This is a genomic window from Stieleria maiorica, from assembly GCF_008035925.1.
Taxonomy (GTDB): Bacteria; Planctomycetota; Planctomycetia; order Pirellulales; family Pirellulaceae; genus Stieleria; species Stieleria maiorica.
The window spans coordinates 3,293,911-3,409,253 of the sequence record NZ_CP036264.1 but is presented as its reverse complement, the minus strand read 5'-3'; the positions used below and the strand labels follow the sequence as shown (position 1 = coordinate 3,409,253).

Genomic DNA, 115,343 nt, shown 5'->3' with positions numbered 1-115,343 from the left:
AATTTCTGTCTTACCAGAAAACGCGATGCTGTCGCCGGGTGATACCTCCCAGGTCTTGGTCAGCGCCCATTACGACGACGGACGTGTCGTCGACGTCACCCACTGGGCCAAGTTCACCGCGACCGACGAAGCCGTCGCCGGGGTGGATGAAGACGGGTTGGCCGTCGTGCGGGGAAGCGGTGAAGCCGCCGTGCTGGTTTGGTTCGGCAGCAAAGTCGTGCTGGCGAGGATGACGGTCCCCTTTCAGCACGAGGCGCCGACGGAGCGTTACGAAAACGCACCTCGACGAAACTTCATCGACCAAGAAAACCTGGCTCAACTGAAAACCCTGCGGTTGCTACCGTCGCCACGCTCGAGCGATGAAGCCTTCTTACGACGTTCGACACTGGACACGATCGGGCGATTGCCGACGCCGGAGGAACGGCGGTTGTACCTGGATTCCGACGCACGCGACCGCCGCGACGCCTGGATCGAACGCCTGCTTTCCAGTGACGACTTCGTGTCTTACTGGGCGTACAAGTGGTCCGACATGTTGCTGATCAACGGAACACGCTTGCGTCCGATCGCGGTAAAAACCTATTACGCGTGGGTCCGAGACCGCGTGCAAGCGAACCAGCCCTGGGACGAATTCGTCCGCGAGATTTTAACCGCGACCGGACGCAGTGACGAAAACGGCGCGACCAATTTTTACGCGCTGCATCAATCACCCGAGGACATGACCGAAAACGCGTGCCAAGCGTTCCTGGGGCTTTCGATCGGTTGCGCCAAATGCCACAACCATCCGCTGGAAAAATGGACCAACGACCAGTATTACGCGATGGCCAATCTGTTCGCCCGCGTCCGCGCCAAAGGCTGGGGTGGTGACGGCCGCAACGGTGACGGATTGCGAACGCTGTACGTTTCGACGCGCGGCGAATTGATCCAGCCCAATCGCGGCAAACCCCAACCGCCGGCCCCGCTGGACGCCGATCCGATCGCTTTCGATGACCCCGCCGATCGACGCCAGGTGCTGGCCCGGTGGATGACCGATCCAGACAATCCGTACTTTGCCCGTTCGATCAGCAACCGGATCTGGGCCAACTTCTTCGGCCGCGGGTTGGTCGAACAAGTCGATGATCTGCGGCTGAGTAATCCCGCGTCCAACGAATCCCTGCTGACCGCACTCAGCGACCACTTGATCGACGTCGACTTTGATTTGAAACAACTGATGCGGACGATCTTGCAGAGCGAAACGTACCAACGCAGCAGCGTCCCGTTGGCCCAAAACCAAAGCGAATCGAAATACCACAGCCGGTACTATCCGCGACGATTGATGGCCGAGGTCCTGTTGGATTCGATCGACCAAGTGCTCGGCACATCAACGACGTTCAACGAATTGGCGTTTCCAGGCGCAGACCGCCAAAAGACAGACTTCTACGAAACCGGAACCCGCGCGATCGAGCTGTTTGACGCTTCGGTGAACTCGTACTTTTTGAAGACGTTCGGCCGCAACCCGCGTGAAATCACCTGCGAATGTGAACGCAGTGACCAACCCAGCATGGTTCAGGTGCTGCACCTGTCAAACGGCGACACACTGAATCCCAAGTTGGCCGCAAAGCGAAATGTGTTGACCGAAGCGGTCGCCGAAGGGCTGGATGACGAAGCGATCATCCGGCAGTTGTTCCTGCGCGGGTTGGCCCGCGAGCCCCAGGCCGATGAAATGAAGACGCTTTTGGGAGTGCTGGGCGAGTACGGTGATGCCGATCGGATCACGGGGCTGCAAGATGTCGCCTGGAGCGTGCTGACCAGCACCGAATTTACGTTCAATCACTGAAACGCAAATCGCCACCGACGACCGTGTGCTTGACCCGACCGATCAGTTCCATGCCGGCAAACGGCGTGCTGATACAGGTCGAACGAAATTGGCTGGGGTCGACCTTCCATCCGGCGTTGGGATTGATGACGGTGACGTCGGCCGGACGCCCGATTCCCAGCGTCCCCGCATCCAGGCCGGCGATCTGGGCCGGACGCGTGGACATGCGGTCGATCAATTCGATCCAGTCCAACGTTCCGGTCCGCACCAGAGCCGTTGCCGCGGTGGCCAACGCCGTTTCCAGCGACGAGATCCCGAAGGGCGATTGATCCAAATCGTTCATCATCTTTTCGCGACTGCGCGGCATGTGCCCGGACTGGATCGCATCGATCGTCTTGTCCTTGACCGCTTGGCAAAGCGTTGCGACATGGCTGGGGCTGCGGAGCGGCGGATGGACTTTGAAACGCGATTCGTAAGACCGCATGGTCGCGTCGCTGAGCATCAAATTGTGGGGACAGGCCGACGCCGTCACCACGACGCCGCGTGATTTCACACGGCGGAGCATGTCGACCGCGCCCATCGTGCTGACCGGTCCGACATGCAATCGCCCGTCGGTCGCTTCGGCCAGTCGCACATCGCGGGCAACGGCCAAGTCCTCCGCTTCGGTCGGCAGCCCCTTCAAACCCAGCACCAGTGAAACCTGGCCGTCGTGCATCACCCCACCCAGAGCCATCTCGGGAACCTCGGGTGAATCGATCACCGGGCGGTCGAGCATGCGACAGTACTCTAGCGCCCGCTTCAACAGTGCATCGCTGGGCGCGGCGCGGGGGGCATCGCTGAATGCGACCGCGCCGGCTTCGGCCAACAGCCCCAATTCGGCCATTTGTTTTCCGGAACGTCCTTTGCTGAGACAGCCGACGACGTAAACGCGGGCGCCATTGGCTTGGGTCGCTTTCTGGCGGACGAATTCGACCGCGCCGTGCGAATCGATCACCGGGTCGGTGCTCGATGCCGCCAAGATCGACGTGTAGCCGCCGGCCAGCGCCGCGTGCGATCCGCTGTGCACCGTTTCGTCTTCCTCGTATCCCGGCTCCCGCAATTCGACACCCAGGTCGACCAGCCCCGGCGCGACCAGACAACCGCCGGCATCGATGACGTCATGGTCTTGGGGCAGGTCGCCGTCACTGGGATCGATCGCCGCGATCACGCCGCCGGCCAGCAGGATCCGACCAACGCGGTTCAAGTTCTGACTGGGGTCGATCAACGTCCCGTTTTCGATCAGCAATGGCTTGTTCATCAGTCGCTTTCGTCTTGTTAGGGCGTCAAAAAAAATAAATTCCGCGTTTGGCATATTTGCTTGAAGGAATCCGTTTCTGAAAACTCGGTTCTTGCAGTGATGTTTGCGTCTGATGAAAACGAGGAATTCGCGGAAACGGATTCCTTCTAGCAACGTCCACTTGGCTTCTGGTCGATCGTGTTGGATTTTTTACCATTCTTCTTCGTTTCCGCTCACGTGAGGTGAGTGTGCGAATACCGCAATTCACGATGCCGAAAGAGGTTCAAACACGCATCGTCGAGTGATTGACAGGTTAGATTTCGCTGAGCTCTTAACTCGGTTTCACTGACCGGAACTTATAAGAGCAAGGGAGTTTGACTGCTTCGATCGACATCAACCGTCACTGGAGCATCGTTCCCTGCGGATATGCTCCACTCCCTTGCTCTTATAAGTTTGCCAAACGCGGAATTTATTTTTTTTGCCGCCCTTAGTTCGCTTGCGTTTCGATCGCTGCGCCGTTCCGATTGGCATGTCGGTCGTCCGCGACCGACAGCAAGTACAGGGCGGACATGCGAACGGCGATTCCGTTGGTGACTTGTTCCAGGATCACCGAATGCGGACCATCGGCGACTTCCGGGGTGATTTCGACGCCACGGTTGATCGGCCCGGGAGCCATGATCAGGATGTTGTCCTTGGCGTGACGCATTCGGGTGGCGTTCATCGCGTACAGCGCCGCGTACTCGCGGACACTGGGGAATGGCCGTGCATCTTGCCGTTCAAACTGAATCCGCAACAAGTTCAACACATCGCAGCGGGGCAGGATTTCGTCCAAGTGGTGGGCCACTTCAAAACCCAGTTCCTGCCATCGCGGGCTGACCAGGGTCGGCGGTCCGCAGATGATCACGTGGGCGCCTAACTTTTTCAGCCCCCAAATGTTGCTCCGTGCGGTGCGGCTGTGGGCGATGTCTCCGACCAAGGCAACCGTCAATCCGTCCAGGTTGCCGCGGTGTTGGCGGATCGTCAGCAGATCCAGCAAGCCTTGCGTGGGATGTTCGTGCGGGCCGTCGCCGGCATTCAAAACACAGCACCCGAGCTCGCGGGCCAACAGGTTGGGTGTTCCGGGGGTGCTGTGGCGGGTGACCACCCAGTCCACGCCCATCGCTTCGATCGTCTTGGCCGTGTCGGCAAACGTTTCGCCCTTGGCCGTGCTGGAACCGGTCGACCCGAATTCGACCGTGTCGGCGCCCAGGCGTTTGGCCGCCAAAGAAAAACTGTTGCGGGTCCGCGTGCTGTTCTCGAAAAACAGATTCGCGCACGTCTTGCCGCTCAGCAGCGACAATTTGCGGCGACATCCCTCGGTCGCCTCCTTCAGCCGTTGGGCGACGTCCAGCAACAGCGTGATTTCTTCGGCAGACAGGGACTCCAAATCCAACAAGTGCCGGCGATCCCAACGCTCCGTATACGATGTCAAATCAGGCACGCTCATCAACCACCTCGCTCCGTGATCAGCCGTTTCAACAATCCCAAGGCCATACGGACTGTTAGATTAATGAATTGATGGCAAATCCGCGAGCGGGCGGAAAGACAAGCCGCTGGCGGCCGGTTGATTCATCTGACGCGACGCTTCCTATGCTAGCCCGACTTCCATGCTAGCCCGACGCGTAAGCGAGGGGCCACCGCGTAAGCGAGGGGCCACGTTACCGTTAGCTGATACATGCGGACTTTAATCACCAAGCCATCAAGCGTTACGAGCCACCCGCCCCGTCTGGAAAGCCTTGGCGGCTTCCAAGTTAAACCGCTTGCCGACGGGGCGCCCAAAACCCCAACAACACCCAAGCGATAATCCAGGCGACGCCACCGAGCGGTGTGATCGCGCCCAGCCATGGGGTTCCGGTCAACACCAGCACGTACAAACTGCCGCTAAAGAGAACGATTCCAGCCAGGAACAGTGCGCCGACGCGACGAATCATCGAACCGCCGTGGCCAGCCAATCCGCTCAGGGCCAGCAAGACGACCGCGTGGACAAGGTGGTACCGCGATCCGGTTTCGAATTGCCCGACGCGTTTGGCGACCATTTCGGGTTCCAGCCCTTGTGATTGCAGGAAGCCTTCCAAGCCGTGCGCGGCAAACGCGCCGAGTGCGACGCCCGTGGCGCCGGCAATCGCAGCGGCAACGAGCAGGAATCGGTCGGGCGAGTTCATGCCGATGCCAGCTGAGTCCCAACGGCGCGGAGCAGTTTGTCCATTTGAAATGGTTTGCGGATGTATTCGCTGACGCCCAGCAGTTCCGCATACGCTTTGTGGCGACTGCCTTCGTTGCCGGTGATCATGATCACCGGGACCATTTCTTCGGACATCCGTCGCAGTTTTTCCAGGACCAGGAACCCGCTGCGTTTGGGCATCATCATGTCCAGGATGATCAGGTTGGGCGACTCGCGTTCGGCCAGCGCCAGACCTTGATTGCCATCGCGTGCGATCACCACTTCGTATCCGGCGTCTTCGAGCGCGTAACGCACCGACTCGATGATTTCCGCGTCATCGTCAACGATCAGAATCTTCGCGCCGCGATCGCTTTGAGCCACTTCGGGGAGATCGTCAGAGTCTTCGTCGGCCATACGGTGGAACCTGGAGGGTGAAACGGGTGGGCTAATTATCCGAGAACGAGGTCGGGCTCGTATCCCAGGGGCTTAGTTTAGCAACTGGAGCACCGTTCACCACATGGTTCATGATCCATCGGTCCAGATCCGACAAAACGGCCGTGTTCATTTCGTCGTCGTTGCGGTATTGCCGGATCTCCACTTGCGCCCCGATCGAGCTGGCGGCTTGGATTTCCGAAACCAAGCGTGTTTGGTCGTAGAACTCGCTTTCGATCGACCGTTGCCACAACATCGGCAGCCGTCGCTCTTTGAGTCGCTGGCGGTCCAGGTCAGAGCATTTCGGCAGCTGGAAGGATCCGCCCAGTGAAATCGCCGCGGCGAACCGTTCCGGATGACGCATCGCGATCCGCGCGGCCATCGTGCCGCCATTCTGATAACCGGCCAGGATGATCCGCTGGGCATGTACACTGTACTGAGCTGCGGTTCGGTCGATCGCTTCCAGCACACTCCGCTCGGCCCACTGCACCGCGGCCACCGAGTTGCTCCATGCGAAACGATGCCCTGATGGATCAGACGCCGCAGGTGCACGAACGCCCGTCGCGACATAGTTGCGCGAACTGACGTGCGGCATCACATGGCAGACTTGATTCTCATTGAATCCGTCGCTGTGCAGCCAAACGATCAGTGGGTATCGGTAATTCGATTCGTAATGCAGCGGCACAAAAAAGGTCTGGGCGCCGATCGCCTCTGACCAGTCAGCCGCTGCTCCACCGGATGACTCTCGTGCCGCTTCCTCCGCATCAAGAGCGTCGACAGGGTGTGGGGTGCTGTCACCTCCGTCGGGAACTTGTTCGCTAACGGATTTCCAGATCGTGGTCGCATCAAATCGGTTCATAGCAAACCGGAACTCAGCAAGTGAAAAAGCATCAACACGCTGCTGACGGCTCGCTACAAACGTACGGACATTCACGACGATGTGTCAACGCTGAAGCGAACAATGCCGGAGCCAAAACTGCAAAATAAGAAACGCTGTCAAAATACAACGAAAAACGCTATCGCTTCAAAACATCGGCCAGTTCGACCAGGTGACGCAGGCTGTCGCAATGCGCCGTGTATCGCAACCGCGGCCGCAACTGGTCGTCCAATGCACGGCCGCCCACAATCAAGCTGACGTTTTCCCCCAGTGAATCGGCAAGCTTGTTTTGCTCGCGCACAAACCGAACCGGATCGTCCACCGACGTCACGCTCAGCCACGCCAGTTTGGGCTGATAGTCCTCAGCCGCTTGGATCAACGAATCCAGCGGCAAGTCATTTCCCAGATTGATCGCATTCCACCCGCTTTCACGCAACGCAAGCTCGACCAACGCTGTGGGCAGTTGATACGGATCCGACTCCGGGGCCGCACCGATTGCGATCGGAGCATCCACAGGCAGTCCCGCAACCCCCTCGCGGAGATGGTGAATCAGCCGCGTGCAGATCGTGCAGCTGCGCCGTTCTTGGTAAACATCCAGCTCGCCGCAATCCCAGGCATCGCCCAGCCCCCGCATCGCGTCGGTGATCAGGTCCTCGGCCGTCTCGGCTCGAGTCCACCCCAGCGCGATCCGCTCCTCTAGCAGCGTCATGCAACGTTGCTCGTCGCCGGCAGCCAACGCGGCACGGAATTCCTGTTGCGCCGGCTCGGTACCCTCGCCGCGGACGGCAAGGCGGCGGGGGGGCCGCTTGGCCGGGATCTCCAATTCGCTGGCTTCGATACCCAAGGCCGTCGCATTGACGATCGTCCGCTCGGTCGAACGCAGGAACTCGCGGAGTCCTGACAGCGTGATCCGGCGATGACCGCCGACGGTCCGCACCGTGGGGATCATCCCTTGGTCACACCAACGCTTGACCGATGACTCGCTGACGTGCAGCGAGCTGGCGATCTGCTTCGGAGAAAACTGGGGCAGTGAATCAGTCACAGCAGGCAGTGAATAAGGAAGGAGTGTGATTGATGGTGAACGTTTTGGACGAAAACCGCTCGCCATGATCGGTTTCGAATCGTATCGAAAAGCTTCGCCACGCCAACCTGGAAATAAATAAACTTTTCGAAAACAGGGGCGTTTTGACGATTCCGGGGCGGACGCGACAGGTTTTTCGACATTTTTTAATTTCGGGCATTGTCGTTGCAACTTTACCTCACTATACCCTAATGACCGTTTTGAACGTTTTGATCGTTCGCGACCCCACCCCAGGAATTGACCCATGCCCGCCGACCAAGCCCTCGCCCCTGCGTCTAACACGAAAAAAACGCCGCCTCCAGCGCGGGCAGGTAAACTGCGGGCCCGCCCGCCCGCCTGGCTGGCCATGGACGAATTGAACGATGCGAATCGCGACGCCGACGCCCTGGTCGAACCTCTGGGTATGGCCAGCCACGACGAATTGAAGCGGCGGACCCGATGCCGGCTTCGAGAGGAAATCGAGTTCATCTCCAATCCCCAGTTCGGCCGCCGTGATCTGGGCAAGACGTTATTCGCAGAACCGCTGAACCTGGCTCCGCGAAAGACGGAGCTGGGCGTCGCGGCGATCCGCCGCAGTGGGATCGATATGCCGATCCACCTCGGACGACTCTGCGAGGCCCCCTTGTTGACCCCCGAACAGGAACAGATGCTGTTCCAGCGGATGAATTACTTGCTCCAGCAGGCGGCGGTTCACCGCAGCCAACTCGACCCGGCCCGCCCGTCTCGCGTGCGGCTGGAACTGATCGATCGCTTGATCGCGCTCGCTTCCTGGCACCGCGACCGAATTGTCGAAGCCAACCTGCGGCTCGTTTTCTCGATTGTCAAAAAGTTTGTAAACGCGAGCAACCGATTCGACGACCTGCTCAGCGATGGAATCGTGGCGCTGATCCGCGCGGTCGAAAAGTTTGACTTCGATCGCGGCTTCCGATTCAGCACCTACGCCACCCAGGTCATCCGCCGCAACTCATACCGCACCGTCGTGGTCAACCAACAGGAACGGCAGAAGACGGTCGGTGGGCTGCAGGACATGGACCTGGACCTGACCGATGAAGGCCGTGAGTCGGCGATCAGCGAAAAACGCTGGCATGAACTGCGCAGTCGCCTGAGCGTGATGTTGGACGAACTGGATCGTCGCGAGAAATTCATCATCCGGGCGCGTTTTTCGCTCGGAGCGCATCGCAAAGTGCATACACTGCAGTCACTCGCCAACCGCTTGGGCGTTTCAAAGGAGCGTGTCCGCCAACTCGAGCGTCGGGCGATGGACAAGCTTCGTGCAATGGCGGGTGACGTCAATCTTGAGGAACTGGAGACCCAGTGAAAAAGTATGTGGCTTCAACAACGCTTCCTGTCGGGGTAGAAGAAGCGTTCGCCTACCACGAGCGCCGCGGCGCGCTCGACCGCCTGATCCCACCCTGGAAAAACGTCACGGTGGAATCATCTGACGGAAGCCTGAAACGGGACAGCGTGGTCGTTCTGAAATTAAAATCCGGTCCGGCCGCGATCCGCTGGGTGGCCCAGCACACCGAGTACGACCCGCCGAAATGCTTCGTCGACGTCCAGCGTCGCGGCCCGTTTGCCCACTGGGAACATCGGCATCAATTCGACGCGGCGGCGTCGGCCGGCTCCGTGCTTCGCGACTCGATTTCCTACAAATTGCCGCTCGGCGGATTCTTGGGGGCATCGATCGTTCGGAAAGAACTGGAGACGATGTTTGCCTATCGTCATCGGGTCACACGCGATGATTTGGAGCTGGCGGCCAAGTACCAAGCCGCTCCGATGCAGATCGCGGTCTCGGGTGCGTCCGGTTTGGTCGGCAAAAAACTTTGTTCTCTGCTGACCCTGCTGGGACACCGTGTGATTCGGCTGGAGCGCTCCCTGGATCGAGCCGAAGAGGACCAGGACGCGCTCGCGCCTTGGGAGTCATCGTCTGAAGCGGAGAAGCTTTCCGGTATCGATGCCGTCGTTCATTTGGCGGGCAAACCGATCGCACAGGGGCGCTGGACCGATTCGATCAAGCAACAGATTCGAGACAGCCGCGTTGATTTGACCAACCGTTTGGCGGCTGCACTTGCCAAGCTACCGACTCCACCCAAGGTCATGGTCTGCGCGTCAGCGGTCGGCATCTACGGCGACCGCGGCAACGAGGTGTTGACCGAGTCGAGTGCGCCGGGCGACACCTTCCTGGCAAAGGTCGCATCCGAATGGGAACAGGCATGTCGGCCGGCCGAACAAGCGGGGATCCGCGTCGCCAACGCGCGACTGGGCATGGTGCTGGATCCGCGCGGCGGAGCCCTGGAGAAAATGTTGCTCCCGGCCAAGTTCTTTGGCGGCGCGTTGGGCGACGGAAGCCAGTGGTGGAGTTGGATCTCGGCGGACGACGTGATCGGAGCCATCTATCACGCTATTTGTGACCAGCGGGTTTCGGGTCCGTTCAACCTGACCGCGCCCGAGCCGCTAACCAATCGCGATTTTGCTCGCACACTGGGTCAAGTCATTTCCCGCCCGGCATTAATTCCGGCACCCGCCTTCGGGCTGCGACTGGCACTCGGCGAGATGGCCGATGCGCTACTACTGGCCAGCACCCGTGTGATCCCGTCGGTCCTTCAAGACACCGGGTACGAATTCCGATTCACCTGTGTCGATGAAGCGCTGCGTTATCACCTGGGGGTCAATCGGCTGGAGTCGATCGAATGAACGCGAACCTGATCTTCCTGGTCAACCTGGTGACCACGTGGTACCTGGTCGGATTGATCTGGATGGTCCAGTGCGTTCATTACAAACTGTTTGATCGAGTCGGTGCCGATGAATTCATCAAGTATGAAACGGACCATGCCAACCTGATCACCCCGATCGTCGGTCCGCCGATGTTGATCGAGATCGCGACGGCGGGATTGCTGGTCGCCTTTGCCCCGCCGCTGATCCCGCGCTGGGTTTTGGTCACTGCCTTCATCGCCGTGGTTGCCATCTGGCTGTCGACCGCAATCATCCAAGTGCCCTGCCACAGCCGATTGACGGGCAACGGATTCACCCGAGCTGATTATCAGTTGCTCGTGGGCAGCAACTGGATTCGCACGATCTTATGGACGGCTCGCGGATTAGTCCTGGCCTACTTCGCGTCGAAGCTGATGGCGTAGCAAAGTCGACGCGAGTGCCTGAACGTCGCTACGCTCGCCAGAGCGTGGTTCACCCCCGCCTTCGACGTCTCACCAATCTTCTTGGCTCGAAATTCTACCTGCCTCTCCAGCTGACTCGAGGCAGCGGGAGAGAGATGGCAGAATGATTCGGGGCAGAATGATGAAACGCCCGTGATCCGACGCTTGGTGGCGGATCCTAGGCGGGCTCAGCGGAATCGAAACCTAAACCATCCAAATGCCGAATGGCGCGGGCTTAGTGAGCCGACGGCGCTAGCCGCGGGCCTTGATACGCCTTTAACACGGCGGTAAGGCCCGAGGCTAGCGTCTACGGCTCAGCGTATTGGCTTAAGGTAAGGCCCGAGGCTAGCGCCTACGGCTCAGCGTACTGGCTTAAGCAGCCTCGGCCGATGCTGTACGACGTCCTTTCTAGGTCGTCGTGCAGAGCCCTACGGGCGACGGCGCGGAAGGGCCATCGTACCCAGAGAAAAGCATCGCCCTAAGTCGGACGATTGCTTAAAACGGCACACCAACGGCTGCCCGAAAAAGCGGCCACTTACGCGGCGACTTTGATGAACGAGGCGAGTCGGTCGGCGCGGCTGGGGCTTTGCAGCTTTGCGACCGCCTTGGCTTCGATCTGTCGAACACGTTCGCGGGTGACCTTGAAGATCCGCCCGCACTCTTCCAGCGTGTAGCTGTAGCCGTCGACCAAGCCATACCGCAAGCGGATGATCTCGCGTTCGCGGTACGTCAGCGTCTTAAGCAGTTCGTCGATCTTGCTTCGCAGGATGCCGCCCGAAGCCATGTGCACCGGGTTCAGACTGTCGTTGTCTTCGACAAACTCGCCGAAGCTGCTGTCTTCGCCTTCGCCGACGGGCCGATCCAGACTGACCGGATGCCGGCCGATGTCCATCACCCGTTGAACTTCTTCCAACGGCACTTCGGTCAACTCGGCGATCTCCTCATAAGAGGGTTCGCGTTTGAGTTGTTGCGTCAGCTTCTTTTGTGCCTGTCGCAACTTGCTCAGCACATCGATCATGTGAACCGGAATGCGGATCGTACGTGCCTGATCAGCGATCGCCCGCGTGATCGCTTGACGAATCCACCAGGTCGCATAGGTGCTGAACTTGAATCCGCGTCGGTACTCGTATTTATCGACCGCACGCATCAGCCCGGTGTTGCCTTCTTGGATCAGATCCAAGAACGACAGACCGCGGTTTCGATACTTCTTGGCGATCGAAACGACCAGTCGCAGGTTGCCGCTGCTGAGCTCTCGTTTGGTGGCTTCGAATCGCTCGAAATGCTCGCGTGCCTTGGTGACGCGTTTGTGCAGACTTTCCGGCGTCTCCTGTGTCAGGATCATCAATTCGCGAAGCTCTTGTCGCAGGTCCGCCGCTTCGTCTCGGCTGACCGCGTCGTTGCCCAGTTGCGCCAGTCGGGCGCGGATGTAATTCATGCGTTTTGAGAACTCTTCCAGACGCGCCAACATCGGGGTGACGCGTCGGCTCCGCAGACTCAGCTCCTCGACCAGTTCCAGCGCCTTGCGACGTCGTGCGATAAAACGGCGGCGGACTTCGGCCTTCAGTCGCGGCGGGGTGCTCTTGCGCGCCAATGCTTCGAAGTCCTCGCGGTTTTGCACGATCAGGCGGTCGAGCGTGCGGAGGTTGTGGGGCATCCGCGCGGAAATCTGTTCTTTTGTCAGGTGCTCGGTCAGCGAGACTTTGATGGTGCGGTCGAAGGGCAATTCGCCTTCGTGCACGCGGTGCAACACTTCGACGGTGTGACGCAAGGCGTAATCGGACTCCAGCAGACAGCGTCGGAATTGCCGCCGGGTGACTTCGATCTTTTTGGCCAGCGAGATTTCTTGGTCGCGGCTCAGCAACGGGATCTCCGCCATTTGGCTCAGGTACATTCGAATCGGATCGTCGCTCGCCCGCGGCATTTCAACGCTAGCCAGTTCTTCGGCGACGGCCGCGCCGGGCATCTGGTCGTCTGCGTCGTCGTCATCGGCCGCCGGTGCGTCGTCACCGACGTCGCGCAGGACGCGAACGTTGGGCTCGGGACGACGTTTCGAGACGGTCGCGGCACTGTGCCCGTCGACCAGCTTGATCCCGAACCGCTCGATCGCTTCGATCAGCTTGTTCAGCTTTCTCGGGCTGCCGTCTTCATCGGGAAGGTAGGCGTTGATTTCATCGTAGGTCAGGCATCCTTGCTCGTGACTACGCTCTACCAATTCGGCAAGTTCTCGATCCATCAAAAGCATTGTTCAAAACCTCATGTTTGAGTTGCCCATCATGGGCGTGCGGGTCGTTCCTTTCACCGCGTCGGCGCTTTGTTCCGAGCGCGGTGTCAAATTGTGCTTGACGTTGCGGGCGTCATTCGGTCGTGTTCGTTCAGCCCTCCCTAGCGGTCGATTTGCTGACGATGTTTTTCCGAATCGAATAGCTGCTTTAATAGATCCAGCTCTTCGGATTCGTCCAAGGCCAATGTTTCAAGTTTTGCGATTTGTCGATGCTTTTCTGCAATGTTTTCTCGTCGACGAAATTGCTCCAACAGCGACTGAAATCTCTGCTCGGGACTTTGCGAGAGTTTGCCTTCGCGTTGTGCCAAGCGAAACTGCATCGTGACGACTTCGTTTTTCAAGAAATCGTTTTCGATCAACGCCAGCAATGTTTCGGCGGTCAGGTCACGGCCCTGCAGGTCCAATTCCTGATAGGCCGCCAAGATCATTTTTGCCGACAACGTGTCCAGCCAATCGGGATCGATCATTTCGACCGCCCGGCCGGCCAGCTCGGGCGACTCGATCATCGTTTCGAACAACTCGCGGTCGAAGCTGCTCAGCGGGACCTCGCGGTCTTCAGCAGTGCTGGCCCCACGCGAAGACCTGGCCGATCCACTGGCGGCCGATCTACTGGCGGCCGATCTACTGGCGGCCGATCTACTGGCGGCCGATCCGACGTCGGGCGATGACAAATGCGATTGATCGGGGAACCACGAATCGTCGGGGTCGATGCCGGCGGCTTCGGCCAACAGCAAGTTGGGATCGATCGGACCGGTTGCCGATCCGGCCGGGGCCGGCGGCGAAGAGCGATGCGGGGGCTTGGCGGGCGCCGGTTTCGCGGACTCCGCGTTCTCAGCCGCCGCGGCTCGGAACTTGGCCGCACGGCGCTGTTTCGCTTTCTCCTCTTCGCGTTTCTTTTCCAGCCGGTCTTCCAAACGCGACTGAGAGATTTCGAACGTCCGCGACAGACGCAGGATCATCTGGTCTTGCTTTAGCGGGTCCATCCGCGGCGCCTTGGCCAGGATTCCCGTCATCGTGTCGATCGCTTGCATCACCGCGTGGGTGTCGTGCGTGACGTCGACTCCGGCCGTCAAGGAGCTCAGCTTGTGCTCGAGCGCGTCAGGGGATTGCTCGACCAGTCGCTCCAGCGATTCGCGTCCGTGCCGGTCCAAGTAGTCGGCCGGGTCCAAGGCATCGGGCAGCGTCAGGACTCGCAGGTCGGCATCGGCCTTGATGAACAACTCCAACACCTCGTCGGCGCGTCGCTGTCCGGCCGCATCGCCGTCCAGCACCAGAACGACGCGGCTGGCCAATCGCTTGAGCGTGCGGACGTGGGCTTCGCCCAGCGCGGTGCCCAGGACTGCGACGACCGGTTCGATACCCGCTTGCCGAGCTGCGATGACATCGGTGTACCCTTCCATCACCAAGGCTTGTCCGCCCTTGCGGATCGAGTCCCTGGCGAGTTGCAATCCGTAAAGCTGTTCGGATTTCCGGAACAACTTGGTCTCGGGGCCGTTGATGTACTTGCCGCCCACATTCTCGCCGTGCCGCGTGGCGATTTCCGGGATCACGCGACCGCCCATCGAGATCGGGCGGTTTTGCATGTCGTGAATCGGGAACATCAAACGACCGCGGAACAGATCGTAGCTGCCACTGCCGCCTCGACGATTCAACGCCACTCCGGCCGCGGCGGCGATTTCGGGGCGAAACTTTTCGCGTTTCAGCAACCCGGTGGCGAAATCCCAACTGTCCGGTGCGAACCCGATGCGAAACAGTTGCCGGTGCTGGTCGTCGATGCCACGACTGGCCAAGTAGTCGCGGGCGATCTTGGCATCGTCACTTTGGGGCGAGTCGAGTTGATCAAAGTAGGCATCACAGATCAGCTTGACGGCGGCAAAGAGCGTCGCCTTGTCGTTCTTGGATCCCGGTTCGACTTTGGGGCCGGCCTGGAATTCGATGCCGGCTTGCTCGGCCAGTGTCCGCAGCGCCGTAACAAAGTCGACGCCGTCGCGGTGCATGACAAAATTAAAGACGTCACCGCCGATGTCGCAGACCCAACACTTCCAGGTCTGCCGTTCCTGGTTGACCGTCAGCGAGGGCGAGCGGTCGTCGTGCCAGGGGCAATGGGCCGCCAGCGTGCGTCCTTTAGGGACCAGCGTCAATGACGCACCGACCACGTCAACAATGTCGACGGCGGCACGCACTCGCTCTTTGAGGTCCAGGTCCATCATTGCGGACAAAGCCACTCGCTGAAATTCTTCCCGCGCCGTAGTATTGAGCCGCTGTTTTTCAGCCGCTGTTGTACCTTCGCGCAGGACTCGCGAAACCATCCGGATCGGTCGACTCGTGCCTGATTCCACCTGGCGGCGGCCCGTTTCGTTCGGGCGGCCCTCAACGCGGCAAGGCAAAGGCTTTCTCCTGAAAGCCGTTCGAGCAAATTTCGATCACACGCACTCCGTTGCAGCGTAACAAATTTCGCGGCCCAAAGGACGCCGCCGACAGATGTATCCCCCCAAAGGGCGAGGCTCTGCCGGACGCGGTGGGCCACGATCGATGCTTCGCATACGAGCCGAGGGAGTTTCACGATCGGCCGATTTCACGTCAAGATCAGTTTCACGCAATTTTCACGACGCTTCGCTGGGCACGATCCAGCCGCGGCAGCGTTTGATAGACGGATCGCTCGGGGTACGATGGCCCTTCCGGGCCGTCGCTCGTGGGGCTCTGCCCAACGACCTCGAATGGACGTCGCCCCACCCTCCGCTGACCGCAGCTCACTCAAGGGGCCGGATCCGAGTGATATGGGCCAACAATTCGGCGAACTTTGCCGAGTCGCTTGACGAAGAATGAGTTTTCCATCGGTATAATAATCGGGACCTGTCCCCCCCTCCCTGCAGCGCGTGTCTCGCCAGTCCGGATCCATGCCCGCATTCGATGTCGATTCGCAGAGCCCGGGCGGCTCGTTTGAACCCCAACCGGCGGACAACTGGTCCATGCCGCTGGGGGCGATTGCCGGTATTCGACTGTACATTTCGTACTCGGTGTTCATCGCCCTGGCGGTTTTGACAGGGCTGGTCGCCATGGTCCAGGGCCGCGAAGGAAACAGCGACCTGCCGCTGGTGACCCTGACCGCGGTGACGATTTGGTTCTTCGGCTGGGGCGTCCAGCTTCTGGTGCACCTGTGCCTGCACTACTGGACCGATGCCAAAAGCGAATCGATCACCATCGGAGTGCTGGGCGTCGAAGCGGCCAATCCGCTCTACCGACGTTACCCCTGGACGGCGGTCGCCAACCTGATGGCGGCATGTTTTTCTCTGACCGCATTGGTGATTTTTGGCGCCGCGTGCCTGGCCGTCCACATGCTGACACGGACCGACGGTTATGCCGACGCGACGCTGTGGTTGCGGGAATTGGCGACGCCGGGGCTGGGCTTGGACGCGGTGGCGAATTGTTACCTGACTGCCGCGTGGCTGTTCTGGATTCAAGCGGCGTGCCAGGCCTATCCGTTGCCGAAAAATCTCGGCCGCGGGGCCCTCGCGTCGGTCGTCGTCCTGTTGGCCGCCGACGCCGACGATAGCCTGCAGTTAAGACTGCTGCGACGCTTGCTGCAATTCGTTTCTCTGATCACCGTCGTGATCGCCATGGCCACCCTGATCGCCGACGGCGATGTGAACCTGCCACGCTGGCCGATCCTGTTGCTGTTGGCGGTCGCCTTGTGGGTCTCGACGCGAAAGTCGGACCTGCACGACTGGATCACTTCGGTCCACATCGCCGGCGCCGATCCGATCTCGGCGCATTTCGACGTCACCGAGCTGCGCGAAAGCGACCTCGACGCACCGGTCACACGCCCGTCCGGCGTGAAGCCGAAACGCACGCCCTGGATCAGCGAGATGATCGACTCGGTGCGGATGCGCCAAAAACGCAAACGCGTCCGCGCGGCGATGCGACGCGAGCACGAAGAAGCCAGCGACGCCGCCCGCTTGGACCAAGTCCTACAAATCGTCAGCGAGCACGGAACGGAAGGCCTGAGCGCCGAAGACCGAGCGCTGCTGATGCGCGTCAGCAAGAACCTGCAACGCCACCGCCAATCGCACGCCGACGGCGAGACCGATTCGCGATAAGAAGGCCGGGTGTAATGCCTCAGATGCGACGCAACCGCCGGGCCAATAATTATTGGGACGGGGGCGCATCGACGCGGCTCTCCCTCCTCAAGCGATCGATGGCATCCGCGAAGTCCTTGAGCGTGCATTCACCCAGCGACGCGGTGCTCCCGTTTTCGTCCGTCAGATTCATCAGCTCGCGCGTCAGATCCACATCAAAGTGGTTGGACAAAAATGCAATGTAGGACGCGTACTCAATCGCCCCGGACTGGAAACTCGATAGCCGCGTACTCGGATGCATCTCGTCCAGATCTGACTTGCTGTATTCGGCGGTAAACTCGCACACCTCCAAACAAGTCCCAGTCTTTAGATTCGCATCGTCCCGTGCGCAAGACACGGCAAGACACAATGCCAGTGAGAGCCCTAGAACTCGGATAGCTCGCCTTGCGAATACGGAGACACGGTTTGCAGTCGTCATTGAAACAGGCAATTGCATTCGATTTCGAGTTGCGCCGCAGATCAGCTGAAAACCAACGCGAGTTCGAGCTGCGAAGATCGATCGGTCCGTGCATGCGGACCAGCGAGAATTGATCCGGCGGCAGACGTTTGCTGGCAGCAGAAGTGGACGGAAGGGGATTAGAACGGATCGTCCCGGGCCGTGCCAGAAAGTTGACACTGATTGTAGAACCATTGTCCCAATTGTTCTGTCTCAGCCGTCAGGCTGAGCGTCCGGGGGTGCCCGCGACGCGGTCACGGGGGAACAGTTGCGGACAACGGTTCGACACTTTTGTAGAACCATTGTCCCAATTGTTCTGTCTCAGCCGTCCGGCTGAGCGTCCGGACCGGGTGCCCGCGACGCGGTCACCGGGGAACAGTTGAGGACAACGGTTCGACACTTTTTGCATTCGGAGGATTTTGCCAGGATCGCAGTGACTGTCAGCGTGGACCCGATGGCGGCGGTACACTATTGCTAATCAGGTCGCGTTCACCAATATCCGGAGCGGAATCATGGCACACCCATCGATCGGTTGGCGTCTCTCGTCTCGTTGTCTCGGGGCCGTCGTTGTAATCGTTGGCTTGGGCATCTCGCCCGCGGTGGCCGAGGAATCGGCATCGACGCCGGCGATGCAGGTGTTCGAAGAACGAATCATGCCGATCTTTCGTTCGCCCAACCCATCAAGCTGTGTGCAATGTCACTTGTCGTCGGTTGATTTGAAGGATTACATCTTGCCGTCCCACGCCGACACGTTCATGGCCCTGCGTGACGGAGGCCTGGTCGACGTTGACTCGCCCGAGAAGTCGAAAATCCTGACGCTGATTCGGATGGGCGACAAGGACGCCGATCCGCTGGCCAAACGGATTCACGAAAAGACCCGTCGGGCCGAATACGAAGCGTTTTCGGCATGGATCACGGCCTGTTGCAGCGACCCAGACTTGGTCTCGCGCTCCGCCCCCGAGCAACATTCATCGATCGGTCCGGCGAAGCCGCTGGAAGTCGTTCGTCACGCCCGAAAGAGTCGCGTGCTGGAGGCGTTCACCCGCAACGTCTGGTCGCAACGCATGCGCTGCTTTCCCTGTCACACGCCCGACGAGATTGATCCCGCCAATCCCAAACACGAGAAGCCTGCCGAGCGACACCGGGAGTACGTGAAAACGTACGGGGCGCGGATGAATCTGTTCCGGGAAACGCCCGAGGCGACGCTCGCGGCCCTGGTCGCCAGCAGTCGCAAGCAAACCGGCGAGAGTTTTCCGCTGATCAATCTCAAGAACCCCGCCAAAAGCCTCCTGGTGCTCAAGCCGACGTCCAAGCTGCCGCCCAAGCAAGACGATGGAACCCTCGCCAAGCCGTCTTCCTCCGATCCGGTGTCCCACATGGGAGGGATCAAGATGCACGTCGACGACCATTCCTACAAGTTGATCGTTGCCTGGTTGGAAGATTACGCGGCGGTCGTCGGCGATCACTACGCGAACGCCGACCAGTTGCCCGCCGACAATTGGATCGCAACCCAACGGATCTTGCGCGTCAAAGGGACGCCGCCGGAATGGAAACCGGGAACGGTGGTCCAGCTGTTCGTCCACCGCCAAGACACCTCCGGCGGATGGTCGCCCGATCCGGTCGCGTTCACCCAATCGGTCGTCACCCCCAGGGGCATGGTCAACGGCGCGCTGATGTTGATCGCATCCAATCTTGATTCAGAGTACGACGGCAACGACGAATCGTTTCCGCTGGCCGCGGGGCAGTATTTGATCAAGGCCTACGTGGACACGCAGGGAAGGATCGAAAAGTCTCCCACAGCCTTGCTGGATGCGTCGGACTTCGCGGGGCAAGCGACGATCAACGCCGGATGGCGAGTCGGATTCCCCAACGCGGAAACGTTCGAGGGTGATCTCCTGGCAAAGTGACGTTCAGGTCTCGGTGATCGCGTACAGCCCTCCGCCGTCATGGCGGAGTTTGCCTTGGCGGGCGAGTTCTTGCCAAACCGCCTTGGGAAACTGATCCGGCGGCCGGATCGCGGCGATGCTGGATTTACGCCCCGACGACATCGGGCCGTGGCCGAGCGTGGACTCTTCGTCCAACTGCATCAATTTCAACCGTTTGCGAAACGCTTTCATTGCCAACCGAAGCGTTTCTTTGGATGGAGCCTCGGGCTCGGGCGTGGATTCAGGTTCGGTCATCGGGTGTTCCTTGTTGTGATCGGGCGGGCGTTTGAGGTCGGTCGCTTGGTTGTCGGGAAGAGCGAAACGCTTGTCGGCTGTGGTTTACCACACTCTGGCGAATGTAGCTACGTCATGCTAACGTCGTCCAGCTACTCGTTCGCACCCGGGTTCGGTGCCACGTTCCGATAACGCTCGTCGTACAGCTGTTGATGGGTTTTGAGTTGATCGCTGGCGATGGAGAGCGTTCCGACAGAGTAGCGCCCCGGCGCGACTTCGGCGATCGGCGTTTGCCAGTAGTAGTAGGTCGGCGTGTCGCCAGAAACCTTACGAACGGCGACCGAATACTCCGGTCCCGCGATACCCTTGAGTTCAAAGTTGCCGTCGCCGTCGAAGGTAACGGTGTCGGTCTTGAACAGTCCGAAATCGTTGGAGCGGATCATTCGCGTGGTCAGTCCGATCTGTAACCCCCGCGCCGGTTGGCCGTCGATCAGCACGCGACCGGTCACGATCCAGGGTTCACGTAGCACCAGCTTGATCGGTGCACCCGGATCGGGCGTGATTTCCTTGACGGCGCCGATGAACGCGGGGCTTGGCTCCGCGTCTTCGTCGTTGTACTCGATCACTTTGATCGATCCGTGTTGCCATTGCGTACGATTGAGCACCAGCGAACACCGACCGTCGGCATCGGTCCGCTCCGGTCGGGCCAGGCGTTGGGGCAAGTGATAGACCTTGCCATTCCGCTGGATGGTTTCGACATGTTCGCTGTGGACCCAGACCTCCGGGACCGCCGCACCGGAGCTGTCGACGACCGTCACGATCCGGGGCGGAATACGATCGACATGAAAATCGGGAACCGTCAACGCGGATCCCACCGCTCCCGAAGCAACACGTTGAGTCAACCGTTGTGTCTCGGACGTATCCTCATTGAACGCGTCGAAAGTCAACAGATCCATCCCGGCGATGCTGCCGATTACGGATAGAAATCCCCGTTCATTCGGGACGACCATTTGCCATCGCCCCTGCCCGTCGCTCTGGCAACTTAACGGAGAGGCTTCGATCCGATCGGGTTGTTGATGCCAACACACTTCCACTCCGCCGATCCCCGCGCCGCTGTCTGACACGACAACTCTGCCCGACGCTTGGCGTCCACGCTGCGCATTCCACTGCAGACCCTTCTCGGTGATGATGGTTTCTGCTGGTACCGATTGGGCGAGATGCACGAGTCCGGAATCGAACGGGAACGTCGCGATCAACCGCACGTGACCGTCTGGCCCGGCGACCGATCTTAAAAACTCAGCCGTGGTACGAAGGGTTCCGTCGGGAGTGACTTGCAATCGTTGCGTCGGCGCATTGCCTTCGGAAGGCAACGCGACCAACGTGAACTCCTTCACCGGATCGCCTTCGGGATTCCGAATCGACAGCGGAACCTCAAGCAGTCGCCGCAAGGGAATCGTTGCCGGCGACACCAATTCGATCATGCCCCCGGAAAGTCTAGAGGCCTGGGGGCTGCCGGGCGCGGACAGTCGGGCCAACCGCGGGAAAAACTCCGCGCGTTTCAGCCCCAACACCAGTGATGCGTTCTCCGGCACTCGAAAAGTGAACTGGCCGTCGCCGGCAGTGATCGCCGACAGATGAATTCGGTCCGTGGGAAAGGAAAATCGATGCGGCTGTTTTGGCAAACTGGCTCGCTCGGGATCCATAAACGGTCCGGCGTCACCGCGGACGCTTTCGGGGACGGTGATTTCTTTCACCGCAACGCGGACATCGGCCAGCGAATTCCCGTCGGACTCAATGACTCGACCGGTGACCGATTCTGGTCCGGGCAACTGAATGTCAACCGACGCGTTCCATGGTCTCGGTTGACGGAGTGTGAACGATGTCAGTGCGTAGGCGCCGAGCCCGAGACGTCCATCGCGATCGGCCACCAAAATCTCCCAACGGGCGCGGACAGGGGACTTCAGTCGCGCGATGGGGACGCCATCGACTTCATACCGGCCGGCAGAATCCGTCATCGTTCGGGCAACAATCGGCGGATCGGTGTGGTTGCCATTTGGATTCGGAGAGGGAACAAACTCGCGGATCAAAACGACGGCCCCGGCGACTGGACCAATATCGTCGACCACTTGACCTTGGAATTGGATCTCGATGCGTTTGGTCGCCTCCGTTTTCGGTTGGAATCGATTTGCCGTGCGAAACCGATCAAACAGCCCCGCTTCGTTCACTGATGCCGTTTCTTTCTCCGCCGGTTCGACGACTGTCGACGCGGCAGTCAGATTCTCAGGCGTGGACGTGTTTCCTGGCGGGGACGTTCGGTCCGTCTCTGCTGTTCGATTCGGCAGTGGCGGCTTCTGCGCCACGACGCTCTCCACACTGAAACTGATCGCGGCGATGGACACAAACCCGGCCGCAAGCAACGCCACGGCCCAGCGCGGTTGTTGATCCAATCGCAGCGTCGGCGCCACGATTCGGCGGATCCGTTGCTCCAGATTGGTTCCCGAGTGAATCGCCACGCTCGGGTTGGCCATTTTCCCGGCGATCTGCTGTGAGATTTCCAGCAAGCTGCGTGAGTACGACGCGGGCCGTTCTCCCGTTCGCATGACCGCATCATCCGCAGCGTCTTCCCGAGAACGGCGCAATTGAATTCGCGCCCAGTGGACACACGGATGAAACCAGTACACCGCCGCAGTAATTTCGGCGACCCAATTCCACCAGGCATCGCGCCGGACAACGTGTGCCATTTCATGCAACAGACAATGCCGCCGTTGGTCGGCGGTGAACGACTCGAACTGTCGCGGGACGAGGATCACGGGATGCATCATGCCGAACGTCAACGGAGACGAGATCGCCGATGAAACCCGGCAGTCAGGCATTTTTTCCAACCCGATTCGCGACATGCATGTTTGGACAAGTTCCGTATCGGCGTCGGGAAACCGGCTCGCCTCTCGTGCGATCCTTCTCAACCGCACCCAGCTCCGCAGAATCCTGGCCAGCCACAATGCAACTCCCAAGGCGTAAATCAATATGCCGGTCGAAGCCAAGCTGAATCGAGATCGTGTGGGAGGTGTTTGAATCGTGGGAGGCGACCGCAATGCTGAAGCAGGCTTTACTTCGGGAACAAAGGCCGTTGCGACCGCCTCGACACCAGATGCGTCCAACGCCGTGTCGTCAACGCCCCCGTCCATCGCCGCGGTTTCAGATTCTGACACGAGATCCATCGTTACATCCAGGCTGACCGCGCTGGGGGAGTTGACCGGATCTGTCACGCGTGACATGCGGATCGGAATCCGCAGCGGGAACGAGACCAAAGCCTGAGGAACGAGCAACACAAGGGCACAAAACGCACAGGCCCAAATGCTGTGTCGAAAACTCGACGGGCGATGCCGTGCGATTCGTTCGATCCCCCATGCCAGGAAGACGATCAGCGCGGCGTGCGTGATGCCGGCGGCGAGTTTTGACATCTCGGGATGTGCGTGTCCGAAATCGATCCATTGCCAGATCCAACCACTCATCGCGATTCCCTCCGTTCTGCTTCAGAGATCAATGCTCGCAGCCGGTCCAACTGGTCCTCATCCAGCTTGGTGGTGGGATCTGAAAAGTGAGACGCCAATGCTTCTTCGACCGACCCGCCGAAGAACACGTCCAGGACGTGCCGAAACGCCTGTTTCCCGGCTCGCCGTTTGGGCTGAACCGGACGATAGCGAAACTGCCGGCCTTTGCGACGATGTTTGACAAATCCCTTTTCGCCCAGGATCCGCAGCAACGTGCGGACCGTCGCATCGGACGGCTCCCCCGTCATCGCCAGCCGAACCTCGGCCGCGGTCGCTTCTTCCTTGGCGTATAAAATGTCGACGATTTCCCGCTCGCGACGACTGAGTTGATCCGCCCCCATCGCCTCACCTCTGCTGGCCGCTTTCGACAAGAATTTTTTAACACTTCGGTGCAGTCTGGCAGTCGGTCATACCGATGTCAAGTATTTTTCCGCTTTTGTGATGGTCAAGCCGGACCGCGTCAGTTTCCGATCATACGGGCTTTCAGTGCGAGCGGCCCGTTGACTGAATCCGATCACACGTGGGATCAGCCGTTACGCGCGAGCGTACAGGCCTGTAACGTGACGAAAAGATACCAGGGCCCGTAATACCAGGGCCCGTAGGCTTGCGCCATACGGCTGATGAAATCAACCGGCCACAATCGAGAGAGTCACTTCCATCGAGACGAACGAGCGGGCGCCGCGCGTTTGTACTCGATTCAACTCCGCATGACGTAAAGCTGACCTGCTACCTCAGTGCCATCAACAGGTCTTTGACTTGTTGATGAACGTCGCTCGTCGCTCGCACGACCAAGACGCGTCGCATGGCAAAGTACTGAATCGACCCGACGCCTCCGCGTGATTCCCAGAAGTCCGGTGCCACGATCCGTTCAATCAACTCCACGAGTTGCCATCCCGCTCCGGCGGCAGCTCCGCCGCCTGCGACCGGGTTGACGGTTCGAACTTCGTTCCTCTCCGGCGTTGCTGATTTTTGGTCCCCAGCTTCCTGATCTGTAGATTTCTGGTCCACAAGCGCCGCTCGGATCGCCGAATCCACTTGCATTGACAATGCCGCCGGACGGGCAATCCCCTTGCGACCGAGTTGAATCTCGCGGCGGCGTGCGATGGTCATCAAGCGTTTGCGCACTTTTGCCGCGTCGCCTTGGAGCATGTCGCTCGTCCCATAGCGCGGATCGCGACGCAAAACGACGTACAGGTCGCACAACGCCGCGGCCGCATCGTCTTGGGCTTGTGCCGATGCCGCGGTCGCTTCCAGTCGCAGTTGTTTCCGCGTTTGTTGACGCAGCTGGGTCGTTGAGGTCTCGGCGTATCCGGAGGTTGCGGACGTGAGCAGAGAGAGTGTGATGGCGAAGGCGACGTTCTTGATCGCTGCGTTCATTTGATCAGCTCGATTGAGTTAGACGCCATCTTCGGATGAAGGTACGACGTCCTTTCTAGGTCGTCGCGCAAAGTCTTACTGCCGACGGCCCGGAAGGGCCATCGTACATAGAAACGTGATCGCCTAAAGGCTGGACACCAACTCTTATGCCCGATGGTTACCGCTGCAGGCCCTTCAGGATTGCGTCGATGTTCTGTTTGGCGTCGCCGAACAGCATGTAGGTGTTGTCTTTAAAGAATAGCGGATTTCCCACTCCGGCGTATCCGGTCGCCATGCCGCGTTTCATGACCACACAGGTCTTCGCGGTCCAGACTTCGATGACCGGCATTCCGGCGATGGGGCTGTTCGGGTCGTCCAAGGCAGCGGGATTAACGATGTCGTTGGCCCCGATCACCAGGATCGCGTCGGTATCGGACATGTCTTCGTTGATTTCGTCCATCTCCAAGACGATGTCGTAGGGCACGTTGGCTTCGGCCAGCAACACGTTCATGTGTCCCGGCAAACGCCCGGCGACCGGATGGATGGCGAATCGAACTTCTTTGTTGCGTTTCAGCAGCGTGCGGACGACTTCGGCGAGCGAGTGTTGTGCTTGAGCGACCGCCATGCCGTATCCGGGCACGATCACGATGCTTTGCGCCTCTTCCAGCATCGCGATCGTGTCCTCGACACTGAACTCTTTGGTGGTTCCTTCCACGACCGCCGCCGCGGCACCGGAGCCGGTGCCGAACCCGCCCATGATCACGCTGATGAAGCTGCGGTTCATCGCCGCGCACATGATGTACGACAGAATCGCACCGGAGCTGCCGACCAAAGCACCGGTGACGATCAGCAGGTGGTTTTTCAGCATGAATCCGGCGGCCGCGGCGGCCCAACCAGAATAGGAGTTCAGCATCGAAACGACCACCGGCATGTCCGCACCGCCGATCGCCATCACCATATGAACGCCGATCAGCGACGAGATCGCGGTCATGATCAACAGCGGCGTGGTCGCGGCCACGGCTTCGACGCGGCAGTACCAAATCCCCAGCCCGACACAGGCCAGCAACAACAGCAAATTGATGACATGGCGGCCGGGCAGCGTCAGCGCGCGGCCTCCGATCAGCTCGGCCAGTTTCAAAAACGCGACGATCGAACCGGTGAAGGTCAGCGCGCCGATAAAGACGCCGACATAGATTTCGATCTTGTGAATCAGCAACTCTCCCTCGGGAACTTCGACGCCGGGATCGATGTGACTGGACAGTCCGACCAGCACCGCCGCCAGACCCACGAAGCTGTGCAGGATCGCGACCAGTTGCGGCAGGTGGTCCATCGACAAACGCACCGCCAATCGAGCACCGATCAACGCAGCGGGAATGATCGCAGCCGCCATCCACAGCCGCCCGCCGCTCATCACGCCCACGATGGTTGCCCCGATCGCCAACAGCATGCCGATGATGCCCAGCAGGTTTCCACGTTTGGCGCTCGTTTGGTGGGACAGCCCGGCCAACGAAAGGATGAACAGAACCGCGGCCACGATGTAGGCGACCGTGGCGAGGGACTGGTTCAGGGAAAGCGTTTCCGATGCGATCGGCAACGGGTTCAAGAGCGCCATGTGTTTCACGTTCAGGGGGGCAGCGTATCAAAGAGTCATGAAAAAGAATCGGCTGGTCCGCGAGGGCGATCCGTCACTTTCGAAACAGACCGAGCATGCGGTGCGTGATCAAAAAGCCGCCGGCGATATTCAGCGTCGCAACGAAGATTGCCAATGCGCCCAGCCAGGCCGCGATCGGGTCGGCCGCTCCGACTTGGATCATGCCGCCGACGATGATGATGCCGCTGATCGCATTGGTCACGCTCATCAGCGGGGCGTGCAGCGAAGCCGTCACGTTCCAAATGACTTGCCAGCCGATCAGGCAGGAAAGTAGAAAGACGGTGAAATCGGTGATGAAGCCTTGGTCTCGGGTCATCGCAACACCGACCAACAGCAGCGCGGCGACGACCATCAGCGAGACATCAAACAGGCCGATCTTTTTTTCCACCACGGCCGAGGGCGCCGCCGATTCGACCACCTTTTCCTTCGGCGCCGCGGACACAGAAACCGGCGGCGGGGGCCAGGTCACATGTCCGTCTTTCACGACGGTCGCACTGCGAACGACGTCGTCTTCCATATCGACGTCAAACTTTTCGGCTCCGCCCATTTCGTCCAGCAAATGATACAGGTTGGTCCCGTACAGTTGGCTGGAGGTGTGCGCCAGGCGGCTCGTCAGGTCACGGTATCCGACGACGTGCACGCCTTCGTACTGGACGACTTTGTCGGGAACCGTCGCTTCGCAGTTGCCGCCCTGCTCGGCGGCCAAATCGACGACCACACTGCCCCGCCGCATCGATCGCAACATCTCGCGGGTGATCAACTTCGGTGCCGGTTTGCCGGGGATCAGTGCGGTCGTGATGATGATGTCCACCTCTTTGGCTTGGGCCGCAAACAGAGCCATTTCGGCATCGATAAACTCCTTGCTCATCGTCTTGGCATAACCGCCCGACGTCCCGCCCTGCTCGTCGCCTTCGAATTCCAACATCAGAAACTCGGCGCCCATGCTTTTGACCTGGTCGGCGACCTCGGGGCGGACATCGAAGGCGCGGACGACGGCCCCCAGTCCCCGCGCCGTCCCGATCGCGGCCAACCCCGCGACCCCGGCGCCGATCACCAACACCTTGGCCGGCGGCACTTTGCCGGCCGCGGTGATCTGGCCGGTAAAGAACCGACCGAACAACCCGGCCGCTTCGACGACCGCTCGGTAGCCGGCGATGTTGGCCATCGAACTCAACGCGTCCAGTTTCTGCGCCCGGCTGATCCGTGGGACTGCCTCGACGGCCAACGCCGTCGCGTTGCGACCGGCAATCTTCTCGAGCAGCGTTTCGTTTTGTGCCGGAGCCAGAAAACAAATCAGCACCTGGCCTTCGCGCAAGTACTCGACCTCCTGCTCCTGTGGGCTACGGACCTTCAAGAGGATGTCCGCATCGTTCCAGACGTCTGCGGCGTCGTCCGCAATGACGCATCCCGCGTCTTGATAACTATCGTCGTGAAAGCTGGCCGCATCACCGGCACCGGTTTCAACGACGACCTCAAACCCCAGCTTGTCGATCAATCGACGCGCCGTCTCGGGGGTCGCCGCCACGCGACATTCACCGGGATAGATCTCTTTGGTCACGCCAACTTTCATCTGCCGATCGGTCCCTGCGAATACATGAGATGCGAGAATCACTGTCTGTCTGGTGCAGACAGGATACCATTTCCTGCGGTACGTCGTGGATCGTCGGTCAGGTCAGCGGGGTGACTGGGGACTTACAACATTGGCATTCGACGTGGCGTGTGCCTGATCGGGTGGGCGCAGAGAGGAGACCAATAGGACGCAGGCAACCGATGGGACAGAATGCGCGCGTGCACCTGTCACATGTGTCCCCTACGTCCCATTGGTCCTATGTCCCCTGGCGTGCGCCGGACATTACCGGTGAAACGTAGCTGCCTTCGCCAGAAGGCGGTTCCTCTGGGGGGGACCACGCTCTGGCGAGCGTAGCTATTTCGGTGAGCGGCAGTCCCGCTACGCCGGAAGGTAATGCTGTGCCGTCGCTTGAAACGCATTGACTTGTTCGTCGCACCAAGCCGAGTCGGTCCCCAATTCGCCGGCCATGACTTCGGCGACCGCGGGTGCTGCTTCCAACGCAAGCCGAGAATTAAGAAACAGCCATCGGGTTCGGCGTGCGAGCATGTCTTCGACGGTTCGGGCCATTTCATTGCGGACGGCCCAGACCACCTGGGAACGGCGCAGTGGCAGAGATGGGTGGATCGGCTGTGCCAACTCGGGATTGTCGGATTCTAGTTGATCCAGGTCTGCGCGTTCGGGACCCTCGATTTGCAGCGACTTGGTCGCACACGCCCCGGCGTCCAGTTTGCCCGTCTGAATCGCCTTGTCGATACAGTCTTCGGCCATCTTTCGCACCGTCGTCCATTTTCCTCCGGTGATGGTGATCAAGTTGGACGACGAGAGTCGGATCACATGGTCGCGCGAGAGCGACGCGGTGCGCGAGGATTTATCGCCTTTGACCAGCGGCCGGATCCCGGTGAACACGCTCAGCACATCGTCGATCGTGGGGGGCCGCGACAGATACTCTGCCGCGGTCTCCAACAGGAACTGGATTTCTTGCGGTTGCGGTGACGGTTCGGCGACGGCCTGGTCGATCGCGGTGTCGGTCGTGCCGACAATCGCGTGATCCTGCCAGGGCACAACGAAAATCACGCGTCCGTCGGACGTTTTAGGGACGATCATCGCGGTGTCGCCGGGGTAAAGCTCCTTGGGCAGAACCAAGTGTATGCCTTGGCTGGCCGCCACCATCGGCTGGCAATCCGCATCGTCCAATGTTCGCACGGCATCGCAAAACGGACCGGCGGCGTTGACGACGGTTCGGGCGGGGATCTGCAACGTTTCCCCAGACTCTTCATCGATCGCGGTGACGCCCGACACCAAGTTCCGATCATCTTTCATGATGCCGCTGCAGGGCATGTGATTGACCAGCGTCGCTCCTTGAATAGCCGCGGTCCGGGCCATGTCGATCAACAAACGTGCGTCATCGAATTGGCCGTCATGATACAGCACCGCACCGCGCAACCGTTCTCCTTGCATCGCCGGAATCAGCTCCAAAGCACGACGAGCGGTGACGCAACGCGAGCGGCCGAAGCTGTTGCGGGTGGCCAGCAAGTCATACAGTTTCAACCCCACGCCGTAAAAGAACCACTGCCAAAGGCTGCGACAGGGAATCAGGAAGGGCTGGTCGTGAACCAGATGGGGAGCGTTGTCCAACAGCAACTGCCGCTCGCGCAAGGCATCGCGGACCAGCGTCACGTTACCCTGCTTCAGGTAACGTACGCCTCCGTGGACCAATTTGGTGCTTCGGCTGGACGTCCCACTGCCGAAATCGAACCGCTCCAGCAACACGACGTCCAGACCGCGGCTGGCCGCATCGAGTGCGACCGCGACGCCCGTCGCTCCGCCGCCGATGATGGCAACGTCCCAAGGGCTGTTGCGGTCACGGATTCTGGCGAGTGATTCGCCGCGATCCAATCGCGTCATCACGTTGCTCCCTGTTCCCATGATCTCGATCGCTGCAAGGCTTCGGACCAGCGTTCTCGGCGCAGTGCCACTTCGGCGTCCGACATTTCGGGGTGGAAGACCCGCTCGGTTTTCCAGATCGACGCGATCTGATCCAGGTCTTTCCAAAAGCCGACGGCCAGACCGGCCAGATAGGCCGCCCCCATCGAAGTCGTCTCCGTCATCTCCGGACGGACCACCGGAGTTTTCATGATATCGGCCTGGAACTGCATCAACAAATCATTGGCGGACGCCCCGCCGTCGACACGCAGCTCTTTGATCGCGATGCCGGAGTCTTGTTGCATGACGTCCAGGACATCGGCGACCTGGTGGGCAATTCCTTCCAGGGTCGCCCGGGCGATGTGGCCACGATTGGAACCGCGCGTGAGTCCGACGATGGTGCCGCGCGCATAGGAATCCCAATGCGGAGCGCCCAAACCGGCCATCGCCGGAACCACGTACACGCCATCGCTGTCGGGGACGCTTTTGGCCAGCGCTTCGATTTCCGAAGACGATTCGATAATTCCCAATCCGTCACGCAGCCATTGCACCGCCGCTCCGGCGACAAACACGCTGCCTTCGAGTGCATAATTACGTTTCGGCGGTCCGTCGCCCGAAGCTGCGGTGGCGGCGATCGAGGTCAGCAGTTGATGTTTGGACATCAGAGGTTGTTCACCGATATTCATCAGCATGAAACATCCAGTGCCGTAGGTGTTCTTGGCCATGCCGTGGCGCGTGCAGTTCTGGCCGAACAGCGCGGATTGCTGGTCACCCGCGGCCCCGGCGATTTTGATCGCACCGCCGAACCACTGCGTTTCGGTCTCGCCGTAAACGTGGCTGGACGGTTGAACGTCCGGCAGGATCGATGCCGGAATCTCCAGCAGCGACAACAATTCGTCGTCCCACCTGCCGGTTCGAATATCCAGCAACATGGTGCGCGAGGCATTCGTGACATCGGTGACATGAACACGCCCGCCGGTCAGTTTCCAGATCAGCCAACTGTCCATCGTGCCAAAGGCGATCTCGCCCGCTTCGGCCCGTCGCCGCGCGTCCGGCACATGGTCCAGCAACCAACGGATCTTGGTCGCAGAAAAATACGGGTCGATCAGCAGTCCGGTTTTGGATTGAACCAGTTCACCGTGACCGTCGCTGCGGAGCGAATCACAGAACTGCGACGTCCGCCGATCCTGCCAGACGATCGCGTGGTGAATCGGCTCGCCCGTGGATCGATCCCACAACAGCGTCGTTTCGCGTTGATTGGTGATCCCGATCGCAGCGATGTCTGCCACGGACAGACCACACGATGCGATCACTTCTTGAGCGACCGCCAACTGCGACTGCCAAATCTCGTCGGCGTCGTGTTCGACCCAGCCGGGTTGGGGGTAGTGTTGCTTGAATTCACGTTGGGCGACGCCCAATACGGCACCGGATTGCTCGAACGCGATCGCGCGCGAACTGGTGGTTCCCTGATCAAAGGCGAGAACGACACTCATGATGAAAGCCCGAGGAAAGGAGGGAGGGTGGGAGCAGCATCTTAACAGGTCTTCGCCGGTCTCTGTGTCAACGGATACTTTCGAAACCTTTCCTGGCACGAACCTCTCTTTGAAGTGGTGCGTTCGGGCAGGATGTCTGGGGAAACCGAAAAAGCCCACGGATGGCAGCGCGAACCCACGGATCCCAGGCCGCTTCACATCCGTGGGTTCGCGCTGCCATCCGTGGGCAATCGATGCGCAGCTAATCGATAATGAGCCCCTCGCCCCCAGCCCTTCTCCCCAAAACAGATCGCGGTCAAGGTCACTCATTGATCACTATTGTTCGCGCGATCTGTTTTGGGGAGAGGGGGAGCCATGTGGCAGAGGGAACGCATCGTAATGAATCAGCAATACATTTCGCGTCCCCTGCCTTGGAACGCGTTTCAGATGTGGCTCCTGCCCCACAAGGCCACGCAGCCAGGGGCGGATACGGCTTCAACGCACACCTTTTTCCGGACAGCCCACTACCGCAGTGTCCCGGCGACGAGTTGCTCGCGCAGTGTTCGCAGCTGGGCAAGGCGTTCTTCCAACTGTGCGATCTGCTGGTCAATCGCCGCGACGTTTCGTGCTTCGACCGGCATTAACAAGGCGTCTCGATTGGAGTCGGTCTTGCTGATCCGATGCAGGATCGGAATCACGATCGAAACGGCGGCGACGACGATCGAGTGGGCGGCAAGGAATCGCCACAGCAAATCGGAATTGATCTCGAACACGATGATCATCGAAACCAGAATCGCCAACCCATAGATAATTTGCGTTGCGATGAACGGCACCCAGCGAAAGCGCCGCGCCAGTTTGGCGATCGACAACAGCGAGACGTGCACGGTCGCCACGCCGATCGAGATCAACACGGTGGTCGTCTTCCAATACGCTTCCGAGTCGACCTCCACCCAGATCCCCAAAAGCAACAGGGCGGTGGTGATCGCCGTCAGGGCCAATCCGGCCTTGGGAAACAGGTTCAATCCCGAGGGTGTTCGAGAAACGTCACACGCCAGACCGCATACACTGGCCACGGCAAAGATCACCGTGGTCAGAATCACGCGGATTTCCAGCCATCCCCAATTCCCCCGCAGCACCAACACGATTCCCAACAACGCGCTCAGCAAGACCGAACCGATCAGCAGGTACAGAAGCGGCTTTTTTAGACGACTGCGGTCACTCATCGAAAGATTCCTTGGCCTGGGACGCATCTTCGACGCATCAATGAATTCATGGTCCACGCAGGATCAGAGCCCGGATCTGTCAAAGAGGTGCGGCGAAAACCGCAAACGTTCAACATTCTACCGTTCATCCGACTCACATCACTGGCTGACGCCACGTGCCCGTATCCCATGCCAGCGGGACGCGTCAGCGAGCGGCCCAGGGTCACCGCACGACCAACGCCCGCCACTGGCTGACGCCACGTGCTGGCATCCCATGCCGGCGAGAAGTGTTCGTCGGATCCACGTCTCTACTGCCGTGCTTCGGATGCCAAAACCTGATCCAGAAACTCTGCAAACCGTTCCAGCGGGGGTGTCTCCAGGCCGGCGATCTTGGCTTCGTCGTCCCACTTTCTCAAGCGAACCGCGTCCTCGGCAAACGGCTGCCCGATAAAACGCTCCGCTTCCTCCGCCGTCATCGGTCCGCCCTGCAATTCCAGGCTGACGCGCGACGGCTCACTCAGGCTATCCCGGTAATCCGGATCGATGGCACACAGATAGCGTTTCGCGGCGACGTGCATCCGAACCGGTTCGGTCACCGCATCGGGAAACAGCGGCCGCAGAAAGTGGTAACCGGAGGACTCATGATGATCGTCGACACCCGAATCCGGCGCGTCGTCGGGCAAGTCATGAAGCAGGTGTCCGACATCGTGCAGCAGCGCCGCGACGATCAGCGAGGGTTTGGCATCGGCTTGCAAGGCCAGCGAGGCGGCTTGCAAGGCGTGTTCCCGCTGTGTCACTGCTTCGCCCCCATACTCGGAATCCCCCCTACGGAAGAACAGTTCGATGATTCCTGTTGTGGTTACCATGACGTGGAGACCTCCGGTCGCACCGCGACTCGGATCGGTCGATGTTGAAGGGAATGGTCGATCGCGGCGTTGATATCTGTCAGGGCATAAGTCTTGGCAACGAGTTCGGCAAACGGATACTTGTCGTGACAGCGGCTGATAAAGTCGATGGCGCTGTAAAGATCCATCGGTGCATAGTTATGGACTCCCGCGATCGTCATCCACTTGCGGACAACCGTCGTCGGATCCAATTGCACCGGTCGGGAATTCATCACCGAGCCGACCAGGATCACGCGTGAGCCGACGTCACCGATCCGACACGCCGCTTCGATTGCTTCGGGGGCGCCGGAACATTCCAAGAGGACGTCAAACGAGGATTCGATCGATGCGATCGAATCGACCGTGATCGTGTCCGTCGCGCCGAAGCGTTCGGCCAGCGTCAATCGCGCTTGATCGACATCACAGATCACCACTTGCGTTGCCCCCAGTTCCCTGCCCATCGCCACGGCGGTCAAACCCAACATGCCCGCACCAAAGACCATTACGCGCTGTCCGTCGACGTCGCCAGCGGCGCGATAGGCTGCGGCGATCGTTGATGTCGCGCAATTGATCGGGCTGGCAACTTCATCCGGGACATCAGCTGGCAACTTGGCGATCGCCGTCCCGGACCGCAGCAGAATGTACTCGGCCAATCCGCCACTGAGCGCTTCGCGGCCTTCCGCGACCGAGTGCCCGTATTTCACCAACCGGCGGCATTTTTGCGGCAACCCGGATCGGCAGCGGTCGCAGTCGGAACAGCTGACGCAGATCGACCAAGTGACGCGGTCGCCGCGGCGAAGGGGTTGCTGATCCAAGTCGCGCGGACCGGGCTGTCCGACGTCGACGATTTCGCCGACCACCTCATGGGCCAAAATCGAAGGCGTCGGCTCGATCCGCAACCCTTTCAGGGTGTGTAAATCGCTGCCGCAGATCGTGCACAGGCGAACGCGCACCAGGGCTTCGCCGGCCTGTAACATCGGACGAGGGAACGATTGCAGTTTCAACGGCCGGCCGGCCCCGTGGAAAACAGCCGCAAGGCACGTTCGGGATTGATCGGGCGAGGACTGCGAAGATTGATGTTCAGACATTGCCGACTCCCGCCTCGACAGAGTCAACCGGCTGGTCAACCGAAACTGTTTCGATGGCATCGGAGGCGATGGCCGAGTCAGATCCCATCACGGTACGGAAGTAGTGCAACGACAGGCACAGTGCCGCGACCGAAATCACGCTCACCATCAGCAACAGCATCCGAAACGACGGCAACACCGCCCCGGGAGACTCGGCGGTCATTCGGATCGACAAGACGATCGCATACCCCAGGTACCCGATGGCATCAGCAACGTACATCAAGAACACGACATTGGCAGGGTGTCGCGACGCCGCGACCAGCCGTTCAAACACGGTGGTGTGAAACGCCACGTAGGGCACGTACATGCCCACGCCGCAGGCAACCATGAACACGAACGGCGAGATCAAACCGCCGGACTGCAGGAACGCAGACGCCCCGACGACGGCAAACGCCGCGCACATCAACAGCGTCACAATACGGACCGCCGCCATGTTGTGACGGATCCAAACCGCAAACGCGTTGAACAGCGTGACCAGGACGGCGACGACCGTTTCGCTGCGGGCGAACACCGAAGGCGTTTCGTCGACGCCCAGGTCACGCCAAATCTCCACCGCAAAGTCGTCGCGCACCGTACGGATGACGGTCAATCCCACGTAAACAAAGATCAACAGCGATAGCCCCGGCCAATACTCCGACCAAAACCGACGGCGATCCTGACGGGTCATCGCGTTGCGTTCGTTACGCTGCCGCAGGTCCGTCGGGTCCGGCGGAGGCGTTGATTGCAGCAACCAAACTGACACCAAAAGCGGCACCAGGAAGATCAACCCGACCAGCATCGGCATCTGGAACTCGTCGACGCCCCAATCTTGAATCAGCCATCGTCCGACCGACTTCACCACGCCGGACGAGATAATAAAGCTCGCGCACAGTGCCGCCGACAACGCCTCGGTCTGCTTCCTGCCTTCCAAGTAGGCCAGAACCAGCCCGAACACCATCCCCAGCGGAAAGCCGTTTAAAAACAATAGCGGGGCCTTCAGAGTCAGCGGTGCGTAGGCAAATCCGACCAACGCCAACTCGGCCGTCAAAATCAATCCCAGAATGGCGATGGCCCGCCGCTCCCGTCGCATCTCCGAAACCACTTTGATGCCGACGAACTTGGAAATCATGTAGCCGGCCAATTGCGAGATGACCAACACCGATTTCAGCCCCATCCCCCAATACTGCTGGCCCTCGAACGTCCCCGCGGTGAAGGGCTTTCGAAACGCGTACATGCAAAAGTACACGCTGAATGCCGCGACAGCGGCCAGTAACAATCGCGACCGAGAATTCATACCACCAGCAGGAGTTTCGGCCGAAGAGGTGTCGGGGGTGGTGGAGGGCACGGCAATAACTCGGTGGGCCAAACTGGTCGCAACGTCGCGGTGTCAGCGAGTCGGCGACGAGAGGACTGACGACAGGCCCGAAAGATACTGAATTGACATCCGCCGTCACCAATCAAGAGTACCCGGCAAGAACTCTTTAATCAGTTCTTCATAGTAAGGGCGCAAAGCATCGACATCGGGCCGGCGATCGCTCTTGGTATACAGGTCATAGGGATTGAACGCTCGCACCCATTTGAACATCCGACGGTCGTGGTCGTTCATCAAATGATCATACGCAGACTCGCGATGCCCCGGATAAAACGAGTGGTAGCGAATGATCGCGAGCGCCTCCTCGGGCAATCGATCCTTCACCACCTGGTACAAGTACTCGTCGTGTCCCCAGGACAGATGCACGTTGTCCAGTCCGATGCCGTGTGAGTAAACACCGTACTCCGTGTTGTACCGCGGGTCGCTGGAGTCGGGGTTGTCTGCGAAAAATTGCGGAAACACGATGCGGTCGGAAAACCGACAGCCTACCGGAAAGGTGTCACCGACGACGGCCCACTGGGGTTCGCCGAACAGACACAGCACTTTACCCAGGTCGTGGATCAATCCCGTCAAGATGAACCAACGCGGATGACCGTCGGCGCGAATCGATTCAGCCGTCTGCATCAAATGCTCGATCTGCGACAGGTCCGTGTCGGGGTCGCTCTCGTCGACCAGTTGATTCAAAAACTCCATCGCTTCCCACACCGTCATCTTTCGATGTCGAAGCGGCAGGAATTGCTCGCGCTTCTTCTGTACAAACTCGAATGTCTGGTAACGATGATTCAGACGATAGAATTCCCGCACGCCCGGTTTGGTGTCCTCGCCGTAGTTGCGAAACTCCTCGGCCGGTTTGTTCGGTTCGGGATAGCGGCGCACCAAGTCGGATTCCCAATCGTCCAGATCTTCAAGCGGCTGGGCGGCATCACGTGGGCGGCTGGTGGGGTCGGTGGGTAGGGACATGTTTGATCGCGGACCGGAGAATCGAGGACGCCATACTGCCAGGCATTCATGGAATTAAAAAATATACACGATCGTGGTGTCAGCGGTGGGGGTCGACGAGCCTGGAAGCCTTCCCCGCCGCAGGCTGATAGAATCCAGAGAAACTGCGGGAGTCATTGACGATGAAACGAAACGATTACGAATCCTATCGCGGCATCCCTCCGCTGGCGGGGCTTTGCTCGATGGCACGTGCCGTCGATGCGGCCTGGGACCTGGACCAGAGTTTGCAGCGGCTGAAACGTCTGCATTACGTGCTGAAGCGATTGCACGAGACACTGACGGCCAAGATCACCGCCGAACCGATCTATGAACTCAAGACGGCGTTCAGCCATCACGCCTATTTGTGTGCCGAACAGGTCTCATTGATCCGGCGACGGGTCGCGGAAATGCGTGAGCCGCCACTGGGATTGGAGGTTGTTCCGGCTCCGGCACTCGAGCGATTGATGGACGAGGTCATCGCGGCGCCGACGACACCGGATCTGTTGGCCGGCATGTACGACGTCGTGTTGCCGGCCGTCTTGCAGGCATGCGATCGTTTGGCAACCGATGCCCATCCCCTGGCCGATGCGCCGACGGTGCGTGTTGCCAAGCTGATCGCGTTCGAATTGAAGGACGTCGTCGCGTTCGGCGTCGAAGCGCTCGCCTGCCTGGATGATGATGCGTCTCGTGACGAACGTGAGCCCTGGACTGATCACTTGAAGCTCTGCCTGCGGGCCGCCGGACAACTCGATGGGATCGAAGCCACCGACGCCCCGCTGCCAGACGCGTGGCACAGTGCCCAGCCGTATCAATACGACAAAGAACCGCGCCGTGACGAACGGTTTCGCGATCCCTACAACGCCGGCGTCAACCCCGAAGTCTTCTTGTACGACGAACAGTTCTCGGCGCAAGACAAGACGCTGATGATGTATTACAAACGTCTGCGCGAAATCGACGTGCCGGAGATGATGGCCAGCATCCTGGTGGAGTTGCGCGATGATGAACCGTGGGACTTTCACATGGAAATGTCGCGGCAACTGTGGGACGAAGCCCGTCACGCGATGATGGGCGAAGTCGGCTTTGTCGCCTTGGGAATCGACTGGCGGACCATCCCGATCAATTTCACCTGGTCGCGCAATCTGAATTTGCAGCTCGACGCCCGCCAACGCCACGGCGTTTTGTTTTTCATCGAACAGAATCTGATGCCGCGGAACGGAAAACGCTACGAATGGGAAGTCGCGCGCGAGAGTGGCGATCCGCTGTCGGCCTTGTTCCAGGATTTCGATTGGGCCGACGAAGTCCTGCACGCCCAGATCGGTCGCCGTTGGTACGTGCCGCGCTACCAGACGCTGAATGAGGCACTCGATTACGGTGATGATTGTTGGTCCAAGGTCCTCAGCCACTGGAAAACCTACCGCGACCAAGGTTTAACACAGCATCGCAACTGGTGGCCGGAAATCTATGCCCAAGCCTGTGAGATCTGGGGAAAAGATCCCGATCCACGGGCGCTGGTGTTCAACGCGACCTATGAAGACACGCGAGCCGATTTGGCGAAGTTGGAGTGAGGGGCGGTGATGCCAGCACGTGGCGTGAGCCAGTGGCAGACGCTGGAGGTGGGAGGGACACGGGCCGCTCACTGACCGGTCTGTTGATTGAATCAGCCGTTTGGCGCGAGCCTACGGGCCCGGTAGGTTCTCTCGATGGTTCATGCCCGTACGCTCGCGCGATACGGCTGATCCCGCGTGGGATCGGATGAAATCAACAGGCCGTTAGGCGTCCCGCTGCAGCTTTTCTAATCGTTTTGCCCCATCGTTTTGCCCCATCGTTTTGCCCCGGATCATTCTGCCTCGCCCCTACCGCACGCATTGCTGGAGGTGCCGCTCGCTGACGCGTCCCGCTGGTATTGCCGCTCGCTGACGCTTCCCGCTGGCATTGCCGCTGGTATTGCCGCTCGCTGACGCTTCCCGCTGGCATTGCCGCTGGTATTGCCGCTCGCTAACGTGTCCCGCCGGCGGTTTCCAACAACTTCAACCATGCCACCAGGTCGGCGAGTTCTTGTTCGCTGAGCGTCGTTTCGATCCCCTGGGGCATGATCGAAACCGTGCTCGGCGCAATCTCTTCGATGCTTTCGCGTGGGATGTCAATGGGATCGCCCGATTGCGGTTGCAGCTGAATCGACTCCGCCGTCTCCCGCGTGATCACGCCCGAATACACCTGCCCCCGCTCGGTCAGGATCGTTTGGGATTCGTACTGCCGCACGATGCTCGCCGAAGGAAACACGATCGACTCCATCAAGTCATGCACCGATCGATTGGCCCCGATGGTTGTGAGGTCGGGACCGATGTTTCCGCCGACGTCACCGACGCGATGACAGGTCGCGCATTTTGCTTTCTCCGAAGTAAACACAGCTTGCCCGCGTTCCGGATCGGCCGCTTTCACCAACGGGATCAATCGATCCAGTTTTTGAATCCGCTGTTCGTCCAGCAGCGTCAAGCGATCCAGCAACGCGTTGGCTCGCGGCAGCAGTGACGCGGGAAACCGCTTGATCACGTCACTGACCTCGGTCGTCGGCAGCCGATCGATGCTGCGTGCCGATTCCAAGGCGGTCAACAAGGCTTCGGCGACATCATCCGGCAGCGTTCTGCCGTACGGCCGGATTAAGTCTCGCAGCGCCGTCGCACCGGCGGTCGTCAGATGGGGAGCCAACGTTTGCAATTGCGGTGACGACAGCCGCGCGGTGGAGAGCATCTGGGCCGCCTGGTTGGCTTCGCTGGGCGCACCATCATCGATCAAATCCAGCAAGATGGAAAAACTGTCAGCGTCCAACGGTGCGCTGCTGTCTTCCATCGCAGCCAGCGCGGCGACGCGTTTGATCCCCGATTGAGCTTCGTCGCGACTGATCTCGCGCAACGATTCGTCAAACGCGTCGGTGGCGATCGCGTCGATGGCGGCGATCGCAAGTCGGGCGACCTCGCTTTCGTCGGACTGCAACAGTCGCGACAGCGGCATCTGCCAACTCGGATGTAGGCTCGGCTTGTCGCTGCGGCTGAGTGCCGTCAAAAGCAGGTCGCGGACTTGGGGCGAAGACGCGTCGTCAAGCGATTGGCCGATCTCCGCCGCCACGGGGTCTGCCCAGGCGAACGCAGATACAAGCTGAACGATCATCGACGAGCGCTGCGTCAGACGATCCGGTTGTGCGATCCAACGACGAAGTTGTTTTGCGACAAGGTCTGCAACCGGCCCTGTCCCTGATTCCGAGGTTCGATCGATTCCCACCGACCGGACTCTTCGCGACAGCATCTCTGTGGCAGTTCGCTGCAGATCAATGTCGTCCGAATCGATCATGTCTGCGATGAATCGAGACGTCATCACAACATCATCGGATTGATCGAACAAAACCATACAAACGCGGCGTACGCGGGGCGAAGGATGATGCAGCCCCATCTCCAACGTATCCAAATCATCGATTTCGATCAGTGCATAGGCGATCGCATGTTCCAGCGATCGATCGATCTGGCGGCCGTCAGCCAACGAATCGATCAACGCGGTAATCGCGTCGGTTTTCCCGATGCGGCCGAGCGCTTTGGCGGCCTCGCGGCGGACCGGCGCGACATCCTCGCGTAGCATTTCCATCAGCTGATCGATCGCGTCGGGGTCTGCATAGGTGGCGATCGATCGGCAGGCGGTCAATCGGATGCTCGGCTCGCGATCGGACAGCGCGGTGCGTATCGCCGCACGGGCGGCGGCGTTTGATCCATCATCGCCCACGATCCGCGTCAGCGCCCAGATCGCGTTTTGGCGAACGCGAAGGTCGCTTTTCATGGCGCGCGAGAGTGCGGGAATGATTGGATCACCGCGGCGAGCACATTCGGCGATCGCCCGCTCGCGCACTTTGTGTCGTGTGTCGTTGAGATGTTTGACCAACTCGGTGTCTGACAGGGACGCCCACCCGATTCGTTTTCCCCAGGGATCGACTTGAGTCGTCATCCCGTCGCGACGGATGCGATAGATTCCGCCCAGGACGTCCGGCTTGGACATTTGGGATGTCGGGCACCCGCGATAAAACCACCCGCCGGTGTCGACGACCAGCAAGCTGCCGTCGGCATCCTCGATCACATCGGTCGGATGGAAGTCGTCGCTGATCCCGGCCAGAAACTCTTGCTGAGTTGCATTGAATGTCGATCCGTCGCGTTCCAGCTGCACGCGAACGACTTTGCCCGAATTGAAAAACGTGGCCAGGAAATCGTCGCGCCAGCGATGGTCGATCACGCCGCTGCGGTAACGCGTGATGCCCGAAACGGCGACGTGGCCGAAGCGATGAATCGGTCCCAGCAGGTCGCCGGTGACTTTCAATTCTTCCAACACCCGTTCGCGGTGCGGATAGGCTCCGCCGTACAGCCAGTGCACCAGTGCATCGACACGGGGCCGGTTGTAAAGGATGTTGACGCTGCCGATCATCTCGCCTTCGTCGGTGAAGTCGACCTCGACCGGGTTGTCCATGCCGCCTCCACAGTGAATGCGGACGTCCGAACCGTCGCTGCGACAGGAAAACAGATAGGATCCCTGTCGCTTGCTGGTGATGTTCCCCGCTTCGTCTTTGAATTCGTGACCGTGGTACCCGTCGCACCAGTACAGACGCCCGTCGGGGCCGAAGAAGCAGCCGTGGATGCTGGCCGCATTGCCGGTGTAACCGAATTCTGAAACGATCCTTTCGCGGACATCGGCGACCCCGTCATCGTCCGTGTCCTCCAGCCGCCAAATGTTGGGCGGCGATGCGACATACAACGCGCCGTCGTGCCAGGCGCCGCCCATCGGATAGGTCATCCGGTCGGCGAACACGGTGGACCGATCAAAGCGCCCGTCGCCGTCGGTGTCTTCCAGCATGCGGATGGAATTGGGCAGTTGCTCTTCCAACTCTGCGGCGCTCAGATTCACCCCCGCGTTGTTACAGATGAACAATCGGCCCCGGTCGTCCAGGCACCCCAATGTCGGATGCGTGACCAGGGGCGGACCGGCAACGAGTTCCGCCGAAAACCCATCGGGCAGTCGGAATCTTGCCGGCTGGAATCCAGATTGCAACGGCGGCGGTGGCGCCGGATCGGTTTGCGCGAGTTCTTCATCGATCCCGACAAACACTCGCGTTTGTGACCCACCGCCGTTGTACATGTCGTACTGCTTGACCGCATAGCGACCGTAAAACGCGTCGAGCCGTTCTTTCAATTCAACGGCTCTTGACTGATGTGCACGCTCGCCGACCAAGTTGTTGAATTCATCGGGATCCGATTGCAGGTCATATAGTTCGTGCGGGCCGTTGGGGTGCCGGTGCACGTACTTCCAACGTTCGGTACGGATGCAACGCAGACCTTCGAACTCGTAAAAGACGGGCGTTTCGGCAGTGGATGCACTCGAATCGCCCGTCAATTCACGGCTGAAATCTTTCCCCGGCGATGGCGGACTCTCAGGCATCTTGTCTGCCAGATCGAGATAGTTCAGCAAGGTGGGCATGAAGTCGTAATTGGTGACCATGCGATCGGATCGAACGTCGGATCGAATCCCGCCGGGGTGTCGCCAGATCATCGGGATCTGCATCATACCGTCGCGGGCGGTGACGGGCCGCGTGTGGTCGCCCATCCCAAAGAATCCGCCGTGGCCACCCACCCAGCCCTGGTCGGCGACAAAGACGACGACAGTATTGCGGTCGATTCCGTGGCGTTTGAGCGTTTCCATGATCGTGCCGACGCCATCGTCAATGCCACTGACTTCGGTTGCGACGCGGCGAATCGAAACCGGATTGTTGTGGTAGTCTCGGTTGCTGAATTGCCAGGGATGTGTCGGATCGCGGGGGAACGAAGGCAGTTCTTTGTCGGCATAGAACTCCGCGTGGCGATTGCGACCTTCGCGAAGCAGCAACCGGCTCAGCGAGTAGGGGCCGTTGTAGGACAGGAACAGAAAAAACGGATCGTCCTTTTGCGATTGCGATTCGATGAAACGGACGGCGTGCCGGGTCCAGAAATCCGTCAGGTACTGGGGTTCCTTACGGATCTTGCCGTCTTCGATGATTTGAGCGTCGTAAAACGTGCTGGTGCCGCCGTGGGGCATCGTGATCCAGTAGTCGTCGAACCCTTCTTGGGGATGCAGGTTATCGCCCAGATGCCACTTGCCGACCAAGCCGCAGGCGTATCCGGCGTCCCGAAGGACTTCGGGCAGCGACGTGAGTTGATCCAGCGTGCAGCGGGCATCCGGGCCGACTTGCAACCGTCCGCCGCCCAGGAAGCAGTGCACGCCGTGTTGCGAGGGGATCAATCCGGTCAAGAACGTCGCCCGGGTCGGCGAACACACCGGGTTGGAAGCAAACGCGCGAGTGAACAGTGTGCCCTCGGAAGCCAGACGATCGATGTGGGGCGTGCGGATGTCGCGGTTGCCGTAACACCCCAACGTCCACGCGCCGTGGTTGTCGGTCATGATCAGGACGACGTTGGGGCGATCGCCGGCGGACGCCGCACGGGGGAATCCACCACATAAGGACAGTGTGATGAGGCACAGAACGAGTTGCTGGACAGCGCCCCTTGGTTGAAAAAACATCCTGGATCGCCGGTCAAACGTAGCTACCTTCGCCAGAAGGTGGATCCCCGGAGTTATCCACGCTCTGACGAGCGTAGCTACATTGATGTGGCGAAATCCAGCGAAAGCTTGGCTTGGCATGGTGGGCAACCGGGCTGGGGCGGGGAAGAGGGAGAGCCCAAGAGTTTAACCGCTGGCGGGACGCTGGACCGGTGTCGCCACCAACACTTCGCGTTTTCCACCCACCGGTCCGGGGACACGGTCCACGTTCCAACCCGCCTGCTCCAGTGCGTCTCGCACGGGGCGGCTGCAACTGTACGTGGTCAGTTTCCCGCCGCCGGCGATCGCCCCACGCATCGTGCGCAGGCAGTCCGCCGTCCAAAGCCGCGGGGCACTGTCGGGGCAGAACGGGTCGTAATAGATCGCGTCAAAAGGTGACCGAGTTCCGAGCGTCCAGTCGCGAACATCGCCCACTTCGATGATGATGCTGCGAGATGAATCCACTCGCCAGGGGTAAGTTCCCGGAGGGACCGTCGCGGGCAAGGATCGACGAAAGTCCAAGTAGCCATCGACGATTTCGCGGCGAGAGGTCCAGTCATGTGGCAGCAGGTGCTCCAGCGTCTCCGCGGCGATCCAGTCGGTTTCAACGGCCAGATACTCCAGCGGCGTGTCGCAGTCGACCGCGGCGTCCAGCGTCATCAACATCGCCATCGATGTCCCCAACCCGATCTCCAGCACCCGCGTGGGACGTCGTTCATGCAGCCGCTGGAGCACACCGCTGTTGTGCAAATAAACGTGACGCGTTTCGGACGCCGCCCCGCAACCGCTGTGAAACGCATCGTCGCTGCCGGCGATGACCAGGGTCCGGCTGCCATCGTCGGTCACCTGGACGATCAAATCCTCGCGATCGGTGGGGAAGGTTTCGCGGACGGGAATCGGCATGATGGGGACTATCTTCTTTAAATCGGAAATCAAACGTCGCAACTTTCGAAAGACGCTTTCGGGCGAGTTACGTACTTGGCGATGCGTTTGAAGTGTCGCCGTGTTCTCCGAACTCGGCGTGCGTCGAAAAGCAACCCATTGCCCCGCGCCGACCTCGGAGAGGACGGCGACTGTCCAGCTAGTCTACCGCAGCTCAATTTGCGGGTTCGTGTCGTAGCGGAAGCCGCCAAGGCTTTCGCCCCCCGTGCGGCGTCGCCGGGCCAATGCGAAACTCTTGGCGAGTTCCGCTACCCGAAAACCAAGGTGCGACGGGCGACGAGTCTAACCCAACCATCTGGCATCAGTCATCCAGGCTTTCGATCAGCACCTCGATCTCTTCCGGCGTGATGTTCACACAGGCCGCATCGAGCATGGATCGGAAATGTCGCTTGCCCTCGACGCCTGACATCGATCCGATGTTCCCGATCGGTCCGTAGCTGTCGGTGATCAGGTTGCCGTCGGCATCGAACATGCTGTGGAACGGCACTCCGACTGGGCGTCCTTGCGTCAACCGTTTGGCGACTTTGAATCCGTGTCGGTCGCGAACGTCATCGACCTTGACCAAGACAAAGTCCTTTTCCAGCACGTCGCGGTGGTCGTCGATCCAGCGACTGAGCCGGAAACAGGGGCCGCAATAGCGTTGTCCGGTACGAATCCAAACACGGCGGTCGCTGGCCTGAGCCGTCTTGAACGCCTTGTCCCATTTCTGCTGTGCGTCCTGCTGTGGCGGCGCGTGCTGCTGGATGAACTCATCGGCGACCGATCTGGATTGGGCATCCGCAACGTTCAACATCGCCCGGCCGAGTTCGTTTTCGTCGGCATCGTAGGCACAAATGAAGACGTGACCGTCTTTGACCGCCGGCCAACTCATTCGCTCGACAAAACTCTGGTCAACAGGATCCGCCAAGTCACTCGGGACGACGCGCAACTGCATGAACGTGGTGATCTTCTTTTGCTGTGCGTAATCCAACAACGACTTTTCGATGAAATCGGCAACGACTTCGTTTTCATCATCGGCAAGGATGACCATTTGACGAAAGTTGTTCAGACGGCAATCGCGTTGCGTAATTTGGAAGCGTTCGGCCAGCGTCTTCTTGTCGCCCGAAGCCTCATTCTTTCCCAACCGCGTGATGACTTCTTCCCTCTCCTCATCGGGCAACAGGTAGACGGTGTCGATCGAGCGAAACTGGTTCGGTTGGTGATTCAACGTGTCGGCCCTGATCGAAATCTCGGTCTTGCAGGGCAGCGACTCGAATCGATAACGCCCGTCCTGGCCGGTCAACCGTTCGATTCGGGGCAGGGAAAACGTGGTCGGGAAACCGTTGCCGAACCTGGATCCGTCGGAAACACGAATCGACGCTCGCACGGGATGGCTTGCCACGGGTTGGCCTTCCCCGTCAAGAATCTGGCCATGAAACGACTTCGTCGGGTACAGGCGGATCGAAGCGGTCCGGTCAAGGTCTTTGATGATGGCCGACCCGGCGAACCGCTTGTCGGCCGAAAAGGCGATGGCGGCCAACTTGGTGGCTTTGGTTTCAAACCGGAACTTGCCTTCGCCATCGGCCTTCAGCGAGAATTCGTCACCCGTTTCGCCGTCGATTGCCCCGATCTGAATGGTCGCGTCCTTCAGTTCCTGGTCGTCTTGCCACGGAACGATCTTTCCCTCCACAGCGACTGCTTTGTCGACCGCTCGGTGGAGATGGACTTCGTTTTTGGCCCCCGCCTGGACGACAATCTTTTGGTTCGCCCGCCAGTCGGTTGAGTAGACGCTGGCTTCCAAATCGCCGGCGGGGACAAAGACCGTGACGCGTCCTTCGTCGTCGGTGTATCCGTCGCTGCGACGTCCGAGCACGCCCGATCGCGGTTTGCCGTCTTCTTGCCAAGTGAACGAATGGTTGGAACCCACATGCACACGCATCTTTGCGATCGGTTTCCGGTCGCTACCGGAAGTCAAACGGACCTGCACCGGGATGCCTTTGACGAGGCGTAGCTTGGGCGGGTTCTGTGTTTGCGTGGCCGATTCGTACGGGATCAAATCGATCGAAGGAGTCACCCATCGTTCATCACTGACGTAGGCGCAGTAGGTCGCATCGGGCAACACGTCGACCGAGAATCGGCCGTCAGCGTCTGTTACCGCATAAACGTAATCGATTCGTCCTTCCACTTCGGCTTGAAATGATCCCAGTCGGACCACAAAACCACCCAGGAAGACATCGCCACCGGAAACAGCCCCTTCGACAGTGTGTCGCTCAATGGCTTTTTTGGCGGTGACCACGAACGCCTCCTGCTCGTACTTGCTCTCAACGCGCCTCCATTCGTCGCTGTGGAGATCGGCATAACAGTAGACGTCGTCGATCTCTGGGAAATAGGGACAGACCGCGACCCCGTTGTCATCCGTGACCAATATGACATCGTCGGGGATGCCAAAGAAGTTAATGTCCGGTTGCGGGGTCGCAACTTGCAGTTCCAATGGGACGTCTTTGATCGGCTTTCCTTCGCTGTCCCTGAGCGTCACGGGGCGGGGCCGACACGTCACCATCTCAACGACATGATGATCCGCTTTGGGATCGCGAATTGGTTTGCGCGAGAATTGATATCCGCCGATCAATTGATCCTGCGACCAAGCGGTCACCGCATTCAATTCTTCATGCGGCAGCAGCGATATTCTTGCGACGCCATCAGCATCGGCTTCGGTTCGCAGGGAGGCACCGTTGTTGAGTTGGACGCGGAGTTTGGCATTCGCCACCGCGCTCCCCTGATGCTGCAACCGAAACTCGACCGAACGTTGCGGGCGCTCAACTTGTAACACGACGCCGTCGATCACGCGCTGTCGCAATTGATTCCGGACGATCGTCTCGTGGGCTCGGGCGCCGTCCTGGCAACTTGCGTCGATCGTGACGCTGTACCAATGGTACTTGTTGACCGGAATCCAGACTTCGAACGCTCCGTCGCGGACCTCTGGAGTGAAGGTTTCGAAGTGCTGTCGGTTGAAATCGATGCTGATTCGCACCGACGCTTCATCAACCGCCTGGCCGTCCTTGCGCTGCACCTGACCGCTCAGTCGCATCTCCAAGGCGTTGCCGCTGCCGCGAATCCAATCAGGCATCGATTGCTCGTCGTCGCCCCGGGCGAGCGACGAGGCGGAACTGATCACAATCGCCATTGCGGCCGCAACGAGTCCGGCGATCCGGATGGCGGGTGGGTTTCCGGTGCGCATTATCTAACTCTCCCCTGTTTCGACGATTGATTCACGACACGCAGGAGGGATAGTGGAGTCGATGTCCCCCAAGATTGCAAATTTCCGTGGCCACTCACTGCGGTCGCGACGCTCGCCAGAGTATGGAACGCGCAAGGGAACCACCTGATGGCGATGGACATACGCATCAAGTTAACGCTTCGAGCGTCAAGCAATTAAAGTCACCCTCCCCTTTGAAAGTGACTTCTATTGCTGGTGCATTTCAAGTCGCGTGGCGCTCACGAAACCATTTCAACAGAACTGCGTCGCGGTCGCACGCCAGCGGCGTGTCACAACAAAGCTTGGGGTCGCGATAGCGCACCGCAAAATCAGATGCAGCAAGCCCGGCAACCCCAACGGGAAGTCGATTGTATTACTGATGGATTCAGTTGCTTTTGTTCCGTGCGTCATCAAAGTTCACTCCGCTCGGTTCGCCAACGGCGATCGACAACTTAGCCTGGGGTGAGACCGGATGAGCCCCAGCGAGTCCGGGCGTAACCCCAGGCTATGGATGTGTATGCCCTTTGGGCAAGTGCAGCGGAATGAATTCCGCTGCATCGTGAAACAGTTTGTTGAACCCCGATGGGGTTTCGATTCTCATTTTTCCCAGGCCCAGGGGTGCGCTTCGCGACCCCGGGCTGTGTTGTGGCACCGCTCTGCGGTGGAAAACAAGGGGCACAACCTCCGTCGAAACAGGCGAATGCGATCTGTCTTGTTGGACGACATCACTTCACTGAAAAACATGTCGCTTAGGAATACGTTTCACGTACTCTGGGAGGGGCGCGGAGAAGTGCACGCTCGGAGCGGGGAGGGTTTGCTGTGGCTCGGAAGCTGTGGCTCGGAAGCACTCAACCATCACCAATCGACCCTCCCCTCGCTACGCTCGACCCCTCCTTGCAGGGAGGGTTAATTCTTGAATTGGTGCCGATGGGAATCACCTTCCGGCGAAGGTCGCTACGTTCGCACGGCGATCCACCCATTGCCGTAGCTACGCTCGCCAGAGCGTGGGGGCCGCTGGCGATCCACGAAATATCAATTTCAATGTAGCGTTATTGATCGAGTAACTGCAGCGTTCGATCATCCGACCCTCCGCCGAAGTATTTGTCGAGGATTCGCTGGTACACGGACGCCGAACCGGCGACCTGCGCGAACAAGGTGGCGCATGAACAAAGCTTCATGTCGTCCGGTTGGCCAAAGATCTCGGTGGCCGTTCGGCCTTGGAGCGACAAGGCCGCTTCGCAGCACTCGACCAATCGCGGCCCCAACACCGGATGGGCCAAGTAAGCCTCGGCTTCACCGATGCCGCTGATGCCGTACAACCGGGCGGTCGGACTGAACCCTAATCCGCGCAGCTGGGGGAAGATGAACCACATCCAGTGCGTGCGTTTTTCACCGTGCTGGACTTCCGCGAGCGCCTGTGGGTAGCAGCTTTCTTGGGCGGAGACGAAGCGTGCCAAGTCAAACGGGTCCTCGTTCGTGCCAGAGGTTTCGCTTTGCATGATGGACTCTTTCGCCAATGGTTGATCGTGATCGATCCGTTTGCCCTCTCACATGATATTCGATCCATACCAGCCCGAAACGCGAGCGAGCGGATCTGCTGCAGCCCTCGCGCGCCGCGGCACGAGTAAACCAGCGAGCCACTGGCGCTGCGTGCGGGTATTCTATCTCATTCCGCACGAAGTGGCGCCGTCCAGATAGAATCCGACGGTCACCAGATCACCAACACGCCGACGAATCGTCGAGGAAACAATGAAGGAACTTCCGCCGGCGGCTCGATTGGGCCAGTTGATCACCGGGTACTACGCCTCACAAGCGATCTTTGCCGCAGCCAAGTTCGGGATTGCAGACTTGTTGGTCGATGGCAGCAAGTCGATCGAAGAACTGGCAATCGCCACCGAAACGAAACCGGAACTGCTGTACCGCGTGTTGCGGGCGCTGGCCAGCATCGGCGTGTTTGCCGAGCAGGACGACAAGCGGTTTACGCTGACGCCGCTGGCGGAACTACTCCGCAGCGACGTCCCGGGATCGCAACGATCGATGGCGTTGATGATGGGCGAGGAACACTTTCTGGCCTGGGGCAATCTTGCCGATGCGGTCCAAACCGGCGACAACGCGTATGAAAAAGTCGTTGGTCAGCCGATCTTTGAACACTTGGCCCAGCATCCCGAAAAGGCGCAAATTTTCGATGCCGCGATGACCGGAATTCACGGCCGTGAAACCAGTGCAATCCTGGATGCCTATGACTTTGCCGGGATCGACACCCTTGCCGATATCGGCGGCGGCAACGGCTCCAAGTTGACGGCGATCCTGCAAAAGTATCCGCAAATGAACGGCATCCTGTTTGACCTGGAACACGTGATTTCACGGGCACGTCCTCAAATCGAAGCTGCCGGAGTGCTCGATCGATGCCAATTGATTTCCGGTGATTTCTTCCACAGCGTGCCCGGTGGAGCGGACGCGTATGTCATGCGACACATCATTCACGACTGGGACGACGATCGTGCACGGACGATTCTAAAACACTGTCATTCGGTGATGGCGCCGGGGAACAAGCTGCTGGTCGTCGAGAGCGTGATCCCGCCGGGGAACGATCCGTTCATGGGAAAATTCCTGGACCTGACCATGATGCTGATCCCCGGCGGAAAGGAACGCACGGCCGATGAATACCGATCGTTGTACGATGACTCGGGATTCGATCTGGTACGAATCGTCCCGACCGGTACCGAAGTCAGTGTCATCGAGGGTGTTCGCCGCTAGTTCGGTCCGATTACAATCATTGTCCTTCCCCTCCCACCCCTATCCCACCTGCGAGAACACATCATGATCCGCGTCGCTGCGCGAAGTTTCGCGATTGTCATTATTCTGCCGCTGATCGCGGCCAACCCGCTGGCCGAGGCGGCCGAACCGAAACCGCCGAAAGGCTTTCGAGCGATCTTTAACGGCAAAGACCTTTCCGGTTGGCACGGATTGAACCCGCACCCGGTGTCGAAACTGACCGGTGAAAAGAAAGAGGCGGAAATCGCCAAGCAACGAAGTGAGTTTGCTGATCACTGGCGGGTTGAAAACGGTGAACTGGTCAACGACGGCCACGGCCCCTACGCCACAACCGACCAGGAGTTCGGCGACATCGAATTGTTGCTGGAATACAAAACCGTTCCCTCGGCCGATAGCGGCATCTATCTGCGAGGCACGCCGCAGGTCCAGATCTGGGACTCCAACCAAGTCTTTGACCCCAAGCGTCCGACCCGTCGTCCGCATCTCGGGTCGGGCGGATTGTTCAATAACAACCCCAGCACGCTCGGTCGCGACCCGATGGTGAAAGCGGATCGTCCGTTCGGCCAGTGGAATCAATTCAAGATTCGTCAGATCGACGACCGCACTTGGGTTTGGCTGAACAACCGGTTGGTCGTCGACGGTGCGGTGATGGAGAACTATTGGGACCGATCGAAACCGCTGCCCGCAACCGGACCGATCATGTTGCAGACGCACGGAGGCGAGATCCGTTGGCGCAACATTTTCGTTCGTGAAATCAAGGAGCAGGAAGCCGAGCGGTATTTGGCGACGCGTCCATTATTGCCCAACCCCACCGATTTTGACGTCGCTTATGGCGATCACCCGAAACAGGTGCTGCATTTTTGGAAAGCGGAATCCGAGACGCCGACGCCGTTGCTGTTTTTCATCCACGGCGGCGGATGGATGGCCGGCGGTCGCATGAGCGGCTTGCTGAACATGTTGCCCGAGATGCTCGACGCCGGCATCTCGGTTGTTTCGGTCGAGTATCGGTTCATCCCCGAGGCGACGGCCGACGGTGTTGTGCCGCCGGTCAAAGGGCCGCTGCATGACGCCGCCCGCGCGCTGCAATTTGTCCGCAGCAAGGCGGATCAATGGAACATCGATCCCCAGCGGATCGCCGCCTCCGGTGGGTCCGCCGGTGCGTGCTCCAGTTTGTGGTTGGCGTTTCATCCCGACATGGCGGATCCGACCAGCGACGATCCGATCGCACGCCAGTCGACGCGTTTGTTGTGCGCCGCCGTCCGCGGGGCACAAACCACGCTCGACCCACAGCAGATGAAGACGTGGACGCCGAACAGCCGCTACGGCGGCCACGCGTTCGGATTCAAGGGCGATGCGGATAAGAAGCTTTCGCAGTTCGACGAGTTCCTTGCCGAACGCGAATCGATCTTGCCGTGGATTGCCGAGTACTCGCCCTATGCGCTCGTCAGTGCGGATGACCCGCCGGTGCACCTGCTGTACAACGCCCCGCCGGCGATGGGCAAACCGGCCAAAGACCCCACGCACACCGCTAATTTCGGCGTGCAATTGCAACAGCACTGCCGCAGCGTCGGAGTCGAGTGTGAATTGGTCTATCCCGGAGCGGAAGACGTGCAACACGAAACGACCAGCGATTATCTGATTTCGAAGCTGAAGGGGAAATGAACCCGGCATGCCAGCGGGAAGCGTCAGCGAGCGGCACGTCCAACATTGGCGTGCAGTAGGGCGAAGCAGAATGATCCGGGGCAAAGCGATTAGAAAAGCTGCCAGCGGGACGCGTCTCGACCTGTTGATTTAATCCGATCCCACGTGAGATCAGCCGTATCGCGCGAGCGTACGGGCATGAACCATCGAGAGAACGCACCGGGCCCGTAGGCTCGCGCCAAACGGCTGATTAAATCGACAGGCCGGCCAGCGAGCGGCCCCGGGTCACCCCGCAACCGGCGCCCGCCACTGGCTAACGCCACGTGCTGGCATCCCATGCCAGCGGGAAGCGTCAGCGAGCGGCCCGAAGTCACCCCACCACCAGCGCCCACCACCAGCGCCCACCACCTGCTCACGCCACGTGCTGGCGTCACACATCGACATTCGCCTGATAACGCTGCACGATCCGGACGATCCAGAACAACAGGATCGCCGCGAGAGCCAGGGAGATCCTGACTCGTGTCCCACCGTCAACGTTCCGCCACAATCGCAGCACGTCGGTCAACCGTGCTTCGCCCGGATAGCCGACGGCATTAAAACGGTCCGTCAGCGGTTCTGCCAAATGGACCGGGACATCCAAGTGCGGCGCGAGCTCTTTGGCCAACAACCGCACGCGTTGTTGCGAGGGCATCTCCGGAGTCGCCAACCCGCGGATTTCGTCTGCTTCATCCGCTTCCAAGAGAATCACAGTGTGTCCGGGCAGTTGTGCTTCCATACGGAACATCGAGTGCTTGCGTTTTGCGCCCGGACGCTTGACCTCGCGCAGGTTCAGACGCCGAATCTCTTGGAAACTGAAACTTTGTTCGCGGTGGGCATCGCGAATCGTCATTCGTCGCTTTTTCCAATCCAACTCGATTTCACGCGGCGCGAACGCGGCGGCAAGCTTCAAGTACGTCCATGCGGTGGCCAATAGGATCAACGTGGCGATCCAATACAGTAGTCCGCCGCCGAGTGCCATCAGGTCGGTCACCACGAAATGCCATCGTCGTGAACCCATCATGTCGATCGGAATCAAGACAATCGCACCGAGGATCGGGACGGCAAACGGCACGACGAACAGGAAAACGATTCCGTATCCAAAACCGCTGACGAGCGAATTAATGAGGTTTTGTCTCGGATCCAAGGTCGTGTTTCGGTACCGAATCATTTTGCCCGGATTCCAGACGTCAAAATCGATCAGACCGAATTCGGCGCGAGCGGTCGCCGAATCGGCCCGCGAGACTTGCTCCATGCGTTCCACGATTTCATCGGCGACTTCCGGCATCACGGGATTGACTTCGTCGGTTTCCAGGATCGCGTCCCGTTTCCTTAGCCCCTCGTTCAAACGCTGTGCCTGCTGCTTCATTTCATCGAGTGCGTCTTCCATCGCCTGTTGCTGGGATCGAACCAATCCGCGAGAGATCTCCAAGACGTCTTTGTCTGGATCGGACTGGGTGACCGCGGGCGGATCGGGGAAGGCGAGAAACTGGCGGATGGATCCCGCGATCCAGGCGAGTTCTCGATTGGTGAACGATTTGAAATAGCGATGGGAAGCACCACCGACTGTAATGACCGCCAGCTCCTCGATCGGCATCCCATCGCGTTCCTTTCCGCTGGGGACGACACAGACCGTCAACAACTCCCCGATCGACCATTGCCGGCGTTTGGATCGCAACAGTCCCCGCACCGTGACCGTCAATCGATTCTTGGTCACGTCGATGACTCCCCTTCGAGCCCACTGGCTGACCGTGTGGACCAGCACGACCAAGGGGATCAGGCTCAACACCGCCACGAAGATACGAGGCCCCGGTTCGGGGTCGCGAAAGACGGCCGGGGAAATCATCGCAATGAACCCGCCGATCAGGACTGCAAAGCCGAACCCCTGGACCTCAGAAAATCGAAACTGACGCGGCAAGCCGACATGCAGCGAGTCGTCCGACTGTTGCATCGAGACCTTTGTCTTGGCCGGCTTTGAAATCGATTTCCATTCGTTTTGCGGCACCGAATCGTCTTGATCGCTCGGCGTCTCCGTGTCGCCGTAGTCCACCGCGTGTGGATTGTCGCCGGAATGCGTTGACGGGACATCTGCCGGCGGAACAACATCGACGAGTTCGATTTGCGAGACGAATCGGGGTGGCCGATACTTTCCATGACTGTCAAACCCGACCCAACGAAGCGGTCGGTCCAGGCTGACCGCCAGCGGAGCCGCCGGCCGCAGCGCGTGGCAAAACGCCCGGTCGGGGTCGCGAAAGTCCGATCTGCTGACCAGTCGGATTCGCCGCGCACCGACGATCGCGTCCAGCCAGACGTCCCAGGCTTCGTAGCTTCGTGAATTCTTGCCGCCGGTGCTGCGGATTTCACGAAGCCCGCCCAAACGCAGTTCGTCGATCGCCGAGAACGGAATCGACTCCGTTTCGCCTTCGTTTCCGGCGATCAACGATTGCTTTTCCCAGTCAATGCAAACAAGGTAGGCGGGCTTGCGCGACAACAGCCCGCCGTCGTGACGCTTGATCTCCACACGCTGCCCCGGTCGCCAGTGGATGACTTCGAACTCTGACGCGTTCAGAATGGATCCCGCATGCGACGTGTCGGCGTCTTCCCTCGCCGACAATTCCTGTTCCAGACGCTGGAACACCTCGGCGGTGAACACCACCGGAGTGGCGCCCCAGCGATCCACGTCGTCATTTTCGACTCGCTCACGCGTCGATTGAAACAGTTTGGGAAACTTGATCGGCACAAACGCGATCACGGCAAGGATCAAACCGAACACGGCGATCACCAGGATTCCGGTCGCGTCGATGATCAGCGCCGATCGGCCGGGATTGTCCGGCTGGTAGTAGACCCTGACTGATTTGCCGACCGGATAACTGCTGCGGATCGTTTCGGCCTCCGCCTGCGTTTCGCCGCCCATCGTTTCACTGGCGACCGAGATGCCGCCGATGCCGGAATACAGATAGACATCGTCGTTGGTGTATACGACGCCATCGACGGTGAATTCATATTCCAGCTGAACGAAGTAATAATCGTTCTCCGGAACCACTTCGCAGCGGCGGATCACGCCTTCGGCCGTCGGCCACCGTGACGCGCGCAGCTGAACCACAGCCGATGCAAAACCCGAAAGGGCCAACCAGCTGCCGACGAAAACCAGACACCACAGCAGCGGTTTGGGGGCGGAAGATTCGACCGACAGGCTCATCGCACCGTCTCCTCAGCGATTTGGATAGCGAGGATTGCCCCCTTTCACCATAGCCGAAGCGACGCGTGAAAACCAATCGGAACACAGCACAAGTGATCCGCCGCAGCTTGGTTTTCACGTAGTGGACGAGGCGACGATTCCATTCGGATTGCGCGCCGCGTGGACTCCTCGCGTCGTCCACTGCCAATTACCAGAATCGAATGGCGAGATGGAATACTAGCCGCCTGGTTAACGCCTGCTAAGGTTGTTGCTCCTCGGGCAGACGCCTACCCACGACGGCCCGGAAGGGCCATCGTACAGGGAGTGGTCCGAGGCGCGACGGCCCGGAAGGGCGGTCGTACAAGGGGCAATGCGCTCAGCGAATGATCGCGCGCAAGGTGTTGGCCACCGGTCGCCCCGGCACGCGCACCTCGGTGCCGCCATAAGGCGTGTAGAAATAGTAGCGTGGTCGAGGCGCCACCACCGGCGGCAGCGGTGCGACGACGGCCGGAGCAAGCACGACGGGCGCGGGATACACGATCGGCGGAACCAAAACCGGCCGAGCGACCGCGACGGGGTAGCCGGGCGCGTAAACATCGATCCCAACGTACTGTCCCTGGGCGCTCGAAGCGATCGATGCCGACGCCAACATGACCAACCCGATAATCCAAGCCTTCATTCGTCTCTCTCCAATCAAGTTGTCTCAACTGCCGTCCGATTCGCAGCGTCGCGATCCGACGTCGCGCGCGGACGTTTACGCCGCTATTTTCCCCTGCCTGTCATCGCAGATCAAGCTGCTTGCGGTGCAGATCAAGCTGCTTGTCATTGCGTATCAGATTGCGCTGGTCAGCCGCTGAATCACCCCGACGATCACCGCTGTGCAGGGCCTGTGGCGAATCGTTCACCTTTGAACGCAGATTCAGGTAAAATGATCGCCTCAAACAATCGCGCTGATGAACTTGCAACCTGGGAAATCGCGATGAAACGTCTAGTTTGGGGGCAGGGCCGAGCGAGTCGGGAACGAATGCGTCATGGCCGGCTGCGGATCGAAACGCTGGAAAAGCGTCAGATGTTGGCCGCAGCAGTGTTGGAAACGGCGCTGCTAAGGGACTTGAACCCGCAAGCGCCGCCGTCGGGAGCCCAGCAGTTTGTCGCTGTCGGCGATCGTCTGTTTTTTGTCGCCGACGATGGACTGCACGGTAAAGAATTGTTCGTTATCGATGGAGACGGCCCCGGCATCTTGGTCAAAGACATCGGTCCCGGCGATCTGGACGGCGAGATCGGTGATCTGACGGCGGTCGGCGAAACGCTCTTTTTTACGGCCTACACCGACCCCCTCGGAGAAGAGCTTTGGAAAAGCGATGGGACCGAGGCCGGGACCATGCTGGTTCGCGACATTAATCCGACCGTGACCAGCTATGAATACGACGGAGTGACGTACACCTACGGCGATTCGTCGTTTCCAACTCGCTTGACCGCGGCCGGCGACAGACTGTTTTTCGTCGCCAACGATGGGGCGCACGGGAACGAGTTGTGGATCAGCGATGGGACGGAATCCGGCACCGTCCTGGTCGCCGATCTGACAGCCGGCGAGGCGGGTTCGGCCCCGGATCAATTGACCTTTGCCGCGACGATCGACCAAGGCACGTTGTTCTTTAGCGCACAGACGCCGAACCTGGGGCGGGAACTCTGGAAATCCGATTTGCAAGGTGTTACCGCTCTGGTTGCCAACGTGTTTCCGGAAACGAACGCCGACGGCACGCCCCTGTTTGTCGAGCGGACCGACGGCGACAACAAACCGGTGATTCGAAACGCCAGCGGGAAACCGATCGTCGGGCAACTCGATGCGGGCGACAATTGGGTCTTTTTCGAAGCCGACGGAACGCAGGTCCTGCCATCGGACTTCGGTCCGTTTTCGTCCAACCCGCAAAATCTGGTCGTCTTCGACGGCTTGCTTTACTTCTCCGCCGATGGTGTCCCGTCTGGCTCAGGTGCCGTCGGCCGAGAGCTATGGGCGAGCGATGGCACGGCGGCTGGTACCATCGTCGCCGGTGACTTGGCCGCCGGAGAGCACGTCGTCAACGCGACCGATGTGACGGGGGCAAGCGTCAACATCCGCCGCCCGATGAGTTCGTCACCGGGGGAATTGCTCGCGACAAACAACCGCCTTTATTTCGCCGCAACGGGTGCTCCGGCCAGCGGACGTGAACTGTACTCTCGCGGGTCTTCAGGAAGCTCCGGGGGCGGCACGGTGGAGTTACTCAAAGACATTTTCCCGGGCGACGATTCGTCTTCGCCGTCGCAGATGACCGCAGCCGGCGATCGCGTTTTTTTCGCCGCAGAATCTTCCGCTGGTGTCGAATTGTGGTCCAGTGACGGCACGACCGGCGGAACGGTGCTTGTGCGAGACATCGCGGCGGGTGTCATTGATTCCGATCCGAGCGACCTGACTGCGCTCGGCAATGCTTTGGTGTTTACCGCCGACAACGGCGTCGACGGACGAGAGGTCTGGAAGAGCGACGGAACGCCGGAAGGGACGACGCTGGTGAAAGACATCCGTCCCGGCGGTCATCGCTCCCACAGCCTTGCACAGGAATTGACGGCCGTCGGAAACCACGTCTATTTCGGCGCGAGTGATTTTTTTCGCGGGTTCGATGTTTGGCGGACCGATGGCACTGCCTTGGGAACGGAATTTGTCGGGGTGCAGACGACGGCCAGCATTTCGTCGGAACCGAAACACTTGACCCGCGTGGGATCCAAGTTGTTCTTTGTCGCCAAGTCCCAGGAGTTTGGTGAAGAGCTGTGGGTGTCCGATGGCAATTCGTTCGATACCCGAGTCGTCATGGATATCAATCCAGCGTTCGTCGGCAATGTTCCTCAGGGGGCGGCGGTCAGCGAACTGGTCGAATTCAATGGATGGCTGTACTTCGTAGCATTCGATGGTACCGAATCACGGCTTTGGAAAACCGATGGTTCCACGGGGGGAACAACGTACGCGACGCTCGGGATCAATGGCGATCCGGTTCCGGGCCCCAACGCACCGAGCGACTTGATCGCGATCGGCGACACGCTGTTCTTCACCGCCGACGAATCGGCCAGCGGACGCGAGGTCTGGGCGTTACAGGCAACGACGGGACAAGCCACCTTGCTGAAAGACATCGATCCCACCGCGATGTTATCGTCCCAGCCGTTGGATCTGACCCGCTACGGCGACCGTTTGTACTTCAGCGCCTACAGCCCCGGCTCCGGGCGTGAGCTTTGGAGTAGCGATGGAACGCCCGAAGGCACGGTGCAGCGCGCCGATCTTTATCCCGGCAGTGCGTTTCCGTTTTCTTCCAATCCGGAGCAGCTGGTGGTTTCCGGTGGCAAGCTGTTTTTCGTGGCCGAGGATCCGGACCACGGGGCGGAGCTGTGGGTGATCGACAGCGACTCAGACGATCCGAGATTGGTCGCTGACCTGGATGAAGGCACCGACAGTTCGTGGATCACGTCGCTGACGCCGTTCGACGACGGCGTGGTGTTTCGCCGTGACGACAACTTCAACGGCGTCGTCGGCACCAACATCGGCAATGAACTTTGGATCAGCGACGGATCGGCCGCCGGAACACGCCCGGTCGTCGATTTGGAAACGGGGACGGACGGATCGCGCTGCTTTGGCGACTATGTTGGCCGAGGCATCATCGAATTTGCGAACAAAATTGTGTTCCGCGCCAACGACTTGGAACACGGTTGCGAATTGTTCATCAGCGACGGGACAGCCGCCGGAACGGGTCTGTTGGAGGATCTGTTTGAAGACTCGCCGATCGTCATCGGGGAAGAGGGCCGGTCGTCGGATCCCGACGATTTTCACGTGATCGGCAATGCCCTGTATTTCCAAGCGACCGATCAGAACGGCCGCGACCTCTGGCGTTTGGACCTGGACGGGACCCTGCAACGGGCGACGTTCGACTACGACTTTAATCCCCGCCCGGCAGAATTGACGATCGCCGGTTCGAACCTGTTCATGATCGGCAACGATGGCGTCCGGGGACGCGAGATCTACCAATTGCCTTTGGAACATTCACTGACCCCTGCGGTCATGGAGGTTTTGGCCAAAGACATCGCCTATGAAGATTGGGTCGCGGGGCAAACCGTTTCCTTCTCCGACCTGGGCTATGGTCCGGTCTCCACCGTCGAGTTCACGGTTGACACCGTGTTCGAGGATCCGGTCACCGGATTCGACGCCGTGGGGTTGGTCAGCAGTTCGGTCGGTCCGGTTCTTGCGATCCGCGGCTCGGTCGATTTCTTGACCGATTGGTTCGACGATTTTCATCCCGACGGTGTCGGCACCGGGCAATTCCTGGCGGCCTATGACACGGTCGCCGCTTGGCTGAGCGTGATTTCAGCATCGCATGGTCGACCTTCGATTGTCGGACACAGCCTTGGAGGCGGACTGACTCAATTGATGGCCGCGCGATACACGAGCGACGGAGGTGACTTGTCCCGCGTCGTCACCTTCAACGCCCCGGGGATCCACGCCGACTATGCCGCCATGTTCGATGCACTGCGCACCGAGCAGGTGTTGCACTTCGTCACCAATGGCGACCCGGTCAGCCTGGCGGGCGACGCCTTTCTCTCCGGCGATTGGGTTCGATCGACGTTCTCCGCGATCGATCTGTCCAAGAACCACACACACCCGGTGTTGGTCCCGTTCACGTACACCGGCGACACTCGCACCGAAACTCGGGATCGGCCCGATGACACACATTTCGAGTACTTCGACGACACCGAGTGGTTGAATCATCCGTTGTACTTTCACGACGACCTGAACTATTTGACTTGGTTGTCGGTGATGTACGCCGTCGCCAATGCCAGCGACACGTTGCGTCCCTACCGACACCTGCCGGCATCGCTGCTGTTCCGCAGCACGACGGAGGCTCAGCGACAAGCGATCGGCCAGGTTTGGCACGACTTCCAAACGCCCGTTCTGGCAGCGATCGGGCCGACACCCTGCGATCCGGAACTGGAGCCGTTCACGCTGGCGGACATGGAAATCAACGTGCTTGGTGTGTTTGACGTCGAAGCGACAGGCATGATGGCCAGTTGCCGGCCTTCGCCCGATCCGAGTGTCTGGCTGCAAGGCGAAGTGCGTTTGCCCGATTTCTTCAACGTGACGGCCAACTTCACCGACGAAAACCGGATCCAGCTCGCAAACGGCAAAATCGATCTGGTCGGAAGGGTGACGGCCGAAGACATCCGGGTCCTGCCGGGCGTCTTGACGGTCAAACAGGCGGGGATCGGTTTTGATACGATCGCAAACACCCTGGATGCCGGGGCACGACTTGACATCAAGCCGTGGGGAATCGAATTGGGGGTCGATTTGGGATTCCTAAACAACCAATGGAATTCGATCGAAATCCTGGCGGACGGATTGGGAATCCCGGTTCCGGTGTTGCCCGCCGCATTCTTGCAGCGCGTCTCCGGCAGCGTCGATCATTTTGCCCCCAGCGACCCAACACCGATCACCTTCGGCGGCGCGATCGGGATGACGCTCGGTCCCGAAGTCAGTGTCGACTTGCCGGACTGGGCCGGCGGCCCGGTGGAAGCCAAACTACTGGGGTTCGATGGATCCGCGTCGTTCAACAGCCGACAACTGACCATCGGAGCGGACCTGTCGATCGTCAACGGCCTGGCGATCGTCGATGGAACGACCACCTGGGATTGGGTCGACGGCACGCTGGAAGCCAGCGGCGGATTCAATGTGCTGAATGGCACCATCCTGTCCGACGACGCAAGTTTTGCAGCACATGTCGACGAAAACAGCGGATTAAACCTCAACGCCTCCGCCAGCGCCACCTTCACCGTTCCGGAAGCGTTTCCGGTGATCGGCGGCACCGAAGCGTTTGCAGGTCAATTCTTCTTGCAATTCACCGACGATGGAGATTTTTCGAATGATTCAACGGGCGCCTATGCCAGCTTCCCGCTGCCCTTGATCGGTGATGTCGGATTGGGATTTCGCGTTTGGCTGGACGGCGGAATCGGATTGATCGGCGCCGAAGAAATCGCCGAACTGATCGAAGATGGCGAAGGCGAATTGCCGGCCCAAATCACACCGTTTTCGCATCAGGTGATGATCGAATCGGGAAAGGAGTGGACGTTGTTTTCTGCGCAGTGGGACAATGAAACCGACGCAGAAATCGTGCTGACAACTCCCGCCGGGGCGACGTTGACCGAAGCCGACATCATCGCGGCAACCGGGATGTCGATCGTTGATGACCTGTCGAATCGGAAACGCCGCGTGGTGGTCGTTTCCCAGCCCGAATCGGGCGTGTGGTCCCTGTCGGTCGACGGCAATGGCAACACCGGCCACGTGGATTTCTTTGCCGGTTCCAGCAACAGTCCACCGGAGGGCGTGATCACCCAGGTCGCCGGTGGTGGATTCGGCCAACAGGTTTCCATTTCCTACGACGCATTGGACATTGATAACGACGCGTCGATTGCGTTTTACTACGATTCCGACTCCGACGGGTTGGACGGCATTTTGATTCAATCCGGGATCGCGGAAACCGACGAAAGCGGTCAGCTGACCTGGGATACGAACGGAGTTCCTGATGGATCTTATTTCGTCTACATGACGATCGATGACGGGATCAATGCGCCGGTCTCGGTGTACTCTCAGGACTCGGTGACGGTGGCGAATCGACGGATCGATGGCCGAGTCTTCAACGACGCCAACGCAAACACCGTCTGGGACGAGGGCGAATTGCCGGTCGCCGACGTCGCCGTCTTTGTGGACGCCAACGGCAATGGAACGCTGGACGACGGCGAAGCCTTTGCGATCACGCAGGTGGATGGAGGCTACCGACTGGCGGACCTGCCCGTGGGCAATCACACGCTGACGATCGTGAAGCCACAAGGCTACATTCAATCGGCACCGCTCGATGGCATGCCCCAAGAAATTGAAGTTGGTCAACAGGACCAGATCCAAGCGATCGACTTGGGGATTCGCATCACGCCTGCATCGATCAGCGGCGTCGTTTGGCAAGACGTCAACCGCGACGGTTTCCGTGATGCGTCGGAGCAGTGGCGCGAATCCGTGTCGTTGCGATTGATCGACGAAGGGAGCGGGGTGGCGGTTGCACACACGGTGACCGCGCAGGACGGCGGCTATGAATTCTCCGGGATCATTCCTGGTTCGTATCGGTTAGAAGTGGTTCCCGAAACGGTCGACCAAATCACACTCAACGATCGCCCCGGAAGCGACGATCACGACAGTAATTTTGATCCGGTGACCGCCCTGCGACAGGTTGATCTGGCGACCGGCCAGACTCTTTCGTCGATCGACGTCGGATTGTTCAGCCGATGGAACTCCATTGACAATCCCTACGACACGGATCTGAGCGGAGCGGTCACTCCCTTGGACGCCTTGGTGGTCATCAATTTCCTGGCACGACTACAGGCTTCACAAGCGTCCGGTGAAGCGTTGCCGGCAGAAAACACCTTCCCCGACGTCAACGGTAACAGCCGCGTCTCGCCGTTGGACGCACTGTTGGTCATCAACTACGTCGCGTTGCAGCAGGAGATGGAGTCGGAGTCGGTAAGGCGAACCGGCGGCACCGTTGCCGCATCGAGTCTGCTTGCCCAATTCCCGCTGATCTCAAGCACGCCAAGCGATCGGGAACGCTCGGGGATGAATCTTTTGGAACCGGCGGTCATTCAGGCCGAAGCCGAAACGATCTCAGCGGCGACCTCTGCAACACCGCAGAACGTTATGCGATTTGAGAACTGGCCGGCCGCCGAATCGCAGGCGGATAGCGACAGTGACGATGAGACATCACTCGACGACCTGCTGACGCAACTGGCGCTCGATCTTTCGCAAGCCGCCCGTTGACATCCGATTGTCGAAACCTGTCATTGCGCTGGCGGCGGGAAGAACGACGAGCAGATTGATGACAAGGAGACGTGACCGGCACCGGCGCGGACCGCGGCCGATCAAATCCGCGCCCCGGCGATTTCCTTGTCACCCATTTTCCTATCGGCTTTTCTTCCCGACCATTCGTCTGCCCCAAATTTTTCTGTCAGCCTGCTCCCTGCCGTCGGCTGGGAGCAGATTCCCCAGGGATCAGATCTTTCCGTCCAAGCCCATTTGGTAGTACTTGTGGGTGATGTTTTCCTGGTTTTCCAGCAACCAATCGATCGACGGTTCACAGGCCATCGCTTTGGCAATGGCTTGGGCCATCGCTTTGCGGTGGATGTCGAACAGTGCTTTATGATCCAGGTTGTCGGCGGTGGCGACGCCCGGGTTCAGCCAGACGCTGCAGATGATTCCCAGGTCGTTGCACTTTTCTTTGGGGATGTCGCCGGCGCGAACCGCGTCGAGCACGCCGTTGGCGATCGCCGCTTGCACCGTCCCCATCAGGATGTTGGTGTAGCGGTTGTCTTTGACGGTGACCTTGCTGACGCACAAGGTGACCGGGCGGACTTGGATGTCGGTGTTCAGGATCGCAAAGACTTTGGTGTGCCCCTTGGTTTGGTCACCGGTCAGCGTGGCCAAGGCGGTGCCGACCGGACCGTCGAGTTCGCCGATCACGACTTCGGGTTCGGCGGCGGTAAACGGGGGGCCGCCGGCAACAAGTGATTCTCCGGTGCGCAAGATGATACGTTCTGACATGAGTTCAACAGATGAAGGGAAGGTGGAAGAGACGGTCGGTAACCAGGCCGACCGATCGCCGGCCACTAACATAGCGGACCCGCACAGGACAGGAACACAGTGGGCAGCCGCGAAATCGTCTCCCGTCGCCCCTGACGGAATTGTCCCACGTGGTTGACAACGTAGAACGATTCGTCGCCCAACCGCCCCTATTTCTCCGCCATTCGGGCGGTTGCGGGGCGTTGCCGTTCTCGGTCGCGATCGTCTGGGGTTTGTGTACTGAACACCGCGATGTGATCACCCTTGCCGGCGACGGCCAATCGGTCTGAGAGCGGGGAAAACTGCAGGCTGCGGATCGGTACGATGTTGGTCTGGACCACCAACTGCGTCTGCCAGACCTGGGTGTCCCAGAACAGGACTTCGCCGTCAAAGTGGCCACTCGCCATGACGCTGCCGTCATTGGAGAAATCGAGTTCCGCCAATTGGGCAGGGCTTTGGCGACGGGTGATGACTTGAAAATCGGGCATCGACCAAACCGTGATCATGCCATCGAGCGTACCGGTGACCAATGCAGAACCGCCGGGGTGGAACTTCATCGTTTTCAAGTCGTCCAGGTGACGCTCGCCCAATCGTTCCACTTGCCCATTCTCCGCTTCCCGCCACAACACCACCACGTCGTTTTCATCGGCGGTGGCCAACAAGCCTGACACGCGATCCTTGGCCGCGATCGCGATGCTTGAATCGACGTGTTCTGCCGAGTGCCCCAGACGAAGCGTTTCAGCCGAGTTGTCCATCGGCAACCACCTCGGTTTGTCGTCGTCCAAGCCGATCAGCAGCCGATCGGCCTCAAGCATGATCCCCCGCGTCCCACCGGGGACGTTCGGCGAATCGATTTGGTGACCGCTTGTTGCGTCCCAGAGGTCGACGTCGCGCCCCCGTGCACGAGTGATCAAAATCGGATCCGGGTCGGCGAACAGAATTTGGTAAATGTTCTTGGTGCCCGTCGCCCACTGGCGTCGCAGCTCGCCCGTCCGGGCATCGTAAATGCCGACGGTCCCATTGGGGCTGTAGGTCGCCAGCAGATCACCGCGGGACGAAAACGCCAGTCGCCGCACGACCTGCCCGAGCGGTTTCCAGGATTGGTACAGCCGTTTGGGCGTGACCGATGCGATCAAGACGCGCCCGCCCCTCAGCCCGATGGCGACATTGTCGCCGTGCCGGGACGCATCGACGACGAAGGGATCCCAATCGACGTTCGGTGAAGATTCGGTTAGCGTCCCTGTCGTCTGGTTCGGGGAAAGGCTGAGCGACTGGGCGCGATCGCCGCGATAGATCGTTGCCAGCTTTCCATCGCTGCCCAACAGAACGACCTGTCCACGCCCGCAGAGCAGGATACGTTGGCCTTGGAGCCCCGCGCCGGAGTGACAGATTTCCAAATCGGGCAGGAAGAGTTGGCCGCCCCAAGTCCGCAGAGACTGATTGGAAGCCACGTCCCAGATCCCGGCGGCTTTGACTTGACGGCACAAGCACGCCAATCGCAGGTCATCCGAGTATCGGCCACGGAAGACCGATTGCGCGTCGTCTGCGACAAACGACGCTTTTTGCCGTTCCAGCGGTTCACCCGTTTGCAGGTCACATATCGTCAGCACACCGTTCTGCGAAACCGTACCGACCCGATCGCCCTGGGCCGCAATGGTCAATCCGATGATCGCGGAATCATCCAGCCGGCGTTGCCAGGTCTGCCGGCCGCCGGGGCGATCAAAGTGCGTGACACGGCCGGATTGGTCGCCGATCAAGTAGCCGTCGTCGCCCGTGACCGCCGCCACAGCGGTCGCCCGTGCCGCGTCGTCCGACCACAGCACGTGCGTCTGGTTGGAATCGATGTCAAACCGGACGGCGGTGCCGTCGCGTCGCGCGAACAGTGCCGCGCGCGAATCGCCATCGAGTGCCAGTCGAACCGTCGGTGAATCGATTTGTCCTTCGATCGCCGCGATCGGGTTGCCCGATGCCGTTTCCCAGGCACGCACGCCCGACGGCCCGCTGGTGACCAGCCACGCCCCGTCATCGGAAACGGCAACGTCCAGCAACCCGCGCCGGTCCGCGTTCCATCCCGTCGTGACTTGGGTCGTGTATTCATACAGCAGACGCCAGACGAAGCCGCGAAGATCCGGAGGACAAATTGACTCGTCGGCCAATTGCTCGGCGACATGATCGGGTTCACGTTGGGCGATCAGCCCCAGACGCAACAAGGTCTGGTTCATTGCGGTTCGACGTAGCCGCCGAGCGGACTTGGACGATCGCTCGTTCGCGCTGACGAGTTCCGCCTCGTTCAAACGGAGGATCTCGTTGATGTCACGAAGATCTCTCGCGCGGTCGTTGGCGAGTTTCGCCGCGATGCCGGCGGTGACGGCAAGCGCGACCAACAACACGAGAGCCGCGACCGAGACGGCGGCGACCCGACGGTGCCGGAGACTCCACTTCCACAACGCCCGGCCCGCCCCCTGACGTCGAGCATGGATCGGTTTGCCATCGACATAGTTTCTCAGATCCGTCGCGAACGCTTCCATCGATGCGTAGCGTTCGCCCGGCTCTTTCGCCAACGCGGTTTCCAAGATCAATTCCAAATCACCGCGAAGGCGACGGTCGACACGACCGATCGGTAACGGCGGCTGAGTTTTGACGATTTGGGCCGTCTCCCACATCGTCTTTTTGTCGATCTCATAGGGAAGCCGTCCCGAGAGCAACTGATACAGCACCACCGCCATGCCATAGACATCGGTCCGAACGTCGATTTGACCAAGCTGCGCATTGAACTGCTCGGGGCTCATGTAGCTGCGCGTTCCGATCCAGGCTTCCGTCGTCGGCTCATGCCCCAATTCGTCGACGTTGTCGCGTCGGATTCGAGCCAGCCCGAAATCGATCAGCTTCGGCACTCCATCGTCGGTGACCAACATGTTGGCCGGTTTCAGGTCGCGGTGAACGATCCCTTCGGCGTGGGCCGCCGACAAGGCTTCGCAAAACTGCAGACATAGCCGGATCGTGTCCGAAGGCGACCAGTCCGACTCTTGCCGGCGGAAGCGGATGTATTGTCCGATGTCCGCCCCCTCGACCCATTCCATCGTGAAATAAAGTCGAGACGCGCCGAGCACATCGGCGACACCGGCGTCAAAGATCTTGGCGATGTTGGGATGTTGAAGCGTCCCCAGCAACTCCACCTCAAGCTGAAAACGCGATTTGACCCTCGATCGGGCCGCCAGGTCATGCAACAGTTTCAACGCAACCTTTCGATTCGGAAACCGCTGCTCGGCCAGATAAACAATCGAATAGGGACCTCGGGATATCTCTGACAGAATCTTGTAAGGGCCGATCGACTCCGGAAGCGGCACCGGAGACGCGGGACCATGTCCCGACGACATCTCCAGCCAATTGACGTAGTCCCGCAGTTGCTCGGCCAAGCCCAAGTCGCCTTCGCAAAGCTGTTCCGCCGTGACGTCCTCACCCGCAGCCACCATGGATTCCCAACGGTCCAGAAGCCTCTGAAGCTCGTTCGAAACCACAAACTCGGTGTCCGGCAGCGAGCGAGTCGATGAGTCGTGATTAAAAATCGACAAACTGAATTGCCCCGCGACGACCAAAAGAGTGGTGAAAAGCTGTCCCGTGGAGTCATTATATCTGCCCAGCGTCGCGACGCCAAAGCGGGCCGAGACCGATGAATCTCTCTCCGCCCCCGCGACTCCGAGGTTCCGGAGTGTGTTAGCCTATAGCCCTTGAAGGTGGTCCCGCTGTGACGGGACGTCACAGTCCTGATGGAACGTTAAAAGGGGATCGTATGTCCGGTCGCACTGCCCGCAGCCATTTCAAACCGACGCTTGTGATTTGCTGTTTGCTGGCATTGGGTGCCTATCGCCCAGTGGCCTGTATGGCTCAGCCGACGCCGCTTTCGCCCGCCGAGGAGCGTGAGAAAATCACGGCGGCGAAGTTCTTGGAGGTGCTGCTTCGACGGCCCAACACCGGAACGGCCTTGGACCGTGTGTTTGGATACCACATCGGCGTCGGTGACATCGGCGAGGTGATTGATGAACTGACGAACAAGGCCCAAAACACCGCGGATACCGATGAATCGGGACGCCACTGGATGGTCGCCGGGTTGCTGCAGTTGCAACGCAGCGAAGACGCCGCGGCGATCGAGGCCTTGGCGGAAGCGGAAAAGAAACTGGGCGACAATCCGTTGGCAGCCTACTACCACGGCCAAGCGTTACTGTTGGTCGGACGAACGGAGGAGGCGGCCGCGGCGATGCAGCGAGCGATCGATTTAAAACCATCGCGACAAGATCACCTGAAAATCGCCGGACAACTCGGCCGTTTATACCAACGCGGCGGAAAGATCGATGACGCGATCCGGATATGGGAACAGCTGGAAAAAACTTTTCCAGGCGATGACGGTGTCCGCCAGCGGATCGCCCGCGTGATGATCGAAGAAGGCGACGTCGACGGCGCGTTGGCCCGTTACGAGGCCCTGGCCAAAGATGCTCGTTCGCCCAATGACCGAATCGTCTTTGCCATGCGCGCGGCCGATCTGCGCGCCCAATCGGGCGACCAAGCACAAGCCATCAGTGAATTCGAACTCCTGCTCAAGAAACTTCGACCGGGAAGTTATCTTTATGACGAAGCCCGGCGACGCATCGAGGCCACGTTTCTTTCCAGTGGCGACTACGCCGGTCTAGCGGAATACTATGAAGACTGGATCGAAAACCACCCCGAGGATCTGGGCGCGGTCATTCGTCTCGCTCGCACCCTGTCGATCCAAGGCCGTGGTCCCGAAGCGTTGTCCTGGTTCGAAAAAGCGATCCAGCTGGCACCGACCGATCCCGCACCGCGACTGGCATTGATCAACGCCTACGTCGCTGCCGAAGATTATTCCAAAGCGGCCAAACAATACGAGTCCTTGATCGAATTGGATCCGGGCAACCCGGATCATTTCGTGCGTTGGGGGCAGGTCTTATTGGACGATCCCGCGCAGCCCAACGCGGCACGGACCCAAGCGGCGGCGAAAATCTGGAAGCGATTGGCAGACGCCCGCTTGGACGATGCCGTCATTCAATCCCAGGTCGCGGATCTGTTGCGTGGCGCCGACCTGGTTGAAGATGCGATTTCGCAGTACCGAGCCGCTATCAAGCTGGCCCCGGACCAACCGCAATACAAGGAGTACCTGGGCGAGTACCTGCACCAACTCGATCGCCAGGACGAAGCGACCCAGGTTTGGCGTTCCTTGGTCGCCGGCGATCAACGCAATCGAAAAAACCTGGTTCGATTAGCCGAAGTCTTTCACCAATTCGACCGCTCCGACGAAGCGTTGACGGTCATGGCCGAGGCCTGTGAACTGGATCCTACGATCGAAGAACGGCTGAGGTATGCCGAATGGCTTCGCGAAGCCGATCTTTTCGATTCGGCACTGGAACAAATCGGTATGGCATCCACCGTGACGGAGAACATGGACGATCGCGGACGCGTCTTCGCCGCCGAAGTTAAAACGTACCAGGCCGCCGGCAAATTGGACCAACGGATCGAACAAGCGATCGAAGAAACGGCCGATGATGCGAGCGACGGGGAAGCGATGCGTCGGCTGGCAATCCTCTATAACGCCGCCGGTAAAGTTCCCGAAGCGCTCGACGCGATCGAAAAGTCGCTGAAACAATCACCGGGATCGATCGATGCCTTGGAAATCGCCGCGCGGATGTATGAAGATTCCGGGCGGCTTCCACTGGCGATCGAGAAGCGGCGTCGGCTGGCCGAAACGGATCCGCGATTCCGAAACGGTCACCTGCAAAAACTGTCCTCGTTGCATCTCCGCGTCGGCGCAACGGAACAAGCCGTCGCGGTCGGCAAAGAATTGTTGGCCGCATCGGCCGGTTCCATCGAAGCCTATCGGTTTTATGCCGATTTATGCGGAACCATCGGCCGGGTCGACCAACGTCTCGATACGCTGCGACGCTGCGCACGGTTGAACCCGCGCAGCAACGAGGCCCAGCGGATGCTCGCCAGCCAACTGGCCGAGGACTTCAAAACCGACCAGGCGATCGAACTGTACTGGAACATGCTCGATAGCGCCAATGATCTGGACGGCAAACGCGAGATCGTCACCACGCTGACGGACCTGTATTTAAGAACCAATCGCCTGGACCAATTGATCGATCGCTTGGAAATCCGTGGGCGTGAATCCGGCGATCGCCGCTCCACCGTCGATCTGATCGCGACGGTTCATCAACAGGCAGGCGACTTGGGCCTGGCCCGCCAAGCACTCGAAGGGCTGCTAAGTGAAGGCGGCCGGGACACCTTGCTGCTGGAACGTCTGGTCGCTCTGGCCGAACAGTCCGGCGAATACGACCAGGCGGTCGCGTTGCAACGAGAGCTGATGCGTTTGGCCCCCGATCGTAAGAACGAAGCCCGTCTCGCTTCGCTGTTGATCGACATCGGCGAAGTCGAAGAGGCCCAAACGTTGTGGTTCCGGATGGCCGAGTCAAACGCCGATCCCACCCAAGTGGCGCGCAATCTGAATCGCTTGTATGCGGCCGGCGAAGTCGAAACGGCGCTGAAGCTAGCCAAGGGGTTATTGGACCATCAAAGCGACGACTGGGAAACACGCCTGCGTTTGATGGTGTTGCAGGCCGACGAAGACGACTGGGAAGCGGCGGCGGAGACCGCGGACGACCTGATCGCAATGAGCGTTGATGACACCACCCTGCCCGAAGGCGGCAAACCCTATCAGCGAACGGTCCGCGTCAGCGGCGGCCAAACGTACACCCAGCCGCCCCTGCAGCTGATGCGACTGCAACAGATGTACGAGTTCTACCGAATCGTCGACGACCGCTACGGTTATCAGTCGACGATGTCGTTGCCCAAACCGATCGACTTCGGTCACGCCAAACTGATGGCACGCTATTGCCAGCTCAAACAGATGTCGACATCGGCCGCAAAACTCAAGCAGCACTTGGCCGACCTGGAAAAGACCGCGATGGCCGACGATGCTTCGGCCGATCAGGTTTGGGACTGGTACCAAACCACATCGCTGGCCGCAACGGTCCAGCAACAGTCCAGCATCAACCCCCAGGATCCCGCCGACTGGGCGCCGCTATGGCGATTGGCCGACGTGGATCAGGAGATCGGCGAGTCGCTGTTGGTCAGCATGTTCGCCAACCGCACACGCTATGCCGAACGTGGCGACATCGAACTGCAAAAACTGCCCGAGGAACGTCTCGCATGGGTCAAAGCGAAAGCCGATTCGGCGGAGAAATCTATCGCCGACCAGTACGGCCAGCGTGCCTCCTGGCCAATGATCTATGGATCCGAGTTGCGGATCGCCGGCAGCAAGGAAGAAGCGGACCGATACCTGCAAGCCCAGCTTGAAGCGGCCATCGCCGACCCCGAGTCGGTCGGCCTGTTGGTGGCAATCCAGCAAGCATCGGCCCATGGAACCGATGCGCAGCTGTGGCCATTGCTGCAGCGTGCCATCGAAGACAAAGAGGAACTGAAAGCGACTTTCGGGGCGTCTCCCTCGGCTCATTTCCTGACCTTGTTCACCGCCGAAAAGCGCGTCGCGGACGGGTTGTCCAAGGGAGCCTCCGACCCCGAGTATCGCACGCGGGTCATCGCCCTGATGGACAAGATGATCAAAGACGTCGCCCAGCAACCGCTCCAGCGACGCACCATCCGCTTGACGGGAATCGGCGGACCGCGAACCAGGGGCCGGGTCGTCGGCGGTCAATACATCCGAACCGAAATCGAATTCCCGCCCAGCGGACTCGGCCAAGACGACCCATTCGTCTTTGCCCAATACGGTGTCTGGGAACGCATGAAAGACCACACCGGCCAGTGGATCGAATCATTGCAGACGCCCGCGTCGGATGCGACTCAACCACGTGAGCGAATCATTCGTCGGCTCGCCGCCGCGGCACTGTTGTACTGGGACAAACAAACCGGCCAGGCGCTTGATCAGCTCAGCCAAGCGACGCAACTCGCCTCCAACGAGTTGCCGCAGATGGAGCCCGAGCTACGGTTGATGTCCGCCGATCTGCTGTTGCGTCTCGATCGCAAACGCGAAGCCCTGGATGCGATCGATACGTTGGCCGTTTATGACCAAAACACCATGGCCGTCCGCGAATTTGCCGCCGCACGGTTGGCCGCTGCGATCGGCGATCGGCAACGTGCCCAAACCGCCGCACGGCGATTGTTCGGCGTCCGGTTGAACACCGAGGCACAGATCGAATTGGCCAAGTTGATGCGTCAATTGGACATGCGCCAGCTCGCTGCGGATCTGGTCCGGCGTCTGCGCAGCCGGGGCGGCAGCAATACCGACCAATTGCAATCGCTGATGACGTATTTCGTCGCCCAAGGCGAACACGATCAGGCGGCCGAGGTCGCGATGGAACTGTTGCGGCGCAGCGTCCCATCGCGACGAACGACCAGCCGTTACACGACGACCAACCAAGTCCTACGCCGCAATGCCTTGCAAACGCTCTCGACGACCGGACGGTTGACGTCGCTGATCAAGGCGACCGAATCAAAACTTGAAAAGGCTCCCAAAAGCCAGCGGATCCGATCGGAGCTGGCCGAACTGTATGTCGCCGCCGGGAAAACGGAGAAATCGCAAGAGCTGCTCGGCCAGATGGAGATCAAGGACGTCAACAGCGCCCGCGCTCTCGAAGCCACCGCCGCACAACTGGTGACCGCCGGCCAAATGGATGAGGCCTGTGAAGCGTATCTAAAACTGCTCCGCCGCAAACAAGACATGTTCAACCAACAGTTTTATGACATCAAACGTCCCTTTGATGCCACGCAGCGGCTGGGCGATTTGGCGGACCTGATGATCGAAGTCGGGATCCAGAAATTCACCGACCACCGCGTCTCGGAGATCTGTGAAGACCTGATTCGCAACGAAAACGGTGTCGCCAAGGCACGGAAATTGTATTTGGCGATGTTGGATATCGCGCCGACGTCGACCAATTCGATGTATTCGATGAGCAACGTGATGGGGTCGGCCAGTAAGCTTCTGACCGATCGCGAAACCGTGTTGCGTACCGCCCGCTACTTGATCGAAGCATCAGAGAATGGAACCGGATGGAACACGTTGTTCAGCGGCTATTCCACCAGCAGCGATGGCCGGCACAACAACGTGACCACCTCCTTCGTCCGTCACGTCGCCGGCGACCAGGAAAACGTAACGGCGGTCGAAGAATTGTTGCGGGAGAAACTGAAGGAGAAAGATGACTGGCAGGAGGGCAAAGTCTGGCTCGCCTTGTTGTTGACGACGAACAAAGGATACGACGAAGCCAAACAATTGCTGGAGCCGTTGGTCAGCGGGGAACTCAGCCCGCAGCCGACGCACGACCTGCTCTGGCTGGTCGGCAGCTTGATCGACACGCATCCGCCGATGCAGGATCTGAGCGAGCGGATCTACGAATACGCGTTGGAGAACACGACCGATCGCTCGAACCGTGATTTTAAATACTCGCTGAAAGGCCGAGTCTGCAACTTCATGGCCGACATCGGCAACAACCAACGCGCCCGTGAGATGGCGCTCGAAGCGATCGAACAGGCAAAGAACAATCCGCAACAGAGTTTCAGCAATCCGGAATACGAAGCGTACCAACAAATTCAATCGACGATGGCCATGATGGAGTTCATGGCCAAAATCGATTACCCCACCGATGCCCTTCGCATCGCACGCGAGTTCGACACGACGCTGTTCGTTAAAGCAGGCCGCTATCAGTCGGGACGACAAGAACAATTCGAAAAGCAGCAGCAAGAACTCTTGGATCAAGTCCGCAAACTGGGCGGATTGGCCACCGTCCAGTCGATGATCAATCCCAAAACCGAAAGCCCCACCGCGGTCGATTTCGCGATCACACTGGGTGATCAGCCCTTTACCCAACACGCGGTTTCCTCGCTGTGGGTGGAGATGTTGCAAGACGCCGCCGGCGATCCGAAGAATGCAGGCGCGTTGGATGAATTCGCTGGGCAGATGCAATCGCTTGCCGAAGAACGTCCCGACGACGACTCGGCTGCGGCTGCCCACGCGATCGCGGCGGACGTCGTCGGCGATCACCAGCCGCTGAAGGATCTGATTCGGCGCTGGATGAGGCCGCGAACCGCAACCTCCCCCGAGGACGATGATGAATCCCCAAGCGATTCGAAGGTGATTGATCAGCGTCTGCGTGGACGATTGACCATGGTCCTGCTGCTTCTCGCCGACCAGAGCGTTCCCGGGGACACTGCGAATGGCGATCCGGTTGTGAGCTCCGATCTGAATTTCGATTCGATCACGGGAGTCAATCAAGTCGAACAAACCTGTTTGATCGCCGCACTGGGAAATCAGGCACTGGAACGGGCTGATAAAGAATCCACGCAACGGTTGTGGCAGCGTGCGGTCGATTTGGCGGCAAGCCAGTGGTTGCTGATCGACCTGTCGCACGCGGCGATCGAAGCCGGCCTGCCGGAACTTTCCGCGGCCGCTTTTTCCGCCGCCGTCCCCGCACCGGCGGGGGCGGTTCAGGTCAACCCGCCGACGGATCACTCCGCCAACTCCTTGGGGGAACTACTCAGCAACGCTCAGCCGCGACAAAGCTCGTCCTCCCGGTCGACGGTCAACGAACTGGACGCCGACGAGGTCCGGCTTGCGCGGCGGATTCTGGAATTGGATGAAGCGTGGCGGGTGAATCAGTTGTATACGAAGTTCGTGTTTGATCCGCTCGTCGCGCTGACATTGGGCCCCAGCGGATCGCGTCCGCGTCCGCTGTGCGCTCCCGTCGAGATCAAACCCGACGATCGGATCGTTATCCACAGCGTGTTCGACCGACTGGCTCGCCGGGCAAGCTGGTCCAAGCAGACCGACAAGCTGCTGTCGTTGGTCTCGGGCGACGATGCCCAATCACATCTGATGGCCGGGCTGGTGCTGCTGAACGACAAACGCGGCCAAGCGGCGCTGCCGCGGTACGAGGCAGTTGACCCAACCACGCTGAGCGCCTTGCCGAAAGAGTTGGTGATGCAATCGCTGCTGCTCGCGTTCCAGGATCCCCATTGCCGCCAACGTGCGATGGAATTGGGGCTTGCACTGGTTGACCAAAACCGTCCGAGCGAGCGATATGCCAACGTCACGCCCTACGAAACGTTCTCGCTTCATCTGGCCAAGCAGGGGCTTGAACATGGATTGAACGACGACTTGGTCGCAAAGGCCATCAACGACTATTTGGAATTGACCGCCCACGACAACGATCGCTATTCGGGCGTCAGCAGTCGTGTGACCCGGCGTCTGGGACAGTTGGACAAGGTTGCCCAGTTGTTGCTACCCAAAGGCCGAGTCGACGAGGCGTTGACCTACCTGGGGATGCGTCACGACGGTTTTTCGCAAGGCTTTGACCGCAGCAACGATTGGGTCGGCTCCTGGGCGTTGGAATCGATTCAGGGGATGTCCGACCGTAAGGCGGCCTACCAAAAGCTGGCTGACTGGACGTTTCAGGGTGATGGTTCGCTGCAAACGATTCGGGCGCTGGTTCGACGACAACGGCTGCCTACATGGATTCCCGAATCGGTCGGCGGGTATTACCCGCCTTTCCCTCCGGTTGCGGATGCATCGCTTCCGATCGCAACGAATTTCTATTCCCTGGCTCGTTTGGCCATGCAGATCGATGCCGGCGATGACTTGTTAGAACGATTGCGGAAAGCGCAAGCCGATGGCCGCAGCGGCGCCGACACCGCGCTGGCGATTTGTCTCTCGGCGATGAATCAGCCCGTCAATCCCCAGTTGCTTTCGAAAATTGTTCAGCACTTGGATGCGATCCAGCCAGCCGACGGAAAGCCGGCTTCACAGGCCCCTCTGGCCGAATTACAGCTCGCTTCAATTCTGGCGTCCGCACCCGAACACCACGCGTTTGCCAAAAAGGTGACACAGTCCCTGATGGACCACACCCACACGCAATCACGTGGCTACTTGATGCCATGGGTTGCGCGATTTGAACACAACCAAGGATGGGCCGAGACGTCCGAGCTGCGCTCGGGTGACGATTTGGCACATTGGATTCCGGCCACCCACGCCAGTGCCAAAGACTTTTCGGAAGGAAAAACGGCTCCGATTTGGGTGTCCGACGGTGAATCGCAAGTCCGTCATGTTTGCGGTTTCGGCAATGATTCCCTGTGGTTCCGCTACCCCTTGCAAGGTAACTTTGCCGTCGAAATGGAAATCCGCGACGGCGGCTATCGAGAAGCGGAATTGTTGTTCGATGGGCTGCAGTTCGCGCCGTTGGCCCACAACGGCAGCGTGTACGTCAAGTCTCAGAACACTACCGATTGGGTGCGGTTCTATTCAAAGGCCACCCGACAGAACCAATGGAATCACTGTAGCGTGACGCTGGATGAAAAAACGCTCAGCTTTCGCGTCAACGACCAATTGATCTACCGTGAACCACGCAAGGATCATTCGCCGTGGTTTGCCGTCCATCTGGCGGGTAACAAACGAACGTCGGTTCGGAACATCAAGATCAGCGGCACCCCCCAGATCCCAGGCGACGTGAACTTGATCCCCGGCGACACGCTGCGTGGTTGGTCCGGACAGTACTACGGCGTCGCGCTTCCGACCGCTGACGTGGATGCCCGCAAACAGGACAAGGACGGCAACGACCCTTCGCGCTATCGCACCGGCTCCAAACCTGAACAGATTCAAAACCTGGCCTGGACCGTGCAAGACGGTGAGTTAATCAGCGGCAAAATCAAGGCACAGAAATTCAACGGCCAAAACAGCATTCGTTATGAACGCCCGCTCGGGGACGGCGAAGTGCTCTCGTATGAGTTCTTCTACGAAGAGGGCAAAATGGAGGTGCATCCTTCCATTGGTCGAATCGCCTATGTGATGCGTCCGAGCGGATTGAAACTGCACTGGATGAGTGCCCCGAATACGGCGTGGAAGATCCCCAAGGGTTTCGAGGTACCCTTGCCCGGCGCTGACGCGAAACCGTTGCCGCTGAAAGCGGGCCAGTGGAATCGGGTAGAATTGGTTCGCGACGGATCCCGCATCCGGATCTCGCTGAACGGCGAAACCGTCTTTGACCAACAACCGCAATCTCGGCTCGGAGACATGGTGTTCGGTTTTTTCCACAACCGAGAACAGACGTCCGCGCGAATCCGAAATGTCCGGCTCAACGGCCCCTGGCCCACGGAGGTGCCCCAGCATCTGCTGACCTTTACTCGCACAGAGACCCAATGAGTTCGTCAACGGAATCACTGGCCGAATCGCTTTCGGAGTTGCTCGCCCGCAACGTCGCCGTTGATCACCAGGAGGCGTGCGAGCGGGACGGGCTGAATCTGATCATCGCCGACATCAGTTATCGATCCAGCGACCCCGATTCACGATCGACGCAGTGGATTCGCGAAACGGTGGCGGTGCCACAGGAACCGATCGATCTGCCCCAATTCGCGATGTTCCCTCACTTCAAAGGGATCATCGGAGCTGTCTTTTCCGCGATCGGGGGGATGAATGACGTGAACTTCGATGATTCACCCGAGTTCTCGGCCGACTACCTGCTGCACGCCTGGAATGAAAAAGCCGTCCGGGTATTGTTCACTCTGGAGATCCGCGACTATTTCGCCCAGCATCCGGGCTGGAGCATCCGAGGGGATCGGAATCACATCGCGATCTTCAATCACAATGCGGTGTGCAAGAGCGACGAAAGGGAGTCCTTCGTCAGCGATGCGGCCGAGATCTTTCGGCTGTTTCAATCGGGCGAGGCCGAATTGGATCGTCATCCGGAAATCACCCGAGAAACCCAAGTTCAAGACGCCATGGCGGCGGCCGAGAACATGGGAGGCATTGCGGGGCGGATCCTCCGCAAGGAACTGAACCGAATCGCGCTTTCCAGCGCTGAAGTGCAGTCGTTTCTCGCACAGCCGATTCCGCGGTTGGAAATTCCCAGCGGGTTGCAACGTCAAGTCATCGCGGACTTGAAAATGTTGATCGCGATGGGGGTTGTGTTTTGCATCGTCGGCGTCGTCGTTCCGGTGCTGTGTTTTGTGACACTGCAAGGCAACGACCGCCTGCTCGCGGTCCCCTTTGCGGGAACATTTTTACTGGCCGGAGGGCTGATGCTGTTCTTTTCCCTTCGACACGGGCGCCGCAAACACCGACTGTTGCGTCAGGGGACGCTTCATTCCGGACGCATCGAACGCGTCGAGCGGACCGACACGGAAGTCAACGGAAGACGCCGCTACGTGTTGCACTTGAGCGATGACTTTCGGGGCAAGTCACGCAAGTCGAAGGCGAATGTGTATGCGGGAATCGAGCGTGCGAAGTCGCTGGCCGAACAAGGCACGCCGGTTCGCATTCTGGTCGATCCCGAAGACGAGAACCATGCGTTGTGCGTCGACGCGCTGGTAATCAGCGAGTAACAATGCCAGCACGACGCGTTAGCGAGTGGCCCGCCGTTGCGCGGGATGTCACTACAGGCCGCTCGCTGACGCTTTCCGCTGGCATTTCTTGCGTTTTACTGTTTCAGCCGATCGAGCACATTCTTGGTGATTTGGATCACGGCTCGGTCGCCGCCACGCAGCCCGTGGGCCCAATCGGTCGTCCCGGCGGTCACCACCGTTCCACCGTTTTCGGACGTGTAGACGCCCAACACCGCCGCCCCGACGCGGTCGGTGGGAAAGCGGTCGTACCAGTAGCTGTCACCGGGCGCCCAACGAGCTTCACACGTTCCCAAAATCTGAAAGCTCTCCGGAGTGCCATCGGCGTGCGTGGGAACGGGAAGCCCATCGACCCACTTCATCTCGCATCCGTCACACTCGTATCCGACGATGCTGTCGTTTCCACCGAACGCGTCACCTCGCTTTAACCCCGTTCCGCGAAACAACCAATGGTCGGGACGATGAACGGTGAACGCCGCCGATCCGTCCATGAACTGACCGTGGCTTCGATGGTACCCGCCCCACAGAAATCCGACGCCGGTCAGTTCATTCTCCGGGCGTCCGACCAGATGATGGCTCCACGCGGTGCTCAGCAAACGGTGGTCCCCTGTCCGATACAACGGATCCATGTTCGGTGTCTGCTTCCAAGACGTTAGCGTTCGGCCCTCGTTACCGCTGCGCACCTGCCAACAGCAGGTATTCCCGCTAAAGAATGCGACATTGCCGCCGTCGCGGATGAACTGTTCCAAGGAATCACGCATCGGCGACGACCAGTATTCATCATGTCCGACGCTTAGCACCAAGCGGTAGTGCTTCAAGATCTCGGGGTGGAACTCCAGGTCACTGTTGACGGCATAGTCGATCGTGTAACCGTTCGTTTCGGCCCATCGCACAAAGGGCAGTTCCCAATTCCCGAATTGTGAATTGATCGGGCGGTCAAACGAGACCTGATGCCCCTGCAGACCGTCGCGGTCGTGGTAGCTGTACAGGCTGTGGCCGCCCCAATTGGTGTAGGCGTTGTAGGTGTTGGTTGACAATTGCAACAGGATGGTCGACTTCGATTGCGATTCACTCGATCGAACCACAAAAAACGCCGATCCTTTGGCGGGATCGTCCCCGCCGGTGCTGATCGCGACCTCGTAATAGCCGCTCCTCCATGCGTCAGGAATTGTGAACGTCCAAGCCGCGGGCCAGCCACATCCATCCGACGACGCGCGATCGGGAATCGGGTGTGCCGCACAAGTGATCCCAAGTTCACGATGGACCGTTTCTGTCTGGGCACCGACGCGCGAGATCGTCACTTCCACGTTCGGCTCGCTGGACGACAGGTGAAACGCGACCGTGTCCCCGGCGACGTAGCTGAGTTGATCGGTGTAACCGAACACGTAGGGAGCCGCAGGCGGCATCTGGTCCGCGTGACCTCGGTAGCCCACACCAAATACCATCATCGCCACAATGATCAATCGCAACGTCATCTTGACCCTCTGAGAAAACCGTCATGAAAGGAAGCTTGTCCAGCCCAGTGTACTGCGGTTTGGCAACCACGGTTGACGCTTGGACGAAGTCCCCTGAATCATCGCCGTGTGAAAGAAAACGACGCACCGATGGCAAAGCATATCCACAGCTCCCCCCCTTCAATCTGCCTTCTCCCTCCGCACGGGATCGGCGCACGGGCCGCTCGCTGACGCTTCCCGCTGGCAGTTCTCTCGCATCGTTTTGCCCCCATCGTTTTGCCCCGAATCATTCTGCCTTCTCTCCGCTGCATGGGATCGGCGCACCGGCCGCTCGCTGACGCTTCCCGCTGGCAGTTCTCTCGCATCGTTTTGCCCCGAATCATTCTGCAAGGTCCGATTCCTGGAACGGATCCCCGATGGAACTCCCGGCTCTTCACCGTAGATTCACATTGCCGAAGCGATAGTTTCACATGCGTCGACCATGATATCGGGTTGTTGTGCAGACGATCCTTACGCGTGAGTTGACAGATGTTGGCGTTGAAGAATGGAATGGGTCAGGTGTCGAGCGCCTACCGGCAAGCGTCCCGGTACGTCCGTAAGGAGCTGTCGGGAAACCTGAAGCGATACGTTCCCATCACGATCGAAAACCGAATCATCGACCGATCCTACGAAATGCTGGGCGAGACGCAATTGCTGGCGGCGACAAAAAATGGTCTCTATTTGATTCGCTCCGACGCCGTCATTCGCTTGCTTCGCGGCCAGTTTTATGGCATCACGCGTTTGGCGTCGAAGTGGTTCGTCTTTGAAAGATTGTCCAGTACGAATGGCCGAATCATTGAGTTCCGTGTCACGGAACGCGGAATCGGCAAAGCAAAACAACGACGTGGCGACCTGGACCCAGGGTGTCATCAGATCGACATGATTCACGGGGGGCTTCTTGTCGCCGACACCTACAACAATCGGCTCATTTCGTACGACCCTTCCAGCAACAAGTTGGACGAACTTTCCAGGTCTTACCCTCCCGGCTCCCTCAATGAGGGTCGAAATTCGCCGAATTACGCGCATCTAAACTCGATTTGGTCCGATGGCATCCACACTCTGGCGATGTTTCACAATGAGTCGACAAAGACCGGACGTTGCAGCGAAATAGCATCGCTGAATGATGACTTTCAAGTGGTCAAACGGATTTCGACGACGGCAGGTCATGCACACAACATCATGCTTTACCAAGACGAATTCCTCTATTGTGATTCGAAAGCGGGAACGCTCGTCCATGGCGATAGAGAGGTGCACCGCTGCCATTATCTGACCCGCGGACTGTCGGTGACCCCCGATCGGATCTTTGTGGGGCATTCGCAATATGGGAAACGTGAAGACCGAGAATCACTGAAAGGCGGGATCGCCGTGTTGGACGGTGAATTCTGCGATCTTGGAACGATCCCCTTGCCTGGGATGGTCCAGGAGATCCGCGCGGTCAACACCATCGATCTCGGACTAAGCTATTATGCGACCAAAGAACGACTCCGACGGCCATTGTTGAACTGCCCGAACTGCAATCTTGCATTCGCTGAAAGTGCGGTGGCATCATAGTCGACGTGGTTGGAATCGCGGGGATTCCACCCTGCGATCGTGATCGCAGAATCGGGTACATTAGGACGCCATTCCTGATTCGTTCCCTTTCTCTCTGCTTTGCCACCTCATGTGGAACACACGCCTCGCAACACTTCTGGCCATCGTCCCGGCGCTAGTGCTAGCCGTTGTCGCAAGATCCGAAGAGGCGACGCCGATCACCCGCGTCGTGTTTGGATCGTGCATCAAGCAAGAACAACCTGCACCGATCTTCAACGCCATGGCGGCCGAGGACGCGGACGTTGTTCTGTTCACCGGGGATAATATTTACGCCGACACCGATGACATGCGCGTGATGCATGACAAGTATCAAACGCTGTCGCAAATGCCCGGCTTTTCGTCTCTGATTGATTCAGCCAGCGTCCTGGCGACCTGGGACGATCACGATTTTGGTGTCAACGATGGCGGCGCGGCGTTTCCCAAACGCGCCGAGTCGCAGAAACAGTTCCTCGATTTCTGGGGTGTTTCCGAACAGTCACCCCGTCGAAATCGTGAAGGCGTCTACCACGCGGAAACCTTCGGCACGGAGGGGCAGCGATTGCAAGTCATCCTGCTGGACACGCGTTACTTTCGTTCGCCGCTGAAGACCGGCGCGCGTCGCGTCGGCGGTCCTTATTACCCGGATGGCGACGCCAGCAAGACGATGCTCGGGGCTGACCAGTGGCAATGGCTCGAAGAACAACTTCGCCGGCCCGCTGAAATCCGGTTGATCGTTTCCAGCATTCAATTCATCGCCCAGGACGCCGGCCAAGAATGTTGGGCGAATCTGCCGCTCGAACGAGCCCGCATGCTAAACCTGATCCGCGAAACCAAAGCCAAGGGTGTCGTCTTCATCAGCGGCGATCGCCACTGGTCGGAGATCTCGGCCCTCCGCGATCAATCGGCATATCCGATCCACGACATCACCTGCAGCAGTCTGAATCAGCTGCACAAGCGGGGGACGCCCACCGAAAATCGCCACCGGATTAGCGACACGACCTACCACCGCGAGAACTATGGACGGTTGACGATCAACTGGGAATCGGAGGATCCGAAGTTGGCGTTTCAGATCTGCGACATCAATGGAAAACCTGTCATCGAACTGCCGCTGCACCTGTCCGGTCTGTCCAAATAGATCGCTCATTGCCCGCTGCCAGTTTTCCTGCCTCCGAAATCTTCCTACCTTTCTACGCTGACACCGTTCCCGGTCACGCTTATGGGAATCGGGGGAGGGAAGGCAAAGCGATGCGAGAGAAATGCCAGCGGGAAGCGTCAGCGAGCGGCCTGTGCCGGAATCCGTGCGATGGGGAAGGGGCAAAACGATGGAGGCAGAATGATGGGGGGGTAGGCTGGGCGGAGCAGAGGGTTGCCATTCGTGTACGTTTTCGCGCGCGGAATGTTGACGGTTTCGATTCCGCTTCGAACTCTCTTCCGATCAGCCGCCCGGGGCCATTGCATCATCATTCTGCCCCGTATCATTCTGCCATCCCTCTCTTCATCCTCACTGAGGTGGTCGCGAATTTCCGACGTGTTTTGTTGAACACTCGCCTAGCCGTCAGATCTGACATACAATGGGTACCGGATCCGACAGACGCAACCACACCGGTACGTCTGCGCCCCCCCCCGCCAACCCCATTTGCGTCAGAGCCGGCTGAGATTCTGACGTCCTGGTCCCGCCTGCCCCGCCAAAATAGAGATGCCTCACGTGTATTCTCGTCGTTCGGCCTGTGAATCGTCGAAAGTCGTCGCTGGTCTCCGAAGCCCGTTGCCGCGCCGCGTTGTCTTGTCGGCGGTCGCGTTGTTTGCCGCGACCTGTATCGCCGTCGCCGCGTCGCCGAGCCACGCGAATGAACCTGAGTCGTCCGAGCAAGAGAAGTTTTTTGAAAACTCAGTGCGTCCCTTGTTGGTGCAGCATTGCGTCGAGTGTCACGGTCCGGATGACCAGTCGGGCGAATTGCGTTTGGATCGGCAAGTCCATTTTCAACGCGGCGGGGGCAGTGGGCCGGTCGTCGTGGCCGGTGACCCAGACGCAAGTCGGCTGATCCGGGCGATCGGATACCAAGACAACGCACTGCAAATGCCGCCGGACAGCAAATTGCCCGACGAAGCGATCGACGTCTTGTCGCAATGGGTTCGCGAGGGAGCGTATTGGCCGGCCGAGACGACACCATCGCCCGAACCGTCGGCCGTGATGACGCCGGCCGAGCAAATCGAAGACCAACGCCAATCGCATTGGGCCTATCAACCGATCACGGCCAAAGAACCGCCGTCGCTTGACGAGTTGTCGAAGCGCGTCCCCGCGGACCAATTCGCATCCTGGGGCGGCACCGCCATGACGCAAATCGACCGCTTTGTGCTCGCCCGGATGGCCGAAGCCGACGTGCCGCCCAACCCACGGGCCGATCGTCGCACGCTGATCCATCGTGCCTATTACACGTTGCTCGGTTTGCCGCCGACGTATGAGCAAGTCCAAGCCTTTGTGCAAGATGACGCTCCCGACGCTTTCGCCAAACTGGTCGATCGACTGTTGGAAAGCCCGCACTACGGAGAACGCTGGGCACGGCACTGGCTGGACATCGCACGCTACGGCGACACCAAAGGCTATTTGCCCGGAAACCAAGAAACGCGATACCCCTATGCGTTCACGTATCGAGACTACGTGATCGATGCGTTCAACGACGACAAGCCGTTTGACCAATTCATCGTCGAGCAACTTGCCGCCGACCAACTGGGTGTGGACGGCGAGGACCGAACAGCGCTGGCCGCCATGGGTTTTTTGACCGTCGGCAGGCGTTTCATGAATCGCCAGCACGACATCATTGACGACCAAATCGATGTCGTCACACGCGGATTTTTGGGGATGAGTGTGGCTTGCGCCCGATGCCACGATCACAAATACGATGCGATCCCGACGGCCGACTACTATTCGCTGTACGGCGTGTTCGCCAGCTCGGAAGAACCGGGCACCCTGCCGCTGCTCGGCGAACCGAAACCGTCACCCGAGTACGACGCCTTCCTGAAAGCAAAAGCGGAGAAGCAAAAGGAGGTCGACGATTGGGTCGAGGAGCGTCGGCAAGCCATCGAAAACGAACTGCGAACACGGGTCGCTGACTATCTGGTCTACATCGCCAAGTCGCTGCCCCAATACAGCGATGGTAAGGTGCCTCCCCAAGGAAAACGAGGTGCGTTGCGATTGCCTGCCGCACGGCGTTGGCAACAATACCTGGTCAATCCCGCCGAATCTCCCCATCCCGTTTGGAGTCTGCTTCGCCAATTGGCCGCACTGCCGCCGGAAGAGTTCGCCGAAAAGTCCGGTGCGATCTACGATCAGGCCGCCACTGATGCCGATGCGGCAGCAGAGAACGAAACGGCGGACGCGATTCCCCAGCGTTTGCTCGATGCGTTGAAGCAGGCGCAACCACAATCGCTACCCGAGGCGGCGCAGGTCTTCGGCGACGTCCTGGAAGCGGTCCATGCCCAGTGGAGCGAAGCTCGCAAGGCCGACGAAACACTGGAACGTTTGCCGAATGCGGAGGACGAAGCACTGCGGATGGTCTTATGGACCGCCGACGCACCGACTTCGCTGGACACCGCCCAAGCGGTCGCCCATTTGGATCAGGCCGAACGCGGCAGACACAATCAATTGATCAACGGCGTCAATGGAGTTAGCGTCACCCATCCGGGGGCGCCCCCGCGCGGGATGGTGTTGGTCGACAAGGCCAAAGCGGTCGAGCCGGTGATCTTTCGACGTGGTGTACCGGGAAATCGCGGTGACCGCGTACCGCGACGGTTCCTACAAGTCTTGTCGCACGTCGACGGAGGCCAACCCTTTCAAAACGGCAGCGGCCGTTTGGAATTGGCCCGCGCCATCGCCGACGTCGACAACCCCCTGACACCGCGAGTGATCGTCAACCGCGTGTGGCAACACCAGTTCGGTGACGGGCTGGTGCGAACGGCCAGTGACTTCGGCATTCGCGGCGAACTGCCGACGCATCCAGAATTGTTAGATCATCTGGCCGCGAAATTCGTCGCCGATGGTTGGTCCATCAAACAGCTGCAACGGCAAATCATGCTGTCGGCGACCTGGCAACAGTCCAGCCGAACGCGGGCCGAGGCGATGGAGCAAGATCCAGAGAATCGTTTGTTGTGGCACATGCCGCGGCGCAGAATGGACTTCGAACCGTTCCGCGACCGCTTGTTGTTCGCCTCCGGACGCCTGGACGATTCCGTCGGCGGTCGGTCGGTCATGATCCACCAGGATGCGACCCGCCGTGCCCTGTACGCCTACATCGACCGAGAAGATCTGCCTGGGCTGCTGGCCAGTTTTGACCTTCCCAGTCCCGATGCCAGCCAAGCCAAACGCGCCAAAACCACAGTTCCCCAACAAGCCCTGTTCCTGATGAATTCTGGATTTGTCATCGAACAGGCCAAGGCGTTGGCGGCGCGAAGTGGTTCCGATGTGGACGATGAAGCACGGCCGCGGATCGTCCGCTTGTACCGATTCGCTTTGGCGCGCGACCCGGAAAATGCGGAAATCGAAGCGGCGCTCGACTTTGTCACCCAGCGTCCCGGAAGCCAACAGCCGGACAGCCAACAGCCGGACAGCACGCTCGACCCTTGGGTTCAGCTCTCCCAAGTGCTGCTGTTGAGCAATGAATTTGCCTTTGTCGATTAAGTCATCCAGCCGAGATAGTGCAAAATAGAACCATGTCAAATCCCGTTTCCGCTCTCAACCGATGCCCCACCACCCGTCGTGAATTCCTGCGTCGCAGCGGGATCGGACTCGGGACGCTGGGATTGGCCGGTGTGATGGCCGACGACAGCTCACGCCGGCTTTTGGCCGCCGGTGCGACCAACCCGATGTCGCCCAAAACGCCGCACTTTGCCCCCAAGGCGAAGGCGGTGATTCATTTGTTCCTGAACGGCGGACCGTCGCAAGTCGATACGTTCGACCCCAAACCGGCACTGGATCAATACCACGGCAAATCAATCCCGCTGGATCTGCGCACCGAACGCGAAACCGGCGCGGCCTATCGGTCGCCGTTCAAATTCGAAAAGTACGGCCAAAGCGGCATCGAAGTCAGCGAGCTGTTTTCCCACGTGGGCGAAATGATCGATGACGTCTGTGTCGTCCGGTCCATGCATGCCGATGTTCCCAATCATGAACCGTCGCTGATGCTGATGAACTGCGGCAACGGCCAACTGGTCCGCCCCTCGGTCGGATCCTGGGTGACGTATGGGCTGGGGAGTGAAAACCAGAATCTCCCCGGCTTCATCGCGATGTGCCCTAGCGGTTACCCGATCAAGGGAGCCGAAAACTGGCAAGCCGGTTTCCTGCCCGGCGCCTACCAAGGGACCTACATCGACAGCAAACATCAAGAAATCGAAAAGCTGATCGCCAACATCCGCAACGCCGCCGGGCTGCCTCGTGATGAACAACGGCGTCAATTAGATCTATTGCAAACGTTGAATCGCCGGCACCAGCAAGCGCGCCAACAGGACGCGGAACTGGAATCGCGGGTACAGAGTTTCGAACTCGCCTATCGGATGCAAATCGAGGCGACCGACGCGTTCGACATCAGCCGCGAACCACAATCGATTCGTGAGATGTACGGCGATTCGGTCCAAGCCAGACAGATCTTGATCGCCCGTCGGTTGGTCGAACGCGGTGTGCGATACATCCAGCTTTGGCATGGCGCGGGCCAACCGTGGGACAGCCATGACAAGATCGAAGACAACCATCGCCGGCTCGCCGGCGAGTGCTCGCAAGCGATCGGTGCGTTGCTGAAAGACTTGAAACAACGCTCGCTGTTGCAGGACACGCTGGTGATCTGGGGCGGTGAATTCGGGCGCACGCCGACGGTCGAGCTGCCCAAGCCGGGAGCCAATGCCGGCACCAACAGCGGTCGCGATCACAACCATTACGGATTCACAATGTGGATGGCCGGCGGCGGTGTGAAGGGGGGCCATGTGCACGGGGCGACCGATGAATTCGGTTTCCAGGCAGTGGAGGACCGCGTGCATGTGCATGACTTGCACGCCACGATCATGCACCTGCTGGGATTCGACCACGAACGATTGACCTACCGCTATGCCGGCCGCGATTTTCGCCTGACCGACGTCCACGGCAATGTGGTCCACGACATCATCGCGTAACGCAGTGGGATAGGCTTCCAGCCTGTCATTCCACTTTCGCACCGATGCCAGCCCGACGCGTAAGCGAGGGGCGCGCCGCGACGGTTCGCCAACACCTACCGGATGAAATCGACAGGCCGTTGACGAGGCCCAGCACAGACATGGCAGGCTGATCCCTATCCCACACTATTTCTTCATTGCGATTCGTCTCATGGTTGCTCCACCGCGTTCCTGGCTATTCTTGTTCATCGCATCGTTCGCGGCGAACGTCTCCTTTGCTGATGATCCGCAGATCGACATCGTGATCAAGCATGGGAAGGTCGTCGACGGATCCGGGGCACCGTGGTACTACGCCGACGTCGGCATCGATGACGGCAAAATCGTGCGGATCGGCGACATCGACGACAAAATCGCGAAGGAAGTGATCGACGCCGAAGGACTGGTCGTCGCCCCAGGGCTGATCGACATGATGGGCCAAACCGCAACGCCGATGATCGAAGACCCCAAGACGGCGATCAACTTGCTGACCCAGGGCATCACGACCATCAACGCGGGCGAAGGCGGATCGGCGGCGCCGCTGGGAGCCGAGGAAGGGCGTCGCAAAGGCTACACGACGATGGCCGAGTACTTCACCCTGATCGAATCCAAAGGGTTGCCCGTCAATGTCGTCCAAACGATCGGTCACACCCAAATCCGTCGCATCGTCATCGGCGACGTCCAGCGGCGTCCCAGTGATCAGGAAATGGAGCAGATGCAAGCCCTGGTTCGCGAGGCCATGGAAGCCGGCGCGATCGGCGTGTCCACCGCCTTGATCTATCCGCCGGCCGTGTATGCTCGCACCGAAGAGATTGCCAGGTTGGCGGCCACCGCGGGCGAGTACGGCGGCGGGTATTACACGCACATGCGAAACGAAGGGGATCGACTGCTCGAAGCGATCGAAGAGGCACTGGAGATCGGACACCAGGCCAATACCCCCGTCCACATCTTTCATCTCAAAGCCGCCGGCAAACAGAATTGGGGAAAAATGCCGCTGGCAATCGCCAAAATCAAACAGGCGCGCTCGCTCGGCCAGCAAGTGACCGCGGACATCTATCCCTACGTCAATAACGGTTTGGGAATCGCGGCGCTGATCCATCCGCGGCATTTCGCCGAGGGCCACGAGCGACTGATTTTGCGGTTGGACGATCCGGAATTGCGCGACGAGATCAAGAAGGAGATGGAAACGACGGACGGCTGGGAGAACTGGTTTCGGCATGCCGGGAAAGACTGGAACCGAATCATCATCGGACGCAGCAATGATGCACGCTACAGCAAGTACGACGGCATGTCGGTCGCGGAAATGGCCCGAGCAACCGACGAAGATCCTTGGGACACGTTTTTTCATTTGGTGCGACAGGGCGCGTTCGCACTTCCCGAAACGATGACCGAGGCGAACAAGATCCTGGCCATGCAACAGGAATTCGTCTCCTTTTGCACCGACGTTGGCCCTGCCGGCGGAAGTCGGTCGGCGTCTCATCCCCGAGCGTTCGGTTCGTTCCCACGGCTGCTTTCGCGTTATGTTCGTGACCTGGGGGCGATTTCGTTGGAGCGGGCGATCGCACAAGCCAGCGCGGTCGCGGCCAACGATGTGCTGGTCCGCGACCGCGGCCGCATCAACGTCGGTCTGGCGGCCGATCTGATCGTGTTTGACTATGAAAAGCTGGCCGACCAGGCGGATTTTGCGAATCCTCATGCGTTGTCCCGAGGGATGCAGTACGTCATCGTCGGTGGCCGGCTGGTACTGAATCATGGGGAGATGACCGACGCGCGCCCCGGACGCGTGCTGCGAGGCCCCGGGTATCGCGAATCCACCGCCGCGGCGAACGTCCGTTCGGGAGAGGGCGACGAGCGGTTTGCCAGCTACGACCGCCTGATGCACGACTTCATGACCGAGCACCGTGTTCCGGGCGCATCGATCGCCGTGACCGACGCAGGCCGCACCGTCTTCGCTCGCGGCTACGGTTATGCGGACGTGGCACAGCAACAGCCGGTTGAACCGGACAGTCTGTTCCGGATCGCCAGTCTGTCCAAGCCGATCACCGCGGTCGCGGTGTTGCAGCTGGTCGAACGGGAAGCACTGTCTTTGGCCGACAAAGTCTTCGACGTGCTCGACTACGAATCGGAGATCGAGGCGACCGACGGATTTGACGACCGTCTGCGCGACGTGACCATTCGTCACTGTTTGGAGCATCGAGGCGGCTGGGACCGCGACGTCTCCTTCGACGCCATGTTCCAATCCCTTCGATTTGCCGATCAGATGGAAAGGGATCCGCCCGCCAATCAGGATACGGTCATCAAAGCCATGCTTGGGCAGAAGCTTGATTTCGACCCCGGCCAGCGCTACGCCTATTCCAATTTCGGCTATTGCTTGCTGGGACGTGTGATCGAAACGCTTACCGATCAGAGCTACGAAGATTACGTCAAGGAACACGTCCTGGCCCCGATCGGCGTCACGGACATGCGGATCGGGTCGACGCGATTGGAGGGCCGAGCGACGAACGAAGTGCGGTACTATCAGCCCGGGACCGGCACGTCAGTCTTCGCAGACGATCGAGGCGACGAGGTCCCCTGGCCTTACGGTGCGTGGAACCTGGAAGCGATGGATTCGCACGGCGGATGGATCGCGTCAGCATCGGATCTGGCGAAGTTTGCCGCGGCGTTTGACGATCCGGACAACTGCCCGATTCTGACGCGACGGTCCATCGAGTGGATGTATCGACGTCCGCCGGGTCTGGCCGGACACGATGCCGACGGAAAGGAAACCGACCACTACTATTCCCTGGGTTGGAGCAACCGTGTGGTCGGGGCGGACAAGGTCAATCATTGGCACACCGGCTCACTGGGCGGCACAGCGACCGTCATGATCCGCCGACATGACGGAAAAAACTTCGTGGCGTTGCTCAATTCCCGCGTCAGCCCCTCTGCATCGCACCTGGGAAAGGCGATCGATCGACTGCTGCACAAGGCGGCCGATGAAGTAACCGACTGGCCGGATCCGTAGAGCGTGATGCTCCATGGTTGCATTCTACCGCCCATCCGCTCCAGACTTGTCGATGGGCAACGCGACGGTGAAGACGGCGCCGTCGTCGGTTCCCGGCGATGCCCAAATCCGTCCACCGTGTGCTTCCACAATGGTGCGGCTGATGGCCAGGCCCATTCCCATCCCATTCTGTTTGGTCGTGAAGAAGGGGGCGAACACGTCCGTCAGCGAGGACTGCGTGATCCCTATCCCGCGATCGATGACACTCACCTGAACCTCGTTCTCCACCACCACCGTCCGCACGGTGACGACTCGTTTGTCGCCGTCGCTCTCCCCCATGGCGTCAATTGCATTGCGAATCAAATTGATGAAAACTTGTTCGATTTGGATTCGATCGGCACAGACACAAACCGGCACAGTGGATTCCGGGTGAGCATTCACCGCGATCGTCTGCAACCTTGCCTCCGCATCCAGCAGACTGCAAGCCTCATCGACCGCATCGCTGATCGAAAACACGGTCCGCTGGTCGCCTGACTTTTTTACAAAGCCGCGCATCCGGCGAATGATCTCTCCGGCACGCACGGCCTGGTCACTGATCTGCCGATTCAGATCACACAGACGATCGTTTTGTCGGACGTCGCAGGATGCGAGCATGCTCTCGCTCGCCGCGGCGTAGTTGGCGATTGCGTACAACGGCTGGTTCACTTCATGTGCGATCCCGGCGACCAATTCTCCCATGGTTGCCAGGCGGGCGACATGCGCCAATTCGCTCTCCTTTTTCCGCATTGCTTCGTCGGCTTTGACCTTGGCCGCCAATTGAGACTCCCGATTTTCTGCCTCCCGTTGGCTGGATAGTACTCCGATCAGGGCAAGCGTCGTCAGCGCGTAGACCGTCATAAAGAACTGCAACTCGAACAGTGAATTGGCGACCACTTCGGTCGCAAACGGCCCAGAGCCCCTGGAGGTGTAGTGGACAGCAATCACCGCGATCAGCAGGTTGCCGCCGAAAACGACAATCGGTGGGAATCGGAGCAACAACCAAAACAACGCAATCAATGGCAAATACAACAACCCCTCGGAGAATTCCTCCGGAAGCCAACTGCCAAAGATCGCCAGGCTGATCACCCCCAGCACCACGAGCGACACCAGCGCGCCAAACAACGCATGGGAGGGGACTTGCGATTGATGCCGCGCTCCGAACAACATGAACAACGGCGACAGAAGCATCACACCGGCAAGGTCTCCCAGCCACCAGGTCGACCAGTTCGACCCGAATTGACCCTCGGAAATGTAGCCGTTGATCGCCAGGCTTCCCGAACCGAGCGTGGCCGCCAACAAACACGCCACCGCAGCGATCGCAAAGAGACGGAATCCACAGGCGGCTCGACGAAATGGAGCGTCCAGGCTGAGAAACCGTCGACAAAGTGCAAACGCGACCAGTGCCGCCGCGGTATTTCCCGTTGCAATGATCCCAGCCGTCACCGGCGAAACCCCTGTCCCGGTATTGACCAGGAACGAGCCGATCCAGATCCCCGGTGTAATCGACAAACCGCCCAACAAGAGACCGCCCAGTGCGATCCCCGACGGAGGCCAGACCGCGGTGGCATTGCCCGGAGGGATCGCGAACAAAAGCCCCGCGCGGGCGGTCGCGTAATAAACGGCAGCCAGCGCGCCGATCAAAATCAGATGCGACGCAAGTCCCAGTTTCTTGCCTTCAGCAAGACCGCCGATGACCGGGGAAGAAACACTCTGCGTCGACATCATCTGCTGGCTTTGGATTCGCCATCCTCGCACAGATCTCAGAGACCGCCACAGAAAACGCGCTCGGATGCAACGCTTTAGCATAGCCGAGTTTACGCGTGGGCATCGTACGCCCGCGTGTCTCGCGACGATTCGACACGCTTATTGGCGCGTTTTCGCCACCGGCTGCTGCAATCACAAACGCTCGATCAGTGCATCGCGAAGCCGCTCGGTCGCGCCGCGATCGAGTTCCGGAGGATCGTGTTGCAGCATCATCTCGACGTCTTCAAGCGCCAAATTGATCCGCCCGGTCATCCCACGCAGCTGGGCGCGCATCATCCGGTAGCGTGGTTCGTCGGGATTGACCGCGACGATGGCGTCACAGTAGCGAAGCATCGCCTCCCCGTCGTTCATGCGTCCGGCGACGCCGATCAGATTATTCAAAATGCGGGTCAGGATTTCGATGTCCGTGGAGGCCTGCAAGTCGGAATCACGGATACGGCGTCCGGCGTGCGCGGCAACGATCTCGGCCGCGTCTTCCTGACTGAGCAGTTTTCCGCGTTCAAACACATCGATCAGTTGATCCTGCTCGGTATCAATGACGTGCTTGGCGACAAAGTGGCCGGGCAACCCGACACCGACGACTTTGATCCCCAATCGCCGCCCGAGTTCGATGTACAGCACGGACATCGTGATCGGCAACCCCTCGCGGTCATCGATCACCCGGTTGAGTTGGCTGTTGGCGGCGTGATAATACTCGCTTCGGCTGCCATGAAATCCGTTCTCTTGAAACAGATAGCGATGCATGGCGTCGCGAATCTCGGTCGCCGACGCATCCGCATCGAGTCCCGCCAGAATCTCACCGGCCATTTCGTCGATCCGTTCGCGGTAGGCTTCGACATCCAAATCGGGGCTGTCCAATTTGGCGATCAACAACGATCCGGTCAGCAACCGTTCGTCGTCGTCGATTGCGTCCAGTCGACTCAATCGGTCAACGGTGTCAGCACGGCGGACATCGTCGGCCAACTGGTGCATTCGCTTGGCTTGTGTTTCCAACTCGATCGCCCGACGGGTCAATTCCCGCCATGCCAAATCGCCTGACGTGCCCAGTTGGCGGATCTGGTCACTGCCGACCGAATCCAGTGGCAGTGCGGTGGGATCGAGTTGGGCGAGCATTTTTTCGCCCGCTTCGGACAGCACCGGCAAGTCCAAGGCAGCGCCGAGTTGAAATCCGGAAAATTCCGGCTCGGTGTCACGAAACTTTGCCAGTCCGACCTGCCCTTCAGTGATCTGCCGGTCATCGGACTCGATCACGAGTCGTCCGTTGACGTAGCACAGGATTTTTTCGTCTCCCACTCGGACTTTCAATTGGTTCCATTGACCCGGCAGATAGTACTCCGTTTCCACTTCTTTCAAGATATCCCACGAGTACACCGACGCACCGCGAAAGCAGGTCAAACGCAAACGGCCGGCGCTGGCGTAAAACCCATAATGTTGATTCTGGCCGTCGCTATGGAACGCCAATCCCGCGGCGCCGGACTCATCATCCAGCCGGACCATCACCGCGATTTCGAAGGGGCGCTGGGGAACGTCGCGTTTTGAAAGTAGCAAGGATCGTCCGCCGAACCCGTTCCCGGCACCGAGCGCGACGATCCGTCCGCCGCGTTGTTGCCAGCGAGATCCCATCACCGGCGTCCACCGATCGTCATTGATGCGGCCGATCCGGACCCAGCGATCAAGTGTCACGGGGTTGGGATTCTCTTTGAGTGCGACGAGCTGCGAAACGGGGATGGCGAAACCCAAGTTATCGTCGATCGATGATTTCATATTGATGATGCCGTGGACGCGCCCCTTCAGATCGACCAACGGGCCGCCGCTGTTTCCCGGTTCGATCGGCATCGCCAGCTGCAACAGCTCGCGGCCTTCGACTTCGCGTCTGGCCGACACGATGCCTTCGACGACACTGTTGCGAAGCCCCAGCGGATTGCCGAACGCCAGCACGCGGATGCCTTGCCGTGTGGAGTCATCGCCGGCAAACTCCAACGCCGGCAATTCGGTGGATCCGGGGTCGACGTGAATGATCGCCAAATCGCTGCTCACGTCCGAAGCTTCGACCCCCAAGACTCTCAGCTTCTTGCCCTCGGGGGACTCCACGGTAAACGGACGCCCTTCGTTGATGACGTGAAAGTTGGTGGCGATCAAACCATCCGAATCGATGACGAAGCCGGTGCCGATGCCCATCGGATCGCCGTCGCGGCCCTGAACGCGAATCGTCATCACCGACGGACGCACTTTGGCGATCAACGATTGGTGTGACTGGTCGTCGTCGGCCGCTGCCTGGCTGGGCGAGGCGATCGCGATCAACAGTGGCAGGCAAAACAGGGTCCTCAGGTCCACGTTCTCTCCTTTCAATGAAGTCTTGTCGGCTGTGTCTATCATAGCCGGCTGGCGACGGTGCCCGCCAACGCCCGCTGCCCAACGTTGCGATACGATACACTATTTTGCACCTCCCCCGTGATCACACGACTCGACGAGCCGTCGATGATCCGATCCCCACCCCAATGGTCCGATCCACGCTACACCATGATTCGTAACAAGACTCTATTGATCACGCTGGCCACCTGCAGTCTCGTGGCCGCCGGCGAAACGCGCGGCGCGGACGCGATCATCAACGCCGCTGACTTTGCGACACTGCAGGAAGCCGCTGATGCGATCCCCCGGTCCGGAGGCGTGCTGAAAATTCCGCCGGGGACTTACGAATTGAGCCAACCGCTGCATCTTAAAACGGCCGACACGCGTCTGGAAGGTTCTGGAACCGCAACTCACCTGATCAACAAAAACACCGAAGGAAAACCGGCCATTCTGATCGAGCATCCCGATTGGATCGGGAAACAGGTCCCATCGAAAGACCGGCTGTGGCGCGTCAACCTGGCCAACTTTCGGGTGACCGGAAATGAAAAAAGCGGTGCGGGAATCGAAGCCCGCTACATCGAAGAGATCTTCGTCCAGGGTGTCACCAGCAGCGACAACGGTGGCGACGGATTGCGATTGCACTATTGTTACGAAGATCCCCGCGTCAGCGACTGTCTGTTCACCTACAACAAGAAATGCGGCGTTTCGATCGAAGGCTGCCACGATATCATCGTCTCCGCCAATCAGTTCGAAGAAAACGATGACGGGTTACGCTGCATCGATTCATTCAACCTGACGATGAGCGGCAACAACCTGGACGACCACCTCGGCGACGGTGTGGTCATCGAAAACACTTATGGCTCGGTCGTCGCCGGCAACATGATCGAAGAATGCCAAGGCTGGGCGATCGTGCTGGACCGCGATTGCTATGGCATCACCATGTCGGCCAACGTGATCGCACATGAGTTCACCGGCGGGATCGATCTACGCGACGCGCACGGCTGTGCCATCTCCGCCAACACCTTCACCATCGTCAAAAAGGTCGGCGTCGCGGTGCGCGAAGGTTCCGGCAGCATCACGATCAGCGCCAATAATTTCAGCGATAGTTGGATCGGCGATGCGGACGATGGGACTCCGATCAAGAAACGAGATTCCGTGGTCAGCAAAACCGAAACGAATCCGAACGAAGCGGCCGGGATCCTGCTCCAGGATTGCCAGGCATTGGTGATCTCTGGGAATCTGTTTTCCGGTCTGAGCGGTGACGCGGTCCGGCAACTCGGTGACTGCCGGAAGGTATTGATCAATGGCAACGGGTCACAGGAGTTTGAGGTGGATTGATTGTGGAGCCTCGACCGCCCGGAAGGGCCGTCGTACAAATGGGCTCGACCGCCCGGAAGGGCCGTCGTACAAATGGGCTCGACCGCCCGGAAAGGCTGTCGTACCAGGGGACACACGGCGGAAGATTTAAGGTCGACCGAACGATCGGACTCGGATCGGTTCGACGCCCGAACGCTGCCGCATCCAATTGATCGATTTCAACACCGCTGGAATGGAGACCAACCGTCGTTCCAGGCGATGTTTGCCCGGAAAATTCAGCATCAGGATCCCGACCAGCATGGTCAACAGCCCCTGGCCCGGCAGGACCAGCATCACCAGGCCGGCAAGTACCAGTACGCCGCCGATCAGGTTTTTGATCACCAATCCCGTCCACCGCAACACGGGGTGCCGATCGGCGAAGAGTGTTCGGGGGCGTCGCCGACCGACGAAATAGTCGACCGGAATTCGAACGGCCAGCCAGGGTGCGATCAGCAAGCAGCCGACAAACAGCACGCAGGAAATTGCGGCGATCCAGGCCATCGCCACCTTGTGATCGTCAAGAAACGCGTTCACGGCGTGGCCACTACGCCCAAGCGTCGCAGCCAATCCGCGCACAGGTCGGGCCACTGCTTCGCCCCGGGCAAGCTTTGGGCAAGTCCCAATCCGTGCCGTCCTTCGGGAAACACGTGCAGCTCTGCGGCGACGCCGTGCCGTAAACAAGCCAAGTAGTAATCGATGCTGTTTTGCACGGGCACGGCGGTGTCGGCACCGGTGTGGAACAAAAACGCCGGTGGAGTTTTCTCGGTCACCTGCTTTTCATTCGAAAGAGATTGCAGCAGCCCATCGTCGGGAGCCGCACCGATCAGGTTTCGCTGGCTGCCCTTGTGCGTGTGGGGCTGCCCGAATGCGATCACGGGGTAGCACAGGATGCTGAAATCCGGACGAGACGAAACGCGTGCGATCGGATCCTCCGACGCCGGATCGCCGTCGACAAAGTGTGTCGAGACGGTGGAGCACAAGTGGCCGCCGGCGGAAAACCCGATCACACCGATTCGATTTGGATCGATGTTCCATTGTTCGGCTCGGGCACGCAACGTTTGAATCGCGCGTTGGGCGTCCATCATCGGGGCCGGATGCCCGTAGCCCTTTCCGTCGTTGCCTTTGCCGCGCAAACGATAGGTGCAAATCGCCGACGTCACGCCCAACGATTCGAACCACGCCGCGAATTGGTGGCCTTCGTGATCCATCGCGTGACCGCCGTATCCGCCGCCCGGCAAGATCACGACCGCCGCGGTCGGCGATTCCGATTCGACACGTGTGACGATCAGTTCAGGGAGGTCGCCTTCACCGCGGAGCGTCGTCCCGGGCGGCAAGTCGGGCCAAAGCGGCACGGTCGCCGAACCCTCCGGTGCCGCCGCCCGGCAAATCGAAACCGAGACGAAAAGGAAAGCCAAAAGAAGACCGCAGCGTCGAAATCCAAGGTTCATAAACGTGATGCCAATCGGGGAAAGGGTTGGAGGGCGTTAGGATGCGTCAAACGCGGTGCGTAGTTTACACGCCGCCAGCGTTCCGCGCATCGACGACCAGAGTGCGAGCGGCGTTTGAAATTTACCGTCCTTGCCGGCATGGTTGTCAACACAACTCACCCGGGCTCCCTTCTCCCCCGGCATTGCGGGGGGAGAAGGTCGGGCCGATCGCTCACACGTCAACGCGCGATTTGTTGACGTGGCAAGGTCAGGTAAAACGATGCCCCGCCCAGCACCGATGCGCCCAATCCAATTTGGCCGCCGTGCAGTTCGACGATCCGCCGCGCCCGGGGCAGGCCCAGTCCGGTGCCGATCGTCTTGGTCGTGAAAAAGGGCTCGAAGACTCGTTCGTGATCCGCCGCGGCGATTCCCGGTCCATTGTCACTGACAACCATGGTGATCGCCGGACGATGGTTCAGCAGTCCCGTTTGATACGACACGTCAATCCGAGTCGTTTGGGATCCCGTTTCGGCGGCGTTGTCAAACAGGGTTTTCACCACCTGCCACATCGCATCACGGTCCATTTCGCACTCGAGATCCATGCCTTGCGTCGGGTGCTGCAGCCTCAACCGATCGTCAACGGGCAACACGGACGCCCAGGCTTCTTCGACGACGTCGTCCAATCGGCCGATCGAACAATTCAATTGCATCGGTTCGGCATAATGCAACACCTCTTCGTACAAACCGACCAGCCGATGCTGCGCGAGTTCGATTCGATCCAGCAACTTACGGGCGTCGGAATCGTCGCCGATCGAGTAGCGCAGCAAATCGATAAAGCCTTGGGCTTGTTGCAGCGAATTGCGTCCCTTGTGGCTTAACCCTTTCATCGCATCGCCGATGGCCGCCAGTCTCGCGGTTTCAACCAATTGATGTTCGACAATCTTTCGATCCGTGATCGACACGTGGGCGGTCACCGCTTTGGAAGAGTCTCCTTTCAGCGGCGAGACATGGAGCAGGAACCAACGGTTTTCAGTCGAACTGTGGCACGGGTATTCCAACGTGAACACATGACGCTTGCCGGCGAGCACGTCGCTGATGCCCTGGCACGCTCGATCGGCATAGAACCGATCACCGCCGCGGATTGCCCGACAGACGTCCAGATAATTCGCTCCCACGCCGGTCAGCGAGGGACGGCCACCGTTCTGAACCGCGAAATCCTGCCACGCCTGATTCGTGGCAATGATCGCCCCGGCCGTGTTGATCACCGCCACCTCGACCGTCAACGAATCAAGAACTTGTGCTGCGAGTTCGTGATTGGGGTGGAACCGCGTGTCGCAGTCAATCGCATTGCGAACTGCCATCGGACGCTCACGGGACAGCGGGATCATTTCAGCAAATCAGACACCACTGTATTCTATACCCGATCGAAGGGGGGGGCGAATGTTTCCGCCAGACATCTGAAAGAGTGGCAATTTCAGGCCCGCACGCTGGCCGGTGCGCCGAGTGTCGTTTCAACGATCCGAAACTTCATGCCGCGGATGGCGGCGCCGCCGTTGTGAAAGCAAAGCCCCTGATACTGGATGCCATCGAGTTCGACGTGGGTGTGTCCGAAGTAAACATCTGTCACGCCCTCGGAAAGACCATGACCGATGCTTTCGACGTACTCTTTCACACGTCGCAGCACGACCATTTCGCGGATCGACAACACGACCAAACGGTGCAGTCGAGCGTGAATCGCCATGTCATAAGCGACGTGCCACAATCCCGTCTTTTTCTTCTTCCGCTCGAATTTTTCTCGACGCGAATCTAAACGCGCATGATCCAGTGGCCCGTCGGCGACATCACCGTGCAAAAATAAACAATTATCCAGACGGGCAAAGTAGCGATGCCAAGTGAAATTGGGGTGTCGCGACGCCAACGCAATCAACTCCTTGACAAACTCGGGACGCGAGTCGTGATTGCCCAAAATGTAGTGGTATTCACAACCCTCGTTTTGATCCAACAAATCCTCGATCCATTCGATGGCCTTTTCCACCGATTTCTCGTCGCTCTCGTGCGTGCTCCACTTGAAATCAAAGATGTCACCGCCCAGCACCACGGTGTGCGTTTGACGTGCCTTCTGACGGAGTTCCGGCAGGATCAAATCCCCCGTCGAACGGCTGGAAAACAGATGCAAATCGGAAACGAAGTAACCGTTGGACGATCCAGTTTCACTCATCATTGTCCTGCTTTGATCGATGATCGCTTCGGGCGAATCGCAAACGGCACGCGGGGAGTGGAAAAGTTGCCGATTGTGATCCGTCGGCCGGCCATGTCCCTAACATCGTACTCGGAATCGAGAAAGACGAACAAGGACGCAACTCGACGTCGCACCCGCCAGTCCATAGAATCTGCCACCCGCGTGCACAGAAACCGTTATCATCGGTAAATCGGTGCGAACGTTTTTTGCCGCCGTGGGGTTTAACCGGGCGTAAGAATACATGGTCCCGATGAATCAGAAGATCTGAACGGACCGATCCGATACAGGAGGTTGGGGTGGCGAATTCGGCTGAACTGATGAACCGACACGGTGCGGTCAAATTGCTGTACATCGACGACGATGTCCTGGGACTCAAGTCGCTGACAGTTTTGATGCAAACCTTAGGCTATCAAATTGAGTGCGCCGAAAGCGCGGCGGCGGGGCTGGAGATGATCCGCCAAGAGAAGTACGACTTGGTTCTGACCGACATGAACATGCCCGGCATGAACGGCTTGCGACTGACCCAAGAAGTCAAGACGATCGCCCCGAACACGCCCGTCATCGTCATTACCGGCAGCATCGACGCACAGCACAGCGACCAAGCCGTCGACGGACCGGACTGTGTGCTCGTCAAACCGCTGGATTTGCAAGAATTCTCGGGACAACTCAATCGTTTGCTCAACCGCGAACCGACACGCGAGCGGCACTAGGACCGCAGCGAGGGGACAGAAACATGGGGGACGGGCAAAGGAATGCAGACAGGAAAATGGGTAAGGCGAAGATTTCGGGCAGTTTTGAAACCTGAAGCCTGAAACCTTCCCTATCCGATCGCCGAGCGAATTCGATCGACCAGTCCGTTGTCGCGGTCTCCGCTGGCCGGCAACAGGTAAGTCGACGCGGCCAGGTAACTGTTGCGGAACTCGGGCGAGACGGCATAAAAATCTTCCAGCACCGCCGAGCTGAATTTGTAGTCGTGGGAGTCGTTGCCTTTCAGAAACACCAGTTGGCGAGCCGTTTGGATCATCTGTTCGGCCTGGCCGCCACCGGCCAGGAATTGCATCGCGGCATGTGACGCCCCGGCACGGTCTTGATTGGCGCTTTCAAAAATCTTGGTCGGCGACATCGTGGTGGCGGGAGCATCCAACTGTTGCAGTTCGTTGATTTGCTTGTTTGCCACCTTGCCACGCGACTGCATCGACGATCGGAAGTGGGGGATGAAGGCGGCGTTTTGCAACAGCAGACGCAACCGGGTCTTGGGATCGCGCGCGGTGCGATACGCGTACTGCATCGCGTTGGTGGTCGTCGACGAATGCAGTGAGATGATTCCCGGTTGCTGCATCAACATTTCACCGGCCGACAAGAACAACGCGTCGGCGATCGACTGGGGATGAATCCCGGATTGAATCAGTGCCGCCGTCTCGCGCACGGCCTGCTCCGGCGACGCATCCCGGAGCGCGTCCAAATGTGCCAAGGAAGCTGCCGGATCCATTTTGCCACTGTTCCAATGGTCGCCGAATCCGTCCATCAATTCCTCGGTCACGCGGCACGCGGCATCGGGCGTCAAGTCGCTGTCGGCGGGATTGGGTTCGCCGTTGTGGTTCAGCAGTGCATAGGTCAGCGATCGCAACACCGGCTCGGAGTAGCGCCAGCCGATGCATTGCAACGTACGAAAACCGTTCGCCACGAAAATCGCCTTGTGTCCGATGCTGCGGAAATCTCGGCATCCGTAGTGGGCCATCAGCTCAAACACCTCGTTCGCACCGGCCGACCGGGCCAATCCGGCGATCGCCACGTCGGCCGCATCGACGTCCCAGCGGTCCATCGCGTCGATGAATGCTTGGCGGGCCAAGTGCGGTGCGGGCACGGACGATTCGTCGACCGCCGCCATCGTCCAATTGCCCTCGCGGACGTCGCGGTCCTGGGAGGATTTAAAGTAATCCAGCGCCCAGAAGATCGGCAGCCATCGATCCTGGTCCGGTGAAGCGAGGCTGGCCAAGTGCGCCGAATTGACCACCAACACCGCATGGAATTTGAATCCGACACTCGGTCGCGGCTGGACGTTGCGGACACCGGCCAACAACAGCGCGGTCAGCACCTCGCGATAGGACGTGCCGCCGTGGACCTTGTCGGCAAACACTTCCACGACGCGATTGCGCGGGGTGTCTTCCAACAATCGCACCAGCGGTTCGATGTCGTCGCTAAACCGAACGGCCTGTTGATCAAGTGTCGCCTCGGCGGCACTGACCCGCGGCAAACGGTTAATGATTTCAAGTTCCGCCAGGGCAACCGCTGCCGTGACGCCACCGCAGACGCCCATGAAACGCCGACGCCCGCTCGTTGTTGCTGGCCGATTGATCATCACCGTGCTCCCCTGATTGCCTCGTCCCTATGGAAAAGTCCGCCACTCCATCATCGTACCCGATGAAACATCGCGTCGCGAACATTAGTGAGTCAACGACAACAGGTAGGCCAGCAAGTCTTTGGTTTGCCCCTCGCCAAGCGTTTCATGAAAGTTTGCCGGCATCGGTGAATTGCCCACGATCTTCTGTCTGACGATCTCGTCGACGGGGACGTTGATTTCTTTGCCCGTCTGATCGACGATCAGCAACTGTTCACCATCGGTCCGCTTGATCAAACCACTGTACACCTGACCGTCATCGGTCAGCACGACGCTGGCTCGAAACGCCGCGTCAATGTTCCGGTTCGGGGTCAGCACGTCTTCGATCAACCGGTCCAACCCACGGTTTCCCACCCCGTCCAGGTTCGGACCGACCGCCACCCCTTTACCGGCGATTTGATGGCAGACGGCACACTGCTTGGTAAACAAGGCGGCCCCGACGGCGGCATCGCCTCCGTCCCGTAAATAGGCCGATTTCCGCGCGTTCATTGCCGCGACCAGTGCTTGGTCCTCGATCGGCAGATCTCCGGTCAGTTTTGAGATCCGCCGTGAGTGCTCCTCGGTCGCTAAACTGTCCAGTTTGCCGCTGATGGCCGGATCGACCAACAGTCGCGGCGATGCCTGCCCCGCTTCCACGAGTGCCAACAACGTTTCCACGCCGGCTTGATCCGAAGAGAGCTGCCCCGCGATCCGCAACTGTTCGGCTGCGGTGGCCAGCTTGGTGACCTTGCCAATCACGGGAACCAGTTGGCCGCCGTTGGAATTCAACAGCAATTCGGTCAGTTCGCCGCGCAACGCCCGATCAACGCCCACAACAGAGATGGATTCGGCGATCGCCGAGGTTTGCGAGTTGGGATTCAACGCCGCCAGAGCCGTCGCAAAGTCGGCGGCGAGCTGACGGCCGACGTCACCGTCACGAAGCACCTGTGTCGCCACGCCGGCGAGATCGTTCAGCGTGAAGTCGCCGATCAATCGAGCGGCCTGACTGAATTCACTCGCCTGGTCACTGGGATTCAACCCGTCGATCGAAAAACGTCCCACCGCCATCCAGGCATAAGCCCCGGCGGTGTCCCCGTCCACCAATTCGACGAACACGTCGCGACCGGCCGCATCACCGGTTTGCCAGGTGACCTCCTGTGCGGTGTCATTCCGCGGCGGGCTCCATGTCTGCAGCACCGCTTGGGACACCGCATCGCGAACACGCACCACGTTCAAGTTCTGGAGCGGTTTGTCGGGAACGCCGTCGTGACCGGCCACATAAAACGACAGTTGCTCCGGCAGCTGGAATGAATCGCTGCGATAGATGCCCGTCCTGGATTCACCGAGCGGAAAACTGCTGTGCAGCTTGGATGCCCGTTGGCCGTCGGCTGAATTGCGTTTGTTCGACAACACCCATGGGTTGCCGTGGTCCGGCGTGCCGGGATAAGGCAAGTAGGTCCAGCCGATGTGTCGCGGGCTCTCCGGCAACAACGTATCCCCCTCACGCAGACCAAGATAGCGACGTGCCAGACGCGTCGCCCAATCGGTCACCACAGGCGGGGCGTCGATGCCGCGCTGGCCGAGCCCGTTTCGGATCGAACGCAGCAGGTCTTCTTGGAAGGCAAGGTCCTCGGCGAAACGGTTTTGCGCCATCGCGGCGATCGAATCCAGGTGCTGCGGTGAAGCATACCGGGCGGCAAATGAGAGATACGTCGAAAGCTGATCAGGCTGTAAGTCTTGAAGCTGTGACACGTGGGCGGCAAGATACTCGCCGGCAAACTCGGTCCGGATCCCCAGGCAAAGGTCGATCACGACCCGCATGTCTTGCGTGGACAGGGACTCGGTGAAGACGCGAAATCGATCGGCGTCGCGAAGGTGGTCGCGCAGTGACATGCGGATCGCATGAACCAGGTGGGCATCCGACGCGGGGGTTTGATGCAGCGTCTTCATCAGCGCTGCGGTCAACGGCATCGAGGCAGACTTCGACGCGGCCATCGCCGCACCGCGTCGCACCATCGCGTCGGGATCGTTCAGTCCGGTGATCAACCATGACGACAGCGCGTCATCGACACCAACTCTGGTCCCGATCAGCTGCATCGCGTGAACGCGCACCCTGGCGGATTCGTCCTGCGCCGCGGTCTGGATCTCGGAATCGGTGATCACACCCAAGCGGTGCAAAACCCACAGCATTTGAACTTTCGCGTCGGCGCTGGTGCTCTCGGCCAACGCTCTGCGAACGGGATCGACCGCAGCGGCACCGAACTGATCGGCCAGTTGATCGGCTGCCAGGGCACGTCGGGGCAGGCTCGGTGAATCCAGCTGACCGATCACCTGGGACATCTCGTGATCGTCCGTCTGTCCTGGCGCACGACTTGCCGTCAGGGCCGGCATGTCGCGACGCGATCCCGCCGGGTCATCAAAAACGATCCGCCAGATCCGCCCCCGATGACGATCACGACCGGGGTGATCGAGCCCGACTTCGTAGTGCCCGATGATGCGGTTGTAAAAGTCGGCGACGTACAAGGCACCATCGGGACCGACCTGCAAATCGACGGGTCGGAACCAGGGGTCGCCGGAGATCAAGAAATCGGATTCTTCGCGTGCCGAAACGGTCGATCCGGTGCGGTGAATCGAATTGCGATTGATCCGGCTGGTCATCACGTTGCCGCCGAAGGAGTTGCCGTGAAAGACCGGAGGGAACGCGTCGTCGTGATACAGTGCGATTCCGCCGATGGCCGTGCTTCCGTGCAAGTGTTCCATCACGTTGGGGACGAAACCCAGGCCATCATGGGGCTTGCCGAATCCTTGATACACGCCGCCTTGCATCAGCAAGGTGACCGGCTTGGTGTGACAGTCGGCGGTGAACAAGTCACCGTCGGGATCGATCGCCATGCCGAACGGATTGACTTGGCCGTCGGTGAAGTGTTCGATTCGCGATCCATCGGTGCGAATCCGAAACGTGTTGCCCGAGTGCATCGTGACCGTGTGTCCGTCACCGCCGGTGACCGAGGATTGATTGTTGAAACCGTGGCAGGCGTACAGCCAACCGTCGAATCCACGGGTGAATCCGTTGCACATGCCATGGGTGTCGCGCGAGTAGTCGAACGGTCCGTACAGGACCTGGCGTGTGTCGCACCGATCGTCGCCGTCGGTGTCACGCAGGAACCAGATGTTCGGGATGCTGTAACAGATCACGCCGTCACGATAGGGATACAATCCGATCGGGATGTTCAACCCGTCGGCAAACGTGATGACCTTGTCGGCGCGACCGTCGTTGTCGGTGTCCTCCAGGATTTTGATCGTATCGCGGCCCTCGCCTTCGGCGGCGGGAAACGGGTACTCAACACTGCTGCTGACCCACAATCGCCCCTTGGCATCAAAGGCCATGTTCATCGGCTTGGCGATCTCGGGTTCGGCGGCGACAAGCTGCACGCTGAATCCGGCCGGCAGAACAAACGTCTCGCCTTCCTGTTCGGGTGTCAGGGGCTCGGTGGTCCTGACGGCGGTTTTAAATTCGTCGCTGCCGACGGTGTGCGCCGCCGTCGTTGACGGTTCGGGGGCCGGTTCGGCGTTTCCGCTGTTAAGCAACACATAGGTCCCCAATTTGTTTCCGACAACGATATCGACGTGTCCGTTGCGGTCGACGTCGGCGGTGGTCAACTGAGTTCCGACACCGACACGGGTGTCGATCAGATGCGGCTGGAAGTCGACGCCATACTCGGAGCGGACCGTGCGCAGCCAGTACAACACCGGCAACTCGGATGCGCCCGGGTCATTTCCGCCGTGTGCCCAGAACCGCTTGCCAGTCACGATGTCTTTGACGCCATCGCCGTCGATGTCGGCCAGCGCGACGGCATGCATTTGGGAAATCGCCAGTCCGTAAGGATTGCCCGACGGCTCGCTGCCCAGAATCGGACGTTCGACGAACAGAAACTCGTCGTCGCTGCCGCGTCGCTCGAACCAGCTTAATCCATAACCGTGTGCGTTCTGCACCGACAGCACATCATTGTCCCCGTCGCCGTCAAAGTCATAGGCGAACATTTGCGATCCGCCCGATTCGGCGAACTTCACCGGATGAAATTGGAACGTTTCGCCGGCCGTCTTGGTCTGTTGCCACCAGCCATCTTTTTCCAGCACGTCGGCACGTCCGTCGCCGTCCACATCGCCGACACCCAACCCGTGCGTGAATCGCCCGTAACCGCGGTTCTCGCTGACGGCGGTGAACGTCCACGGTGCGGTCGGATCAGTGGCGTCGGGCTGGGCATAGCCGTAGCGTCCCTGGTGGATGCAGACCAGTTCCTCGACGCCATCGCCGTTGATGTCCGCCAGCGTCGGCGACTCGTTGTCCACGCTCGCCAACACGACGTGGCTGTTCCAAACCGATGTTCGGTCCGCGGTCCCCGGATTCTCGTACCACACGCCCGCCGTGCCGGGCATCGGGATACAGAAAACGTCCACGTGACCATCACCGTTGAAATCACGTGCGAAGGAAAAGAAGTGATCGGAGTAACCCTTGATCGGGTAATCCTTGACCACGGCGTAAGCATGCCGCGTGCGGAAGTCCGGCCCTCGGTACCAAAACGGCCCGGAAACGATGTCGACGTTCCCGTCACCATCGATGTCCGCCGCGTCGGCACCTTCGCTGTGAAACGATTCGCTCAGGACGATCGTTTGGAATCGAGGCGAGAATGACTGGGCTGAGAGTAGATTCGGCAAGAACACCGACATGGACACGAGCAGCAGCGAACGCCACGGGGCAAAACAGGAAGGTTTCATCGGGGGGATCAAAGGAGGGGAAGAGTCAGGGGAGGGAGATGCAAGGCAGGCCAAACCACAGGATACTCGATCGATGACATTCCTGAATGGTCAAACTCGCTGATGCGTCGATCGGTTTCCTCGGTTTTCGCGTTTGCGTTCGGAAACGAAGTCGTCGCACCGTCGGCGTCTCTTCCCGTCGATGAGATCTGTTAGATTGGTCGGCCGATCGACCATTCAGGGCCCGGATCCAGACGGGAAAGTCCGGCGTTGAGGTTGGGGTAGGAAGATTTCGGAGGTAAGAAAATTTGCGCGCCGACGCGTGCCTGAACCAGCTCCACTGTTTCCCCAAAATCTTCCTACCCCAAAATCTTCCTACCCCAAAATCTTCTTACCCCAAAATCTTCCTACGCCCCTGCCGCAGCTGACGCCGGTAGGACGACCACGCACACCATGACCTTCTCTGCCAAGTTTGTCGGACGCCTCGCCGGGCCGATCTTGTTTGCTCTGATTTTGATGTTCTTTCACCCGTCTGGACTGAGCCCCGAGGCCAACGCGGTGTTGGCGGCGACGGCTTGGATCGCCGTCTGGTGGGTGACCGAAGCGATCCCGATTGCCGCGACGGCGCTGCTGCCGATCGTTTTGTTTTCGTCGACCGGAGCCGTCGACTTGCAAGCGACCACGTCCCAGTACGGCCACCGCTACATCTTTCTGTACATCGGCGGTTTTTTGATCGCGATTGCGATCGAAAAATGGGGCCTGCACCGGCGGATCGCGCTGAACATCATCAACTTGATCGGCACCAACATCACCAGCATCATTCTCGGATTCATGGTCGCCACCGCGGGATTGTCGATGTGGATTTCCAACACCGCCACTGCGGTGATGATGCTTCCCATCGGGATGGCCATCGTGGCCCAGCTGCGTGACAACCCGCAAACGGAGGCCGGTGAAAACGAGACGTTTGGCAAGGCGTTGATGCTGGCGATCGCCTACAGCGCGTCGATCGGCGGCATCGCCACCCTGATCGGCACGCCGCCCAATCTGGTGCTGGCCGGTGTCGTCGAAGAAGTCTACGGCGTGGAAATCAGCTTTTTGCAGTGGTTCAAGTTTGGATTGCCGATCTCGCTGATCTTGCTGGCCCTGTGTTGGGTCTACCTAACACGATTCGCGTTCCAGTTCCGACAGAAGAGTTTTCCCGGCGGACGCCAGGAGATCCAGAAGCAGCTCCATGCGTTGAAGGCGTTTTCGAGGGAAGAAAAGCTACTGCTCGGCGTGTTCTCCTTGACGGCGGCGGCATGGATCAGCCGGTCGTTTTTGCAACAGCAACTGGGGTTATTCCCACGACTGGATGACACGATCATCGCCATGACCGGTGGGCTGTGCCTGTTCTTGATTCCCAGTGGCAACGTCAACGAAGATGCCAAACCGTTGCCGCTGCTCGATTGGGAAGACACCAAGAACCTGCCCTGGGGAATCGTGTTGCTGTTCGGCGGCGGGATGGCACTCGCCGAGGGGTTCACGTCCAGCGGATTGGCGGTATGGATCGGTTCACAAACGACGTTGCTCGAGTCGGTGTCGATGCTGCTGCTGGTGTTGATCCTGGTCGCGGCGGTCAACTTTCTGACCGAGATCACGTCGAATCTGGCAACCACCTCGATGCTGTTGCCGATTCTGGCGTCGATGGCAGTTTCCATGAACGTGCACCCGTTCCTGTTGATGGTCGGCGCGACGGTGGCCGCGTCCTGTGCGTTCATGTTGCCGGTCGCGACCCCGCCCAACGCCGTCGTGTTCGGATCGGGTCACTTGCGAATCCCGGACATGGTGCGTGTGGGGATCTGGTTGAACGTGATCTCGATCGTGTTGTTGACCGTGTTTGTTTATTGGGTGTTGCCGATCGTTTGGGACATCCAAATCAGCGAGTTTCCTGACACGTGGCGTTAAACCATTCTCTCAGCGTTGTCCGCTCTGGAATGTCGTACAGAACCCAGGTGTCGGTATGGTCCCAGCCTGCCAGGACTTGAAAGGTGAAGTTTCCCTGCGGCATGACGTCAGCCAAATAGTCGCGCGTTGGATCAACGGATTTTTCGTGGCTAATGAATTGTGCCCGGTCACCCAGCCGACTCAAACGCTTTGCGGCCGACAAGCGGTCGCTGCCGGCATACGCCCATTGCTTCACCCCGTCGTAGTGGCTGTGGCAGATGAATCCCCGCCACAACGACGCGATCTGGTCGTCGTAGAGTCCGATGAAATTGCCGGCGATCGCCCCGCGTGAAAAACCGGCGATGAAAACATTTTCCGCGTCACCGCCGAATCGATCACAGACCAGTGCGACGGTTTCCTTGCAGTACGCAACGGTCGCATCGACGTCGCCCCACCACCGCGTTTGATTACGCTGTTCCTTCGAATCGACGTACGGCATACAGACCCAGATCGCCCCCTTGCCGCCGGAGATGCCGTAACCCAGATTGCTGCCTTCGACCGTGCCGGGGCTGGTTTGATACTTGTTACCGGCGTACTCGACGATCACCGGGTATTTCTGGCCGGGTTGCCAATCGGAAGGAAGGTACAGCAAGTGATAGACATCGGATCCCCGATAGGCGGGCAAAACCTGTCGGACGCGTTTTCCCGCCGCAGGTTCTCCACCGGTCACCGTCGGCGTTTGAAGGTCTTGGACGCGCCCCGGCGTTTGGGCAAGACAGAACGGGTTCGCCGCCAACGATGTGAGTGCAAGGACCAGTGCCAGTCGTGTTGCTCGCAATTGCTGGATTTGATCAATCATCTTTCCGATCGACAGTTTTGTTTGACGCAGCTACGCTCGATTCGAGCGTGGGATCTCCCGGGATCCACCTTCTGGCGAAGGTAGCTACGTTTGACCGGGGATTCACGATGTTTCTTGTGCGAAGTGCCGCTGTCCTGCTTGCCCTTCAAGACGACTCCCCCTCGCTGCGTCGCAGCGACATTGGGCGGCTAAAGCCTGAACACCAACGGATGCGAAACGCTTCGCCGTTATGCATAATAACCACTGACGTTCACTACGACTGCACCCGAGGGGCAACATGAGAATTGCGATCCAGCTGAGATGGCTGTCGGTAACCTTGATCTTGGTGACCGCAGCCCTGATCGGATCGACGGTCTACATCGGTTATGTGCAGATCGCACAAATGCAGCAGTTCGACAGTCTGCGTCAGATCCTTGTTTCGGACATCCGCAGTTTGGAACAGGAAGTCGACAACATCAAACACAATGTGCGTCTGGTTTCGCAGTTGCCAATCGTGCGGACCGTCGCACTCGCCGAGCGGGAAAGCGATACGGACGATTTCAAGTTCGCGAAAACGGAGTTGCAACGGGTGTTCACCGAAATCGCGTCGTCGAAACCGTTCTACAGCCAGGTTCGACTGATCCGCCTGGACGAAGACGGTCGAGAAATGGTGCGTGTTGAGCAATCCAATGGCCAGACAACGGTCGTCCCCGACGACCGACTGCAACCCAAAGCGGGGCGAGACTATTTCATTGCCTCGAAGCAGTTGCAGAATCACGAAGTCTACGTTTCCAAGATCAACTTGAACCGGGAAAATGGTCAGATCCAGGTTCCTTTCCAGCCGACCGTGCGGTTTGTCGCCGGGGTCTACGATGACCATGGTCAACAATCTGGCATCATCGTACTGAACATTCGTTTCGACATGCTGTTTAGGCCACTTTTGAAACCAGACTCGGAAAACTTTCAGTACATCGCGACGAATCAGGAAGGTTACTATCTCTACCACAATGACCCGGAACGCACGTTCGGATTCGAATTGCCGCACGGGCGAACGCTCGACGCGGACCACCCGCCGCTCGCCGAGTTCCTCTCCGGCCCGCTGTCATCCTCGATGCGCGAGGTCGCCGATGGCAAACGGCAGATCGTGTTCGGCACGTCCGACATGTTTTCTTCGCGAAGCCAAGACGTGATCGGGATCGGGGTGATCGCGACCAATGTGAATCTGCACGAATCGCAGAATGACATTGTGCGATGGGCTGTGGGAGTGACCCTGGCCTTGATCGTGCTGGCGATGTTCACCGGCTACCTGGCGAGCTCCGTTCTGACCCGACCGCTCTACGCGATTACCCAAGCGGCAAATCGGATCCGGGAAGGCGGCTCGGTCGTCGAGTTGCCGAAGGACAGGACCGACGAAATCGGCGTCCTGGCAACCGCCTTTGAAGAGATGGCCGTCACGATCAAGAACAAAGAATCCAAGCTGGTGCGTGCCAACCGGCGTCTGAAAATCACCAACAGTGACCTGGAGCATTTTGCGCACCTTGCCGCACACGATCTGCGTGAACCGGCGCGGATGCAGTCCAATTTGATGGGCTTGATCGCGCACCATCTGAAGGAGATCGATGACGAGGAGTTGCGGTTCTTGATCTCCAACGCGTCGCGCTGTTCGGATCAAATGCTGGCGATGGTCCAAGACTTTCGGATGCTGACGCAGGTCTCCGAGGAGCGAATCGAGCGCCAGCCGCTCGACTTTGACCGAATCATCAATCCTGTCCTGCAAGAGTTCGAAACCAGCATCCGTGCCCGTCAGGTGGTCCTAGAAAAGGACGTTCACCCCGGTGATCTGTTGGGGTACGAATCGTACCTGGAACTGCTTTACCGTAACCTGGTTTCCAATGCATTGGCACATGCCGACGGCAACGGATTCACCCTGCACTTCACCGCCAACCACTCCGGTGAGACCTGGGTTCTCGGGGTAAAAAACAGCGGTTCCTCGATTCCGCAGAATCAGCTGAAGGAAGTATTCAAGATGTATCGCACCACCGGCGGATCGGCGCACTCCGGAACGGGGGTCGGGCTCAGCCTGTGCAAGCGGATCGTCGACAAGCATTCCGGCGTGATCTACGCGGAGTCGGGGGAGGACTTCACGCACATCAAATTCACCCTCTCCGACACCAATGGGACCGAGATCACTTGAAATACGTCACCGGGGACTCCCCTTCGATTTCCTGGCCGGTGGCCAACATATTCAAGATCTGCAAGTAACCTTCAAATCCCTGCGGTTTGACGATGTAGGCATCCGCCCCTGCGTCACGAGCTTTCTGTTCATCGACCGGCGCGTCGGAATTTGAAAACATGACGACCATCGGAATCTCGGCAAACGAAGGGTTTGCCCGAACGGCCTGGACCACTTCGAATCCGTTCATCACCGGCATCCGAACGTCGATCATCGCGATCGCGGGCACCGGTTGCTTGTCCTGATCGACTTCATTCATGAAGCTCAGGAATTCTTCGCCTGACGTGAACGATTGCAGCGGATTGTTCAGTTGCGAGAGGGTCATGAAGCGGGCGAACAGCTTGATTTCGAGCTCATCGTCGTCGACCAACACGATATCGCGGTCATTGGTCACGTGGAGTGTCGACATGCAATTGTCTCGAGATGTTTTTTGCGATTCCCGCTCCGATTTTCCCGCGAAATTGAATCGCGGGCTTCACGGTCGCCGGCCCCTGAGGATTCCATTATAGGCCGGCGTCAAAACGGTACGCTACCGGACCAATCCGCGGTAGGGCATCGGACCGACCGATTCGGACTGATATTTGGTGGGAAGCTGATAACTGGTCGGCGCGACCAGGCCGGCAGCGGCCGGTGACAGCGTGGTCAGATCGATCGACTGACTGGCCCCTTGCGGCATGACGAACAGATTTGGGTCGCCGCTTAAGATCTGGTTGACCGCATAGACGCCCACATCGATCACCATCTCCAACGGCTCGCCCGCAGGCGGCCGCAGCGACAGCTGAACGGTATGCGGCAGCGAACAATTGTGATCGACGTAGAACTGGTGGTTCGAGGCGTGGCTTTCCGCGATCGGCGGGCCGCCGGTGGGCGCGTACAACAGTTGGTCGGTGACATGTCCCGCGGCGCGGTCGATGTAACAGACGCGCTGGAAGGTTCCGGCGGGCAACGGCAACGCCGATCGGATCGCAAGTTTTCCGTCGGGCCGCAAGACCGGACCGGCGACCACTTGGCTGGGATCGATTTGGACCAGCCCCAGCGCGTCGCTGACCCAGGTCGGATCGACCGGAAGCACGGCCCGGTCGAGTTGTCGGCGATACTGATCATGCCGTGCGAAATACAGCGTGCGGCTCATGCCCTCGGGGACTTCGAACCAAAACAGAGAGTTGTTGCTGCCCATGTCCAACCCCGATCCCATCACGACGGGCAGACTGGCCTTGAGTCGGAAGTCGCGCTCTTTGCGCAAATTGATCGTCGCCGACAGCTTCGGCAGCGCCGGCATGGTGAGCACATCGACCGACGCGGTGTTGGTGGACAATTCTCCGATCGACGAGGTGCGATTGACCGCCGCAACGACCTGATCCAACGTCGGCGTTTGGGGCAGCACCGGTGGCGGCGGGGGCAATTGAAACGTCGTGTCGCGTCGGGCGCAGGTCGCTCCGCCAGAAACAAAACCGACACCGAGCACGAGTAGCCAGGTCAGTGCGCGCATCCTTGCGTCAAACCGTACCATCGATCATTCCTGCTGAATTTCGCTCGCTTCGCAATACAACAACTCGCTCAGCGCCTCGCTCAACGATTCCGCTTCACTCTTGGCGATTTGGCACTCGGCCACGTCGATCGTCGATCCGTCGTCGACCACTTCCAAGTGCATCATCGGGGGGCCGGACGTCGTCGCGTCCGCTTCGTCTTGGGTTTTCGCTGCCGAGTGCGGACCGCTGATGACGCGGACGAATCGTCGACGGAGTAAGATCAGCGCCAGCAGGTATCGTGTTTTCGCCTGCTCGGGCATGTCTTCCATCTGCCGCAACAAACCGATCAGCACGGCCCGCGGTGCCAGCACCATTTTCTTCTCTCCGGCGACCGGCATCCGGCATTTCCAATGCCCCAGCGTCCCCTCCGGTGGGCCTTCCCAGCCGTCGGCGCTGTAATCGCGGCGTTCGTATTCGTCGTCGTCATTGTGCAGCACGACACTGTAATACCACTCGCCTTCTTTCAGCGGTCGCTTTTCGCGGTAGCACTGGCGGCTACATCGGCCAACTTTGATTTCACCCAACATGCGATCCGTTGTAGCACAGCGGGGGGACCGGTCGAAAGACGCGTTTCTTGACCTCCCACCCGGCACGTTCCATGCCGCATTTGCCAGCTCGTGGGCTAAAATGGGGTACAAATCGTCAGTCGGTCGCGTTCAATGATTGACGGATTCCTCTTCTCGACACGGCTAGGTGTAGCTCTTCATGCGTCCGCGATTTTCGATGATTCCCGCCGCCATGTTGCCCCCTCTCCTTCGACGACCGGCCCCCCTGCTTGCGCTGGTTTCAGCCCTGCTGGTCCTGTCCCCTGCCGTCGCGACGGCACAAAAAAAGACGCCCGCCAAGAAGAAACCCGCACCGCCAAAGATCCGACTGCCCGAAAGCGTGCGCACACGACCATCGCACCTGATGGACGTCGAACCGGCATCGCGCGATCGGCGGACCGAATTGGAACTCGCCGCCGCCGAACTGGACTCGCTGATCGAAGACAAGCTGACCGAGCAAGGGTTGTCGCCGAACCCGCCGGTCGAGGACGAAGTGTTTCTGCGACGGATCTATTTGGACGTCGCCGGCCGAATTCCGACGCTGGCCGAGGCCCAAGCCTTTCTGGATTCCAAAGATCCGGATAAACGCATCGAATTGATCGACACGCTGCTGGGCAGTCCGGACTACGTCAGTCACACCTACAACTTTTGGGCCGACACGCTGCGGCTGCGCGAACGCCCCCAGCCGAACATCATCGCGGAACCGTTCCTGGCGTACGTCAAAGATGCGATTCGCACCAACAAGCCGTACGACGAGTGGGTCTATGAAATGCTGACCGCCGACGGCAAGGTGTGGGAGAATCCCGCGACCGGCTACCAACTGCGCGATGACGGGATGCCGCTGCCGTACATCGACAACACCGTCAGGATCTTCTTGGGCACCCAGATCGGATGTGCCCAATGCCACGACCATCCCTTTGACCAATGGACCCAGTACCAGTTCTATGAATTGGCGGCGTTGACCGCGGGGACTCGGACGCGAATCAAGCGTGGCGACCCAGGCTATGAGAAAACGAATCCCGCCAACGCGATGATCAGCGAAGCCCGCAAGCACTACGACAAAGGGCGAGTCCCCGGCGCGTTCCAGCGGATGATTCGCGCCAACACCTACAACGTTTCCGAAGTCAAGGCGACCCTGCGTTTGCCGCACGATTACGCCTACCAAGACGCCAAGCCCAAGTCGGTGATCGAACCGGCCGTGCTGTGGGGCGAGATCCCCTCGAAAGCCAAAAACGCCTCGCCGCGGCACCAGTTCGCCGCCTGGGTGACCAGCCCGGACAACCAGCAATTCCAAAACATGATCGTCAATCGATTGTGGCAACGATTCATGGGCGTCGGATTCGTCGAACCGATCGACGATTTTCGCGACGAGCATCCGTGCG

Annotated in this window: 66 protein-coding genes (2 of these 66 only partly in view); 23 read left to right on the top strand and 43 right to left on the bottom strand. The window is 59.5% G+C overall.

Features of this window, described 5'->3' with window-relative positions; all coding sequences use genetic code 11:
• Positions 1–1,813 carry the 3' portion of a DUF1549 and DUF1553 domain-containing protein gene (locus Mal15_RS11770; RefSeq protein ID WP_147867938.1) on the top strand. 692 nt of this gene lie to the left of the window's left edge, so 1,813 of the gene's 2,505 nt are visible here — the last part of the coding sequence; its start codon lies off the left edge, out of view; its stop codon occupies positions 1,811–1,813.
• Here the strand turns inward: Mal15_RS11770 and Mal15_RS11765 are convergent.
• The 6 genes from Mal15_RS11765 to Mal15_RS11740 all read right to left on the bottom strand — a co-directional run bounded on the left by Mal15_RS11765 (position 1,803) and on the right by Mal15_RS11740 (position 7,619).
• Positions 1,803–3,089: a dihydroorotase gene (locus Mal15_RS11765; RefSeq protein WP_147867937.1), complete on the bottom strand. Its 1,287-nt coding sequence runs from the start codon at positions 3,087–3,089 to the stop codon at positions 1,803–1,805. The genes Mal15_RS11770 and Mal15_RS11765 overlap by 11 nt on opposite strands.
• Positions 3,090–3,555: 466 nt before the next feature.
• Positions 3,556–4,554 carry an aspartate carbamoyltransferase catalytic subunit gene (locus Mal15_RS11760; protein WP_147867936.1) on the bottom strand — a complete coding sequence of 333 codons (999 nt, stop codon included), beginning with the start codon at positions 4,552–4,554 and terminating at the stop codon, positions 3,556–3,558.
• Between the two features lie 304 nt (positions 4,555–4,858).
• Positions 4,859–5,269, bottom strand: a complete 411-nt coding sequence (locus tag Mal15_RS11755; RefSeq protein ID WP_147867935.1) for a DUF423 domain-containing protein — start codon at positions 5,267–5,269, stop codon at positions 4,859–4,861.
• Positions 5,266–5,682: a response regulator transcription factor gene (locus Mal15_RS11750; protein WP_147867934.1), complete on the bottom strand. Its 417-nt coding sequence runs from the start codon at positions 5,680–5,682 to the stop codon at positions 5,266–5,268. Before Mal15_RS11750 ends, Mal15_RS11755 begins: the two co-directional genes overlap by 4 nt.
• Positions 5,683–5,713: 31 nt before the next feature.
• Positions 5,714–6,559: an alpha/beta hydrolase gene (locus Mal15_RS11745; protein WP_147867933.1), complete on the bottom strand. Its 846-nt coding sequence runs from the start codon at positions 6,557–6,559 to the stop codon at positions 5,714–5,716.
• A gap of 157 nt (positions 6,560–6,716) precedes the next feature.
• Positions 6,717–7,619 carry a B12-binding domain-containing protein gene (locus Mal15_RS11740; protein ID WP_233903412.1) on the bottom strand — a complete coding sequence of 301 codons (903 nt, stop codon included), beginning with the start codon at positions 7,617–7,619 and terminating at the stop codon, positions 6,717–6,719.
• Positions 7,620–8,061: 442 nt separating this feature from the next.
• Between Mal15_RS11740 and Mal15_RS11735 the strand changes: the two genes are divergently transcribed.
• Genes Mal15_RS11735 through Mal15_RS11725 form a run of 3 tightly spaced genes read left to right on the top strand, consistent with a single transcriptional unit; the run spans position 8,062 to position 10,792 of the window.
• Entirely contained in the window at positions 8,062–8,976 is a 915-nt protein-coding gene (locus tag Mal15_RS11735) for a sigma-70 family RNA polymerase sigma factor (RefSeq protein WP_390623530.1), read from the top strand.
• Positions 8,973–10,352, top strand: a complete 1,380-nt coding sequence (locus Mal15_RS11730) for a TIGR01777 family oxidoreductase (RefSeq protein WP_147867930.1) — start codon at positions 8,973–8,975, stop codon at positions 10,350–10,352. Before Mal15_RS11735 ends, Mal15_RS11730 begins: the two co-directional genes overlap by 4 nt.
• Positions 10,349–10,792, top strand: coding sequence for a hypothetical protein (locus Mal15_RS11725; RefSeq protein ID WP_147867929.1), 444 nt, complete (start codon positions 10,349–10,351; stop codon positions 10,790–10,792). The genes Mal15_RS11730 and Mal15_RS11725 overlap by 4 nt, the downstream gene beginning before the upstream one ends.
• Positions 10,793–11,345: 553 nt before the next feature.
• Here the strand turns inward: Mal15_RS11725 and Mal15_RS11720 are convergent.
• Together Mal15_RS11720 and dnaG are read right to left on the bottom strand one after the other, a co-directional pair.
• Positions 11,346–13,052 carry a sigma-70 family RNA polymerase sigma factor gene (locus Mal15_RS11720; RefSeq protein WP_147867928.1) on the bottom strand — a complete coding sequence of 569 codons (1,707 nt, stop codon included), beginning with the start codon at positions 13,050–13,052 and terminating at the stop codon, positions 11,346–11,348.
• A gap of 140 nt (positions 13,053–13,192) precedes the next feature.
• Complete coding sequence (dnaG, locus tag Mal15_RS11715) at positions 13,193–15,316, bottom strand: DNA primase (RefSeq protein WP_233903411.1); 2,124 nt, start codon at positions 15,314–15,316, stop codon at positions 13,193–13,195.
• 672 nt (positions 15,317–15,988) lie between these two features.
• Between dnaG and Mal15_RS11710 the strand changes: the two genes are divergently transcribed.
• Complete coding sequence (locus Mal15_RS11710) at positions 15,989–17,188, top strand: hypothetical protein (protein WP_147867927.1); 1,200 nt, start codon at positions 15,989–15,991, stop codon at positions 17,186–17,188.
• Between the two features lie 49 nt (positions 17,189–17,237).
• Here Mal15_RS11710 and Mal15_RS11705 read toward each other — a convergent pair whose 3' ends face one another.
• On the bottom strand, positions 17,238–17,564 hold the full coding sequence (locus Mal15_RS11705; protein WP_147867926.1) for a hypothetical protein: 327 nt from the start codon (positions 17,562–17,564) through the stop codon (positions 17,238–17,240).
• 611 nt (positions 17,565–18,175) lie between these two features.
• Between Mal15_RS11705 and Mal15_RS11700 the strand changes: the two genes are divergently transcribed.
• Positions 18,176–19,570: a hypothetical protein gene (locus tag Mal15_RS11700; RefSeq protein WP_147867925.1), complete on the top strand. Its 1,395-nt coding sequence runs from the start codon at positions 18,176–18,178 to the stop codon at positions 19,568–19,570.
• A 3-nt stretch (positions 19,571–19,573) separates the two neighbouring features.
• On the opposite strand, the gene Mal15_RS11695 is transcribed toward Mal15_RS11700, so the two are convergent.
• The 13 genes from Mal15_RS11695 to Mal15_RS11635 form a co-directional block, all read right to left on the bottom strand.
• Positions 19,574–19,843, bottom strand: a complete 270-nt coding sequence (locus Mal15_RS11695; protein WP_147867924.1) for a hypothetical protein — start codon at positions 19,841–19,843, stop codon at positions 19,574–19,576.
• A gap of 131 nt (positions 19,844–19,974) precedes the next feature.
• On the bottom strand, positions 19,975–23,334 hold the full coding sequence (locus tag Mal15_RS11690) for a M56 family metallopeptidase (RefSeq protein ID WP_147867923.1): 3,360 nt from the start codon (positions 23,332–23,334) through the stop codon (positions 19,975–19,977).
• A complete protein-coding gene (locus Mal15_RS11685; RefSeq protein WP_147867922.1) occupies positions 23,331–23,714 on the bottom strand; it encodes a BlaI/MecI/CopY family transcriptional regulator in 384 nt (127 codons plus the stop codon). Before Mal15_RS11685 ends, Mal15_RS11690 begins: the two co-directional genes overlap by 4 nt.
• 385 nt (positions 23,715–24,099) lie before the next feature.
• Positions 24,100–24,750: a hypothetical protein gene (locus tag Mal15_RS11680; protein WP_147867921.1), complete on the bottom strand. Its 651-nt coding sequence runs from the start codon at positions 24,748–24,750 to the stop codon at positions 24,100–24,102.
• Between the two features lie 157 nt (positions 24,751–24,907).
• A complete protein-coding gene (locus Mal15_RS11675) occupies positions 24,908–26,341 on the bottom strand; it encodes an NAD(P)(+) transhydrogenase (Re/Si-specific) subunit beta (RefSeq protein ID WP_199773850.1) in 1,434 nt (477 codons plus the stop codon).
• Between the two features lie 73 nt (positions 26,342–26,414).
• Positions 26,415–27,950: a Re/Si-specific NAD(P)(+) transhydrogenase subunit alpha gene (locus Mal15_RS11670; protein WP_147867920.1), complete on the bottom strand. Its 1,536-nt coding sequence runs from the start codon at positions 27,948–27,950 to the stop codon at positions 26,415–26,417.
• Positions 27,951–28,328: 378 nt separating this feature from the next.
• A complete protein-coding gene (locus tag Mal15_RS11665; RefSeq protein WP_233903410.1) occupies positions 28,329–29,855 on the bottom strand; it encodes a glycerol-3-phosphate dehydrogenase/oxidase in 1,527 nt (508 codons plus the stop codon).
• Positions 29,855–31,366, bottom strand: a complete 1,512-nt coding sequence (gene glpK, locus Mal15_RS11660; protein WP_147867919.1) for a glycerol kinase GlpK — start codon at positions 31,364–31,366, stop codon at positions 29,855–29,857. Before glpK ends, Mal15_RS11665 begins: the two co-directional genes overlap by 1 nt.
• 503 nt (positions 31,367–31,869) lie before the next feature.
• Entirely contained in the window at positions 31,870–32,568 is a 699-nt protein-coding gene (locus Mal15_RS11655) for a hypothetical protein (RefSeq protein WP_147867918.1), read from the bottom strand.
• A gap of 287 nt (positions 32,569–32,855) precedes the next feature.
• Positions 32,856–33,413: a phosphonate degradation HD-domain oxygenase gene (locus Mal15_RS11650; RefSeq protein ID WP_147867917.1), complete on the bottom strand. Its 558-nt coding sequence runs from the start codon at positions 33,411–33,413 to the stop codon at positions 32,856–32,858.
• The gene (locus Mal15_RS11645) at positions 33,407–34,519 is read right to left on the bottom strand and encodes a zinc-binding dehydrogenase (protein WP_167546746.1); all 1,113 of its coding nucleotides are present in this window, start codon (positions 34,517–34,519) and stop codon (positions 33,407–33,409) included. The genes Mal15_RS11650 and Mal15_RS11645 overlap by 7 nt, the downstream gene beginning before the upstream one ends.
• Positions 34,512–35,882, bottom strand: coding sequence for a DUF5690 family protein (locus tag Mal15_RS11640; protein WP_147867915.1), 1,371 nt, complete (start codon positions 35,880–35,882; stop codon positions 34,512–34,514). The genes Mal15_RS11645 and Mal15_RS11640 overlap by 8 nt, the downstream gene beginning before the upstream one ends.
• Before the next feature lie 105 nt (positions 35,883–35,987).
• Complete coding sequence (locus tag Mal15_RS11635; protein WP_147867914.1) at positions 35,988–36,869, bottom strand: inositol oxygenase family protein; 882 nt, start codon at positions 36,867–36,869, stop codon at positions 35,988–35,990.
• A 161-nt stretch (positions 36,870–37,030) separates the two neighbouring features.
• Between Mal15_RS11635 and Mal15_RS11630 the strand changes: the two genes are divergently transcribed.
• Positions 37,031–38,452, top strand: coding sequence for a hypothetical protein (locus Mal15_RS11630; protein WP_147867913.1), 1,422 nt, complete (start codon positions 37,031–37,033; stop codon positions 38,450–38,452).
• 430 nt (positions 38,453–38,882) lie between these two features.
• Here the strand turns inward: Mal15_RS11630 and Mal15_RS11625 are convergent, their stop codons facing one another.
• The 4 genes from Mal15_RS11625 to Mal15_RS11610 all read right to left on the bottom strand — a co-directional run bounded on the left by Mal15_RS11625 (position 38,883) and on the right by Mal15_RS11610 (position 49,163).
• Complete coding sequence (locus tag Mal15_RS11625; RefSeq protein ID WP_261344622.1) at positions 38,883–43,469, bottom strand: PVC-type heme-binding CxxCH protein; 4,587 nt, start codon at positions 43,467–43,469, stop codon at positions 38,883–38,885.
• A 165-nt stretch (positions 43,470–43,634) separates the two neighbouring features.
• A complete protein-coding gene (gene mnmD, locus Mal15_RS11620; protein WP_147867911.1) occupies positions 43,635–44,390 on the bottom strand; it encodes a tRNA (5-methylaminomethyl-2-thiouridine)(34)-methyltransferase MnmD in 756 nt (251 codons plus the stop codon).
• Between the two features lie 340 nt (positions 44,391–44,730).
• Positions 44,731–47,646 (bottom strand): thioredoxin family protein, encoded by a 2,916-nt coding sequence (locus Mal15_RS11615; protein ID WP_147867910.1) that lies wholly within the window; start codon positions 47,644–47,646, stop codon positions 44,731–44,733.
• 1,067 nt (positions 47,647–48,713) lie between these two features.
• Complete coding sequence (locus Mal15_RS11610; RefSeq protein WP_147867909.1) at positions 48,714–49,163, bottom strand: DUF1810 domain-containing protein; 450 nt, start codon at positions 49,161–49,163, stop codon at positions 48,714–48,716.
• Between the two features lie 250 nt (positions 49,164–49,413).
• Here Mal15_RS11610 and Mal15_RS11605 point away from each other — a divergent pair, with 250 nt between their 5' ends.
• The gene (locus tag Mal15_RS11605) at positions 49,414–50,421 is read left to right on the top strand and encodes a methyltransferase (RefSeq protein WP_147867908.1); all 1,008 of its coding nucleotides are present in this window, start codon (positions 49,414–49,416) and stop codon (positions 50,419–50,421) included.
• Positions 50,422–50,484: 63 nt separating this feature from the next.
• Positions 50,485–52,101 carry a family 16 glycoside hydrolase gene (locus Mal15_RS34650; protein WP_147867907.1) on the top strand — a complete coding sequence of 539 codons (1,617 nt, stop codon included), beginning with the start codon at positions 50,485–50,487 and terminating at the stop codon, positions 52,099–52,101.
• A gap of 409 nt (positions 52,102–52,510) precedes the next feature.
• Here the strand turns inward: Mal15_RS34650 and Mal15_RS11595 are convergent, their stop codons facing one another.
• Entirely contained in the window at positions 52,511–55,315 is a 2,805-nt protein-coding gene (locus Mal15_RS11595; RefSeq protein ID WP_147867906.1) for a DUF3592 domain-containing protein, read from the bottom strand.
• A gap of 355 nt (positions 55,316–55,670) precedes the next feature.
• Positions 55,671–55,973: a hypothetical protein gene (locus Mal15_RS11590; RefSeq protein ID WP_147867905.1), complete on the bottom strand. Its 303-nt coding sequence runs from the start codon at positions 55,971–55,973 to the stop codon at positions 55,671–55,673.
• 19 nt (positions 55,974–55,992) lie between these two features.
• Here Mal15_RS11590 and Mal15_RS34025 point away from each other — a divergent pair, with 19 nt between their 5' ends.
• Complete coding sequence (locus tag Mal15_RS34025; protein WP_167546744.1) at positions 55,993–56,151, top strand: hypothetical protein; 159 nt, start codon at positions 55,993–55,995, stop codon at positions 56,149–56,151.
• Positions 56,152–56,273: 122 nt separating this feature from the next.
• On the top strand, positions 56,274–63,164 hold the full coding sequence (locus tag Mal15_RS11585; protein ID WP_167546743.1) for an ELWxxDGT repeat protein: 6,891 nt from the start codon (positions 56,274–56,276) through the stop codon (positions 63,162–63,164).
• A 231-nt stretch (positions 63,165–63,395) separates the two neighbouring features.
• Here the strand turns inward: Mal15_RS11585 and Mal15_RS11580 are convergent, their stop codons facing one another.
• Both Mal15_RS11580 and Mal15_RS11575 read right to left on the bottom strand, forming a co-directional pair.
• Complete coding sequence (locus Mal15_RS11580) at positions 63,396–63,944, bottom strand: formaldehyde-activating enzyme (protein ID WP_147867903.1); 549 nt, start codon at positions 63,942–63,944, stop codon at positions 63,396–63,398.
• Positions 63,945–64,132: 188 nt separating this feature from the next.
• Positions 64,133–67,432, bottom strand: coding sequence for a WD40 repeat domain-containing serine/threonine-protein kinase (locus tag Mal15_RS11575; protein WP_167546742.1), 3,300 nt, complete (start codon positions 67,430–67,432; stop codon positions 64,133–64,135).
• A 320-nt stretch (positions 67,433–67,752) separates the two neighbouring features.
• Between Mal15_RS11575 and Mal15_RS11570 the strand changes: the two genes are divergently transcribed.
• Together Mal15_RS11570 and Mal15_RS11565 are read left to right on the top strand one after the other, a co-directional pair.
• Positions 67,753–77,175, top strand: coding sequence for a DUF1583 domain-containing protein (locus tag Mal15_RS11570; RefSeq protein ID WP_147867901.1), 9,423 nt, complete (start codon positions 67,753–67,755; stop codon positions 77,173–77,175).
• A complete protein-coding gene (locus tag Mal15_RS11565) occupies positions 77,172–78,353 on the top strand; it encodes a DUF3592 domain-containing protein (protein ID WP_147867900.1) in 1,182 nt (393 codons plus the stop codon). The genes Mal15_RS11570 and Mal15_RS11565 overlap by 4 nt, the downstream gene beginning before the upstream one ends.
• 95 nt (positions 78,354–78,448) lie before the next feature.
• On the opposite strand, the gene Mal15_RS11560 is transcribed toward Mal15_RS11565, so the two are convergent.
• Positions 78,449–79,846, bottom strand: coding sequence for a N,N-dimethylformamidase beta subunit family domain-containing protein (locus tag Mal15_RS11560; protein WP_199773849.1), 1,398 nt, complete (start codon positions 79,844–79,846; stop codon positions 78,449–78,451).
• A gap of 537 nt (positions 79,847–80,383) precedes the next feature.
• On the opposite strand from Mal15_RS11560, the gene Mal15_RS11555 reads away from it, so the two are divergent.
• From Mal15_RS11555 to Mal15_RS11535, 5 genes are all read left to right on the top strand, one after another.
• A complete protein-coding gene (locus tag Mal15_RS11555) occupies positions 80,384–81,415 on the top strand; it encodes a hypothetical protein (RefSeq protein ID WP_147867899.1) in 1,032 nt (343 codons plus the stop codon).
• 109 nt (positions 81,416–81,524) lie between these two features.
• A complete protein-coding gene (locus Mal15_RS11550; RefSeq protein WP_147867898.1) occupies positions 81,525–82,568 on the top strand; it encodes an alkaline phosphatase D family protein in 1,044 nt (347 codons plus the stop codon).
• A 630-nt stretch (positions 82,569–83,198) separates the two neighbouring features.
• On the top strand, positions 83,199–86,108 hold the full coding sequence (locus tag Mal15_RS11545; protein WP_167546741.1) for a DUF1553 domain-containing protein: 2,910 nt from the start codon (positions 83,199–83,201) through the stop codon (positions 86,106–86,108).
• Positions 86,109–86,140: 32 nt separating this feature from the next.
• Entirely contained in the window at positions 86,141–87,589 is a 1,449-nt protein-coding gene (locus Mal15_RS11540; RefSeq protein WP_147867896.1) for a DUF1501 domain-containing protein, read from the top strand.
• A 190-nt stretch (positions 87,590–87,779) separates the two neighbouring features.
• Entirely contained in the window at positions 87,780–90,608 is a 2,829-nt protein-coding gene (locus Mal15_RS11535) for a serine hydrolase (protein WP_147867895.1), read from the top strand.
• A gap of 24 nt (positions 90,609–90,632) precedes the next feature.
• Here Mal15_RS11535 and Mal15_RS11530 read toward each other — a convergent pair whose 3' ends face one another.
• Together Mal15_RS11530 and Mal15_RS11525 are read right to left on the bottom strand one after the other, a co-directional pair.
• Positions 90,633–92,351, bottom strand: coding sequence for an MASE1 domain-containing protein (locus tag Mal15_RS11530; RefSeq protein ID WP_167546740.1), 1,719 nt, complete (start codon positions 92,349–92,351; stop codon positions 90,633–90,635).
• A gap of 171 nt (positions 92,352–92,522) precedes the next feature.
• Complete coding sequence (locus tag Mal15_RS11525; RefSeq protein WP_167546739.1) at positions 92,523–94,724, bottom strand: transglutaminase family protein; 2,202 nt, start codon at positions 94,722–94,724, stop codon at positions 92,523–92,525.
• A 144-nt stretch (positions 94,725–94,868) separates the two neighbouring features.
• Here Mal15_RS11525 and Mal15_RS11520 point away from each other — a divergent pair, with 144 nt between their 5' ends.
• Positions 94,869–96,077, top strand: a complete 1,209-nt coding sequence (locus Mal15_RS11520; RefSeq protein WP_147867892.1) for a right-handed parallel beta-helix repeat-containing protein — start codon at positions 94,869–94,871, stop codon at positions 96,075–96,077.
• A 126-nt stretch (positions 96,078–96,203) separates the two neighbouring features.
• Here the strand turns inward: Mal15_RS11520 and Mal15_RS11515 are convergent, their stop codons facing one another.
• From Mal15_RS11515 to Mal15_RS11500, 4 genes are all read right to left on the bottom strand, one after another.
• Positions 96,204–96,629, bottom strand: a complete 426-nt coding sequence (locus tag Mal15_RS11515; protein ID WP_233903409.1) for a PGPGW domain-containing protein — start codon at positions 96,627–96,629, stop codon at positions 96,204–96,206.
• Positions 96,626–97,510, bottom strand: coding sequence for an alpha/beta hydrolase (locus Mal15_RS11510; RefSeq protein WP_233903408.1), 885 nt, complete (start codon positions 97,508–97,510; stop codon positions 96,626–96,628). Before Mal15_RS11510 ends, Mal15_RS11515 begins: the two co-directional genes overlap by 4 nt.
• Before the next feature lie 251 nt (positions 97,511–97,761).
• Positions 97,762–98,883 carry an ATP-binding protein gene (locus Mal15_RS11505; RefSeq protein ID WP_167546738.1) on the bottom strand — a complete coding sequence of 374 codons (1,122 nt, stop codon included), beginning with the start codon at positions 98,881–98,883 and terminating at the stop codon, positions 97,762–97,764.
• A gap of 113 nt (positions 98,884–98,996) precedes the next feature.
• On the bottom strand, positions 98,997–99,740 hold the full coding sequence (locus Mal15_RS11500) for a metallophosphoesterase (protein ID WP_147867889.1): 744 nt from the start codon (positions 99,738–99,740) through the stop codon (positions 98,997–98,999).
• A 338-nt stretch (positions 99,741–100,078) separates the two neighbouring features.
• Here Mal15_RS11500 and Mal15_RS11495 point away from each other — a divergent pair, with 338 nt between their 5' ends.
• Positions 100,079–100,471: a response regulator gene (locus Mal15_RS11495; protein ID WP_147867888.1), complete on the top strand. Its 393-nt coding sequence runs from the start codon at positions 100,079–100,081 to the stop codon at positions 100,469–100,471.
• Positions 100,472–100,581: 110 nt separating this feature from the next.
• Here Mal15_RS11495 and Mal15_RS11490 read toward each other — a convergent pair whose 3' ends face one another.
• Positions 100,582–102,120 carry a hypothetical protein gene (locus tag Mal15_RS11490; protein WP_147867887.1) on the bottom strand — a complete coding sequence of 513 codons (1,539 nt, stop codon included), beginning with the start codon at positions 102,118–102,120 and terminating at the stop codon, positions 100,582–100,584.
• 84 nt (positions 102,121–102,204) lie between these two features.
• Positions 102,205–106,914 carry a PVC-type heme-binding CxxCH protein gene (locus Mal15_RS11485; RefSeq protein WP_147867886.1) on the bottom strand — a complete coding sequence of 1,570 codons (4,710 nt, stop codon included), beginning with the start codon at positions 106,912–106,914 and terminating at the stop codon, positions 102,205–102,207.
• Between the two features lie 432 nt (positions 106,915–107,346).
• On the opposite strand from Mal15_RS11485, the gene Mal15_RS11480 reads away from it, so the two are divergent.
• Positions 107,347–108,837, top strand: coding sequence for an SLC13 family permease (locus tag Mal15_RS11480; RefSeq protein WP_147867885.1), 1,491 nt, complete (start codon positions 107,347–107,349; stop codon positions 108,835–108,837).
• Here the strand turns inward: Mal15_RS11480 and Mal15_RS11475 are convergent.
• Entirely contained in the window at positions 108,809–109,675 is an 867-nt protein-coding gene (locus Mal15_RS11475) for a hypothetical protein (RefSeq protein WP_147867884.1), read from the bottom strand. The two genes, Mal15_RS11480 and Mal15_RS11475, sit on opposite strands and share 29 nt — an antisense overlap.
• Before the next feature lie 277 nt (positions 109,676–109,952).
• Between Mal15_RS11475 and Mal15_RS11470 the strand changes: the two genes are divergently transcribed.
• Positions 109,953–111,848: a sensor histidine kinase gene (locus Mal15_RS11470; protein ID WP_147867883.1), complete on the top strand. Its 1,896-nt coding sequence runs from the start codon at positions 109,953–109,955 to the stop codon at positions 111,846–111,848.
• Here Mal15_RS11470 and Mal15_RS11465 read toward each other — a convergent pair.
• The 3 genes from Mal15_RS11465 to Mal15_RS11455 all read right to left on the bottom strand — a co-directional run bounded on the left by Mal15_RS11465 (position 111,841) and on the right by Mal15_RS11455 (position 113,943).
• Complete coding sequence (locus Mal15_RS11465) at positions 111,841–112,296, bottom strand: response regulator (protein WP_147867882.1); 456 nt, start codon at positions 112,294–112,296, stop codon at positions 111,841–111,843. The two genes, Mal15_RS11470 and Mal15_RS11465, sit on opposite strands and share 8 nt — an antisense overlap.
• 120 nt (positions 112,297–112,416) lie before the next feature.
• Complete coding sequence (locus Mal15_RS11460; protein ID WP_147867881.1) at positions 112,417–113,397, bottom strand: hypothetical protein; 981 nt, start codon at positions 113,395–113,397, stop codon at positions 112,417–112,419.
• Positions 113,398–113,400: 3 nt separating this feature from the next.
• On the bottom strand, positions 113,401–113,943 hold the full coding sequence (locus Mal15_RS11455; RefSeq protein WP_147867880.1) for a hypothetical protein: 543 nt from the start codon (positions 113,941–113,943) through the stop codon (positions 113,401–113,403).
• Between the two features lie 211 nt (positions 113,944–114,154).
• Between Mal15_RS11455 and Mal15_RS11450 the strand changes: the two genes are divergently transcribed.
• Positions 114,155–115,343, top strand: the 5' portion of a protein-coding gene (locus Mal15_RS11450; protein WP_199773848.1) for a DUF1549 domain-containing protein. 767 nt of this gene lie beyond the right edge of the window; only the first 1,189 of its 1,956 coding nucleotides appear in the window; it begins with the start codon at positions 114,155–114,157; its stop codon lies beyond the right edge, outside the window.

Bases quoted from the DNA above. Each gene is read 5' to 3' on its own strand.
- Mal15_RS11765 (WP_147867937.1), bottom strand. From the start codon at position 3,089: ATGAACAAGCCATTGCTGATCGAAAACGGGACGTTGATCGACCCCAGT.
- Mal15_RS11760 (WP_147867936.1), bottom strand. From the start codon at position 4,554: ATGAGCGTGCCTGATTTGACATCGTATACGGAGCGTTGGGATCGCCGG.
- Mal15_RS11755 (WP_147867935.1), bottom strand. From the start codon at position 5,269: ATGAACTCGCCCGACCGATTCCTGCTCGTTGCCGCTGCGATTGCCGGC.
- Mal15_RS11750 (WP_147867934.1), bottom strand. From the start codon at position 5,682: ATGGCCGACGAAGACTCTGACGATCTCCCCGAAGTGGCTCAAAGCGAT.
- Mal15_RS11745 (WP_147867933.1), bottom strand. From the start codon at position 6,559: ATGAACCGATTTGATGCGACCACGATCTGGAAATCCGTTAGCGAACAA.
- Mal15_RS11735 (WP_390623530.1), top strand. From the start codon at position 8,062: ATGGCCAGCCACGACGAATTGAAGCGGCGGACCCGATGCCGGCTTCGA.
- Mal15_RS11725 (WP_147867929.1), top strand. From the start codon at position 10,349: ATGAACGCGAACCTGATCTTCCTGGTCAACCTGGTGACCACGTGGTAC.
- Mal15_RS11720 (WP_147867928.1), bottom strand. From the start codon at position 13,052: ATGCTTTTGATGGATCGAGAACTTGCCGAATTGGTAGAGCGTAGTCAC.
- Mal15_RS11710 (WP_147867927.1), top strand. From the start codon at position 15,989: ATGCCCGCATTCGATGTCGATTCGCAGAGCCCGGGCGGCTCGTTTGAA.
- Mal15_RS11700 (WP_147867925.1), top strand. From the start codon at position 18,176: ATGGCACACCCATCGATCGGTTGGCGTCTCTCGTCTCGTTGTCTCGGG.
- Mal15_RS11695 (WP_147867924.1), bottom strand. From the start codon at position 19,843: ATGACCGAACCTGAATCCACGCCCGAGCCCGAGGCTCCATCCAAAGAA.
- Mal15_RS11690 (WP_147867923.1), bottom strand. From the start codon at position 23,334: ATGAGTGGTTGGATCTGGCAATGGATCGATTTCGGACACGCACATCCC.
- Mal15_RS11685 (WP_147867922.1), bottom strand. From the start codon at position 23,714: ATGGGGGCGGATCAACTCAGTCGTCGCGAGCGGGAAATCGTCGACATT.
- Mal15_RS11680 (WP_147867921.1), bottom strand. From the start codon at position 24,750: ATGAACGCAGCGATCAAGAACGTCGCCTTCGCCATCACACTCTCTCTG.
- Mal15_RS11675 (WP_199773850.1), bottom strand. From the start codon at position 26,341: ATGGCGCTCTTGAACCCGTTGCCGATCGCATCGGAAACGCTTTCCCTG.
- Mal15_RS11670 (WP_147867920.1), bottom strand. From the start codon at position 27,950: ATGAAAGTTGGCGTGACCAAAGAGATCTATCCCGGTGAATGTCGCGTG.
- Mal15_RS11665 (WP_233903410.1), bottom strand. From the start codon at position 29,855: ATGACGCGATTGGATCGCGGCGAATCACTCGCCAGAATCCGTGACCGC.
- glpK (WP_147867919.1), bottom strand. From the start codon at position 31,366: ATGAGTGTCGTTCTCGCCTTTGATCAGGGAACCACCAGTTCGCGCGCG.
- Mal15_RS11655 (WP_147867918.1), bottom strand. From the start codon at position 32,568: ATGAGTGACCGCAGTCGTCTAAAAAAGCCGCTTCTGTACCTGCTGATC.
- Mal15_RS11650 (WP_147867917.1), bottom strand. From the start codon at position 33,413: ATGGTAACCACAACAGGAATCATCGAACTGTTCTTCCGTAGGGGGGAT.
- Mal15_RS11645 (WP_167546746.1), bottom strand. From the start codon at position 34,519: ATGTCTGAACATCAATCTTCGCAGTCCTCGCCCGATCAATCCCGAACG.
- Mal15_RS11635 (WP_147867914.1), bottom strand. From the start codon at position 36,869: ATGTCCCTACCCACCGACCCCACCAGCCGCCCACGTGATGCCGCCCAG.
- Mal15_RS11630 (WP_147867913.1), top strand. From the start codon at position 37,031: ATGAAACGAAACGATTACGAATCCTATCGCGGCATCCCTCCGCTGGCG.
- Mal15_RS11625 (WP_261344622.1), bottom strand. From the start codon at position 43,469: ATGTTTTTTCAACCAAGGGGCGCTGTCCAGCAACTCGTTCTGTGCCTC.
- mnmD (WP_147867911.1), bottom strand. From the start codon at position 44,390: ATGCCGATTCCCGTCCGCGAAACCTTCCCCACCGATCGCGAGGATTTG.
- Mal15_RS11615 (WP_147867910.1), bottom strand. From the start codon at position 47,646: ATGCGCACCGGAAACCCACCCGCCATCCGGATCGCCGGACTCGTTGCG.
- Mal15_RS11610 (WP_147867909.1), bottom strand. From the start codon at position 49,163: ATGCAAAGCGAAACCTCTGGCACGAACGAGGACCCGTTTGACTTGGCA.
- Mal15_RS11605 (WP_147867908.1), top strand. From the start codon at position 49,414: ATGAAGGAACTTCCGCCGGCGGCTCGATTGGGCCAGTTGATCACCGGG.
- Mal15_RS34650 (WP_147867907.1), top strand. From the start codon at position 50,485: ATGATCCGCGTCGCTGCGCGAAGTTTCGCGATTGTCATTATTCTGCCG.
- Mal15_RS11595 (WP_147867906.1), bottom strand. From the start codon at position 55,315: ATGAGCCTGTCGGTCGAATCTTCCGCCCCCAAACCGCTGCTGTGGTGT.
- Mal15_RS11590 (WP_147867905.1), bottom strand. From the start codon at position 55,973: ATGAAGGCTTGGATTATCGGGTTGGTCATGTTGGCGTCGGCATCGATC.
- Mal15_RS11585 (WP_167546743.1), top strand. From the start codon at position 56,274: ATGAAACGTCTAGTTTGGGGGCAGGGCCGAGCGAGTCGGGAACGAATG.
- Mal15_RS11580 (WP_147867903.1), bottom strand. From the start codon at position 63,944: ATGTCAGAACGTATCATCTTGCGCACCGGAGAATCACTTGTTGCCGGC.
- Mal15_RS11570 (WP_147867901.1), top strand. From the start codon at position 67,753: ATGTCCGGTCGCACTGCCCGCAGCCATTTCAAACCGACGCTTGTGATT.
- Mal15_RS11565 (WP_147867900.1), top strand. From the start codon at position 77,172: ATGAGTTCGTCAACGGAATCACTGGCCGAATCGCTTTCGGAGTTGCTC.
- Mal15_RS11560 (WP_199773849.1), bottom strand. From the start codon at position 79,846: ATGACGTTGCGATTGATCATTGTGGCGATGATGGTATTTGGTGTGGGC.
- Mal15_RS11550 (WP_147867898.1), top strand. From the start codon at position 81,525: ATGTGGAACACACGCCTCGCAACACTTCTGGCCATCGTCCCGGCGCTA.
- Mal15_RS11540 (WP_147867896.1), top strand. From the start codon at position 86,141: ATGTCAAATCCCGTTTCCGCTCTCAACCGATGCCCCACCACCCGTCGT.
- Mal15_RS11535 (WP_147867895.1), top strand. From the start codon at position 87,780: ATGGTTGCTCCACCGCGTTCCTGGCTATTCTTGTTCATCGCATCGTTC.
- Mal15_RS11530 (WP_167546740.1), bottom strand. From the start codon at position 92,351: ATGATGTCGACGCAGAGTGTTTCTTCCCCGGTCATCGGCGGTCTTGCT.
- Mal15_RS11520 (WP_147867892.1), top strand. From the start codon at position 94,869: ATGATCCGATCCCCACCCCAATGGTCCGATCCACGCTACACCATGATT.
- Mal15_RS11505 (WP_167546738.1), bottom strand. From the start codon at position 98,883: ATGGCAGTTCGCAATGCGATTGACTGCGACACGCGGTTCCACCCCAAT.
- Mal15_RS11500 (WP_147867889.1), bottom strand. From the start codon at position 99,740: ATGAGTGAAACTGGATCGTCCAACGGTTACTTCGTTTCCGATTTGCAT.
- Mal15_RS11495 (WP_147867888.1), top strand. From the start codon at position 100,079: ATGAACCGACACGGTGCGGTCAAATTGCTGTACATCGACGACGATGTC.
- Mal15_RS11490 (WP_147867887.1), bottom strand. From the start codon at position 102,120: ATGATCAATCGGCCAGCAACAACGAGCGGGCGTCGGCGTTTCATGGGC.
- Mal15_RS11485 (WP_147867886.1), bottom strand. From the start codon at position 106,914: ATGAAACCTTCCTGTTTTGCCCCGTGGCGTTCGCTGCTGCTCGTGTCC.
- Mal15_RS11480 (WP_147867885.1), top strand. From the start codon at position 107,347: ATGACCTTCTCTGCCAAGTTTGTCGGACGCCTCGCCGGGCCGATCTTG.
- Mal15_RS11475 (WP_147867884.1), bottom strand. From the start codon at position 109,675: ATGATTGATCAAATCCAGCAATTGCGAGCAACACGACTGGCACTGGTC.
- Mal15_RS11470 (WP_147867883.1), top strand. From the start codon at position 109,953: ATGAGAATTGCGATCCAGCTGAGATGGCTGTCGGTAACCTTGATCTTG.
- Mal15_RS11465 (WP_147867882.1), bottom strand. From the start codon at position 112,296: ATGTCGACACTCCACGTGACCAATGACCGCGATATCGTGTTGGTCGAC.
- Mal15_RS11460 (WP_147867881.1), bottom strand. From the start codon at position 113,397: ATGGTACGGTTTGACGCAAGGATGCGCGCACTGACCTGGCTACTCGTG.
- Mal15_RS11455 (WP_147867880.1), bottom strand. From the start codon at position 113,943: ATGTTGGGTGAAATCAAAGTTGGCCGATGTAGCCGCCAGTGCTACCGC.